Origin of the sequence: Plantactinospora sp. KLBMP9567 (genome assembly GCF_033446045.1) — a bacterium.
Lineage (GTDB): Bacteria > Actinomycetota > Actinomycetes > Mycobacteriales > Micromonosporaceae > Plantactinospora.
Genome location: NZ_JAWQRR010000050.1, coordinates 1 through 115,343, shown reverse-complemented (window position 1 = coordinate 115,343; position 115,343 = coordinate 1). Strand labels below are relative to the sequence as shown.

At 71.9% G+C, this 115,343-nt stretch carries 95 protein-coding genes, 1 pseudogene and 2 riboswitches (1 of these 98 running past the window's edge); of the genes and pseudogenes, 58 read left to right on the top strand and 38 right to left on the bottom strand.

The genetic code is table 11. The features are described from left to right. The 4 genes in view from R6Y94_RS37240 to R6Y94_RS37225 are tightly spaced (at most 58 nt apart) and all read right to left on the bottom strand, a layout consistent with a single transcriptional unit that may run on beyond the window. On the bottom strand, positions 1-543 hold the 5' portion of the coding sequence (locus R6Y94_RS37240) for a beta-ketoacyl synthase N-terminal-like domain-containing protein (RefSeq protein WP_318401199.1). Its footprint begins 426 nt before the window's first position; 543 of the gene's 969 nt are visible here — the first part of the coding sequence; it begins with the start codon at positions 541-543; the stop codon falls past the left edge of the window. After that, a complete protein-coding gene (locus R6Y94_RS37235; RefSeq protein ID WP_318401197.1) occupies positions 543-1,685 on the bottom strand; it encodes a beta-ketoacyl-[acyl-carrier-protein] synthase family protein in 1,143 nt (380 codons plus the stop codon). The genes R6Y94_RS37240 and R6Y94_RS37235 overlap by 1 nt, the downstream gene beginning before the upstream one ends. Then, positions 1,682-2,929, bottom strand: a complete 1,248-nt coding sequence (locus R6Y94_RS37230) for a beta-ketoacyl-[acyl-carrier-protein] synthase family protein (RefSeq protein ID WP_318401196.1) — start codon at positions 2,927-2,929, stop codon at positions 1,682-1,684. Before R6Y94_RS37230 ends, R6Y94_RS37235 begins: the two co-directional genes overlap by 4 nt. Before the next feature lie 58 nt (positions 2,930-2,987). Continuing rightward, positions 2,988-3,254, bottom strand: coding sequence for an acyl carrier protein (locus tag R6Y94_RS37225; protein ID WP_203870081.1), 267 nt, complete (start codon positions 3,252-3,254; stop codon positions 2,988-2,990). 256 nt (positions 3,255-3,510) lie between these two features. Here R6Y94_RS37225 and R6Y94_RS37220 point away from each other — a divergent pair, with 256 nt between their 5' ends. The 7 genes from R6Y94_RS37220 to R6Y94_RS37190 all read left to right on the top strand — a co-directional run bounded on the left by R6Y94_RS37220 (position 3,511) and on the right by R6Y94_RS37190 (position 14,956). Then, positions 3,511-4,116 carry a histidine phosphatase family protein gene (locus tag R6Y94_RS37220; protein WP_318401194.1) on the top strand — a complete coding sequence of 202 codons (606 nt, stop codon included), beginning with the start codon at positions 3,511-3,513 and terminating at the stop codon, positions 4,114-4,116. A 45-nt stretch (positions 4,117-4,161) separates the two neighbouring features. Beyond that, positions 4,162-8,277 (top strand): ATP-dependent RNA helicase HrpA, encoded by a 4,116-nt coding sequence (gene hrpA / locus R6Y94_RS37215; protein ID WP_318401193.1) that lies wholly within the window; start codon positions 4,162-4,164, stop codon positions 8,275-8,277. A 108-nt stretch (positions 8,278-8,385) separates the two neighbouring features. Continuing rightward, positions 8,386-11,832, top strand: coding sequence for a ThuA domain-containing protein (locus R6Y94_RS37210; RefSeq protein WP_318401191.1), 3,447 nt, complete (start codon positions 8,386-8,388; stop codon positions 11,830-11,832). 139 nt (positions 11,833-11,971) lie between these two features. Next, a riboswitch (SAM riboswitch) is annotated at positions 11,972-12,062 on the top strand. Between the two features lie 7 nt (positions 12,063-12,069). Continuing rightward, positions 12,070-12,201, top strand: coding sequence for a hypothetical protein (locus R6Y94_RS37205; protein WP_318401189.1), 132 nt, complete (start codon positions 12,070-12,072; stop codon positions 12,199-12,201). Between the two features lie 158 nt (positions 12,202-12,359). Next, positions 12,360-13,241 carry an ABC transporter substrate-binding protein gene (locus R6Y94_RS37200; RefSeq protein ID WP_318401188.1) on the top strand — a complete coding sequence of 294 codons (882 nt, stop codon included), beginning with the start codon at positions 12,360-12,362 and terminating at the stop codon, positions 13,239-13,241. A gap of 82 nt (positions 13,242-13,323) precedes the next feature. Next, positions 13,324-14,118 (top strand): amino acid ABC transporter permease, encoded by a 795-nt coding sequence (locus tag R6Y94_RS37195; protein WP_318401186.1) that lies wholly within the window; start codon positions 13,324-13,326, stop codon positions 14,116-14,118. Continuing rightward, positions 14,111-14,956: an amino acid ABC transporter ATP-binding protein gene (locus R6Y94_RS37190; protein WP_318401184.1), complete on the top strand. Its 846-nt coding sequence runs from the start codon at positions 14,111-14,113 to the stop codon at positions 14,954-14,956. The genes R6Y94_RS37195 and R6Y94_RS37190 overlap by 8 nt, the downstream gene beginning before the upstream one ends. A gap of 71 nt (positions 14,957-15,027) precedes the next feature. Here the strand turns inward: R6Y94_RS37190 and R6Y94_RS37185 are convergent, their stop codons facing one another. Further along, positions 15,028-16,221: a cytochrome P450 gene (locus tag R6Y94_RS37185; RefSeq protein ID WP_318401182.1), complete on the bottom strand. Its 1,194-nt coding sequence runs from the start codon at positions 16,219-16,221 to the stop codon at positions 15,028-15,030. Positions 16,222-16,356: 135 nt separating this feature from the next. Here R6Y94_RS37185 and R6Y94_RS37180 point away from each other — a divergent pair, with 135 nt between their 5' ends. Continuing rightward, positions 16,357-16,995, top strand: coding sequence for a CG0192-related protein (locus R6Y94_RS37180; protein WP_318401180.1), 639 nt, complete (start codon positions 16,357-16,359; stop codon positions 16,993-16,995). Between the two features lie 242 nt (positions 16,996-17,237). Here R6Y94_RS37180 and R6Y94_RS37175 read toward each other — a convergent pair whose 3' ends face one another. Next, positions 17,238-17,642, bottom strand: a complete 405-nt coding sequence (locus R6Y94_RS37175; RefSeq protein WP_318401178.1) for a nuclear transport factor 2 family protein — start codon at positions 17,640-17,642, stop codon at positions 17,238-17,240. 448 nt (positions 17,643-18,090) lie between these two features. On the opposite strand from R6Y94_RS37175, the gene R6Y94_RS37170 reads away from it, so the two are divergent. Both R6Y94_RS37170 and R6Y94_RS37165 read left to right on the top strand, forming a co-directional pair. Further along, positions 18,091-18,618, top strand: coding sequence for a MarR family winged helix-turn-helix transcriptional regulator (locus R6Y94_RS37170; RefSeq protein ID WP_318401177.1), 528 nt, complete (start codon positions 18,091-18,093; stop codon positions 18,616-18,618). A 64-nt stretch (positions 18,619-18,682) separates the two neighbouring features. After that, entirely contained in the window at positions 18,683-19,261 is a 579-nt protein-coding gene (locus R6Y94_RS37165) for an SgcJ/EcaC family oxidoreductase (RefSeq protein ID WP_318401175.1), read from the top strand. A 186-nt stretch (positions 19,262-19,447) separates the two neighbouring features. On the opposite strand, the gene R6Y94_RS37160 is transcribed toward R6Y94_RS37165, so the two are convergent. After that, entirely contained in the window at positions 19,448-20,335 is an 888-nt protein-coding gene (locus R6Y94_RS37160; protein WP_318401173.1) for an NAD(P)-dependent oxidoreductase, read from the bottom strand. Positions 20,336-20,378: 43 nt separating this feature from the next. Here R6Y94_RS37160 and R6Y94_RS37155 point away from each other — a divergent pair, with 43 nt between their 5' ends. Then, positions 20,379-20,720: a helix-turn-helix domain-containing protein gene (locus tag R6Y94_RS37155; RefSeq protein WP_318401171.1), complete on the top strand. Its 342-nt coding sequence runs from the start codon at positions 20,379-20,381 to the stop codon at positions 20,718-20,720. A 281-nt stretch (positions 20,721-21,001) separates the two neighbouring features. Here the strand turns inward: R6Y94_RS37155 and R6Y94_RS37150 are convergent, their stop codons facing one another. The 3 genes from R6Y94_RS37150 to R6Y94_RS37140 form a co-directional block, all read right to left on the bottom strand. Next, positions 21,002-21,211, bottom strand: a complete 210-nt coding sequence (locus R6Y94_RS37150; RefSeq protein WP_318401169.1) for a DUF397 domain-containing protein — start codon at positions 21,209-21,211, stop codon at positions 21,002-21,004. A 95-nt stretch (positions 21,212-21,306) separates the two neighbouring features. Continuing rightward, positions 21,307-21,513: a DUF397 domain-containing protein gene (locus tag R6Y94_RS37145; protein ID WP_318401262.1), complete on the bottom strand. Its 207-nt coding sequence runs from the start codon at positions 21,511-21,513 to the stop codon at positions 21,307-21,309. A 19-nt stretch (positions 21,514-21,532) separates the two neighbouring features. Then, a complete protein-coding gene (locus R6Y94_RS37140; RefSeq protein ID WP_318401168.1) occupies positions 21,533-22,399 on the bottom strand; it encodes a helix-turn-helix transcriptional regulator in 867 nt (288 codons plus the stop codon). A gap of 307 nt (positions 22,400-22,706) precedes the next feature. On the opposite strand from R6Y94_RS37140, the gene R6Y94_RS37135 reads away from it, so the two are divergent. The 4 genes from R6Y94_RS37135 to R6Y94_RS37120 all read left to right on the top strand — a co-directional run bounded on the left by R6Y94_RS37135 (position 22,707) and on the right by R6Y94_RS37120 (position 24,380). Continuing rightward, positions 22,707-22,856, top strand: coding sequence for a hypothetical protein (locus tag R6Y94_RS37135; protein ID WP_318401166.1), 150 nt, complete (start codon positions 22,707-22,709; stop codon positions 22,854-22,856). Between the two features lie 34 nt (positions 22,857-22,890). Continuing rightward, positions 22,891-23,088 (top strand): hypothetical protein, encoded by a 198-nt coding sequence (locus tag R6Y94_RS37130; RefSeq protein WP_318401164.1) that lies wholly within the window; start codon positions 22,891-22,893, stop codon positions 23,086-23,088. Positions 23,089-23,135: 47 nt separating this feature from the next. Beyond that, positions 23,136-23,720 carry a DUF1707 domain-containing protein gene (locus tag R6Y94_RS37125; protein ID WP_318401163.1) on the top strand — a complete coding sequence of 195 codons (585 nt, stop codon included), beginning with the start codon at positions 23,136-23,138 and terminating at the stop codon, positions 23,718-23,720. Between the two features lie 135 nt (positions 23,721-23,855). Then, the gene (locus tag R6Y94_RS37120) at positions 23,856-24,380 is read left to right on the top strand and encodes a tetratricopeptide repeat protein (RefSeq protein ID WP_318401161.1); all 525 of its coding nucleotides are present in this window, start codon (positions 23,856-23,858) and stop codon (positions 24,378-24,380) included. Between the two features lie 6 nt (positions 24,381-24,386). On the opposite strand, the gene R6Y94_RS37115 is transcribed toward R6Y94_RS37120, so the two are convergent. Next, positions 24,387-25,322: a LysR family transcriptional regulator gene (locus R6Y94_RS37115; RefSeq protein WP_318401160.1), complete on the bottom strand. Its 936-nt coding sequence runs from the start codon at positions 25,320-25,322 to the stop codon at positions 24,387-24,389. A 29-nt stretch (positions 25,323-25,351) separates the two neighbouring features. Between R6Y94_RS37115 and R6Y94_RS37110 the strand changes: the two genes are divergently transcribed. From R6Y94_RS37110 to R6Y94_RS37090, 5 genes are all read left to right on the top strand, one after another. Next, positions 25,352-26,083: a succinate dehydrogenase cytochrome b subunit gene (locus tag R6Y94_RS37110; protein ID WP_412102967.1), complete on the top strand. Its 732-nt coding sequence runs from the start codon at positions 25,352-25,354 to the stop codon at positions 26,081-26,083. Positions 26,084-26,103: 20 nt separating this feature from the next. After that, positions 26,104-28,041, top strand: a complete 1,938-nt coding sequence (locus R6Y94_RS37105; protein ID WP_318401260.1) for a fumarate reductase/succinate dehydrogenase flavoprotein subunit — start codon at positions 26,104-26,106, stop codon at positions 28,039-28,041. Beyond that, a complete protein-coding gene (locus R6Y94_RS37100) occupies positions 28,038-28,799 on the top strand; it encodes a succinate dehydrogenase/fumarate reductase iron-sulfur subunit (RefSeq protein ID WP_318401156.1) in 762 nt (253 codons plus the stop codon). Before R6Y94_RS37105 ends, R6Y94_RS37100 begins: the two co-directional genes overlap by 4 nt. 217 nt (positions 28,800-29,016) lie before the next feature. Next, entirely contained in the window at positions 29,017-30,024 is a 1,008-nt protein-coding gene (locus tag R6Y94_RS37095; RefSeq protein WP_318401155.1) for a serine hydrolase, read from the top strand. 94 nt (positions 30,025-30,118) lie between these two features. After that, the gene (locus tag R6Y94_RS37090; RefSeq protein WP_412102966.1) at positions 30,119-31,267 is read left to right on the top strand and encodes an MBL fold metallo-hydrolase; all 1,149 of its coding nucleotides are present in this window, start codon (positions 30,119-30,121) and stop codon (positions 31,265-31,267) included. A gap of 40 nt (positions 31,268-31,307) precedes the next feature. Here R6Y94_RS37090 and R6Y94_RS37085 read toward each other — a convergent pair whose 3' ends face one another. Next, on the bottom strand, positions 31,308-32,792 hold the full coding sequence (locus R6Y94_RS37085) for an APC family permease (protein ID WP_318401153.1): 1,485 nt from the start codon (positions 32,790-32,792) through the stop codon (positions 31,308-31,310). 221 nt (positions 32,793-33,013) lie between these two features. On the opposite strand from R6Y94_RS37085, the gene R6Y94_RS37080 reads away from it, so the two are divergent. Then, positions 33,014-33,673, top strand: a complete 660-nt coding sequence (locus tag R6Y94_RS37080; protein ID WP_318401152.1) for a GOLPH3/VPS74 family protein — start codon at positions 33,014-33,016, stop codon at positions 33,671-33,673. Between the two features lie 13 nt (positions 33,674-33,686). Here R6Y94_RS37080 and R6Y94_RS37075 read toward each other — a convergent pair whose 3' ends face one another. Next, a complete protein-coding gene (locus R6Y94_RS37075) occupies positions 33,687-35,672 on the bottom strand; it encodes a primary-amine oxidase (RefSeq protein WP_318401150.1) in 1,986 nt (661 codons plus the stop codon). Between the two features lie 243 nt (positions 35,673-35,915). Between R6Y94_RS37075 and R6Y94_RS37070 the strand changes: the two genes are divergently transcribed. Further along, positions 35,916-38,327: a Tex family protein gene (locus tag R6Y94_RS37070; protein ID WP_318401149.1), complete on the top strand. Its 2,412-nt coding sequence runs from the start codon at positions 35,916-35,918 to the stop codon at positions 38,325-38,327. A 110-nt stretch (positions 38,328-38,437) separates the two neighbouring features. On the opposite strand, the gene R6Y94_RS37065 is transcribed toward R6Y94_RS37070, so the two are convergent. From R6Y94_RS37065 to R6Y94_RS37055, 3 genes are all read right to left on the bottom strand, one after another. Next, the gene (locus R6Y94_RS37065) at positions 38,438-39,178 is read right to left on the bottom strand and encodes a DUF389 domain-containing protein (RefSeq protein ID WP_318401148.1); all 741 of its coding nucleotides are present in this window, start codon (positions 39,176-39,178) and stop codon (positions 38,438-38,440) included. Beyond that, positions 39,124-39,396, bottom strand: a complete 273-nt coding sequence (locus R6Y94_RS37060) for a hypothetical protein (RefSeq protein ID WP_318401147.1) — start codon at positions 39,394-39,396, stop codon at positions 39,124-39,126. The genes R6Y94_RS37065 and R6Y94_RS37060 overlap by 55 nt, the downstream gene beginning before the upstream one ends. A gap of 270 nt (positions 39,397-39,666) precedes the next feature. After that, complete coding sequence (locus tag R6Y94_RS37055) at positions 39,667-39,867, bottom strand: hypothetical protein (protein ID WP_318401146.1); 201 nt, start codon at positions 39,865-39,867, stop codon at positions 39,667-39,669. A 159-nt stretch (positions 39,868-40,026) separates the two neighbouring features. On the opposite strand from R6Y94_RS37055, the gene R6Y94_RS37050 reads away from it, so the two are divergent. Together R6Y94_RS37050 and R6Y94_RS37045 are read left to right on the top strand one after the other, a co-directional pair. Then, positions 40,027-40,767, top strand: coding sequence for a response regulator transcription factor (locus R6Y94_RS37050; RefSeq protein ID WP_318401145.1), 741 nt, complete (start codon positions 40,027-40,029; stop codon positions 40,765-40,767). Next, on the top strand, positions 40,764-42,407 hold the full coding sequence (locus R6Y94_RS37045; protein WP_318401144.1) for a sensor histidine kinase: 1,644 nt from the start codon (positions 40,764-40,766) through the stop codon (positions 42,405-42,407). The genes R6Y94_RS37050 and R6Y94_RS37045 overlap by 4 nt, the downstream gene beginning before the upstream one ends. A gap of 61 nt (positions 42,408-42,468) precedes the next feature. Here the strand turns inward: R6Y94_RS37045 and wecB are convergent, their stop codons facing one another. Genes wecB through R6Y94_RS37025 form a run of 4 tightly spaced genes read right to left on the bottom strand, consistent with a single transcriptional unit; the run spans position 42,469 to position 47,115 of the window. Then, positions 42,469-43,593 carry a non-hydrolyzing UDP-N-acetylglucosamine 2-epimerase gene (wecB, locus tag R6Y94_RS37040; RefSeq protein ID WP_318401142.1) on the bottom strand — a complete coding sequence of 375 codons (1,125 nt, stop codon included), beginning with the start codon at positions 43,591-43,593 and terminating at the stop codon, positions 42,469-42,471. Next, on the bottom strand, positions 43,590-44,909 hold the full coding sequence (locus R6Y94_RS37035; RefSeq protein ID WP_318401141.1) for a glycosyltransferase family 4 protein: 1,320 nt from the start codon (positions 44,907-44,909) through the stop codon (positions 43,590-43,592). The genes wecB and R6Y94_RS37035 overlap by 4 nt, the downstream gene beginning before the upstream one ends. Then, entirely contained in the window at positions 44,906-46,078 is a 1,173-nt protein-coding gene (locus tag R6Y94_RS37030) for an NAD-dependent epimerase/dehydratase family protein (protein ID WP_318401139.1), read from the bottom strand. Before R6Y94_RS37030 ends, R6Y94_RS37035 begins: the two co-directional genes overlap by 4 nt. Next, positions 46,075-47,115, bottom strand: coding sequence for a polysaccharide biosynthesis protein (locus R6Y94_RS37025; protein ID WP_318401137.1), 1,041 nt, complete (start codon positions 47,113-47,115; stop codon positions 46,075-46,077). The genes R6Y94_RS37030 and R6Y94_RS37025 overlap by 4 nt, the downstream gene beginning before the upstream one ends. Positions 47,116-47,464: 349 nt before the next feature. Here R6Y94_RS37025 and R6Y94_RS37020 point away from each other — a divergent pair, with 349 nt between their 5' ends. The 8 genes from R6Y94_RS37020 (at position 47,465) to R6Y94_RS36985 (ending at position 55,149) form a co-directional block, all read left to right on the top strand. Further along, positions 47,465-48,586, top strand: a complete 1,122-nt coding sequence (locus R6Y94_RS37020) for a DegT/DnrJ/EryC1/StrS family aminotransferase (RefSeq protein WP_412102970.1) — start codon at positions 47,465-47,467, stop codon at positions 48,584-48,586. Next, a complete protein-coding gene (locus tag R6Y94_RS37015) occupies positions 48,583-49,236 on the top strand; it encodes a sugar transferase (RefSeq protein WP_318401134.1) in 654 nt (217 codons plus the stop codon). The genes R6Y94_RS37020 and R6Y94_RS37015 overlap by 4 nt, the downstream gene beginning before the upstream one ends. Beyond that, the gene (locus tag R6Y94_RS37010; RefSeq protein ID WP_318401132.1) at positions 49,233-49,877 is read left to right on the top strand and encodes an acetyltransferase; all 645 of its coding nucleotides are present in this window, start codon (positions 49,233-49,235) and stop codon (positions 49,875-49,877) included. Before R6Y94_RS37015 ends, R6Y94_RS37010 begins: the two co-directional genes overlap by 4 nt. Beyond that, positions 49,874-50,950, top strand: a complete 1,077-nt coding sequence (locus tag R6Y94_RS37005; RefSeq protein ID WP_318401130.1) for a glycosyltransferase — start codon at positions 49,874-49,876, stop codon at positions 50,948-50,950. Before R6Y94_RS37010 ends, R6Y94_RS37005 begins: the two co-directional genes overlap by 4 nt. Positions 50,951-51,063: 113 nt before the next feature. Beyond that, positions 51,064-51,681 carry a NeuD/PglB/VioB family sugar acetyltransferase gene (locus R6Y94_RS37000; RefSeq protein ID WP_318401128.1) on the top strand — a complete coding sequence of 206 codons (618 nt, stop codon included), beginning with the start codon at positions 51,064-51,066 and terminating at the stop codon, positions 51,679-51,681. 80 nt (positions 51,682-51,761) lie between these two features. Next, on the top strand, positions 51,762-52,775 hold the full coding sequence (gene gmd, locus R6Y94_RS36995; protein ID WP_318401126.1) for a GDP-mannose 4,6-dehydratase: 1,014 nt from the start codon (positions 51,762-51,764) through the stop codon (positions 52,773-52,775). A gap of 26 nt (positions 52,776-52,801) precedes the next feature. Then, on the top strand, positions 52,802-54,013 hold the full coding sequence (locus tag R6Y94_RS36990; protein ID WP_318401123.1) for a glycosyltransferase: 1,212 nt from the start codon (positions 52,802-52,804) through the stop codon (positions 54,011-54,013). After that, on the top strand, positions 54,010-55,149 hold the full coding sequence (locus tag R6Y94_RS36985) for a DegT/DnrJ/EryC1/StrS family aminotransferase (RefSeq protein WP_318401121.1): 1,140 nt from the start codon (positions 54,010-54,012) through the stop codon (positions 55,147-55,149). The genes R6Y94_RS36990 and R6Y94_RS36985 overlap by 4 nt, the downstream gene beginning before the upstream one ends. A gap of 387 nt (positions 55,150-55,536) precedes the next feature. On the opposite strand, the gene R6Y94_RS36980 is transcribed toward R6Y94_RS36985, so the two are convergent. Continuing rightward, complete coding sequence (locus tag R6Y94_RS36980) at positions 55,537-56,802, bottom strand: hypothetical protein (protein WP_318401119.1); 1,266 nt, start codon at positions 56,800-56,802, stop codon at positions 55,537-55,539. Continuing rightward, on the bottom strand, positions 56,799-58,187 hold the full coding sequence (locus tag R6Y94_RS36975; protein WP_318401118.1) for a hypothetical protein: 1,389 nt from the start codon (positions 58,185-58,187) through the stop codon (positions 56,799-56,801). Before R6Y94_RS36975 ends, R6Y94_RS36980 begins: the two co-directional genes overlap by 4 nt. Positions 58,188-58,512: 325 nt before the next feature. Between R6Y94_RS36975 and R6Y94_RS36970 the strand changes: the two genes are divergently transcribed. The 3 genes from R6Y94_RS36970 (at position 58,513) to R6Y94_RS36960 (ending at position 62,892) form a co-directional block, all read left to right on the top strand. Next, positions 58,513-60,411 carry a nucleoside-diphosphate sugar epimerase/dehydratase gene (locus tag R6Y94_RS36970; RefSeq protein WP_318401116.1) on the top strand — a complete coding sequence of 633 codons (1,899 nt, stop codon included), beginning with the start codon at positions 58,513-58,515 and terminating at the stop codon, positions 60,409-60,411. Positions 60,412-60,636: 225 nt separating this feature from the next. Further along, on the top strand, positions 60,637-61,752 hold the full coding sequence (locus R6Y94_RS36965) for a Gfo/Idh/MocA family oxidoreductase (RefSeq protein ID WP_318401114.1): 1,116 nt from the start codon (positions 60,637-60,639) through the stop codon (positions 61,750-61,752). A 15-nt stretch (positions 61,753-61,767) separates the two neighbouring features. After that, a complete protein-coding gene (locus R6Y94_RS36960) occupies positions 61,768-62,892 on the top strand; it encodes a DegT/DnrJ/EryC1/StrS family aminotransferase (RefSeq protein WP_318401112.1) in 1,125 nt (374 codons plus the stop codon). 64 nt (positions 62,893-62,956) lie between these two features. On the opposite strand, the gene R6Y94_RS36955 is transcribed toward R6Y94_RS36960, so the two are convergent. Next, positions 62,957-65,011, bottom strand: a complete 2,055-nt coding sequence (locus R6Y94_RS36955; protein WP_318401110.1) for a glycerophosphodiester phosphodiesterase family protein — start codon at positions 65,009-65,011, stop codon at positions 62,957-62,959. A gap of 359 nt (positions 65,012-65,370) precedes the next feature. On the opposite strand from R6Y94_RS36955, the gene R6Y94_RS36950 reads away from it, so the two are divergent. The 4 genes from R6Y94_RS36950 to R6Y94_RS36935 all read left to right on the top strand — a co-directional run bounded on the left by R6Y94_RS36950 (position 65,371) and on the right by R6Y94_RS36935 (position 69,132). Beyond that, positions 65,371-65,826 (top strand): hypothetical protein, encoded by a 456-nt coding sequence (locus R6Y94_RS36950; RefSeq protein ID WP_318401108.1) that lies wholly within the window; start codon positions 65,371-65,373, stop codon positions 65,824-65,826. Further along, a complete protein-coding gene (locus R6Y94_RS36945; RefSeq protein WP_318401106.1) occupies positions 65,819-67,252 on the top strand; it encodes a hypothetical protein in 1,434 nt (477 codons plus the stop codon). The genes R6Y94_RS36950 and R6Y94_RS36945 overlap by 8 nt, the downstream gene beginning before the upstream one ends. A 92-nt stretch (positions 67,253-67,344) precedes the next feature. Then, complete coding sequence (gene mycP, locus R6Y94_RS36940; protein ID WP_412102969.1) at positions 67,345-68,613, top strand: type VII secretion-associated serine protease mycosin; 1,269 nt, start codon at positions 67,345-67,347, stop codon at positions 68,611-68,613. A 75-nt stretch (positions 68,614-68,688) separates the two neighbouring features. After that, on the top strand, positions 68,689-69,132 hold the full coding sequence (locus R6Y94_RS36935) for a hypothetical protein (protein WP_318401102.1): 444 nt from the start codon (positions 68,689-68,691) through the stop codon (positions 69,130-69,132). Between the two features lie 39 nt (positions 69,133-69,171). Here the strand turns inward: R6Y94_RS36935 and pgm are convergent, their stop codons facing one another. The 3 genes and pseudogenes from pgm to R6Y94_RS36920 all read right to left on the bottom strand — a co-directional run bounded on the left by pgm (position 69,172) and on the right by R6Y94_RS36920 (position 73,168). Beyond that, positions 69,172-70,818, bottom strand: coding sequence for a phosphoglucomutase (alpha-D-glucose-1,6-bisphosphate-dependent) (gene pgm / locus R6Y94_RS36930; RefSeq protein WP_318401100.1), 1,647 nt, complete (start codon positions 70,816-70,818; stop codon positions 69,172-69,174). Positions 70,819-70,889: 71 nt separating this feature from the next. After that, a pseudogene (glgC, locus tag R6Y94_RS36925) lies at positions 70,890-72,125 on the bottom strand (glucose-1-phosphate adenylyltransferase); the annotation flags it as partial. Between the two features lie 152 nt (positions 72,126-72,277). Next, complete coding sequence (locus tag R6Y94_RS36920) at positions 72,278-73,168, bottom strand: LysR family transcriptional regulator ArgP (RefSeq protein WP_318401098.1); 891 nt, start codon at positions 73,166-73,168, stop codon at positions 72,278-72,280. 72 nt (positions 73,169-73,240) lie between these two features. On the opposite strand from R6Y94_RS36920, the gene R6Y94_RS36915 reads away from it, so the two are divergent. From R6Y94_RS36915 to glgB, 4 genes are all read left to right on the top strand, one after another. Continuing rightward, positions 73,241-73,882, top strand: a complete 642-nt coding sequence (locus R6Y94_RS36915) for a LysE/ArgO family amino acid transporter (RefSeq protein ID WP_412102965.1) — start codon at positions 73,241-73,243, stop codon at positions 73,880-73,882. 128 nt (positions 73,883-74,010) lie between these two features. After that, complete coding sequence (gene glgA / locus R6Y94_RS36910; RefSeq protein WP_318401096.1) at positions 74,011-75,237, top strand: glycogen synthase; 1,227 nt, start codon at positions 74,011-74,013, stop codon at positions 75,235-75,237. Between the two features lie 155 nt (positions 75,238-75,392). Next, the gene (locus R6Y94_RS36905; RefSeq protein WP_318401095.1) at positions 75,393-77,441 is read left to right on the top strand and encodes an alpha-1,4-glucan--maltose-1-phosphate maltosyltransferase; all 2,049 of its coding nucleotides are present in this window, start codon (positions 75,393-75,395) and stop codon (positions 77,439-77,441) included. Then, the gene (gene glgB / locus R6Y94_RS36900) at positions 77,429-79,534 is read left to right on the top strand and encodes a 1,4-alpha-glucan branching protein GlgB (protein ID WP_318401093.1); all 2,106 of its coding nucleotides are present in this window, start codon (positions 77,429-77,431) and stop codon (positions 79,532-79,534) included. Before R6Y94_RS36905 ends, glgB begins: the two co-directional genes overlap by 13 nt. 325 nt (positions 79,535-79,859) lie before the next feature. Here glgB and R6Y94_RS36895 read toward each other — a convergent pair whose 3' ends face one another. After that, positions 79,860-81,257: an MFS transporter gene (locus R6Y94_RS36895; RefSeq protein ID WP_318401091.1), complete on the bottom strand. Its 1,398-nt coding sequence runs from the start codon at positions 81,255-81,257 to the stop codon at positions 79,860-79,862. 96 nt (positions 81,258-81,353) lie between these two features. Here R6Y94_RS36895 and R6Y94_RS36890 point away from each other — a divergent pair, with 96 nt between their 5' ends. The 4 genes from R6Y94_RS36890 (at position 81,354) to R6Y94_RS36875 (ending at position 85,760) form a co-directional block, all read left to right on the top strand. Continuing rightward, positions 81,354-82,136, top strand: coding sequence for a class I SAM-dependent methyltransferase (locus tag R6Y94_RS36890; protein WP_318401089.1), 783 nt, complete (start codon positions 81,354-81,356; stop codon positions 82,134-82,136). A gap of 236 nt (positions 82,137-82,372) precedes the next feature. Continuing rightward, positions 82,373-82,894 carry a hypothetical protein gene (locus R6Y94_RS36885; protein ID WP_318401087.1) on the top strand — a complete coding sequence of 174 codons (522 nt, stop codon included), beginning with the start codon at positions 82,373-82,375 and terminating at the stop codon, positions 82,892-82,894. Positions 82,895-83,322: 428 nt separating this feature from the next. Further along, positions 83,323-84,084, top strand: a complete 762-nt coding sequence (locus R6Y94_RS36880; protein WP_318401086.1) for a cyclase family protein — start codon at positions 83,323-83,325, stop codon at positions 84,082-84,084. Positions 84,085-84,125: 41 nt separating this feature from the next. Continuing rightward, on the top strand, positions 84,126-85,760 hold the full coding sequence (locus R6Y94_RS36875; RefSeq protein ID WP_318401084.1) for a thiamine pyrophosphate-binding protein: 1,635 nt from the start codon (positions 84,126-84,128) through the stop codon (positions 85,758-85,760). Positions 85,761-85,792: 32 nt separating this feature from the next. Here the strand turns inward: R6Y94_RS36875 and R6Y94_RS36870 are convergent, their stop codons facing one another. Continuing rightward, complete coding sequence (locus R6Y94_RS36870; protein ID WP_318401082.1) at positions 85,793-86,644, bottom strand: PhzF family phenazine biosynthesis protein; 852 nt, start codon at positions 86,642-86,644, stop codon at positions 85,793-85,795. A gap of 139 nt (positions 86,645-86,783) precedes the next feature. Here R6Y94_RS36870 and R6Y94_RS36865 point away from each other — a divergent pair, with 139 nt between their 5' ends. Beyond that, positions 86,784-87,137, top strand: coding sequence for a metalloregulator ArsR/SmtB family transcription factor (locus R6Y94_RS36865; protein WP_318401080.1), 354 nt, complete (start codon positions 86,784-86,786; stop codon positions 87,135-87,137). A gap of 64 nt (positions 87,138-87,201) precedes the next feature. On the opposite strand, the gene R6Y94_RS36860 is transcribed toward R6Y94_RS36865, so the two are convergent. Next, entirely contained in the window at positions 87,202-88,257 is a 1,056-nt protein-coding gene (locus R6Y94_RS36860) for an App1 family protein (RefSeq protein WP_318401078.1), read from the bottom strand. Between the two features lie 139 nt (positions 88,258-88,396). Here R6Y94_RS36860 and R6Y94_RS36855 point away from each other — a divergent pair, with 139 nt between their 5' ends. Both R6Y94_RS36855 and R6Y94_RS36850 read left to right on the top strand, forming a co-directional pair. Then, positions 88,397-90,157: a hypothetical protein gene (locus R6Y94_RS36855; RefSeq protein WP_318401076.1), complete on the top strand. Its 1,761-nt coding sequence runs from the start codon at positions 88,397-88,399 to the stop codon at positions 90,155-90,157. Between the two features lie 44 nt (positions 90,158-90,201). Beyond that, complete coding sequence (locus R6Y94_RS36850; protein ID WP_318401254.1) at positions 90,202-90,744, top strand: acyltransferase; 543 nt, start codon at positions 90,202-90,204, stop codon at positions 90,742-90,744. A 102-nt stretch (positions 90,745-90,846) separates the two neighbouring features. Here R6Y94_RS36850 and R6Y94_RS36845 read toward each other — a convergent pair whose 3' ends face one another. From R6Y94_RS36845 to R6Y94_RS36830, 4 genes are all read right to left on the bottom strand, one after another. Next, complete coding sequence (locus R6Y94_RS36845; protein ID WP_318401074.1) at positions 90,847-92,130, bottom strand: nucleotide sugar dehydrogenase; 1,284 nt, start codon at positions 92,128-92,130, stop codon at positions 90,847-90,849. A gap of 5 nt (positions 92,131-92,135) precedes the next feature. Then, positions 92,136-93,707 carry a glycosyltransferase family 2 protein gene (locus R6Y94_RS36840; RefSeq protein WP_318401072.1) on the bottom strand — a complete coding sequence of 524 codons (1,572 nt, stop codon included), beginning with the start codon at positions 93,705-93,707 and terminating at the stop codon, positions 92,136-92,138. Further along, positions 93,704-95,371, bottom strand: coding sequence for a glycosyltransferase family 4 protein (locus R6Y94_RS36835; RefSeq protein ID WP_412102964.1), 1,668 nt, complete (start codon positions 95,369-95,371; stop codon positions 93,704-93,706). The genes R6Y94_RS36840 and R6Y94_RS36835 overlap by 4 nt, the downstream gene beginning before the upstream one ends. Positions 95,372-95,489: 118 nt before the next feature. After that, the gene (locus R6Y94_RS36830) at positions 95,490-96,989 is read right to left on the bottom strand and encodes a glycosyltransferase family 4 protein (RefSeq protein ID WP_318401250.1); all 1,500 of its coding nucleotides are present in this window, start codon (positions 96,987-96,989) and stop codon (positions 95,490-95,492) included. A gap of 322 nt (positions 96,990-97,311) precedes the next feature. Between R6Y94_RS36830 and R6Y94_RS36825 the strand changes: the two genes are divergently transcribed. After that, positions 97,312-98,412, top strand: coding sequence for an acyltransferase (locus R6Y94_RS36825; protein WP_318401070.1), 1,101 nt, complete (start codon positions 97,312-97,314; stop codon positions 98,410-98,412). Positions 98,413-98,539: 127 nt separating this feature from the next. On the opposite strand, the gene R6Y94_RS36820 is transcribed toward R6Y94_RS36825, so the two are convergent. The 4 genes from R6Y94_RS36820 to R6Y94_RS36805 all read right to left on the bottom strand — a co-directional run bounded on the left by R6Y94_RS36820 (position 98,540) and on the right by R6Y94_RS36805 (position 104,150). Beyond that, the gene (locus R6Y94_RS36820) at positions 98,540-101,050 is read right to left on the bottom strand and encodes a glycosyltransferase (protein WP_318401069.1); all 2,511 of its coding nucleotides are present in this window, start codon (positions 101,048-101,050) and stop codon (positions 98,540-98,542) included. A gap of 129 nt (positions 101,051-101,179) precedes the next feature. Further along, complete coding sequence (locus tag R6Y94_RS36815; RefSeq protein WP_318401067.1) at positions 101,180-102,220, bottom strand: Gfo/Idh/MocA family oxidoreductase; 1,041 nt, start codon at positions 102,218-102,220, stop codon at positions 101,180-101,182. Continuing rightward, positions 102,217-103,326: a DegT/DnrJ/EryC1/StrS family aminotransferase gene (locus R6Y94_RS36810; RefSeq protein ID WP_318401066.1), complete on the bottom strand. Its 1,110-nt coding sequence runs from the start codon at positions 103,324-103,326 to the stop codon at positions 102,217-102,219. The genes R6Y94_RS36815 and R6Y94_RS36810 overlap by 4 nt, the downstream gene beginning before the upstream one ends. Before the next feature lie 188 nt (positions 103,327-103,514). Next, positions 103,515-104,150: a TetR/AcrR family transcriptional regulator gene (locus R6Y94_RS36805; RefSeq protein WP_318401248.1), complete on the bottom strand. Its 636-nt coding sequence runs from the start codon at positions 104,148-104,150 to the stop codon at positions 103,515-103,517. 193 nt (positions 104,151-104,343) lie between these two features. Between R6Y94_RS36805 and R6Y94_RS36800 the strand changes: the two genes are divergently transcribed. From R6Y94_RS36800 to R6Y94_RS36775, 6 genes are all read left to right on the top strand, one after another. Next, a complete protein-coding gene (locus R6Y94_RS36800) occupies positions 104,344-105,240 on the top strand; it encodes an ABC transporter permease (RefSeq protein ID WP_318401065.1) in 897 nt (298 codons plus the stop codon). Continuing rightward, complete coding sequence (locus tag R6Y94_RS36795; protein ID WP_412102963.1) at positions 105,233-106,057, top strand: ABC transporter ATP-binding protein; 825 nt, start codon at positions 105,233-105,235, stop codon at positions 106,055-106,057. The genes R6Y94_RS36800 and R6Y94_RS36795 overlap by 8 nt, the downstream gene beginning before the upstream one ends. A 298-nt stretch (positions 106,058-106,355) precedes the next feature. Continuing rightward, the gene (locus R6Y94_RS36790) at positions 106,356-108,008 is read left to right on the top strand and encodes a bifunctional cytidylyltransferase/SDR family oxidoreductase (protein WP_318401064.1); all 1,653 of its coding nucleotides are present in this window, start codon (positions 106,356-106,358) and stop codon (positions 108,006-108,008) included. 56 nt (positions 108,009-108,064) lie between these two features. Next, the gene (locus tag R6Y94_RS36785; RefSeq protein WP_318401063.1) at positions 108,065-109,762 is read left to right on the top strand and encodes a CDP-glycerol glycerophosphotransferase family protein; all 1,698 of its coding nucleotides are present in this window, start codon (positions 108,065-108,067) and stop codon (positions 109,760-109,762) included. A 90-nt stretch (positions 109,763-109,852) separates the two neighbouring features. Further along, positions 109,853-110,647, top strand: coding sequence for a GNAT family N-acetyltransferase (locus tag R6Y94_RS36780; RefSeq protein ID WP_318401244.1), 795 nt, complete (start codon positions 109,853-109,855; stop codon positions 110,645-110,647). A 249-nt stretch (positions 110,648-110,896) separates the two neighbouring features. Beyond that, entirely contained in the window at positions 110,897-111,436 is a 540-nt protein-coding gene (locus R6Y94_RS36775) for a DUF2231 domain-containing protein (RefSeq protein ID WP_318401062.1), read from the top strand. Positions 111,437-111,503: 67 nt separating this feature from the next. Here R6Y94_RS36775 and R6Y94_RS36770 read toward each other — a convergent pair whose 3' ends face one another. Beyond that, positions 111,504-112,352: a C39 family peptidase gene (locus tag R6Y94_RS36770; RefSeq protein ID WP_318401060.1), complete on the bottom strand. Its 849-nt coding sequence runs from the start codon at positions 112,350-112,352 to the stop codon at positions 111,504-111,506. A gap of 479 nt (positions 112,353-112,831) precedes the next feature. Next, a riboswitch (cyclic di-AMP (ydaO/yuaA leader) is annotated at positions 112,832-112,973 on the bottom strand. A 256-nt stretch (positions 112,974-113,229) separates the two neighbouring features. Between R6Y94_RS36770 and mdlC the strand changes: the two genes are divergently transcribed. Then, the gene (mdlC, locus tag R6Y94_RS36765; RefSeq protein WP_318401059.1) at positions 113,230-114,831 is read left to right on the top strand and encodes a benzoylformate decarboxylase; all 1,602 of its coding nucleotides are present in this window, start codon (positions 113,230-113,232) and stop codon (positions 114,829-114,831) included. Positions 114,832-115,343 lie beyond the last annotated feature (512 nt).

The window sequence follows — 115,343 nt, the reverse complement described above, 5'->3', positions numbered from 1 at the left end:
GTGCCGTACCGGCGCGTTCGCCGGCTCGACCCCGACCACCAGCACCCGGTCCACCCGGCCGGCCAGCACCAGCAGCCGGCCCCAGTTGACCGCGTCCAGCCCGGAGGTGGGGCCGTTGCACATGGTCAGGTTGGCGCCGCGCAGCCGGAACCAGATCGCCAGCCAGGACGCGATCACGTTGCTGGCAGTGGCCGGCAGGGCCATCGGGCTCAGCCCGACGTACGTCTCCTCGGCGATGGTCGACACCGTGTCGCAGACCGTGTCGACGTTGCCGTAGTTGGAGCTGACCACCACGCCGACGGTCTCGCCGGGGACGGTCAGGCCCGGGTCGCCGAGCAGTCCGGCATCGGCCAGCGCGTCCCGGCCGGCACAGAGCGCGAGCCGGGTGGCCCGGTCCTTGTAGCGCAGCCCCTTGCCGGTGAGCCGGCGTGTCGGATCGTCGGAGTCGGCACCGGCCGGGGTACGCCGGAGCAGGTCGTCGGGGCCGGCGATCCCGGAGACCGCCACGCCCACCCCGCTGACCACCACGTCGACCGGAGCCATCAGGACACCTTCTCCACGATCGCGACGGCGTTCAGCCCGCCGAAGCCGAACGAGTCCACCTGGGCGACCCGCAGGGTGGCCAGCTCGGCGTGCTCGCGTACCAGTCGGAAGCCGTCGACCTCGTCGATCGGGTTGTCCAGGCCGAGGATCGGCGGTACCACCCCGGAGCGCAGCGCCTCGACCGCCACCACCAGGCTGTGCAGCCCGGAGGCGCCGGCGGTGTGCCCGGTCATCGACTTGATCGCGGTCATGTACGGCGAGGGCGCCACCCCGGAGAAGACCTCCCGGACGGCCTGCGCCTCGGCCTCGTCGTTCAGCGCCGTCCCGGTGCCGTGCAGCATCAGCAGGTCGACGTCGGCCGGCTCCACCCCGGCCCGGCGGTGCGCCTCCCGGGCGACCAGCGCGATGTTCTTGGCGTCCGGCGCGGACGGGTGGTAGGCGTCGCAGTTCATCGCCACGCCCCGGACCCGGGCGTGCCGGTGCCCGGCGCCGGGGCCGTCCGCCTCCCGGCGCAGCACCACGGCGACCGCGCCCTCGCCCTGGAGCATCCCCCGGCGGTCCCGGTCGAACGGCCGCACCTGCGCGGGCGCCTCCGGGTAGCAGCGGTCCAGCAGCCCGTAGGTGCTCTCGGTGATGGTGTCGACCCCGGCCACCACCACGGTGTCGGCGGCGCCGAGCGTCAGCAGGTCCATGCCGAGGCCGAGGGCGTAGAGCGAGGCCGAGCAGGCGTTCGCCACCGTGTGCGTGTTGGTGGCGCCGAACCGCTTCCGCAGCGCGCTGCCGAAGTGCAGGTCGCGCACGTCGAACGGGACGCCGTCCCGCCAGCTCAGCTCGACCGACCGCAGTTCCCGCAGGGTGGTGCCGATCAGCACCGGCGTGTCGCCGAGGTCGTCGTCGAGGCCGGCGTCGGCCAGCGCCGCGGCGACCGCCTGCTCCAGCCACCGGCTGGCCCGCAGGGTCTCGTCGCAGCCCGGCCCCGGCCGGTCGTCGATCTCGTACGCGTGCTGCGCCCGGTACCGGCTGCGGTCGAAGCCGCGCAGTTCGGCCAGCCCGCTGTAGCCGGCGCAGAGCGAGTCGAAGAACTCCACGGTGTTGCCGCCGATGCTGGCCACCGCACCCATCCCCACCACCAGCGCGGTCATGGCGTCACCTCGTCGTACCTGCCGAGGATCAGCACCGCGTTGTTGCCGCCGAAGGCGAGCGCGTTGTTCTGCACCACCCGCAGGTCGGCGTCCTGGGCCACGTTCGGTACACAGTCGAGCCCGCACTCGGGGTCGGTCTCGACGTGGTTGATGGTCGGCGGGATGAACCGGTGGGTGATGGCCAGGGCGCAGGCCGCCGAGGCGAGGGCGCTCGCCGCCCCCATGGTGTGCCCGATCATCCCCTTGATCGAGACGGTACGCGGCGCGCGCTGCCCGAAGACCTGCCGGATGGCGCCGGCCTCGGTCACGTCGTTCGCCTTGGTCCCGGTGCCGTGCGCAGAGATGAAGTCGATGTCGCCCGGCTTCACCCCGGCGTTGCGGTGGGCCAGCTCGATGCAGCGGGCGATGCTGTTCCGGTCCGGCGCGACCGGGTGGTACGCGTCGCAGTTGAGCCCGTAGCCGAGCACCTCCGCGTAGATCCGGGCGCCCCGGGCCCGCGCCGAGTCGAGGCTCTCCATCAGCAGGATGCCGGCGCCCTCACCGGTGAGGATGCCCTTGCGGTTGCGGTCGAACGGCTGGCACGCCTCCGGGGCGATGGTGCCGAGCCGGTAGAAGCCGGTGAAGGTCTTCCGGCACAGCGCGTCGGCGCCGCCGCAGAGGGCCACCTCCACGTCGCCGCTGCGGATCGCGTCGAAGCCGTACCCGACCGCGTAGTTGCCGGCCGCGCAGGCGGTCGGGATCGTCACCGCCTCGACGTCGGTCAGCCCGAGTTCGGCGACGATGCTCGACGAGAGGCGGCCGGCGGGGACCCGACGCGCCACGACCGGGTCGAAGTGCTCGGCACCCCGGTCGACCTGCACCCCGACCAGTTGGTCGAGGTCGTGGGATTCACCGTCCGTGGTCCCCACCGACACCAGCGCGCGGCGGGACCGCAGCGCCTCGACGGACATGCCCGCGTCCGCGACCGCCATGCCGGCGGCGGCGGCCGAGAGCTGGCTCGCCCGGCCGAGCTGCGCCGGGTCGACGTGGTGCAGCCAGCGGGCCGGGTCGAAGTCGGTGATCTCGCACCCGTTGGCGTGTGCGAACCCGGTCGTGTCGAACGCGGTGATCGGCTTGACCCCGCTCCGACCGGCCCGCAGCCCGGCGAGAAACTCCTCGACCCCGATTCCGATGCTGGTCACCACGCCGAGCCCGGTGACGACCACCCGGCGGGGCGATCGAGCATCGCCTGGCAGAACGCTCATCATCGCGCCTCACTCACCTGTAGTCTTCCGACCCGACTCCGCCGTCCGCGCGACGCGCTCAGGCGTTCGACGCCTCGCCGACGACGGCGTAAACGCCCTGGAGATTCACCATTCGGCTCAGTTCCGCCTGGTCGATGGTGACGTGCAGATTCCGCTCCAGCGCCGCGAGAATTTCGATCGCCAGCAGCGAGTCCGCACCGTGGTCCTCTTTGAAGAGACTGGTCTCGGTGACCTCGTCGGCGTCGATTTCCAGAATCTCGCAGACGATCTCCTTGACCTGCTCGCGGTCGATGTCGGTGCTGGTGGTCGGGGTCGTGCTGGTCATGTCGCCTCCAGAAACGGATCGGTTGAGTGAATATCTCGATGGCTACCTCTGGCTGGCGGCGCCGTGCGCCTCATAGCCCGATACCGTTTGCCGCCTCCGCCGTCTGGCGGCACCATCGGATCGCGGTACAGTCCCGAGTCTGTGAGCCGCGACTATATTTCTCCTATATGGCAACGGGCGGTCCGCCATATCCGGTCCGACCGCCGGATTTCCGACTAGCGCGGTCACCTGCCCACGCGGATGGCAGGGTGGGGGCATGGCGGTCGACATCGTCTACGAGACGCACGCGATGACCACCGACAACGAGGCCGGGCTGGCCACCGGCTGGCAGCCCGGCCAACTTTCCGAGTACGGCCGGCGGGAAGCCCACGAGCTGGGTGCGCGGCGCCGGGACGACGGGCTGCGCGTCGTCTTCTGCTCCGACCTGGCCCGGGCGGTGGAGACCGTCGAGATCGCGTTCCCGTTCCGGAAGCTGCCGGTACACCAGGACACCCGGCTCCGCGAGTGCGACTACGGCGACCTGACCGGCCGTCCGGTGGCCGAGCTTGCCCCGCTGCGCCTCCGGCACCTGGACGAGCCGTTTCCGGGCGGGCAGAGCTACCGGCAGGTGGTGGAGCAGACCCGGAACTTCCTCCGGGACCTGGCCGCCGCCTGGGACGGGTCCCGGGTGTTGATCGTGGCGCACTCGGCGAACCGGTGGGCCCTCGACCACCTGCTGCACGGGGCTGCCCTCGCCGACCTGGTCGCCGCGCCGTTCGAGTGGCGCCCGGGCTGGACGTACCGGCTGCCGTCGCGCTGGGGCACCGACCGCCCCCCGCCGGCCCGGCTGCAGCCGGGCCGGCCCGCGCCGGAAGGTCGGTAACTCACGGGCGGTCGCCGCCCGGGCCTGCCTATTCTTGGCGACGACATGCAGACGCCACCGCCCGCCACCGCCGTACCGCCCGCCGACCTTCCCGCGCTCCGGGCCCGGCTGCCGGAGTTGATGTTCCGCGACCAGCGCCGTATCCAGCGCCGGATGGAGGGGCTGGCCAAGATCCGTGATCTCGGGCGGCGGCAGGCGGCCACCGCCGAGATCGCTGCCGAGATCGGTACCGCGGAGCAGCGGCTCGCCCGCCGCCTGGCCGCCGTACCGGTGATCACCTATCCGGCCGGGCTGCCGGTCAGCGACCGCAAGGACGACCTGCTCGCCGCGATCCGGGACCACCAGGTGGTGATCGTGGCCGGCGAGACCGGCTCCGGCAAGACCACCCAGCTACCCAAGATCTGCCTGGAACTCGGCCGGGGCGTCCGGGGGCTGATCGGGCACACCCAGCCCCGCCGGCTGGCCGCCCGTACCGTGGCGGACCGGATCGCCGACGAGCTCGGCACCGAGCTGGGTGGGGTGGTCGGCTACAAGGTCCGCTTCACCGACCAGGTCGGCGACGGCACCCTGGTCAAGCTGATGACCGACGGCATCCTGCTCGCCGAGCTCCAGCAGGACCGGATGCTCCGGCAGTACGACACGCTGATCATCGACGAGGCGCACGAGCGCAGCCTCAACATCGACTTCATCCTCGGCTACCTCCGGCAACTCCTGCCGCGCCGGCCCGACCTGAAGGTGATCATCACCTCGGCGACCATCGACCCGGAGCGGTTCGCCCGGCACTTCGCCGCAGGCGGCGAGCCGGCGCCGGTGCTGGAGGTCTCCGGCCGGACCTATCCGGTCGAGACCCGCTACCGGCCGCTGGTCGAGCTGGGCGAAAGCGAGGACCCGGACGACGACGGGGACACCGTACGGGACCAGATCCAGGCGATCGGCGACGCGGTGCAGGAGTTGGTCGCCGAGGGGCCCGGGGACGTCCTGGTCTTCCTCAGCGGCGAACGGGAGATCCGGGACACCGCCGACGCGCTGGGCAAACTGGTGCAGAATCGCCCCGCCCTGCGGGACACCGAGATCCTGCCGCTCTTCGCCCGACTCTCCACCGCCGAGCAGCACCGGGTCTTCCAGCCGCACCGGGGCCGCCGGGTCGTACTGGCCACCAACGTCGCCGAGACCTCGCTCACGGTCCCCGGCATCAAGTACGTGGTGGATCCGGGCACCGCCAGAATCTCCCGGTACAGCCACCGGCTCAAGGTGCAGCGGTTGCCGATCGAGCCGGTCTCCCAGGCGTCGGCCAACCAGCGCAAGGGGCGCTGCGGGCGTACCTCGGACGGGATCTGCATCCGGCTCTACGACGAGCCGGACTTCCTGTCCCGGCCCGAGTTCACCGACCCGGAGATCCTGCGTACCAACCTCGCCTCGGTCATCCTCCAGATGACCGCGATCGGGCTGGGCGACATCGCCGCGTTCCCGTTCATCGACCCGCCGGACAAGCGCAACATCGCCGACGGGGTCAACCTGCTGCGCGAGCTGGGCGCGCTGGAGGAGACCGGCGAGGAGACCGGGCACCGGCTCACCCCGCTGGGCCGCCGGCTGGCGCAGCTCCCGGTCGACCCCCGGCTGGCCCGGATGGTGCTGGAGGGCGAGCGCAACAGCTGCGCCACCGAGGTGTCGGTGATCGCGGCCGCGCTCTCCATCCAGGATCCCCGGGAGCGGCCGGCCGACAAGCAGGCCCAGGCCGACCAGGCGCACGCGCGGTTCACCGACAAGGAGTCGGACTTCGCCGCCCTGCTCAACCTCTGGCGATATCTGCAGGATCAGCAGCGGGCCCTGTCCTCCAGCGGGTTCCGCCGGATGTGCAAGGCCGAGTACCTCAACTACCTGCGGGTCCGGGAGTGGCAGGACATCCACTCCCAGCTCCGCCAGGTGTTGCGGGCCACCGGCGGCGGGCCGCCCGACGGGCGCCCGGGGCGGGGCGGACGCGGTACCGGCGCGGGCGCGACCACGGACGGTGCCGCGACCGGCGGCCGCGCCGGCACCGACAGCGCCGGGACCGGACCGGGTACGCCGACCGCGACCGGCAGCGCCGGTGACCCCACGCCGGACGGGTTCGACAGCGACCGGATCCACCAGTCGCTGCTCGCCGGGCTGCTCTCGCACGTCGGGCTGAAGGAGGCGCAGAAGAACGAGTACCTGGGCGCCCGCGGGGCCAAGTTCGGCCTCTTCCCCGGCTCGGCGCTGTTCCGCAAGCCGCCGCGCTGGGTGATGGCCGCCGAGCTGGTCGAGACGTCCCGGCTCTGGGGCCGGGTCGCCGCCCGGATCGAGCCGGAGTGGGTCGAGGCGCTCGCCCAACACCTGGTGAAACGCAGCTACAGCGAGCCGCACTGGGAGAAGAAGCAGGCCGCGGTGATGGCCTTCGAGAAGGTCACCCTCTACGGCATCCCGCTGGTCAGCGGCCGGAGAGTCAACTTCGGCCGGATCGACCCTGCGTTGAGCCGGGAACTGTTCATCCGGCACGCGCTGGTGGAGGGGGACTGGCAGACCCACCACCGGTTCTTCCACGACAACCGGGCCCTGCTCGACGAGGTCGAGGAGTTGGAGCACCGGGCCCGACGCCGGGACATCCTGGTCGACGACGAGACGCTCTACGCCTTCTACGACCAGCGCATCCCCGCCGAGGTGGTCTCCGGCCGGCACTTCGACGCCTGGTGGAAGAAGACCCGCCGGGACCGGCCCGACCTGCTCACCTTCGACCGGCAGATGCTGGTCAACGAGGGCCGGGGCGGGGTCGACGCGGCCGACTACCCGGACGAGTGGCACTCGGACGGGGTGGCGCTGCCGTTGACGTACCGGTTCGAGCCGGGGACGGCGACCGACGGGGTGACGGTGGACATCCCGCTGCCGATGCTCAACCAGGTCGACGCGGACGGCTTCGACTGGCAGGTTCCAGGGCTGCGCGAGGAGCTGGTGGTGGCGCTGATCCGGTCGCTGCCGAAGGCCGTACGCCGCAACTTCGTCCCGGTGCCGGACTACGCGCGGGCGGTGCTGGCCACCATCACACCCGGCCGGGAGCCGCTGCTCGACGCGCTGACCCGGGAGCTGCGCCGGATGACCGGAGTGACCGTGCCGCGCGACGCCTGGGACACCGACCGGCTGCCGGCACACCTGCGCCCCACCTTCCGGGTGGTCGGCGAGGAGCGGCAGACCGTGGCCGAGGGCAAGGACCTGCCGGCGCTGCAACGACAGCTCACCACCCAGGTACGCCGGATGGTGGCCGCCGCCGCGCCGGACGTGGAGCGGTCCGGCCTGCGGGAGTGGAGCATCGGCACGCTGCCGCGCTCGATCGAGCAGGACCGGGCCGGCTACCTGGTGACCGCCTATCCGGCGCTGACCGACGAGGGGGACAGTGTCGGCGTACGGGTCTTCGAGATCGAGGCCGAGCAGCGCCGGCAGATGTGGGCCGGTACCCGACGGCTGCTCCGGCTGACCCTCGGCTCGCCGCAGAAGTTCGTCTCCGGGCGGCTCTCCAACGAGGCGAAGCTGGCGCTGAGCCGCAACCCGCACCGCAACGTGCAGGACCTGCTCGACGACGCCGCCGACGCGGCGGTGGACAAGCTGATCGCCGATGCCGGCGGACCGGCCTGGGACGCCGAGGGTTTCGCCGCGCTGCGCGACCGGGTCCGCGCGGAGCTGGTCGACACCACCGTCGAGGTCGTCGACCGGGTACGCCGGGTGCTGGCCACCGCCTACGCGGTGGAGCAGCGGCTGGCCCGGACCAACAACCTGACGATGGTGGCGGCGCTGGCCGACATCCGCGCCCAGCTCTCCGGGCTGGTGCACCGGGGCTTCGTCACCGAGACCGGCTACGCCCGGCTCGCCGACCTGCCGCGCTATCTGACCGCGATCGAGCGCCGCCTCGACCGGCTGCCGCAGAACCCGCAGCGGGACCGCGACCAGCAGGCCCGGATCGCCCAGGTGCAGCAGGAATACCGCGAGATGGTCGACGCGCTGCCACCGGCCCGCCGGGGCGACGACGCGGTACGGCAGATCCGCTGGATGATCGAGGAACTCCGGGTGAACGTCTTCGCCCAGGCGCTCGGTACGCCGTACCCGATCTCGGAACAGCGGATCTACCGGGCGATGGACGTGGCCGAGGCGGGCTGAGGGCAAACAGTAAGGAACATGTCAAGATTGACGGGCCCGAATCGACTCACGTAGGCTGACCAGGTCGGCGGCGGCATTTTCCCGTTTTCTGAGTCCGGGAGCGCCCCTGTGAGACGCCACCGCACGACCGTCCTCGCCCTGCTCGCGATCGTGACCCTGCTGCTGGGCATGGCGCCCGTCCCCGCATCGGCCGCGGCCCGGTTCCGGGTCCTGGTCTTCTCCAAGACCACGAACTACTACCACGACTCGATCCCGGCCGGCATCGCCGCGATCCAACGACTCGGCGCCGAGCACAACTTCGAGGTCGAGGCGACCACCGACGCCGCGGCGTTCACCGACGCCAACCTCGGCCGGTTCGACGTACTGGTCTTCAACAACACCAACTCCACCCCGGAGTCCGGCGACCTGCTCGACGCGGCACAGCGGAGCGCGTTGCAGAACTTCGTCCGCAGCGGCGGCGGCTGGGTCGGCCTGCACGCCGCCTCGGCCAGTGAACGCGACTGGGCCTGGTACGAGGGCCTGGTCGGCACCATCTTCGACTTCCATCCCGACTTCTCCTCGACCGGCGGCACGTATCCGGGCCGGATCAAGGTGCTGGACGGGGCGCACCCGTCCACGAAGGACCTGCCGGAGCTGTGGGAGCGCGGCGAGGAGTGGTACAACTGGCGCACCAACCCGACCGGCAAGGTGCACACGCTCGCCCAGATCAAGGTCCGGGACGGCATCCCCGGAATGGACGAGGGGCACGACCACGCGTACTCGTGGTGCCAGAACTACGACGGCGGCCGCTCCTGGTTCACCGCCGGCGGGCACGCCAGCTCCGCCTTTGCCGAGCCGGCCTTCCTGGCCCACCTGCGCGGCGGCGTCGAGTGGGCGGCCGGGGCGGTCCCCGGCGACTGCGGGGCCACCCGGACCGGCAACTTCCAGCGGGTACCGCTGGTCAGCGCGGACCTGGCCGACCCGTTCGAGCTGGCCGTGGCGCCGGACCGACGGGTCTTCTACATCCAGCGGACCGGCGCGGTGAAGGTGATCGACCAGGAGACGCTGGCCGTCCGCACGCTGATCGACTTCGCCTACACCCCGACCCAGACCAGCCAGTCCGACGGGCTGCTCGGGATGACCCTGGACAACAACTTCGCGACCAACAACTGGATCTATCTGCTCTGGTCGGACAAGACCGCCAACCAGCTCAACCTGTCCCGGTTCACCGTCGCGGACGACGCGATCGCGATGAGCAGCGAGAAGCGGTTGCTGACCATCCCCACCTACCGGGGCGAGGGGCGGGCCAACTCGCACATGGGCGGCTCGCTGACCATGGACCGGCACGGCAACCTCTACGCCGGGATCGGCGACAACACCGACCCCTTCGAGTCCAGCGGCTACACCCCGATCGACGAGCGGGCCGGCCGGCGGGCCTGGGACGCGCAGGCGACCGCCGGGAACACCAACGACCTGCGGGGCAAGATCCTGCGGATCACCCCCCGCCCCGACGGCACGTACGCGGTGCCGAGCGGGAACCTCTTCGCCCCGGGTACCGCCCGGACCCGCGCCGAGATCTACGCGATGGGGATGCGCAACCCGTTCCGGATCACCGTCGACCCGCTGACCGACGCGCTGCTGGTCGCCGACTACGGGCCGGACGCCCGGGCCGCCGACCCGAACCGGGGTCCGGAGGGGACGGTCGAGTTCAACCGGATCACCAGCGCCGGCAACTACGGCTGGCCGTACTGCACCGGCGACAACGTGCCGTTCAACGACTACGACTTCGCCACCTCGACCCCGGGGCCCAAGTTCGACTGCGGTGCCCTGGTCAACAACTCCCCCAACAACACCGGGCTGACCAACCTGCCGACGGCCCGCTCGGCCCTGGTCTGGTACGCCTACTCCGCCTCGGCCCGCTTCCCCGAGCTGGGCACCGGCGGCGGTGGCCCGATGAGCGGCCCGGTCTACGACTTCGACCCGGCCAACCCCAGGCCGACGAAGTTCCCGGAGTACTACGAGGGCAAGTGGATCGTCTACGAACTGACCCGGCAGTGGTGGAAGACCCTGTCGACGCACGACACCGCGCAGACCTTCACCGACCCGAGGTTCGGGCCGACCCGGGTCGGCGACCTCCAGTCGATCAACGGGATCTTCGGCGACATGAGCTGGATCCAGCCCTTCGAGGCGGAGTTCGGCCCGGACGGCTCGCTCTACGTCATCGACTTCGGCGTGGGCAGCGGCAGTGGCCGGGGCGGCAGCAACGAGGGGGCCGGGATCTACCGGATCGACTACGTGGCGAACGGCCGCCCGCCGGTGGCGAAGGTGACCGTGGACCGGGACAACGGCCCGGGGCCGCTGACGGTCCGGTTCTCCAGCGCCGGCTCGGCCTCCGGTGACGGCTCGCCGATCGCGTACGCCTGGGATCTGGACGGCGACGGTGACACCGACTCGACGGCGGCGAACCCGACGCACACGTACGCCGACCGGGGCCGGTTCACCGCCCGGCTGACGGTGAGCAGCACGGGCGGGCTCAGTTCGGTGGCGACCGTGCAGATCACGGTCGGCAACACCCGGCCGACGGTCGGGCTGAACGTGCCGAACGGCGGCTTCTTCGACTTCGGCGACCAGATCCCGTACGCGGTCACGGTCACCGACCCCGAGGAGAGCACCGTCGACTGTGCCCGGGTGGTCACCCAGACCCAGCTCGGGCACGACAGCCACAGCCACCCGATGGACAACTACCTCGGCTGCTCCGGCACGCTCGGCACCGAGCCGGCCGGCGGGGACGGGCACGGCCCGGGCCAGAACCTCTACACGGTGCTGACCGCCCAGTACACCGACGGCGGCGGCCCCGGCGAGGTGCCGGCGCTGGTCGGCTCGGTCCGGCACGAGTTGCAGACCAAGAGCAAGGAGGCGGAGCACTTCGACGCCTCGAACGGGATCCAGGTGCTGGACCGGGCGACGGCCCGGGCCGGGCGGCGGGTCGGCGACGTCGACCACGGCGAGTGGCTCAGCTTCGGTCCGGTGAACCTGACCGGGATCGGCTCGGTCACCGCCGGGGTCAGCTCGGGCAGCAGCGGCGGCACCATCGAGTTCCGGGCCGGTTCGCCGACCGGGCAGTTGCTCGGCACGATGCCGGTCGGCGACACCGGCGGCTGGGACAACCTGGTCTCCCCGACGGTGAACCTGGTCGACCCGGGCGGGACCTTCGCCCTCTATCTGGTCTTCGTCAACCCGGCGCAGACCGGTGGCACCCCCGACCTGCTCTCGCTGGACTGGCTGCGCTTCAACGGGGCGGGCGTGAAGCGGGAGACCGGCGGCAGCGTCTCGGTCACCGCCACCCCACGGACCGGGACGGCACCGCTGTCGGTGGGGTTCACCGGTACGGCCACCGCGGCGGCCGGGCGGACGATCACCGACCGCGCCTGGGACTTCGGCGACAACACTCCGGTCGTGCACGGCGCGTCGGCGAGCCACGCGTACGCCCGGCCGGGCACCTACACCGCCCGGCTGACCGTCACCGACAGCGCCGGAGCGACCATGTCGAGTCAGCTGACGATCACGGTACGTTAACAAGCGCCGGGTGGGCCGTGCGGCGGCGGCCCACCCGGACCGGGAACTCCTTCCCCGGCGGCGGCAGGTGGTGAGCACCACAGCCATCCCGGCCCTGACCAGTTGGAACGTCGGGGCCCCGGCTGGGTAGGCTGATCACCGGCCATCCAGAGCGACCGAGAGACCTGGCTCGTCGACGTCGCAGCAACCCCCCACGCGGGTGCGGGTGCTACCGCCAGGACCGATGGAGGTTTCGTAGTGCGCAGCATCCGAGCCGGGCGGGCGAGCCGGCTGCATGTCACCTGGCACCGGTGGCGTCGACACGTCGACCTCTGCCGGACCAGCACCATGCTCTGTCGGGCCCCGGCGCTCTGTCGGGCCTCGGCCTGACCTGTCGGGCCCCGGCCTGACCGCGACCGCCGGTCGGCGGATCTCCGACCATCTCGTCAGCATCCCCTGAGCGACGCCGTCCCGTACTGCCCGTGACCTGACCGGTCGGGGCAGTCGTCGGCCCGTCGTCGCCGGATATTTCATGGAGTTTCAGCACAATGCGCATCAACACTCTCGCCACCCGCCTCCTCTCCGGAGTCGCCGCCGTCACGCTGTTCGGCGCGGTCGCCGCGTGCGGCGGCTCCTCCTCCGGCGACGCCGCCGACAACCCGTACGACCTGCTGCAACCCGGCACCCTGCGGGTCGGCACCCTGACCGACGCCCCGCCGAACGTCTATCTGAAGGACGGGAAGTTCACCGGCTTCGACAACGACCTGATGACCGCCGTCGCCGACAGGCTCGGGCTCAAGGTGGAGTTCGTCGGCACCGAGTTCTCCGCGCTGCTCGCCCAGGTCAACAACCACAAGTTCGACGCCGGCTCGTCGTCGATCACCATCACCGAGGCGCGGAACAAGACCGTCGACTTCACCAACGGGTACGACTTCGGCTACTTCGGACTCGACGTACCGGCCGGCTCGCCGATCAGGAGCTTCGGCGAGTTGAAGGGCAAGCGGGTGGTCGTGGTGCAGGGCACCGTGCAGGACGACTACGCCACCAAGGAGGGCCTGGACCCGGTCCGGGTACCCGACTACAACGGCGCGATCAACCAGCTCAAGGCGAAGACCGCCGACGCCTGGATCGCGCCCGCCGAGATCGGCGAGAAGTCCGCCCAGGAGAGTGGCGGCAAGATCGTACTGGCCGAGAAGCAGCTCAGCTCGGCGCCGACCGCGTTCGCGGTGGCCAAGGGCGCCGACCCGCTGCGCGAGGCGCTGGACAAAGCCCTCGACCAGGTGATCGAGGACGGCACCTGGACCCGCCTCCAGGAGCAGTACTACCCGGGGCGGCCGGTGCCGGAAAGCTTCGAGCCGGGCAGCGGCACGGTGACGTACCCGCCGGTCAAGGCCGGTCCGACGAGCCCGGCCGCCACCCCGGCGAGCTGACCCGGCCCGCACCGCAGACGGCCGTCGGCCGACCGCACCGCGCGGCCGGCCGGCGGCTCCGGACCCCGAGACAGGTGAGGCCATGGAGACCCTGGCGACGTTGTGGGAGACCTTCTTCGACCTGGAGTCGATGCGCGAGGCGCTGCCCGAGATGCTCACGGTCGGGCTGCCCAACACGCTGCTGCTGGCGCTGCTCTCCGCCATCCTGGGGACGCTGCTCGGCATGCTGCTGGCGATGGCCGGGCTGGCCCGGACCCGCTGGCTGCGCTGGCCGGCCCGGATCTACACCGACGTGTTCCGGGGGCTGCCGGCCGCCGTCACCATCCTGCTGATCGGGGTCGGGCTGGCGCCGCTCGGACTCGCCTGGTGGGGCCCAAACCCGTATCCGCTCGGCATCCTGGCGCTGTCCCTGATCGCGGCCGCGTACATCGGGGAGATCTTCCGGTCCGGCATCCAGAGCGTGGAGGCCAGCCAACTGGAGGCGACCCGGGCCCTGGGCCTGTCGCACGGCGCCGCCATGCGTCTGGTGATCATCCCGCAGGGCGTACGCCGGGTCCTGCCGGCCTGGGTCAACCAGCTCATCGCACTGATCAAGGACTCCAGCCTGGTCTACTTCCTCGGTCTGGTGGCCAGCCAGCGGGAACTGTTCAGGATCGGCCAGGACTACGCGGCGAACACCGGCAACGAGTCCGCGTTGCTGCTCGCCGGGCTGTTCTACCTGGTCATCACCGTGCCGCTCACCCACCTGGTGAACTGGGTCGACCGGCGGCTGCGCGACGGCCGGGCCGGTGGCCCGGAATCCGACTCCGACGATCCGGGGGCGCTGGCCGGCGAGACCGCGCTACCGACCGGTGGAAGGGAAACCCGGCATGCCTGAGTCTGTCCGTCCGACCGCGTCCGTCCGGTCGGCGTCGGCCGTCGAGGCCACGCCGTCCGTCGACTCGCCGGCTCCGGCCGGCTCGACCGGGGCCGGCGGCGGTCCCGGGTACGAGTCGGTGAGCGTCGCGACCCGGGACGTACACCTCTCGTTCGGCCGTAACCAGGTGCTGCGCGGCATCGACCTGGAGGTCGGCCGGGGCGAGACCGCCTGCGTCATCGGCCCGTCCGGGTCCGGGAAGTCCACCCTGCTGCGGGTCGTCAACCGGCTGCTGGAGCCGGACCGGGGCGACGTACTGCTGGACGGCGTGAGCGTGCTCGACCAGGACCCGGACGCGCTGCGCCAGCGGATCGGCATGGTCTTCCAGCAGTTCAACCTCTTCCCGCACATGACGGTGCTCCGCAACGTGACGCTCGCACTCCGGCAGCTCAAGAAGCTCTCCCGGGACGAGGCCACCGAGCTGGCGCTGCGCCAGCTCGACCTGGTGGGCCTGCGACACAAGGCCGACGTCCGACCGGGCCGGCTCTCCGGCGGCCAGCAGCAGCGGGTGGCGATCGCCCGGGCGCTGGCGATGTCCCCCCGGGTGATGCTCTTCGACGAGGCGACCTCGGCGCTCGACCCCGAACTCGTCAAGGGCGTGCTCTCGCTGATGGCGGAGCTGGCCGGTCAGGGCATGACGATGCTGGTCGTCACCCACGAGATGGGCTTCGCCCGGCAGGTCGCCGACCAGGTCGTCTTCCTCGACCGGGGCCGGGTCGTCGAGGCCGGACCGCCCGCGCAGCTCTTCGACGACCCGCGGAGCGCGCGGCTCGGGCAGTTCCTCTCCCAGGTTCTCTGAGCTGTCCCGTCCGGGTCCGGGCACCGGCCCGGACCCGGACGGCGCCCGCACTACCTCAGTGGACCGGCCGGTCAGCCGCGCGGCCTGACCGGCAGCGCGGAGAGACCACGGAGCAGCAGGCTGGACCGCCAGCCGATCTCCTCCGGCGGCACCGCCAGGCGCATGTCGGGAAACCGGCGGGCCAGCGCGCCGAAGGCGATCTGCCCCTCCAGCCGGGCCAGCGGTGCGCCGAGGCAGTAGTGGATCCCGTGCCCGAAGGCGAGATTGGGGGTCGGCGGCCGGTCCAGGTCCCACCGGTCCGGCTCGGGGAAGCGGTCCGGATCCCGGTTCGCCGACAGCAGGGCCACCAGCACCGACGCGCCCTCGGGGATGGTCCTGCCGCCCAGCTCGACCGGTTCCGTCGCGGTCCGGAACGAGGCGTTCTGCACCGGGCCCTCGTAGCGCAGTACCTCCTCGATCGTCCCGGGCAGCAGCGCCGGCTCGGCCACCACCCGGGCCCACCGCTGCGGCTCGGCCAACAGCAGCAGCATGCCGTTGCCGATCAGGTTGACCGTGGTCTCGTGCCCGGCGATCAGGAACAGGTAGACCATCGAGACGAGTTCGTCGTCGGTGAGCCGGTCACCCTGCTCGTGTACCGCGATCAGCGCGGAGAGCAGGTCGTCGGCCGGCCGTTGGCGCTTGGCCGCCAGCAGCGTACGGATGTAGCCGACGATCGCGATCAGCGCCGGTGGCAGCCCGGCCGGATTCATCGGGCCGGTGACGATCGCGTCCGTCCAGCTCCGGAAGTCGGCCTGGTCCTCGGCCGGTACCCCGAGCAGCTCGCAGATCACCTGGATCGGCAGCGGAAAGGCGAACCGGTCGATCAGGTCCACCTGCTCGGCGTCGGCGATGCCGTCGAGCAACTGCTCGGCCAGTTCCTCGATGCGGGGGCGCAGCGCGGCCACCCGACGTGCGGTGAACGCCCCGGAGACCAGCCGACGCAGCCGGGTGTGGTCGGGCGGGTTCTGCGCCAGCATGTGCCGGCCCACCGCCCGGGCCACGTCGTCCGGAATCATTCCCCGATAGCTGAACCCGCCCGCCGAGGTGGTCTTGGCCAGCCTCGGGTCGCTCAGGGCCCGCTGGGCGTCCTCGTAGCGGGTGACGACCCACGCGGTGGCGCCGGTCGGCAGCGCGACCTCCACGACCGGGCTGTCCCGACGCAGCTCGGCGAGCACCCGGTGCAGGTCGGCGGTGGACCCGAAGGGATTGGCAACGGCGGTCGACATCGGCTCCCCATCCGACGAGTGGACGCCCGGCAGCCGGAGCGGATCCGGGCTGGCTCCTATGCTGCCACCGTCGGCGCCGTGCAGAGATCCCCGCCGCCGGCCAATCTCCGGCCCGAGCGGGCTACGATCTTGGGCATGGCGCTGCTGCACCGGGCCCAACTGCATCCCGGCAAACTCGAACTCCTGGCGGACTGGCTGCCCGGCCGGCGCTGGTACCAGGGGTCGGCCCCCGCCCACGTCGTCCGCGTCGCGAGCTTCCGGTTCGACGACCCGGACGGAGCGGTCGGGATCGAGACCATGCTCGTCAGGTCCGGTGACGGGCCGGTACACCAGGTTCCGCTCAGCTACCGGGCCGGTCCCCTGCCCGGCGGCGACGACTGGCTGATCGGCACCACCGCGCACTCGGTGCTCGGCCGCCGCTGGGTGTACGACGCCTGCGGCGACCCGGTCTATGCCGGCGTCCTGGCCGGCGCGATCGTCACCGGCGGCGGTCAGGCGGAGGAGTTCTTCGAGGTCGACGGGGTACGCGAACTCCGCGAGCCGAGCATGACCGTGACCGGCAGCGGCACCCCTGGCAGCATCGTGCCGTCGGTACACGTCATCCGTCGGGTGGTCGAGGACGACGGGCGCACGACCATCGTCACGGACGCCGTGGAACTCGCCGTCGCCCGCCGCCCCGGAGCCGGGGACGACGGGCTGACCGGCGCCACGCTGACCGCCACCTGGCCCGGCCAGCCGACCCCACTGCCACTGGCCTACGCCGTCCCGCGCTGAGCCCGGGCCGCCGAGCCGGCCGTGGCGGGACCTTCCGTGGCCCAGTCCGGCCCTGCCCTCCGGGCTGCGCGACTCTGCACGGCCGGCGAAGCCGACCGCCGACGTCGACCGTTCGGCTGCGGGCCGAGCGTCGACACGCGTCCCCGCACGACTGAACCTTTTACACCCGCCCCGTGCGGTCCGGTGGACCGCGAGGTCGAACCGCGGGGCGCGAGCGCCCCGCGGTTCAGGTTGAAAAAGGTTCACTGTGGTGGGAGCGGGAAGTAGTCGCGGAGCTTCGCGATCCGGCCGTCGCGGACCCGGAAGATCTGCACCAGGGACATGGTCGTACGCTGCCCGGTCGGCCCGACAAGGGCGGTGTCGATCTCGACGACGAAGACGTCGGGATCGGCGGTGTCGTGCAGTACGTACCCGGACTCCGCCACGTCGACCGTACCCTGGTGGGCCGGCTCCCGGTGGTACGCGCCCATGCCGGCCCGGATCGCCTCCCGGCCGACCATCCGGCGCGGCAGCGGATGACCCTCCGGCACCAGCGGTGCCTCGTATTCACCGTCGTCGGTGAAGAGGGCGGCGATCGCCTCGGGGTCCCGGCTGATCGCACCGGCGTAGACGTACCGTTCGAAGAGTTCCCGGTGGGCGGGGGTCACTCTCCCCAGCCTACGGACGGTCGTCCGGCCCGGCCGCCCACGACCGTCTCCCCGCACTGCCCCGTCAGGAGGAGAGTGGGCTGTGCGGGCCGCGCGACGTCGAGCGGCCCGACCGGTCCGGGTCGGACAGGCGCGCTGGCCGTCCTCCTTCGGTTCGGGCCAGCCACTCGCTTCCAGCGCGGACGACCTCTGTACGTCCGCGCAAGCTGCCCAGCTATTTATACGCATCCCTGCCTTTCGCCGACCTTTCAGCGCTCTTACACCACGATCGCCGGAAACACCCTTGCCGAGACGTCCTCTCCGCGATCGGCGCGGTCGACTGTCGGCCACGTCGTGTCACCGGCGTGCGCGACACTTCCGCTGGTACGCCGGACTGCGCTGGTTGTCGGTCCTTTGATCGTTACGGTCGAGGCGATGGCCATGGGGCCGGAGTCGGAAGGGGTGGACGGTGGAGGGCCGGGATGAGCTGATCGGTGGGTTGGTGGAGGAGATGCCGCGCTACATCTCCACCGCGGTGCGATTTCAGGTTGCGGTCGCTCATCAGCTCGACATGTCGGTTTCCGATGTGCACGGGCTGGCCGCACTGTTGGAGACCGGACCGGCCGGGGTCAGGCGGCTGGCCGATCTGATGGGAATGACCACGAGTGCGGTGACCCGGCTCGTGGACCGGCTCGAACGTGGCGGATACGTGCGGCGGGAGCCGGATCCGGCGGACCGTCGGCGGGTCGTGATCCATGTGGTCCCGGAACAGGTCGCACGGGTCGCCGGCTACTACGAGCGGCTGAACGTTCGCTGGCAGCGGCAGATCAGCCAGTACTCCGACGCCGAGTTGCAGTTCCTGCTCGAGTTCCTGCGGCAGGGCCGCCGGGATGCCGGTGCCGAGACCGTCAACCTGCGGGCCGGGGGGCGGCAGCACGCCACCCGGGGGCGCCGGGCCCTGCGACCGCCCTCTGACGAGTCTCCCGGAGGGCGCTAGGGGAGCACCCTGATCTACCCCGGATAGCTGCTGTAAGAACTTGCTGCTTGCAGCAGCGAATCGCTTGACTGAGCGGCAGACGGCAGAAGCCGTCGCTACTTGTCAATGGAGGTGGACAGTCATGCACGTACGACGCTTCCGGTTCGGTCAGTTCGTCGTCGCGTCGGTCATCGCCGTGGCCGCGTTGGCCGCCTGTGGCTCGGACAACAACGGAGACCGGGACAGGTCTGCGCCACCGTCTGCGAGTGTCGGCGCGGGAGCGGCGTCCGGAGCCGACGAGACCGAGGTTCGGGGACTGCTCGACAAGATCAACGAAGCGTGGGCGCGGGGTGACGCCGCAGCGTACGCCTCGTACCACACCGCCGACGCCGATCTGATCGACTTTCGCGGCATCCATGCTGCCGGCCGGCCGGCGATCGTCGACCTGCTGCAGCCCGCGTTCGACGGTGTGTTGAAGAACAGCAAGGTCGAAGCGCGGATCGTCGACCTGCGCTTCCTCTCCGCCGATGTCGCGATCTTCCACACCAGGGGCAAGATCGTTCCAATGGGCGAAGATTCCATCCAGACCTTCGTGGCCACCAAAGGCCCCGACGGCTGGCTGATCGCGGCCTTCCAGAACACCCGTGTCCAGGCCGGCGAGTAAGGGTGTGCCGTGAATCGAAGCTGGTCTGCCAGGTCGAACGGCGCCGTCGCCGTCAGGTGTCCACGAGATCTCCGGTTTCGGTTCTGCTCGCCGAACCTCTACCGGAGACCTCGCCACACCCCGGCCTCCCACGCCCGAAAGATCCTCGCGCCAGTTCAGGCGCCGGCACCGACTTCGGCACCCGCCTCAGCGGCGACCGAGGAGTTCGGCGACCCGGAGAAAGCCGTCCGTGCCGTGGCCCAGCCCGATCACCCGGCGGGCCAGGCCCTCGACCGCCCGCATCACGCTGGCGTCGATCCCGTGCGCCTCGGAGGTGTGCACGACGTGCGCCATGGTCGAGGCCGCCGACGTGATCGGGTTGTCCTCGCCGGAGTAGCTGCCGTCCGCCACCTGCGCCGCCGTACCCTCGAAGATCGCCGGCAGGATCGCGCCGATGCCCACGGCGAAGGGCGCCAGTTCCCGGGCGTTGATCCCCTCCGCCCGGGCCACCGCCACCGCGTGGGCCCAACCCGCCATCGAGGTCCAGAAGATGTCCAGCAGGGCGATGTCGTACGCCGCCGCCCGGCCGATCTCGTCGCCGACGTGGGTGTGGTTGCCGCCCAGCCGCTCCAGTGCCGGCCGGTGCCGCCGGTAGAGATCGCTCGGACCACTGTGGATGAAGACCCCGTGCGGAGTGCCGATGGTGGTGGTCGGCGTCATGATCGCACCGTCCAGGTAGCCGATGCCGTGCTCGGCGGCCCAGGCCGCGACGTCCCGGGCCCGGCCGGGAGTGTCCGCGCTGAGGTTCGCCACCGTACGACCCTTGAGCGCGTCGGCGACGGCGTCGGTCCGGAGGATGGCGTCCACCGCGTCGTTGTTCACCACGCAGACCACCGTCAGCTCGCTCGCGGCGACCGCCTCCGCCGCCGAGCCGGCGCCGACCGCGCCCCGCTCGACCAGCGCGGTTCCCCGGCCGAGAGTCCGGTTCCAGACCGTGGTCGGCAGGCCGGCGTCCAGGAACGCGCCGGCCAGGGCCCGGCCCATCGGTCCGAGACCGAGTACCGTGACAGCGGACTGTTCGAGGTGTGAGGACATACCTGTACTCCTGAATAGTGTGAACTGGGGTAAGAGGACGCAGATGACACGCAGTCGTGCCCGGGACCTGAACGTCTGCGGAGTGACCGCCGCGATCGCCGTGATCGACGGCAAGTGGAAGACTTCGCTGCTCTGGCTGCTGGAATCCGGCCCGCACCGCCCCGCCGAACTGCGCCGGCGGCTGCCGGGCCTCACCGAGAAGGTGCTGACCCAGGCGCTACGCGAGATGGAGAGCGACGGGCTGGTGCACCGCGAGGTGCACGACGTACTGCCGCTGAAGACCGTCTATTCGCTGACCCCGTTCGGCCGCGACCTCGCCGAGGCGTTGGCGCCGCTCTCCGACTGGGGGCACCGCCGTTTGGACGGGCTGCACGCCGCCCAGTGAACCTTTTTCAACCTCGCCTTGCGGTGCGGTGGACCGCAAAGGTCGGACGCGGTGCGCGAGCGCCGCGCGGTTCAGGTTGAAAAAGGTTCAGTCGTCGGCCTCCTGACACACCGCCGACCTCCCGTCGATCCGGATCCCGGCGGCCGTCCGACCGCCCACGACCAGAATCGTCCGGCAGTGCCGGACCGACAAGTACGCACAAAAAAGTGGCTACTCGCAGTGGCGCCGGCGGCGGCCCCTCCCGGGATTTCGGAGGAGCCACCGACCTGCGTTCCGGACGGTCAGATCGAAGACGCCCCGTTCCTCAGTGACGCCGTGAAGGCCGTCCAGGCGGCCGGGCGGAACGTCAGCACCGGACCGGACCGGTCCTTGCTGTCCCGAACCGCGACGACGGCCCCGAGGTTGTCGGCAACCTCGACACAGTTGCCATTGGCTCCCGAATAGCTGCTCGTACGCCAGTCGGCGATGGTAGCGATGCTGGAGCGGTACATGCTCCCCCCTCCTACAGGCAGTGGATGTGGTGCTGTTTCTGCCATCAGCAGCCCTCCGCTCGGCGCCCGAAGCGGTCGTGACGGCCGACGGATCGCTACGACGGCATCCGTCCGGTCCTCATCAATGCCGTGAAGGCCGTCCAGGCGGCCGGGCGGAACGTCAGCACCGGACCGGACCGGTCCTTGCTGTCCCGAACCGCGACGACGGCCCCGAGGTTGTCGGCAACCTCGACGCAGTTGCCGTTGCCACCCGAGCGGCTGCTCGTACGCCACCTGGCACCGGCCATGTTGACGTCGTACATCTTCTTCACCTCCCTCCCGTCAGTGCTGATCCGCGATGCGGCTAACCATGCGGACGGAGGCCGCCGGATTGAGCGCCGCCGCGCGTAGGTGCTCGAAGAGATCGGTGTAACTGGCAATGTCGGTATCGCGCTCCAGGAAGAGGCCGTTGACGCGGTTTTCGAGGTACACCAGTTCTGGATCAGCCGAATCCGGAAAGCCCATGATGGCGAACGCGCCGTGCATTCCGGGGTGCGCGCCCACGTCGTAGGGCAGCACCTGCACCGTGATGTTGGGCACCCTGGTCAGCTTGGCGAGGTGTTGCAACTGGTCGCGGATCACCTCGGCCGAGCCGACCCGTCGGTGCAGCACGCTCTCGTCGATGATCGCCCACACCCTGAGCGGCTCAGCCCGGGCGAGTACTTCCTGACGCTTGAGTCGTGCCTCGACTCGGCGTTCCACCTCGTCCTCGGTGATCTCCGGCAAGACACCGGCGATCAAGGCCCGGGCGTACGCCTCGGTCTGGAGCAGGCCGGGGACGAACAGCGACTCGTAGTTGCGGACCGACTGGGCCTCGGACTCGAACGAGATGTAGGTGCTGTATTCGTCGGGCAACTGGTCCTCGTACGCCTGCAACCAGCCCAACTGTCCGGCATCCTTGGCAAGATCGACCAGCTCGGCCCGGCGCTCCGGATCGGTGACGCCGTAAACGTCGAGCAACCCGAGCAGGGTTCGGCGCTGGGGGCGGGCCCGCGCCGTTTCGAGGCGCCAGAGGGTGGCCGGGTTCATGTGGGTCCGCTCGGCGACATCCTCCCGGGTGAGACCGGCGCCGTGTCGCAGTGCGCGGATTTCCGCCGCCAGTCGGCGCAGTCTGACGGTCGGCGGTTGCTTTCGTGCCGCCACGTTCATGCTCCTTCGCTCCTCTCCAGTCTCAGGTGGCTTGCGTTTGCAAGGCAATGGAAAAGCCGCGCGATGTGAACAGTGCGGGGGCTTCGCAAGCCTTGCGTTCGTGCATGACGCTCCAGCAACATGACCCACAGTACGGCCCCGGTCACACCGTGATTGGCCCGTACCGGCCACGGCGCGCCGCGCACCATCCCCCGCTGGGGCGCGCCGTGGCCACCCCGCCCTCGGGCGGATGTCCCGTTCCCGGGATGCCGGGTAGACCCTCTGGCGGCAACCAGCCGCCCGGCATCCCTCCATCCAGGAGGCCGCCATGCTGCTGCGCCTGTTCTGCGCGGTCGTCGGCTGCACACTGCTCGGCTTCGGCGCCGGGCTCTTCGCCTTCAGGGTCAAGTCCCGGTGGTGTCCACGCTGCGGTACCACCACCTCCGAACTGGCCGGCCAGCACCGCGCCCGGCCCTGATCGCGGTAACCCGCTCGCCAGAAAGGAACGGCTGATGAGCCTGGAGGAACTGACCCACAAGGAACCCTTCTACGCGGCTATGCGGCTGCTGACCGAGACGGCGTGGCGGCGGAACATGACGGTCGAGGCCCTACTGACCCTGACCGAGCTGCTCGACCCGGCCGACGACGCGAACACCGCACAACCGATGCGAGAGACGCGGACGCGGGGAACGCGGGAAACGCCCGACTGAGCCGGCCGGGCTTCTGTACCTGCCGACCGGACCGTAGTGTTGGTGAGGTGAGTGGCGATGTGGTCCCGCCGAGGCGGGAGGTGCGGTTGTCCGACGCCGAGCGGGAGAGCGTCGTCGCCCGGTTGAGCGCCGCGGTCGCGGAGGGCCGGCTGACCCTGCCCGAGTTCGAGGAGCGCGTCGACGGGGTGCTACGCGCCCGGACCGACGGCGACGTGCAGCCCTACGTCGCCGACCTGCCGGCCGTGGCCCCAACCGTCGCTCCCGACGAGGTCGTCGAGCTGACCAGCTTCGCCGGGGAGATCAAGCGCTCCGGCCGCTGGGCCGTACCCCGGCGGCTGGTGGTGCGCAGCAAGGCCGGCATGGTCAAGCTCGACCTGCGGCACGCCGTGATCAGGCACCGGGTGGTCGACGTCAACCTCGCCACCCAGGCCGGCTCGACGGTCATCGTGTTGCCGGCCGGCGCGACCGCCAACATCGACGGGGTCAACACGAGCGCCGGCACGGCGACGGCCAAGGTGCCGTCCACGCCCGAACCCGGCTCGACCGCCCCGCACATCGTCGTCACCGGCAGCACCGCCGCCGGCACTCTGGTCGTCCGCTACGAGCGCCGCTTCTGGCGCTGGAGCTGGTAGCGCAACCCACGACGGCCCTCGGCGCGGCAACGGCAACGGCAACGGCAACGGCAACCAACCCCGCAGATGTGGCCCAGGTAACGCGGAGACAGCGTCGACAGCGGCTCAACCGGGCGGCTCTGCGAGTCTGTGTCGATGCAGGACTGGGAGCGGCGGGTCGCCGAGGCGTGGGCGTCGATCGACGACTACGAGCACCGGGAAGACGACTTCCGTGCTCTGATCGACAGCCTGGCGGCGGAACTGCCCGCCGACGACCCGGTCGGCGCGTTCGAGCGGGCCTGCGCGTGGGATTCGACCGGGCACTCCGACCGGGCCGTGCCGCTCTACCGCTGGGCGCTCGACCACGGACTCATCGGTTACCGGCGGCGCCGGGCCGTGATCCAGATGTCCAGCTCGTTGCGGAACATCGGGCAGGCCGAACTCGCGGTCACCTTGCTGAAGGCCGAGCGCAACCTCGACCCGGCCACGCTGGACGAGCTGACCCGGGGTCTCGGCGACGCGATCAGTGCGGTGCTGGCGCTCTGCCTGGTCGACACCGGTCGCGAGCGGGAAGCGGTGTCGGTCGCGGTCGGCGCGCTCGCCCCGCACCTGCCCCGCTACCAGCGCTCGATGGGCAACTACGCAAGGCTGTTGCTCGCCCCGGACGACAAACCGGAATAGCCGGCGTCAGTACGGCGTGACGCCCGCCGGCAGCGTCGAGTTCGCGGCGGCCGTACCGATGTGTTCCAGCAGGATCCGCCGGAACGCCCGGGCCGCGTGGGTCGGCTCCGGCTCCCGACGCCGGGCCAGCGCGATGGTCCGGTGCACGCCCGGCGGGGCCAGCGGGGTGACCCAGAGCCTCGGCCGCCGCGCCACCACGATGCCCGGCACCAGGGCCACGCCGAGTCCCGCCTCCACGAAGCTGAGCACCGCGTCCATCTCGCCGCCGTCCACCGCGAGCGACGGCTCGAAGCCCGCCTCCCGGCAGGCCCGCAGGGTGGCGTCGCGCAGGTCGTAGCCCTGCCGGAACATCACCAGCGGCTGGTGCCGCAGGTCGGTGAGGTGCATGGTGCCGGCCGAGTCGGTCATCGGCAGTGGGTTGAGCGAGGCGACCACCAGGTTGTCCCGCAGGATCGGCTCGGCGGTCAGGGCCGGGTCGGCACCGGTCGCCGGCAGGATGATCAGCGCCAGGTCCAGCTCGCCCCGGAGCAGGTCGCGGACGAGGTCCTGCGAGCCGCTCTCCTCCACCCGCAGATCTACGCCGGGGTGGGCGTCCCGGAACCGTCGCAGCACGGCCGGGGCGAGCGAGGTGGCCAGGCTGGGGGTGGCACCGAGGCGTACCCGGCCGCGCCGGACCCCGACGAGTTCCTGTACCTCGCGGCGGGCGGTGTCGACGTCGGCCAGGATGCGTTCGGCGAGCGGCAGCAGCACCTCGCCGGCCGCCGTCAGCCCGATGTTGCCGCGTACCCGTTCGAAGAGCGGGGCGCCGAGATCGGTCTCCAGGGCGTGAATCTGCTTACTCAACGACGGCTGGGTGATGCCGACATTGTCGGCGGCATGAGTGAAATGCCGGGTTTCCGCCACCGCCACGAAGTATCTCAACTGGTGGAGCTGCACATGCATAGCCTACAGCTATCATCTCTGAGGCTTCGATGCATTGGACGACTAATCGGAGGTCTCCTAGCGTTTGTGAGGTGACAGCTACTTCGACGCGGTCGCCGATCCGGTCCAGCATCGGCCTCAAGGCCGTGATGGCGGTGACGGGCATCCTGCTGGTGCTCTTCCTGATCGCGCACATGCTCGGCAACCTGAAGATCTTCTTCGGCCCCGAGTCGTTCGACCACTACGCGCACTGGCTGCGTACCATCGGTGCCCCCGTGCTGCCGGACACCTGGTACCTGTGGATCCAGCGCGCCGTGCTCGGCATCGCCCTGGTCGCGCACATCTGGTCGGCGACCGTGCTGGCCCGGCGGGCCCGGGCGGCCCGACCCGTCCGGTACGCGCACCGCCCCAAGGTGCACGGCAGCTACGCGGCCCGGACCATGCGCTGGGGCGGGGTGATCATCGCGCTCTTCGTCGTCTACCACCTGCTGGATCTGACCACCGGCGACCTGAACCCGGTCGGCGACCCGCGCCGGCCGTACGCGAACGTGGCCGCCGACTTCGCACCGGAACGCTGGTACGTCACCCTGCTCTACACCGTCGCGATCGTCACGCTCGGCTTCCACCTGCGGCACGGGATGTTCAGCGCGTTCCGCAGCCTCGGTCAGCAGACTCCCCGGGGCGAGGCCCGGGCCCGGGCGCTCTCGCTCGGCTTCGCCGTCGCGCTCTGCGCCGGATACCTGATCGTCCCCTTCGCGGTGATCGCGGGATTGGTGCGTTGACGATGAACCCCACTAACGGGCTGGACCTTTTCACCATCGGCGAGCCGATCGCCGACACCAAGGCCCCGGACGGGCCGATCGAGACCCGCTGGCAGCGCCGCCGGTTCGCCGCCAAGCTGGTCAACCCGGCCAACCGGCGCAAGCTCACGGTGATCGTGGTCGGCACCGGCCTGGCCGGCGGGTCGGCCGCCGCGACGCTGGGCGAGCAGGGCTACCGGGTCAAGTCATACTGCTACCAGGACAGCCCGCGCCGGGCGCACTCGATCGCCGCCCAGGGCGGCATCAACGCCGCCAAGAACTACCGCAACGACGGCGACTCGATCCAGCGGCTCTTCTACGACACCGTCAAGGGCGGCGACTTCCGCTCCCGGGAGTCGAACGTACGCCGGCTCGCCGAGGTCTCGGTGGAGATCATCGATCAGGCGGTGGCCCAGGGCGTACCGTTCGCCCGGGAGTACGGCGGCCTGCTCGACACCCGCTCGTTCGGCGGCGCCCAGGTGCAGCGCACCTTCTACGCCCGGGGCCAGACGGGCCAGCAGTTGCTGCTCGGGGCGTACCAGGCACTGGAGCGGCAGGTCGGGCAGGGCCGGGTCGAGATGCACAGCCGGCACGAGATGCTGGAACTGATCGTGGTCGACGGCCGGGCCCGGGGCATCGTGGTCCGGGACCTGGTCACCGGCGAGATAACAACCGACTTCGCCGACGCCGTGGTGCTCGCCTCCGGCGGCTACGGCAACGTCTTCTACCTCTCCACCAACGCCAAGGGCTGCAACGTCACCGCCACCTGGCGGGCGCATCGCAAGGGCGCGCTCTTCGCCAACCCCTGCTACACGCAGATCCACCCGACCTGCATCCCGGTCTCCGGCGACCACCAGTCGAAGTTGACCCTGATGAGCGAGTCGCTGCGCAACGACGGCCGGGTCTGGGTGCCGAAGGCGGCCGGCGACGACCGCCCACCCCGGCAGATCCCGGAGGAGGAGCGGGACTACTTCCTGGAGCGGATGTACCCGGCCTTCGGCAACCTGGTCCCCCGGGACATCGCCTCGCGGGCCGCCAAGAACGTCTGCGACTCCGGCCGGGGCGTCGGGCAGACCGGGCTCGGCGTCTATCTCGACTTCGCCGACGCGATCGACCGGCTCGGCCGGTCCACCATCGCCGACCGGTACGGCAACCTCTTCGAGATGTACCAGCGGATCACCGGCGAGGACCCGTACGAGGTGCCGATGCGGATCTATCCGGCGGTGCACTACACGATGGGCGGGCTCTGGGTCGACTACGACCTCCAGGCGACCATCCCCGGCCTGTTCGTGATCGGCGAGGCGAACTTCTCCGACCACGGCGCCAACCGGCTCGGCGCCTCCGCGCTGATGCAGGGCCTGGCCGACGGCTACTTCGTGCTGCCCAGCACCATCGCCGACTACCTCGCCGCCGGACCCTTCGAGGCGCTGACCGACGAGCACCCCGAGGTGGTGTCGGCCCGGGACGATGTCACCGACCGGCTGGGCCGGCTGCTCGCCTGCCAGGGCGACCGCACCGTCGACTCGTTCCACCGCGAGCTGGGCCAGATCATGTGGGACCACTGCGGAATGGAACGGACCGACGCCGGGCTGCGCAAGGCACTCGCCGAGATCCGCAGCCTGCGCGAGCAGTTCTGGCAGCGGGTGAAGGTGCCCGGCGACGGTGAGGGGCTCAACCAGGCGCTGGAGAAGGCCGGCCGGGTCGCCGACTTCTTCGAGCTGGCCGAGCTGATGTGCGTCGACGCGCTGCACCGCACCGAGTCGGCCGGCGGGCACTTCCGGGCCGAGAGCCAGACCCCGGAGGGCGAGGCGCAGCGCGACGACGAGCGCTTCAGCTATGTGGCGGCCTGGGAGTTCACCGGCGCCGACCGCCCGCCGGTGCTGCACAAGGAAGACCTGCACTTCGAGTACGTCCACCCCACCCAGCGGAGTTACAAGTGAACCTGACCCTGCGGATCTGGCGCCAGAGCGGACCGGACGATCCCGGCCGGATGGTGAGTTACCAGGTCCCGGACGTCTCCCCCGACATGTCGTTCCTGGAGATGCTGGACGTACTCAACGAACGGCTGACCCTCGACGGCGAGGAACCGGTCGCCTTCGACCACGACTGCCGGGAGGGCATCTGCGGCGCCTGCGGCATGGTGATCAACGGCGTGGCGCACGGCCCGGAGCGGGCGACCACCGCCTGCCAGCTCCACATGCGACACTTCACCGACGGCCAGACCATCGACATCGAGCCGTGGCGGGCCAAGGCGTTCCCGGTGGTCAAGGACCTGGTGGTGGACCGGAGCGCGTTCGACCGGATCATCGCGGCCGGCGGATACATCACCGCGCCGACCGGCGCCGCCCCGGAGGCACACGCCCAACTGGTCCGCAAGTCCGACGCGGACGCCGCCTTCGAGTCGGCCGCCTGTATCGGCTGTGGCGCCTGCGTCGCGGCCTGCCCGAACGGCTCGGCAATGCTCTTCACCGCCGCCAAGGTGAGCCACCTGAGCCTGCTGCCGCAGGGCCAGCCGGAGCGCACCACCCGGGTGGTCGGGATGGTCGACGCGCACGACGAGGCCGGCTTCGGCGGCTGCACCAACATCGGCGAGTGCACGGCCGTCTGTCCGAAGGGGATTCCGCTGACCAGCATCGGCCGACTCAACCGGGACTATCTGAAGGCGACCCGGGAACGGGACGGCGCACCCGGCACCTGACGCGCCGGCACCCCTGGCCGCCACCCCCACCCACCTACACCGCCGATACATCGCGTCGTGCGGGAGCAGTAGGGCACAGCGGTGCGGGCCGCGGTCGCCTATTGTTACCGGTCGGCAAGCCGCAAATCCGGCAGCCGCTCTCGCGGACCCGTCCGCACCGGGCAGCCGTCGGTCGGCGACATCGACCCCCCCGATGGGAGACCACGTGGTGAGCAGGGTGAATCGCAGGACCGCACTGGGCATCGGCACCGCCGCCACCGCCGGCGTCGTGCTCGGGACGGCCACTCCGGCGATGGCCGCTCCGAACAGCGGACAGGCACCCGAGAGCCCCGCCCGGGCCCGGGCCGACCAGGTCGCCGCGATCTACCGGCGGGAGAAGACCAGGGCCGGCGGCAACTGGTACGCGTACCTGAGCGTGGCCAGCGGGACCGGGCCGGCGCCGCTGCCGGCGGTACGGGAGAACCAGGACACGGTCGTCGAGGCGTACAGCGTCAACAAGATCGCGGTGGCCACGGCGGTGCTGGACAAGGTCGACCGGGGGCTGCTCACCCTGGACCAGCGGGTCGACGTCACCTCGGCGATCGTGGTGCCCGGCGGCGACGGCATCTTCAGCCTGGACGGCGCCTACCCCAGCTCGGTGACCCTGGGACACGTGCTCGCCGCGCTGCTGACCGTCTCCGACGACACCGCCGTCCGGCTCTGCGGCCTGGTCTGCCCGGCCGCCGAACTCAACCAGATCCTGGTCGCCAAGGGCTTCCCGAAGACCCAGGTCGAACCGGTCGCCAACCCGAACCGGTTCTTCCTCGGCACCAGCACCGCCCGGGAAACCCACGACCTGCTCCAGGCGCTGGTCCGGGGCACGCTGCTCTCGGCCACGTCGACCACCTTCCTGCTCAACCAGCTCCGCGCGCCGATCGCGTTCACCGACGGCATCCGCCGGAACATGTCGTCGACCGACCGGGCCCGGATCGCCACCAAGGCGGGCTGGTTCGGCAACGCCCGGCACGAGGCCGGACTGATCTTCGACCCGGCCGGCACGCCGGTACTGACGTACGTGCTCTTCGCCGACGGCCAGGCCGACCCGGACAACTTCGGCTCGACCCACCCGGCGGTGCAGGCCCGGGCGGCGATGGGCCCGGCCTTCCTCGCCGCGGTCGACGGTCTGCGGAACCTGTCCGTGCCGGCCCGCCGGCCGAGGATGTACCAGCCGACCAACGGCGGCTGACCTCCCCGCACGCCGGGCGGCGGCGCCGCGCTGCCGTCCGGAACGGGTGCCGGTCGGCGTACCCTCGCTCGTGAGGACGAGGGGGCGTCGGCACATGCGGGGAAGAGCAGGACGGGGCGACGTCGCGACCCGGCGCCGGCGGCGCCTCCGGTGGTCGCTCGCGGTGGCTGCGCTCGGCGCGGTCGCCTGGGCGGTCCGGGACGTGCCGGCCGCGCTCGGCCGCCTCCCGGACGGCGCCCGGGCCGAGCGGGTACGCCGCTCCCCGCAGTACCGGTCCGGCGCGTTCCGCAACCCGGTCAGTACCCGGATCGCGCTGCCCGGCACCGGAAAGGGCATCCTCCGGGAGTTGATCTTCGGAGACCAGCCCCGGCGCCCGGCCGGCAGCGTGCCGGTGCTGCTGCCGGAGACCGTCGCGCCGGCCACGGCCCCACCCGGCGAACTCGGTGTGCTGTGGTACGGCCACGCGTCGGCCCTGATCGAGATCGAGGGACGGCGGATACTGCTCGACCCGGTCTGGAGCGACCGCTGTTCGCCGTCGGCCCGGATCGGCCCGCGCCGGCTGCACCCGGTGCCGGTGCCGCTGGACCGGCTTCCCCGGCTCGACGCCGTGCTCATCTCGCACGACCACTACGACCACCTGGACATGCCGACCGTACGCGCCCTGCGCGACGTCCAGTCCGCACCGTTCCTGGTGCCGCTCGGGGTCGGCGCCCACCTGGAGCGCTGGGGCGTACCGCCGGAGCGGATCGTGGAGCTGGACTGGGGCGAGCACGCCTCGGTCGCCGGGCTCGACGTGACCGCCACCCCGGCGCGGCACTTCTCCGGTCGCGCGCTCGCCCGGGACCGTACCCTCTGGGGCTCCTGGGTGGTCGCCGGCCCGACCCGCCGGGTCTTCTGCTCCGGCGACTCCGGCTACTTCGACGGCTATGCCGAGATCGGCGCCGAGTACGGCCCGTTCGACGTCACGCTCATCCAGATCGGCGCGTACGCCACCGCCTGGCCGAACATCCACATGTTCCCGGAGGAGGCGGTCGCCGCCCACCTGGACCTGCGCGGCGGGCTCCTCGTGCCGGTGCACTGGGGCACCTTCAACCTCGCCCCGCACGGCTGGGCCGAACCGGTGGACCGGCTGTGGCGCGAGGCCGAGGCCCGGGGCGTACGCCTGGCGGTGCCGCGCCCCGGTGAGCGGGTGGTCGTCGACCACCCGCCCCCGGTGGACGGTTGGTGGCGGCCGCTCGGCTGATCCAGCCACGGATCCGAGCCGCCGCCGGTGGAGGCGGCGGTCAGCGGGTCAGCGTGAGTTCCGGGTCCTCGGCGGGCGGCGCATCGGCCACGCCCCGGCCGACGGCCTCGTAGACGGCCGGACGCCTGGCCCGGAGCAGGAGCCCCCAGCCGAGCCCGACCAGCGCCGCTGCCAGGGTGACCCCGGGCAGCAGCCAGGCCAGGTAGCTCGGGTTGCCCGGGGCGAGCAGGGCGTCGAAGTTCACCAGCAGCACCAGCAGGACGGCAAGGAGCAGCCCGGTGGCCGACGCCGGGGCGACCAGCCGCTGCCAGGCACTCACCCCGACCTCCGGGCGGCGGCGGAAGAAGCCCACCACCGAGGCGGAGGTGAGGGTCATCAGCAGCACCACCCCGACCGCCGAGACACCGCTGAGCCAGGTGAACAGGTCGACCACCGGATCCCGGTCGGCCAGCACGAAGGCCAGCACCACGCCGAGGGCCAGTACGGTCTGGGCCACCGAGCCGGCCACCGGCGCCCCGGTGCGGACCCCGGTCTGGCTGAGGAAGGCCGGAAGGACCCGCTCCCGGCCCAGCGCGAAGAGGTAGCGGGCGACTCCATTGTGGAAGGAGAGCAGGGCGGCCAGCACCGAGGTGATGAAGAGCAGGTTCGCCACGTCCGCCACCGTGCTGCCGGCATGGTCGGCCAGAGTGCCGAAGACCACCCCCGGGCCGGCCTCGACCGAGGCGGCCTGCGCGTTCTCCGGGCCGGTGACCACGGTCAGCGCCCAGGCGGAGAGCGCGTAGAAAGCACCGGTGAAGGCCACTGCGACGTAGGTGGCCCGGGCCACGGTGCGGCGCGGATCCCGGACCTCCTCGCTGTAGATCGCCCCGGACTCGAACCCGGTGAAGCTCGCGATCCCCAGCGCGAGCACCGCACCGAGCCCCGCCCCGAAGAGGTTGCCGGGGTCCAGCCCGGCCAGGCTGATGCTGCCGCCGGCCGGGTTGCCGAGCGAGACCACGTCGAAGACGACGACCGCGAGGCATTCGAGCAGCAGCAGCACCGCCAGGACCGTCGCGTTCAGGTCGACCTGGAGTACCCCGAGCACCCCGACCAGCGCCAGCCCGACCAGTGCCCAGACCCACCACTGCTGCTCGACGCCGAACTTCGTCGCCATGAAGTCGCCGAGGATCGCGCCGAAGAGCCCGTACAGTCCGATCTGGATGGCGTTGTAGGAGGCCAGTGCGACGAACGAGCCGGAAACGCCGCCCGCCCGGCCCAGGCCGTTCGCGATGTAGGAGTAGAACGCGCCGGCGTTGCTGACGAATCGGCTCATCGCGGCGTAGCCGACCGCGAAGACGCCCAGGATGGCGGCGAGCAGCACATAGGACAGCGCCGCACCGACGTTGCCGCTGACGGCGTACATCGTCGTGATGCCACCGCCGAGCACGGTCAGCGGCGCCGACGCCGCGACGGTGAAGAAGACGAGATGCACGGTGCCCAGGCGTCCCCGGCGCAGGCCGGACTCCAGGGCGGGACTGGATGACATATGTCGGTCTCTCTCGGTGTGGGGGGACGAGAAAGGGACTCTCGAACGACACCGGAGAGGGTATGGGCGATCACGCCCCGCGACAAGAGATCGACGGACCACAGTGTTCAGACACGCAGGGCCAGGGCGGGTTGAGCGGACAGTGCGCATGCCGTACCGTCCTGCATCGACATTGAGGAGTGACCGATCCGGCATGTCGGCCGGCCGGCCAAGGATGACGGATGACGAATTACCCCGGCCCACCCACCGAGCGGCTGGCCGACGATCTGTTCCTCATCGCACACGATGACTACAGCGGCAAGCCCCTCGCCGCGGCGAATCTGGTGGATGCCGCCCTCTCCGGCGCGCTCATCGCCGAACTGCTCTTCGACGGGCGGATCACCCTGGTCCGGTCCGCCGTCTACGTCACCGACGACCGGGTTTGGCAGGAGCCGGTGACCGACCGGGTGCTGGCCGAGATGGTACGCCGGGGCGACGGCCATCCGGCGCGTTCCTGGCTGGAGTTCCTCGCTCCCCGGGTCCGGGACCACGTCGGCGACCGGTTGGTCAGCGCGGGAGCGGTCCGCCGGATGACCGCCCGTGGGCTGAACCTCCGCACGACGGTCCGGTTTCCCGGGCTCGACCCGAACCGGGTCGCCCGGCCCCGGGTCCGGCTCAACGCCACCCTGGAGCGCTCCGACCAGCCGTTGGACCCCCGGACCGCGACGCTGGCCGGGCTGGTCCGGGCCGGCGGGCTGGTCCGGGCGTTGATCCCGAGCAACCGGTCGATGGTGGCCGAGCGGATCGCCGCCGGGCGACGACTGCTCCCGACGGAACTGGGCGACCTGCTCAACGCGGTCGATGCGGCCGTCGCCGCCACGGCGCTCACCGTACGCCGCTGAACCGCTCCGGTGCTCAGCCGCCGTGACAGGTGGCGGATTCGCCGTCGCCGGGTGCGCCGCAGTGTGTCGCCGTGCTCGCCGGCACGTCCAGGGTGGGGTTGCGGTCGAAGAATCCGTCCGGCCGCAGCGTGAAGCCGCACCGGTCCACCGGCATCACCGGCCACTCCTCGGGGCGGGGGAAGTGGGTGGTGCCGAAGGTGTGCCACAGCACGATGTCCTCGCCGTCGATCGGCCGGTCGGCCGCGACGTACTCCGGCAGCCCGCCGTGGCCCGGGTGCTGGTTGACCAGGTCACCGGCGGGGTAGCGCTGCGCCGGGTCGTACCGGGTGACCCAGAGCGAGCGGGTGGCGAAGGCGGCCCGGCGGGCCACCGAGGAGTCGGGGGCGGCCAGCAGCACCGTCTGGCCCTCAGGGCGGAGTTGGTAGCCGACCGGCCGGCCGAGCCGACCCAACCGCTCCGGGTTGGAGATCCGCCAGGTCCGGCCGACCGAGGCGTCCGCGTCCCGGGCGCCGTCCGACTCCGACGACAGCCGGGTCGCCACCCGGGTGAAGGCGTTGCCGTACGGGTTCTCCGGGCCGACCGGCAGTGCCCGGACGTCCACCTCGTCGACGGCGTTGCGGGTCCCGTCGACCGTGACGTCGAGCCGGGCGCTGAACAGGTGCTGGTGGTACGGCGCACCGAGCCCCGGCGCCACCTCGGTCGCGTACCCGCTGCCCTCCTGGTACGCCGAGGTGAACAGCACCCCGGTCGCCTTCACCTCCAGTTGGATGGTGCCGTCGAGGTAGAGGTACCAGTAGAAGCCGTAGTCGTAGTTGCCGACGGTGACGAAGGACGAGATGACCAGCCGGCGCTGCCGGCGGGTCTCCGCCGACTCCGTGAACAGGTCGGTGTGCTTCCACAGCACCCCGTGGTCCTCCTCGTGCAGGCAGATCGCGTTGCGCACCTCGCGCGGCTCCCCCGCCCCGTCGGCGAGGACCGCGTCGAAGTAGTAGATCTCGCCGAGGCAATCGCAGCCCAGCACCAGCGAGTTCACCTGCTGGCCGAGCAGGTATTCCCCGGCGTCGAAGTAGTTCTGCCAGAACCGCACCGGGCTCGGGTCGGCGTACGGGACCACCATCTCGGCGACCGAGGCGCGGTAGAGCACCGGGCGTTCCCGGTCGCCGTCGGTGAAGCTCAACTGGTGCAGTACCAGGCCCTCCCGGGGATCGAAGCCGACCCGGAAACCCCAGTTCTCCCAGCGCACCACGTCACCGTCGACCGAGAAGCTCGGCCCCTCCGGCTGGCTGATCTCGATCGGCTTCAGGCTGGTCCGGGGCGGGCCGGTGTAGCCGGGGTCGTCGAAGTTGCCTTCCTCGGCCGGTACCGGCAGCAGCTCGTGGTCGATCAGCTCGGTGACCCGGCGCTCGATCAGGTCGACGTACGCCACCACGCCGTCGATCGGGTGCGCCCAGCAGTGGTCCTCGGGCCGGTGGGCCAGGAAGGAGAGCACCCGCAGCAGCCGCCGGCCCCGCTCCCCCGGCAGGTCGAAGTCGCCGGCCGAGAGCGGGCAGGGCCGGACCAGGTCGAGTTCGGTGATGCCCCGGCGTTCCATCGCCGCCCGCCAGCCCGGGTCGGCCTTGACGATCTCGTCGACCGCGACGAACTCCTCCAGCATGATCGGCGGCTGTCCGTCCCGGACGGCGTCGTGCTCGCGTACCGAATCGACGGTGCCGGTGGTCACCGACGCCAGCACGGTCCGGGCGACGCCGGTGGCCATGTCGAGCAGTACCGCGCGGACCTGCCGGTCCACCGGGTCGCCGGGCCGGTACGCCAGCACCACGTCCTTGGTTGGCTCCGCCAGGGCCAGCAGGGCGAACCGGGTTGTCGGGCCGAGCAGCCCGTGCCGGTCGAGCAGGGCCCGGGCCGCCCGGATCTCGTCGGCGGTCAACCGGGCGAGTGGATGTCCGTCGGTATCGCCCGCACCGGAGCCGGCGGGCCGGTCGTCGGCCAGAAGAGTCATGACGTCCTCGTCGCTTCGCGGATCATTCCGAGCCGACCTAACCCGAATCACTCTCGGTTGTCCATAGCCGACGGCGCGTAGATGCTCCGGCCGTCGGATCACCGGTTCCGGTCGTCAGGTCACCGGCGCCGCCCGGATGAGGGTCGCCGCCGGGTGCGGCACAATGCTTCCGGCACCCTGTGCCCGTCGCCGAGCCCGGCGGCGGTGCACCGGTGGAACCGAGTGGAGAAGGCGGAACAGGACGTGACAACCTCTGCGCAGCCGCGCTCAGTGCACCAGCGGATCGCCGAGGAGCTCGGCGTACACGAGCGGCAGGTACGGGCCGCGGTGGACCTGCTCGACGGCGGGTCGACCGTGCCGTTCATCGCCCGCTACCGCAAGGAGGCCACCGAGTCGCTCGACGACACCCAGCTACGCACCCTGGAGGAGCGGCTGCGCTACCTGCGGGAGCTGGAGGAGCGCCGGGCGGCGGTGCTGGAGTCGATCAAGAGTCAGGGCAAGCTGGACGACGCGCTGGAAGCGCAGATCATGGCCGCCGATTCGAAGGCCCGGCTGGAGGACATCTACCTGCCCTACAAGCCGAAGCGGCGGACGAAGGCGCAGATCGCCCGGGAGGCCGGGCTGGAGCCGCTGGCCGACACGCTGCTGGCCGATCCGTCGCAGGACCCGCGCACGGTGGCGACCGGCTTCGTCAACCCGGACGCCGGGGTGGCCGACCCGACCGGCGCGCTGGACGGTGCCCGGGCCATCCTGGTGGAGCGGTTCGCCGAGGACGCCGACCTGATCGGGTCGCTGCGCGAGAAGATGTGGTCGCGGGGCCGGCTGGTCTCCCGGGTACGCGACGGCCAGCAGGAGGCCGGCGCCAAGTTCGCCGACTACTTCGACTTCGCCGAGCCGTACACCAAGCTGCCCTCGCACCGGATCCTGGCGATGTTCCGGGGCGAGAAGGAGGGCATGCTCGACCTGACCATGGACCCGGAGGAGGCGCCCGCGCCGGACGACGCCCCGGTCGGGCCGACCCGTTACGAGCAGGAGATCGCCGCCCGGTTCAGCGTCGCCGACCGGGGACGGCCGGCGGACCGCTGGCTGGTCGACACGGTGCGCTGGGCGTGGCGTACCCGGATCCTGATCCACCTCGGCGCCGACCTGCGGATGCGGCTCTGGCAGGCGGCCGAGGACGAGGCGGTCCGGGTCTTCGCCACCAACCTGCGCGACCTGCTGCTCGCCGCGCCGGCCGGTACCCGCCCGACGATGGGGCTGGACCCGGGGCTGCGTACCGGGGTGAAGGTGGCGGTGGTCGACGCGACCGGCAAGGTGGTGGCGACCGACACGATCTATCCGCACGAGCCGCGCCGGCAGTGGGACGCCTCGATCGAGACGCTCGCCAGGCTGGCCCGGGCGCACAAGGTCGAGCTGGTCGCGATCGGCAACGGCACCGCCTCCCGGGAGACCGACAAGCTGGCCGGCGACCTGATCAAGCGGTACGCCGACCTGAACCTGACCAAGATCGTGGTCTCCGAGGCCGGCGCCTCGGTCTACTCCGCCTCCGAGTACGCCTCCCAGGAGCTGCCCGGCCTCGACGTCTCGCTGCGCGGCGCGGTCTCGATCGCCCGCCGCCTCCAGGACCCGCTGGCCGAGCTGGTGAAGATCGACCCACGCTCGATCGGCGTCGGGCAGTACCAGCACGACCTCTCCGAGGTGAAGCTCTCCCGCTCGCTGGACGCGGTGGTGGAGGACTGCGTGAACGGCGTCGGCGTCGACGTCAACACCGCCTCCGCGCCGCTGCTGACCCGGGTCTCCGGGATCGGCGCCGGGCTGGCCGAGAACATCGTGCTGCACCGGGACGCCAACGGCCCGTTCCGGACCCGGCAGGCACTCAAGCAGGTACCCCGGCTCGGCCCGAAGGCGTTCGAGCAGTGCGCCGGCTTCCTACGCATCCCCGGTGGGGACGACCCGTTGGACGCCTCCAGCGTGCACCCGGAGGCGTACCCGGTGGTCCGGCGGATCCTGGCCAGCACCGGCGGCGACCTCTCCGCGCTGATCGGCAAGACCGCCGTGCTGCACAAGCTCAGGCCCGCCGAGTACGTGGACGACACCTTCGGGCTGCCGACCGTGACCGACATCCTGAAGGAGTTGGAGAAGCCGGGCCGGGACCCCCGGCCGGCGTTCCGGACCGCGACCTTCGCCGACGGGGTGGAGAAGATCGGCGACCTGTTGCCGGGGATGCTGCTGGAGGGCGTGGTCACCAACGTGGCCGCGTTCGGCGCGTTCGTGGACGTCGGGGTGCACCAGGACGGCCTGGTGCACGTCTCGGCGATGTCCCGAACCTTCGTCAAGGACCCGCGGGACGTGGTCAAGTCCGGTGACGTGGTCCGGGTGAAGGTGCTGGACGTGGACGTACCCCGGAAGCGGATCTCGCTCACCCTGCGGCTGGAGGACGAGGCCGAGCCCCGTCCCGCGCGGGACCGAGGCGGCGACCGCACCGGCCAGCCGCGCCAGGGGCGCGGTGGCGGCCAGGGCGGCGGGAACCGGTCCGGCGGTGGGAACCGGTCGGGCGGCGGCCAGGGCGGCGGGTTCGGCGGCGGTGCGCTGGCCGACGCGCTGCGCCGGGCCGGGCTGGACAAGGGACTGGACGGCAACCGCCCCGGGCGGTAGTTCCGAGGCACGCCGCGACCGGCCGGGGCCGGTCGCGGCGGACGGCCACCGTGACGACGACCGTCACCGTCACGGCGGACCGGCACCGCCGCCTGGGACCCGGACGGCGGTCAGCTATCGCCAGTACGGTGACGATCCGGAACGGAACTGGGTGCGCTGGTCGTGTCGGGGTCGCTCCGGGGGGCCGGGGTGGGTCGGCCCCAGCGGGGCCAGGCCGGCCGGGCGGCGGCGACCCGTTCCCACCACAGCCGCTGCACCAGCAGTGTCAGCACGCCGGCCACGACGATCGCGCAGAGGTTGATCAGCAACTGGACGAGCGATCCGAGCGCCTCGTCGAAGACGCCGTAGCCGAGCGCCACCGCGACGTTCGCCGCGGCCGGGACCGTGGTGACCGAGATCAGCACCCCGACCAACGAGCCGGACCGGTTCGGGGTGACCGAGAGCATCCCGGCCACCCCGGCCAGGAAGCCGACCACCCAGGAGAGCGCGTCGGGCCGCCAGATGAAGTCGGTCATGGGTCGGTCGGCGAGCAGCATCGACCGGTCGATCAGGCCGGCGGCGGTCAGCGTCCAGGTGCTGAGCACGGTCGCCGCCATCGCGGTGAGGAAGCCGACGCCGAGCGCCAGCAGGGAGCGCCGGATGACCGACCCGCGCCAGCGCAGCAGCGCGACGCAGAGCGCTGCCAGCGGCCCGAACTCCGGGCCGACCACCATCGCACCGACGATCAGGATCGGCTGGTCGAGCAACACCCCGATGCCGGCGATGACGGTGGCCAGGGTGATCAGCAGCAGGTACGTCACCGAGAGCCGGGTCTCCTCACCGGTCTTCTGGACGATCTCGTCCCAGACCACCGCGTCGGTACCCAGGCCCGGTCCACGCCGAGGGTCCGCAACGTCTCCAGCACCTCGTCGGCACCCTCCCGGACCACGTCGCAGAGCACCACGTCCCCGGGCGGGGTGCGGGCGGCGCCGGGCAGCACGATGACGTGCGCCACGGCGGGGTCGGCGGAGAGCATCTCCTGCACGACCGCGGACCGGTCGGTCGGCACGATGATCCTCAGGTGCAGCACGCCAGTCACCCTCCACTCCGGCCACGGGCCCCTCGTGGGCCGGTCGGCGACGACTCCAGTGCGCCGTGCCGGTCGATCCGGACGCTCGAACGTATATACCCGGCGGCCGTGATACCACAGAGTCATCACGATGCCCGTGTGGTATCACGACGAAATTGGCAGTGCCGATCGGAAAGCGCGGAAGGGCCGGCACAGAAGCGCCTCCCACCCACCAGCGGCGACCACACGACCGCAGCCCGTCACCGTGCTGCCGGCAGCCGCCACTGCCGGTCAGGTCACCGCGCTCTGTCCGGCACCGCCGGCCGGCCCGAGGTGCGCCTCGCCGGGATCGGCACGCAGCCCGGCCGCCGCATCGGCACGGCGCAGGGCCAGGGTCTCCCGGATCCGGCGCCGGACGGCCGACCGCCGGGCCTGGTCAGCCGTCCCGGACCGGCCGGCCGCGCCGGGTACGACTGAGCTCTCTTTCGACATGCCGGCACGGTAGGAGCCCGGATATGCGGAAGCTGTCAAGAACGTGTGCGCACCGGGTGCGGGTCGCCGTCTGACCGTTTCCGGATCGCGACTTCATCACATCTTCACCGCTGCGGCGCTCTAATCGATGCCGCCCACGAGCAGGCAGAATGGGGAGCGATGAGCGCGAGGATACTGGTCGCCGAGGACGACCCGAAGCAGGCCAACCTGGTCCGGGTCTATCTCGAACGGGAGGGCCACAGCGTGCTGGTCGTCGGCGACGGCCGGGCCGCCCTGGAGCAGGTCCGGTCCCGTCGCCCCGACCTCGTGGTGCTGGACGTGATGATGCCGGTGGTGGACGGGCTCGACGTGTGCCGGATCCTGCGGGCCGAGTCCAACCTGCCGATCCTGCTGCTGACCGCCCGGACCACCGAGGACGACGTACTGCTCGGGCTGGACATCGGCGCCGACGACTACCTGACCAAGCCGTACAGCCCACGGGAACTGGCCGCCCGGGTCCGCGCCCTGCTGCGCCGCTCCGGGGTGCTCAGCGCGGGCAACCAGGCGGTGCTCCGGGTCGGTGACCTGGAGGTCGACCCCGGCCGGTTCGAGGTGCGGATCGGCGGGCGGCTGGTCACGCTCACCGCCAAGGAGTTCGGCATCCTCGAGGTGCTGGCCGGCGAACCGGGCCGGGCGTTCACCCGGGCCCAGATCATCGACCGGGCCTTCGGTTTCGACCACTATGTGCTGGAGCGGACCGTCGACGCGCACGTGATGAACCTGCGCCGCAAGATCGAGCTCGACCCGGCCGAGCCGCGCTACGTGCAGACCGTCTTCGGCCGGGGCTACCGGCTGGCGGAGCAGCCCGGCGGGGAGCGGAGCCCGGAGGAGGCCGCCGTCGGGACGGACCCGTCGGCGTGAGCTTCCGGTTGCGGGTACTCGGCCTGGTGATGCTCGTCGCGGTCAGCGCGACCGCCGCGACCCTCTGGCTGGTACTCCGGCAGGCGTCCCGGCAGATCGACGAGTCCGGCGCCGCCGCCGCCTCGCTGGACCGGGTCACCGCCGCGCTCACCGACTACGGCCGCCGGCACGGCACCTGGGAGGGCGTCCGGGACCTGGTCGTACGCCTCGGCGCGCAGACCGGCCAGCGCATCCACCTGGTCGCCGAGTCCGGTTGGGTACTCGTGGACACCGACCGCGAGAACAATCCGGGCCGGGCGGTACGCGCACTCGGCACCGTGGTCGGATATGTCAACCCCCGTCCCACGCTCAACCTCTCCGGCGCGATCGCCGATCCACCGGAGGTCGCCGCCAAGGAGCTGTACCGGTATCGCACCGGTGTCCGGTTCGCCGCCTGCCTGACCCGCAACGGGGTCGAACCGATCCAGACGCCGGGCCAGTTCGGGGTGCCCGAATACGACGTGAGCGCGTCCGTCTCGACCAACCCGAGACTGAGCCGGAGCTGCCTCGACCAGGCGACCCAGTCCGAGGAGGCGAGCAGGGCCGACCTGGCGGACCTCTCGGCGGCGTGCAGTACGACCGATCCCAGCGAGCCGACGGACTACTGCCTGGCCGAGGCGTTCAACGCCCGGATCGCGGAGGTGGCGCCCGAGCCGGCCCGGGTCATCCTCGGCGTCGGCGACGAGGGCAATCCCGCCCTGGTGGTCGGCCCGTTGCTGGCCGCCGCCGCCGGGGTGGCAGCGGTGGCGATCGTCGCGACCGCCCTGCTCAGCCACCGGGTGCTGCGCCCGATCGGGATCCTGACCGCGGCCTCCCAGCGACTCGGCCGGGGCGACCTGACCAGCCGGGTACCGGTGAAGGGAAACGACGAGATCGCCGTACTGGCCCGGTCGTTCAACCGGATGGCGGACTCGTTGCAGCGCGGCGAGGAGCGCCAGCGCCGGCTGGTGGCCGACGTGGCGCACGAGTTGCGTACCCCGCTGGCCAACCTGCGCGGCTATCTGGAGGCACTCTCCGACGGGGTGATCGACCCCGATCCGGAGCTGTTCGCCTCGCTGCACGAGGAGGCGGTGCTACAGCAGCGGATCGTCGACGACCTCCAGGATCTCGCCCTGGCCGAGGCCGGCAGCCTGGCGTACCACCGGACAACTGTCGACCTGGCCGAACTGCTGGAGACGTGCCGTACCGCGCACCGGGCCGGTGCCGACGCGACCGGGGTGACCCTGGAGGTCAGCGCCGAGCCGGTCGCCGTGCACGCCGATCCGGACCGGCTGCGCCAGGTGGTCGGCAACCTGATCACCAACGCGCTGCGGGCCACCGCCCAGGGTGGTCGAGTGACGCTCACGCTGCGCCGGGAGGGCGACTCCGCGGTGGTCCAGGTCGCCGACACCGGTTCGGGGATCGCCCCGGACGCGCTGCCGTACGTCTTCGACCGGTTCTGGCGGGCCGACTCGGCGCGCGGCCGGCAGACCGGCGGCAGCGGGCTGGGGCTCTCCATCGTCCGGCAGATCGTCACCGACCACGGCGGCGTCATCCGGGTCGCCAGCAAGTTGCGGGTCGGCACCACCTTCACCATCACCCTGCCGGTCCGGCCGGCCTGACGCCCTGCCGGTCCGGCCGGCCTGACGGCGTGCCCTCGGCCCGGGCGACGGGCAGCCGCCGCTACCGCCGGATGCCCGCCCAGCCGTGGTGCCGGCGGACAGTGGAGAGGATGAAGTCGACGACCCGGCGCGAGGTGTCGGTGACCTGGTAGTCCGCCGGGCAGGGCACCCCGGCCGCCGCGACCTGGTCGACGGTGACCTCGACCGCCTCCAGCACGCCGGCCGGGTCCAGGCCGGTCATCACGATGCCGCCCGCGTCCAGCGCCTCCGGCCGTTCGATCGACTCCCGCAGGGTCACCGCCGGGAAGCCGAGGATCGCCGCCTCCTCGCTGATCGTCCCGCTGTCCGAGAGCGTGCAGCGGGCCTGCGACTGGAGGCGTACGTAGTCGAAGAGCCCGAACGGCTCATGGAACGCGATACCGTCCAGGGTGGATGCGTCGGCGGCCAGCGCCTCCAGCCGTTTGCGGGTACGCGGGTGCGTGGAGACCAGCACCGGCAGCCGCCAGGTGTCCCGGACCGCCCGCAGGCAGTCGAGCAGCCGACCCAGCCGCGCCGGGTCGTCGACGTTCTCCTCGCGGTGCGCGCTGACCACGAAATAGCCGCCCGGCTCCAGTTCGAGCTGGCGCAGGATCGTCGAGGCGGCCACGTCCAGCCGGTAGTGCTCCAGCACCTCGCGCATCGGCGAGCCTGTGTGCAGGATGCGGCGCGGGTGCAGCCCCTCGGCCAGCAGGTTGCGCCGGGCGTGTTCGGTGTAGACCAGGTTGAAGTCGGCGACGTGGTCGACCAGCCGCCGGTTGGTCTCCTCCGGCACGTTCAGGTCGAAGCACCGGTTGCCGGCCTCCATGTGGTAGACCGGCACCCGCATCCGCCGGGCCATCAGCGCGGCGATGCAACTGTTGGTGTCCCCGAGCACCAGCAGCGCGTCCGGGCGCAGCTCGGTGATGGCCTGCTCGATGCCGGTCAGCACCCCACCGAGCACCCGGCCCAGCGAGGTGGTGTCGACCCGGAGGAAGCGGTCCGGCTCGCGCAACCGCAGCTCGGTGAAGAAGACCTCGGAGAGATTCCGGTCCCAGTTCTGCCCGGTGTGCACCAGCAGGTGCTCGACCGTACGGTCCAGCCGGTCCAGCACCCGGGAGAGCCGGATGATCTCCGGTCGGGTGCCCACCACCGTCATCACCCGGGTCATCGCGGCGTCGCCCCTGTCTCCCGATCGGGCCGCCACCGCCGGAGGAACCGGCGGGCGGTCGCCCGCCCGAGGGCACCCGCCGGCGGCACGGCGCTCTTGGTCAGCAGGTCCTCCACCTGGTCGGCGCCGACCCGCAACGACATCCGCTCCCGGTAGACCTCGCGGGCCCGCCGGCCGAGCGCGGTACGGACCGCCGCCGGCAGCGCCGCCGCCTCGGCGAACCGGACGGCCAGCGCAGTCGGGTCCTCGGGCGGGCAGACCAGGCCCACCCCGGTCGACTCCACCAGTCGGGCCGCGTCACCGGCCGCCGAGACGACCACCGGAGCGCCGCAGGCGAGTGCCGCCTGGAGCTTGGAGGGCACGGTGCCGCGCAGCCCGGGCAGGTCCCGCAGGCAGACGAGCTGGTAGTCGGCCGCCGCGTAGAGGTCGGCCATCTCCGCCGGCCGGCGCCGGCCGAGGAAGCGTACGTTGTCGGCGCCCAGCTCGGTGCCGAGCCGGCGGGCGCGCTCCTCCTCGGTACCCGAGCCGACCAGGACCAGGTCGACCCGGTCCCGGGCCGCGTACGCCGCCCGGATCGCGGTCTCCACCCGCTGGAACGGCCCCATGTTGCCGGCGAACATGACGGTGCAGCGGCCCCGGTGTCCGAGCGCGGCCCGCGCCGACGCGGTCGCCGGTACCGGGCGGAACAGCCGCTCGTCGGTCCAGTTCAGCACCACCCGGACCTTGCCCGGGTCGGCGCCCCGCGCCACGACCAGTTCGGCCATGGACGGCGAGATGACCGCGATCGCGGTGGCGGACCGGTAGAGCCGGCGCATCGTCGCCGACAGGAGGCCCTCGATCATCCGGCCGGCGCCGCCACCGGGACTCATCGCCGACGCGGTGACCGACTCCGGCCACATGTCCTGGACGTGCAGCACGATCGGAATCCGCCGGGCCAGCCGGACCAGCGCCGCCGCGGTGAACGCGGTCGCGGGCGGATGGTAGACGTACAGCGCGTCGGCGCCGGTCAGATAGCCCGGGGCGGCCAGCGCGCTGGTCGCGGCGAAGCTGACGAAGTTGGCGGTCCGGCCGAGCATGGACGAGTCATGGCTCGGATAGACCGGCACCCGGCGTACGGTGACGCTGTCGCTGCCCTCGTCGCTGCCGCCGCCGGGCCATCGCTGCCGGTAGCCGGGATGGATCCGCCCCTCCGGATAGTTCGGATAGCCGGTGAGCACCCGCACCCGGTGCCCACGGGCGCCGAGTTCCCGGGCCAGTTCGCCGGGGACGAAGACCGGCTCGGGCGGATACCACTGGGTGACGAAGCCGATCCTCACCCGACCACCACCGGCGCCACCACGGCAGGTTCCGCCACCGGCTCCGGATAGGTGTCGGGGCGGGCGGGGTCGAAGAGTTCGTTCGCCCAGAAGAGGGTGAGCAGTTCGCCGTCGCCGGTGTTGGTGATGTTGTGCGCCCACATCGTCGGCATGTCGACCACCACCGGCTCGGCACCGCCGACCCGGAACCGCAGCACCTCGCGGTACCCGACCCGGCGCAGCGCAATCTCGGCGGTGCCGCGCAGCACCGCGAACCGCTCCACCTTGGCCAGGTGGAAGTGTTCGCCCCGGGTGACCCCCGGCCCGCTGGTCGAGGCGAACGTCTGCCCGGCCCCGCCGTGCGCCTTGACCACCTCGACCAGGGCGCCGCGCCGGTCGGTGTGCCGGACCAGCGGCCGGGGATGGTCGGCCGGAAAGCGGTGCGAGCGGTAGGTGTTGAACAGGCGTACGTCGTGCCGGTCGGCCAGTGGCGGGATCTCCCCGGTGCGGTAGGTCCGGGCGAGCCCGGCCAGCCGGTCGGCCAGGGCACGCACCCCGATCCGCAACGCCGGCATGCCCGCGTCCCAGGGCACGGTCGGGGCGGCGGTCCCGGCCAACAGCGCGGCCGGGTCGGTGGGCGGCAGGCCGAGCAACCGGGCAGCGGCGTCCAGCGCGTGCACCAGGGTCAGTTCGCGGTCGTCGCGTACCTCGGGCGGGTTGCCGTCGGCCAACTGGCGGCAAAAGGTGGCGACCACCGAGTTGTAGTGCGGGCGGCCGTGCTCGCCGTACAGGTTCGGCAGCGGGACGTCGTCGAAGGTGCACCGGCCGTGCACCGCGCCGGCCAGGGTGGCGGCGGCAGCCCGCTTGGAGTCGCCGTACGGGGTGCCGTTGCCGGCCTGCACGGAGTTGGCGAAGACCACCGTCTCCGGCGGGATCGGGCACTGCCGGAGTCCCCGGGCCAGCGCGGCGGCGAGTTCGACGTTGCCGGCCGCCACGTCGGCCGGGTCACCGCGGTTGACGCCGGCCAGGTGCAGCACCCGGTCGGCCCCGCCGGCCGCGGCCGCGACGCTGACCGGGTCGGCCAGGTCGGCCCGGGTCAGCACGACCGGGTCGGGCCAGCCGAGGGCGCGGACCAGCACCCGTACGTGCCAGCCGAGGAATCCGCCGGCACCGGTCAGCACCAGCCTCACGGCGCCATCGCCAGGTCTCGGGCGGCCAGCTCGGCCCGGATCTCCGGCAGGCTCCGCAGCAGTTCCACGATCTCGGGTACGCCGAGCCGGGGCGCGTTGGCCGAGTTGAAGTCCTCGCCGCCGTGGCAGGTCGGGTCGCCCTCGGAGACGTAGAGCGCGTAGTTGAGGTCGCGGGCGTCGAGTGGTACCCGGAAGAATTCGCCGAAGTCCTCGGCCTGGGCGATCTCCTCCCGGCTGGCCAGTGTCTCGTGCAGCTTCTCGCCGTGCCGGACCCCGATCAGGTCGAGTTTGGCCGGTACGTCGAAGAGCTGGCAGAGCGCGGTGGCCAGGTCGCCGATGGTGCAGGCACTGGCCCTGCGGACGAAGATGTCCCCGGTCCGGGCGTGCATGAAGGCGTGCTCGACGAGCTGCACCGACTCGGCCAGCGACATCAGGAACCGGGTCATCGCCGGGTTGGTCACCGTCGGCGCCCGGCCGGCCTTGATCTGCTCGACGAAGAGCGGGATGACCGAGCCCCGGGAGTACATCACGTTGCCGTACCGCACGCAGGAGACGGTGGTCCGGCCGCCCGGGTTGTGCCGGGCGTGCGACTGGACGACCTTCTCCATCAGCGCCTTGCTCATCCCCATCGCGTTGACCGGACAGACCGCCTTGTCGGTGCTGAGCACCACCACCGAGGACACGCCGTTGCGCTCGGCCGCCTCGACGACGTTGGCGCTGCCCAGCACGTTGGTGCGGACCGCCTCCAGTGGGAAGAACTCGCAGGACGGCACTTGTTTGAGGGCGGCGGCGTGGAAGACGAAGTCGACGCCCCGGCTCGCCCGCAGCATGCTGTCGTAGTCCCGGACGTCCCCGACGTGGTAGCGGACCCGGTCGTCGCCCAGCCGGTGCCGCATCAGGTCCTGTTTGGCCTCGTCCCGGCCGAGTACCCGTACCTCGCCGACTTCCTGGTCGAGCAGCCGGCGCACCATCGTCTGGCCGAAGGAACCGGTGCCGCCGGTGATCAGGACCCGGCGGCCAGCAGGCAGAGATGTCACTGGTGCTCCGTTCGCGCATGCGGGTCGGCCGGTCCGGCGTCTCGTCGAGGTCTGCGGCTCGACCGTGCCCTTCCCCCGGTCCGGACCGTTGGTGTCTGGTGTGCCACCTCCGTCAACGACGGGAGGGCCGGCAAGTCACGCGTACCGAACAATGCTTATCTGATGTGGTTATTACTGAATTTTTATTCATATATCTCTTGATACTTACTTCTGTCCTATCAGTCTGATAGAACACTTGCGGTCAGCTTGCTGTTCCGGCTCTGGAGGGCCCCCACCTGTGGATCTTTCTGAACGCGCGCCGTCGCCGGAGCCGGGCAGCCCGCCGGACACGTCCCGCTCACCCGACCCGGTGCTGCTCTCCCCGCCGGACGTCGGGCCGCTGGAGGAGTCGTACCTGATCCGGGCGCTCCGGTCCGGCTGGGTCGCGCCGCTCGGGCCCGAGGTCGACGCCTTCGAGCGCGAGGTCGCCGCCCGGGCCGGCACCGCGCACGCGGTGGCGCTCAGTTCGGGTACGGCCGCACTGCACCTCGGCCTGCTCGGCCTGGGTGCCGGGCCCGGCCGGACAGTGGTGGTGCCCACCCTGACCTTCGTGGCCACGACGAACGCGGTCGTCTACACCGGCGCGGAGCCGGTTTTCGTCGACTGCGACCCGGCGACCGGAAACGTCGACGTGCCGCTGCTGGCAGCGCTCCTCGACGAGCTGCGCACCGCCGGACGCGACGTCGCGGCGGTGATTCCGGTGGACATGTTCGGCGCCTGCGTCGACTACACCCGGCTGACCCCGGTCTGCGCGGCCGCCGGGGTGCCGGTGCTGGAGGACGCGGCCGAGGCGCTCGGCGCCAGCCATGCCGGACGGCCGGCCGGTGCCTTCGGCCAGGCCGGCGTCTTCTCGTTCAACGGCAACAAGATCATTACCACCTCCGGCGGCGGCATGCTGGTCACCGACGACGGCACCCTCGCCGACCGGTGCCGCTACCTGGCCACCCAGGCCCGGCAACCGGTGCCGCACTACGAACACACCGAGATCGGCTACAACTACCGGCTCAGCAACCTGCTGGCCGCCGTCGGCCGGGCCCAGCTACGCCGGCTGGACCGGATGCTTGCCCGCCGCCGCGAGCTGCGGGAACGCTACGCCAAACTCTTCGCCGCCGCGCCCGGGGTACGACTGCTCGCCGAGGGCGACACCGGCATCAACTGCTGGCTGACCACCGTCGTCGTCGACCCGGCCACCGCCGGCTGGCGGGCCGGCGAACTGGCCGCACACCTGCACGCGGCGCGGATCGAGACCCGTCCGGTGTGGAAGCCGATGCACCTGCAACCGGCATTCGCCGGGACGGTGGGGGCGATCACCGGCGCCGCGGAGCGGCTCTTCACCGACGGCCTGACCCTGCCCAGCGGCTCCGGCCTGACCGAAGCGCAGGCCAACCGGGTGCTGGACGCCATCGCGAGCTTCCTGGAGGCCCGAGCGTGACTACCCGCCACCGGCGGTACGACCGACGCAAGCGCGTCCTCGACATGCTGGTCGCGGCCGTGCTGCTCGTGTTGCTCTCCCCCGCCCTGCTCGGCTGCGCCGCCGCGGTGGCGCTGGCACTGGGCCGCCCGGTGCTGTTCCGGCAGAACCGGCCCGGCCGGGACGGCCGGCTCTTCGAGCTGCGCAAGTTCCGCACCATGCGACCGGTCTCCCCCGGCCGGACCAGCGACGCGGACCGGCTGACCCGGCTCGGTCGCTGGCTTCGGGCGACCAGCCTGGACGAGCTGCCGACGCTGTGGAACGTGCTGCGCGGCGACATGAGCCTGGTCGGGCCGCGCCCGCTGCTGGTCGGCTACCTCGACCTGTACACCCCGGAACAGGCCCGCCGGCACGAGGTGCGGCCCGGCATCACCGGCCTGGCCCAGGTACGCGGCCGCAACGCGCTGAGCTGGGAGGAGAAGTTCCGCTACGACGTCGAGTACGTCGACGGCCGCTGCCTCGCGCTCGACCTGCGGATCCTGCTGGAGACCGTGCGCCAGGTGCTGCGCCGGCAGGGGATCAGCGCGCCGGGCAGCCCGACCATGCCGGAGTTCACCGGCAGCCGACGCGTCGGCGCCGAGCCGGGTCCGGGCCGGGGCGCGGACTCGTGAGCACCGATCTGGTGGTCGTCGGCATCGGCGGCCACGGCCGGGAGGTGTTCGGCATCGTCCGGGCGATCATCGCCACCGGCCGGGCCCCCGGCTGGCGGGTGGTCGGCTTCGTGGACGACCACCCCGCCGAGCCGAGTCTCAAGCTGGTCCACCGGCTCGACGTGCCGTACCTCGGCCCGGTCGAGGAGCTGCGGCAGGCGTCACCGGGCACCGCCGTGGTGCTCGGCATCGGCGACCCCCGGATCCGGCGCACCGTCGCGGACCGGATCGACGGATACGGCCTGCCGGCCCCCGCACTGGTGCACCCGGACGCGACCGTCGGCCCGGACACCGTGGCCGGGGACGGGCTGGTGGTCTTCGCCGGCGCCCGGGTCACCACCAACGTACGGCTCGGCCGGCACGTGCACCTCAACCAGAACTGCACCGTCGGCCACGACAGCGTGCTGGCCGACCACGTGTCGGTGAACCCGCTGGCCGCGATCTCCGGCAACTGCGTACTCGAGACCGGAGTGCTGGTCGGGACGACCGCGGCCGTACTCCAGGGATTGCGGGTGGGTCGGAATGCCACCGTGGGCGCGGGCGCCTGCGTGGTCCGGGACGTGCCGGCCGGCACGGTGGTCAAGGGGGTACCGGCGCGATGACCGCGACGACGGGCAGCGGTATCCCGAACCAACGGAGCGGCGCCGACGGACCGGCCCGACCGGCCGACCTCGACGACGTCGTGCTGGACGCGGCCGGCGGGGACCGGGGCGGAGCCGCCCGGTGGCGGGGCGAGCTGGACGCGTACCTCTCCGGGGTGCCAGGGCGGCCCCGGGTGATCGGCCGGGGGCAGCGGATCAGCCCCGGCTGGCTGCTGAGCCGGGAGCGGCTGGTCCGGCGCGCCCGGCTGGTGGTCGCGCCGAACAACGTCTCGTTCGGGTACGCCGGCGACGAGCGCCGGGTGCTGCTGCGCAACGCCCTGCACTTCCTCTACCCCGACGAGGAGCACCTGCTCGGCCGGCTGCCCCGCTCCTTCCGGGCCCAGATCCCGGTCATCCGCCTCCTGCTGCACCGGGCCGACCTCGTCGTCGTGCCGTGCGGCGCGATGGCCGAACGGGTCGTCCGGCACATCCCGGCGGTACGCGACCGGATCGTGGTACGACCGCATCCGGTGACCCCGGTCGACGCGTGGGCCCCGGACGACCGGACCTTCCTGCTCGTCCCGGTGGTCGCCGCCGGCTACAAGAACCTGGTCCCGCAACTGCGGATGCTGCTCGACACGTTGGGTCGCAGCGGGCCCGGCCCGGCCGGGCGGGGTGGCGGTCCGGAGGCCGGCGGCATCGAGATCCGGGTCACCGCCCGCCCCGATGACCTGCCGCCGGACGTGACGGCCCATCCGGCGCTCCGGGCGATCGGGGTGGTCCCGCACGACCAGCTCCTCGGGTACTGGCGCCGGGCCACCGCCGTCTTCTATCCGTCCTCGCTGGAGTCGTTCGGCTATCCCCTGGCCGAGGCCCGGGCCAGCGGAATCCCGATCATCGCACCGGACACCGCGCAGGCCCGGGAGGTCGCGGGCCGGGCGCTGCTGCCGTACCAGCCGGACGATCCGGAGAGCCTGGCGGCGGCGCTGAGCCGGATCCGGGAGCCGGTGTCCGCCGACCCCGCTCCGTTCGACCGGGCCGGCTACTTCGGCTGGCTGCTCGGTTCCGACGTCCGTGCCGGGAGCGGCCGATGAGGGACGGCGCCGGACTGGACCTTTCGCAACCCGGACAGCGCCGCGCGTCCACCCCGGCTTCCGCCCGCGGCCACGACGGACCGCGACGGGAGGTCCGGACAGGTGCACTGGTCGTGCTGGGCACCTCCGGACATGCCCGCGAGATACTCGCCATCGCCGAGGCGGCCGGCGGCTACGAGCTGCTGGGCTGTCTCGGCCCGCGCCGCGCGGCGGACCTGGCCCGGCTGCCGGTCGACTGGCTCGGCCCGGACGACTGGCTGCGGGACGCCGACGACAGCGTCCGGTACGTGCTCGGCGTCGGCTCGGGCGCGGTGCGGACCCGGCTCGACGGGCAGCTCGGCCCGTACCGGCGGACCCCGGCCCGACTGGTGCACCCGGCGGCGGTGGTCGGCCCGGCCGTGGAACTCGGCCCGGGCACCGTGCTCTGGCCCGGGGCCGTGCTCACCGCCGACATCGTGACCGGCCGGCACGTGCACGTCAGCACGAACGTCAGCGTCGGGCACGACGCCGTCCTCGCCGACTTCACCACGCTGCTGCCCGGCTGCACCGTCGCCGGCTCCGCCCGGATCGGGGCGGGGGCGACGGTCGGCGCCGGCGCGACGGTGATCGACGGGATCTCGGTGGGCGCCGGGGCGATGGTCGGAGCCGGTGCGGCGGTGGTCCGGGACGTGCCGGCCGGCGCCGTGGTGGTCGGGGTGCCGGCCCGGCCGATGGAGCGGCGAGACCACTGAGTTTCCACAGATCACCGAGGAATCCGCAGGCCGGTCGCGCTCCGGGCCGGTCGCGGACCGCAACTCCGAGAGGGCAGACGATGCCGAAAGTCGCGCTGATCACCGGGATCACCGGGCAGGACGGGAGCTACCTCGCGGAACTCCTGCTCGGCAAGGGCTACGTCGTACACGGGCTGAAACGCCGGTCGTCGAGCTTCAACACCGAGCGGATCGAACGGATCGACCTGCACCCCCGGGATCCGGACGCGCACCTGTTCCTGCACTACGGCGACCTGTCCGACGCGGCGGCGCTGACCGGACTGCTCCGGGACATCCGCCCCGACGAGGTCTACAACCTCGGCGCGCAGAGCCACGTCCGGGTCTCCTTCGAGATTCCCAACTACACCGCCGACATCACCGGGCTGGGCGCGATCCGGATGCTCGACGCGATCCGGACCGCCAGGCTGGACTGCCGGTACTACCAGGCGTCCTCGTCGGAGATGTTCGGTGCCACCCCGCCGCCGCAGCGGGAGAGCACCCCGTTCCACCCGCGCAGCCCGTACGCCTGCGCCAAGGTCTTCGGCTACTGGGCGGCGGTGAACTACCGGGAGGCGTGGGGCATGTACGCCGCCAACGGCATCCTGTTCAACCACGAGAGTCCCCGGCGGGGCGAGAACTTCGTGACCCGCAAGATCACTCGGGCGATCGCCCGGATCGAGGCGGGCATGCAGGACAAGCTCTACCTCGGCAACCTCGACGCGGTACGGGACTGGGGCTACGCCCCCGAGTACGTCGAGGCGATGTGGCTCGCGCTCCAGCAGGACCAACCCGACGACTACGTGGTGGCCACCGGCACCGGGCACACCGTACGGGAGTTCGTGACCGCCGCCTTCTCCCACGCCGGCCTCGACTGGGAGAAGTACGTGGCGATCGACCCGGCGTACTACCGGCCGTCCGAGGTGGACGCGCTGATCGGCGATGCCACGAAGGCCCGCCGGAAGCTGGGCTGGGCGCCGAAGACGCTCTTCGCCGACCTGGTCCGGATCATGGTCGACGCCGACCGGCAACTGCTGGAGGACGAGCGCACGGGCCGGCTGGTCCGGGTGGACCGGTAACCGGGCCCGCCGGAAGGGACGACCAGATGGACATCAGGATCGACGGCAGCGCCATCCTGCCCGGACACTCGGCCGGAGTGGAGGCCTTCACCTACGGCCTGCTCCGCGGACTCGCCGCAGACGAGGCGCACCGGATCGAGGTGACCATCGTCCAGGGCACCCGGCAGAGCTGGCGACGCGAGGTGCCCGACGACGCGCGGGTGCGCTGGACCGAGGTCCGGCAGCCGCTCCGGGCCGACGCCCGGCTCGGCGGCGGGCTGCGCCGGGTGCTGCCCCGGCAACTCCGGTCCGCGCCGCTGGCCCACCGCCTGCTCACCGGGCTGCGCAGCCGGGCCAACCCGGTGGCGGCGGACGACGACCGGGTCACGCTCTATCCGTTCGGTGGCGTGCCGGCCCGGGCCCGCCGCTCGGTGGTGGTGATGCACGACATGCGACGGTTCCACCTGGACTGCGACTCCGCGCCGATCACCGACATCTTCGCCCGGAACATCGTCGAGGCGGACGCCCTGGTCGCCTCCTGGCCACACCCGTACCAGCAGCTCCTGCGGATCTTCCCGGAGGTCGCGGCGAAGACGGCGCTGATCCCGCTGCCGGTCTTCCACGCCCGCCCGGCCGGGGCGGCGGCGGAGCCCGATCCCGGGCTGCTGCTCTATCCCTCCTCGACCGCGGCGCACAAGAACCACCTGAACCTGCTGGAGGCGCTCGCCCGGCTGCCGGAACTCCGGCTCGTCTGCCCCGGGCCGCTGGTGGAGCCGCAGGCCGGGCAGCTCGCCGCCCGCGCCGCAGCAGCCGAGCTGCGTACCCGGGTCGCCTTCCCCGGCTTCGTGCCGGTGCCGGCGCTGGAGCAGCTCTACGTCCGGGCCACCGCCGTGGTCGTCCCGTCGCTGTGGGAGGCGGCCAGCGGCGCCATCTTCGAGGCGTTCAGCTGGGGCCTGCCGGTGGCCTGTGCCGACGTGGAGCCGCTGCGCGCCCAGGTCGAGTTCGCCGGGGCCGAGGTCTGCTACTTCGATCCGCACGACCCGGACTCCATCGCCGCAGCCGTCCGCCGGCTGCTCGCCGACCGCCCCCGGTACGCGGCGGCCTCCCGGCGCGCGGCCGACCGGCTGGCGACGCGTACCTGGGTGCAGACCGCCCGGGACTACGCCGCGGTACTCGACTGGGTGGCCGGCGGCCGCTCCGGCCCGGTCCCCCAGTCGTCGTTCCTGAACGCAGACGCCGTCGGAGGCAGCCCGTCATGAACCCCGCACTGCGCTATCCGGTCGCCCGGCCGTCCCTGACCGAACTGGAGGAGGCGTACGTCCTGGACGCCCTGCGCAGCGGTTGGGTCTCCTCGCAGGGGCCGTACCTGCGCCGCTTCGAGGCGGAGTTCGCGGCCCGCTGCGGCACCCCGACCGCGGTGGCGACCGGCAACGGCACGGTCGCCCTGCACCTGGTGCTCGCCGCCGCCGGGATCGGCCCGGGTGACGAGGTGATCGTCCCGGCCCTGACCTACGTGGCCACCGCCAACGCGGTCACCTACTGCGGCGCCCGGCCGGTCTTCGTGGACGTCGACCCGGCGACCTGGTGCCTCGACGTCGACCGGGTCGACGCCGCGATCACCGCACGGACCAAGGCGGTACTCGCGGTCGACCTGTACGGGCATCCGGCCGACTACCCCCGGCTCCGGGAGGTCTGCGCCGCGCACGGCATTCTGCTGGTCGGCGACGCGGCCGAGTCCTTCGGAGCCCGGCTCGGCGGTACCGGCGCCGGCGCGCTGGCCGACGTCACCACCTTCTCGTTCTTCGGCAACAAGATCCTGACCAGTGGCGAGGGCGGCTGCGTCACCACCTTCGACCCGGCACTGGCCGAGCGGATGCGGCTGCTGTGCAACCAGGGGATGGATCCGCGGCGGCGCTACTACTTCCCGGTCGTCGGCTTCAACTACCGGCTCACCAACCTGGCCGCCGCCCTGCTCTGCGCCCAACTGGAGCGCGGTACGGCGATGGTGCAGCGCCGGCAGCAGATCGTGGCGACGTACGAGAAGGCGTTCGCGGATCTCGACGCGCTGACGCCGCAGCCGGTCGCGGTCGGCGTCGAGCGTGCCCCGTGGATGGCGTCCTTCCTGGTCGGCCCGGCCGGTGACGGTCAACTCCGGGACCGCCTGGCGGCGGAACTGGACCGGCTCGGCGTCGAGACCCGACCGTTCTTCGTGCCGATCCCGGACCTGCCGCCGTACCGGTCGGACCGGGACGGTGGCTTTCCGGTCACCGCCGACCTGAGCCGGCGCGGCATCAACCTGCCGACCTATGCCGACCTCACCGACCCCGAGGTGCTGGACATCGCCGACCGGGTGCGCACCGCGCTGGCCCGGCTGTCGACCGCCGGACCTGCCTGACCACCTCCGAACCTGCCTGACCACCTCCGGACCGCCGCCGGGTCGCCGCTGGTCGCGCAGCGGAAGCCCGGCACGGGCCGCAGCGGAGGCTGGACGCGGAGCGTGTGCCGGCGACCACGTCCTCGCCCTGCCGAGGCCGGACACCTGAGGTGCTCGGTTGGCCGCCTGTCGAGCTGGGTGCGCAGACGGGGCACCACCACCCGGAACGAGCGGGCGCACAGGCGAGGCAGCTCGACAGTCTCCGTCGACATGTAGTCCGGGCCGGCACCGGGTAGCACGGAGTCCGGGCCGGCACCAGGTAGCACGAAGTCCGGGCCGGCACCAGGTAGCACGAAGTCCGGGCCGGCACCAGGTAGCACCGAGTCCGGGCCGGCGCGCGGGTTCGGCTCAGGCCGGTTCCAGTACCGGTTCGGCCCGGTCCCGGGCTCGCAGCAGCGAGTGGTAGCTCCACCACCAGCCGGCTGCGGCGCAGCACGCGACCCCGACCATCGCCCAGGCCGCTCCCGGCGCACCGAAGAGGTGCCCGGCCCCGACGATCGCGCCGACCCGGATCGGCGCGAGGGCCGCCCCGAGGAGCAGCGTACGGGCGCCGGCCCGCTCGATCCGGTGTCCGGCGGAGGCGACCATGGTGGCCACCATGAAGACGCTCTCGACGGCGAGCGCGGGCAGCAACGGACGGGCGAACTCCCAGTTCGCGCCGAGCAGCGCCCGGCCGACGAGATCCGGCAGGGCGGGCAGGACCAGCGCGAGCGGCCCGACCAGCACGATGATGGCGGCGGCGACCCGGGCCGCCGAGCGGAGCCGGATCCGTGGCTCGGCCTCACTGGCCCGGGCGAGGTACGGAATCAGCAGTGCGGAGCTGGCGCCGATCAGCAGGGTGATCGGGCCGAGCGCGGTCTTCGCCCCGCCCAGCGCGCCGACCACTGCCGTGCCGGCCACTGCCGCGAGGGTGGCGGTGGCGAGCTGCGCGGTCCCGGAGCCAACCAGGAAGTGCAGGCCGAAGGCGAGCGCGTTCCGGGTCTCGGCGCGCCCGACCGGCCAGCCGGGTAGCAGCGCGCAGCGCCGCCGGGCCGCCCCGAGGTAGCCGACCAACGCCCCCGAGCCGGCCCACACCACGAAGGCGGTCGAGGCGCCGATCCGGCCGGTCAGGGCCAGCCCGGCGCCGACCCCACTGGCCAACGTCCAGAGCAGTTCGTAGCGGAGGATCCGACGGGGGTCGGCCACGCCGAGGCCGTACGCCTTGACGTAGTCGTAGAGCACCAGGCCGGGCAGCGCCAGGCCGACGACGACCAGGTAGCGGTTCCCGGCCAGTGCTCCGGCTGTGCCGGCCAGCACCCCGGCCGCGCCGCCGAGCAGGCAGATCCGCCGGGTGGACCGGCGGAACGGATCCGGGTCCCGCCGGTCCGGATCGGCCAGCACCGACTCGGTGACCATGGCCCGGGCCAGGCCGGAGACCAGGACGTACAGCGAGAATGCCAACGAGTACCGGCCCAGTTCGCTCAGGGATCCGCCGCGGGCCACGGTGACGGAGAGCAGCAGGTTACCGAGGCTGGACGTGGCGGTGACGACCACGGCGGTCGGGGCCCGCCCACCGGAGAGGATCCGGCAGCGCGTCACCCGCGGCGTCGCCCGCCAGCCGGACCGGACGCTCACCTGTGCGCTCGACCGGCCCGGGACACCGGCAGCCGGCCGGCCGGATGTGGCGGCACCGGTCGGTCCGGCGGACTACGCCGGGTCAGCAGCAGCACCAGGAAGACCGGCGCGGCCGCCACCGTGTTCTGGGTCGCCGCGATCGTCGACTCCGGGTGGCCGTTCAACCAGACCAGCGGTCCGGCCACCACAAAACAGAACAGGCTCAACCGCAGCGGTCCGGGCGCCCCGCGCACCCGGAGCAGCAGCCCGGCGACCAGCGCCCAGCCGCCGTAGAAGACGACCACTCCGGCCCGGCCATCGACGAAGTAGACGGTCCCCAGGGTGAGAAAGTTGAACGAGGACTTGTCACTACCGCCGAGGAACCGGTTGATCGCCGCCCCGGTGGCCAGCGGTGCCCGGCCCGGGTCGAGAATCCGGGGCACGAAGCCGTACCGGAGATAGGCGATAGGGCCGGGTTGCCCGAGGTCCACCGGTGCGTCGTACGCGCTGGCCCGGCCGATCTGCTGGTCGAACCGGAGCCGTTCCGCGGCGCTCACGTCGCTGGCGACCTTGACGCCGTTCTCCTGCCGGATCGCGTTACGTACCGCGAACAACGTCGGCCAGGCCAGGAAGAGCAGCACGGCGACCACCAGCACGTATCGGACCCGGATCACTCCGCAGATCGCACCGGCCGCCATCACGAAGGTGAGGTATCCGACGAGCGGAGCGGAGATGGCGGTCAGGAACACCAGCAGAACCTGCGCCCCGAGCAGCGCGGCGATCCACCGGTAGAGGCTGCCCAGCCGGGCCTGGCCACCGTGGAAGCTGGCGATCAGGAGCGCGACGGCGAGGTACTTCCAGCCGGAGACCAGGGCCACCACGTTCACCAGTGGCGACGCCACCTGGGCACCGGCGACCTGGGCGAAGATGCTTCCCCGGCCGGCGTACCCGCCGACGAGGTCCGCGACGATGCTGACCACGGCCACCGCACGGGCGACGAGGAAGAGCTTCGGGTACCCGGAGTTGGCCTCGGCGAAGGTCTGCCGGCCCGGGATGTCGGCGGTCCGACCCCGCCCCGGCCTGCCCTGCGGCACCAGCACCGTCTCGACCAGCAGCGAGGCGGCCAGGGCCAGGGCCAGCAGCCTGAGCACGAACCCGAGGTCGGGGTTGCGGTGCAGGACGGCCATCGGCAGGACCAGGACCAGGTACGGCGCCAGCAGCAGCGTACTGACCGGATAGCGCTGGAGCAGCCGGACCAGCCGGGTACGGGCCTGCGGCGGCCGGGCCGGCCCGGTGCGGACCCCCTCGGGGCGCGCAGGTGCCGAGGACCCGGATCGGCGCTGCCGGCCGGGCCGGCCGAGCGGGGCGTACCGGTCACCCCTTCGTGGAGAGGTGACGAGCTCCATCTGTCCCCTCCCGGTCCCGGCATGACCACCGGGGTCGACGCCCCCGTGGCCACCAGGGTCAACGAGGCCGTCGCACAACCGTCACGCGCCCTCCCGCCTCCAGTACGTCTCCGACGCGGTACTCGGCTCGTCGCCCTGGTGAAGGCTCGGTGCCGGCGGGCTCGGCGCTCGACCTCGCCGGGGGGTCGCCGCAAAAGCCGTCAGAGGCACGAAAAACGTGAAAGTGGCCCCTTAGGCCCCAACAAGGGACTAAGTCTGGTTTACCTGCCGGGAGTTCCCGCTGAGCTGCCCGAATACCGCTCGCATCAGTACACCAGGAGGCTCCATGCCGCCCAGCGCCGCCGCCACGACCGAGAGCCCGTCGCCCCTCCGCCGCAGGCAGCCCGCTCTGGGCAGGGCCGCACTCCTGGTCACCGACACCGCGGCCTGGACGATCGGCTTCGGCTCGGGCGCCTGGACCAGATACGAGTTCGCCCTGACCACGAGCCAGCTCGTCCGGGCGCTCGCCGTCGGCGTCCTCGCCGCCGCATTGCACGCCACCATCGCCTCCGTCGGCCGCCGCTATCTGGGCCGGCATCCGCTGGGCAGCCTGCCGGACCTGCGCGCCCTCTCGGTCACGGTGGCCTGCACCGCGATCCTGGTGTTCCTGGCCGACATCGCGCAGCCGGACCGGCCGGTCCCGGCGAGTACCCCGCTGGTCGGCTCGGCGGTGGCCCTGCTGCTGATGGTCTGCGTCCGGGTCGCGTACCGGCACCGCCAGAACCGCTGGCTGCGCCCGGACACCCGGTCGGCGACCCCGGTGCTGCTGTTCGGCCTCGGCTCGGCCGGTCAGGGCCTGCTGCACGCCCTGGTCACCGACCCACAGGGCAGTTATCTGCCGGTCGGACTGCTCGACGACGACCCCGACAAGCGGAACCTGCGAATCGACGGCGTCCGGATGCTGGGCGGCCGCCGGGAGATCCGGGAGGCGGTCGCGCAGACCGGTGCCACCACGGTGATCTTCTCGGTGGCGAACGCGGACGCCGAGCTGATCCGCGAGATCCGGGCCGCGACCCTGCAGGCCGGCGCCGACTTCAAGGTGCTGCCGCCGGTCTCCGAGCTGGTCGACCACCGGATCAGCGTCGCCGACGTACGTGACGTGGAGATCGACGACCTGCTGGGGCGCCGCCAGGTGGCCGCCGCCCTGGTCACCGCCGACTCGGCGCTGACCGGGCAGCGGGTACTGGTCACCGGCGCCGGCGGCTCGATCGGTGCCGAACTGTGCCGGCAGATCCTCCGGGCCGACCCGGCCGAGCTGATGATGCTCGACCGGGACGAGTCGGCGCTGCACAGCCTCCAACTGTCGGTCACCGGCCGGGCCCTGCTGGACGGGCCGGAGCTGATCCTGGCCGATCTGCGGGACAGCGAGGGAATCTCGCGGATTATTCGCGAGCGGCGTCCGGACATCATTTTCCACGCCGCCGCACTCAAACACCTCACGCTGTTGCAGCGGCATCCCGGTGAGGCGATCAAGACGAATATCTGGGGTACGCTGTCGGTCCTGAATGCCGCCCGGGACGTGGCCAGGTTCGTGAACATTTCGACCGACAAGGCGGCGAACCCGATCAGCGTACTCGGCTATTCCAAGCGGATCACCGAACGGCTGACCGCGTACGCCGCCGCGAACAGCCCCGGCACATTCCTCAGCGTACGGTTCGGCAATGTGCTGAGCAGCCGGGGATCCGTGGTGACCGCGTTCCGGGCACAGATCGACGCCGGACTGCCGGTCACCGTCACGCACCCCGACGTCACCCGCTACCTGATGAGCGTGCACGAGGCGGTGCAACTGGTCCTGCAGGCGGCGGCGATCGGGCGGGACGGCGAGGCGCTGGTGCTCGACATGGGCGCCCCGGTACGCATCGACGACCTGGCCAGGCAACTCGCCGCGCAGGTACCGGGTCAGCCCCGGATCGTCTACACCGGTCTGCGGCCCGGCGAGAAGCTGCACGAGGAACTGCTCGGTGACGGCGAACTCGATGTACGGCCGCTGCACCCGCTGGTCTCGCACGTGTCGGTTCCGCCGCTGAACCCGACCGAGGTGACCGGTCTGGACCCGTTCGACGAACCGGAGAAGGTGATCGAACGCCTTGCCTGGCTCTGCGGCCAGCCGGACCAGCCCAACCCGCCCGTGGCGCTGGTGCCGAATACCCGAAACGCTCGCCCCTCCTCGTCCCGTTCGACGTGACGCCGGTCGGGAATTGGACACGCCGCTGGCGGGTCGCCGCCGGGCCGTAGCAGGATTTCGGGGAATTGCCGCCGGGCTTCCGGTGGCCAGCGTCACCCGCCTGTCGACACTTTTCCAAACCGCCGGCAGCGAGTGATCCTCGCCGAACGGAATTCGCGTCGCAGAAATACCCGTGCGATGTTCGGCGACGGTTTCCACAGTCACCGATCTCCTGGAGACACCACCGTGACCGAGAAATTCGGCCTGATCGGCTTCGGCTACTGGGGCGCCAACCTCGCCCGGAACCTCGACAAGCTGGCCGGAGACCGGTGGCGCTACCTGGTGGACGCCAGCCCCGAACGGCGGCAGGCGGCCACCGAGCGCTACCCGCGGGTGCGCGCCACCGGCGACCTGGACGCGGTGCTCGGCGACGACGAGGTCCGGGCGGTCCTGATCGCCACTCCGGCGCCGAGCCACGCGCCGCTGGCCCGCCGGGCGCTGGCCGCCGGCAAGCACGTCTTCGTCGAGAAGCCGCTGGCGACGTCGGTCGCCGACGCGGTCGCGCTGGCCGAGACGGCCGACCGGTACGGCCTGGTGCTGATGGTCGGGCACACCTTCGAGTACGTCCCGGCGGTCGAGCGGATGCGCGACTACATCCGGTCCGGCGAGATCGGCGATGTCCTCTACCTGCACTCCCAGCGGCTCAACCTGGGCCGGATCCAGAACGACCTGCACACCTTCTGGTCGATCGGGCCGCACGACGTCTCGATCGCCAACTACCTGCTCGGCGCGGAGCCGTGCTGGGTCGCCGCGCAGGGCGGTCGCTACCTGCACGACGGCGTCGAGGACGTCACGTTCGTCACCGTCGGCTATCCGAGGGACGTGGTGGCGCACATGCACGTGAGCTGGCTGGACCCGGCCAAGACCCGGCGCACCACCGTGGTCGGCACCCGGCGGATGCTGGTCTACGACGACCTGAACACCGACGCCCGGCTCACCGTGCACGACAAGGGAGCGGAACCGCTGGAGCCGGCCGGGGACGGCGTGCGGCGCTACCGGCTGCGCGACGACGCGGTGCACGTACCCGTGCTCTCCCCGGCGGAACCGCTCAGCCTGGAGTTGCGGCACTTCCTCGACTGCGTCCGCACCGGGGCACGCCCCCGGACGGACGGTTGGAACGGCGCCCGGGTGGTGGCGGTGCTGGAGGCCGCCGACGCCTCGCTGCGGGCCGGCGGCGCGACGGTGCCGGTGCCGCCCGTCGCCGGCCCGGTGGACGCCGCCGGGACGCCCGGCCGACGCCCGCAGCCCGACGGCCTGCACCCCGACGGCCCGCACCCCGACCTGACCACCGCCGCGCACTGACCACAGGAGGCTGAGATGCCCCGAATTCCCCTGGTCGACCTGGCCGCCGCCCACCACCGGCACCGGGACGCGATCGACGCGGCGATCCGCGCGGTCGTCGAGGACACCCGGTTCATCCTCGGCCGCGAGGTCGGCGAGTTCGAGTCGGAGTTCGCCGCCTTCTGCGGCACCACCCATGCGGTCGGGGTCGCCTCCGGCACCGCCGCGATCCACCTGAGCCTGGCCGCGCTCGGGATCGGGCCCGGCGACGAGGTGGCGGTGCCGGCGCACACCTTCGTCGCCACCGCCGAGCCGGTGAGTTGGCTGGGTGCCCGGCCGCGCTTCGTCGAGGTGGACGCCGAGACCGGCGGGATGGACCCGGACGCGCTGAAGTCGGTCGTCGACCGGGTCCGGGCGGTGCTCCCGGTGCACCTCTACGGCCTGCCGGTCGACCTGACCGCGATCGGCGCGCTCGCCTCGGCCGCCGGGGTGCCGCTGATCGAGGACGCCGCGCAGGCGCACGGCGCCGAGTACGTCCGGGACGACGGATCGGTGGTCCGGGCCGGGGCGTACGGCCGGATCGGCTGCTTCTCGTTCTATCCGGGCAAGAACCTCGGCGCGTTCGGCGACGCGGGCGCGGTCACCACCTCCGACCCGGCCCTCGCCGGGCGCGTCCGGAGGCTCTCCGACCACGGCCGCACCAGCAAGTACGAGCACCTCACCGTCGGCTACGCGGCCCGGCTGGACACCGTGCAGGCGGCCGTACTCTCGGTCAAGCTGGGCACGCTGGCCAGTGGCAACCAGCGGCGGCGGGAACTGGCGGCGGCGTACCGGTCCCGGCTGGACGGGGTCGGCGACCTGATGCTGCCGGCCGAGCTGCCGAACCGGCGCGGCGTCTACCACCTCTTCGTGCTCCGGACCCGGCACCGGGACGGGTTGCTGGCCCAGTTGCGCGACGCCGGCATCGGCGCCGGGGTGCACTATCCGATCCCGCTGCACCTGCAACCGGCGTACGCCTCGCTCGGGTACAAGCCCGGCGACCTGCCGGTCACCGAGGCGTGGGCGCGGGAGTGCCTCTCCCTGCCGATCTATCCGGAGCTCACCGAGGAGCAACTGGAGACGGTCGTCGCCGAGGTGCGCGGCTACTTCGATCGGGTCTGAGGACGGTCGAGCGGGCGTGCGGACGGGCCCTCCGTCGTCCGGAGGGCCCGTCCCCGTCGTCAGCTCAGCGCAGGCCGTTGCGGATCGCCACCGTCACCAACCGCTCGGGGTAGTCGGTGATGATGCCGTCCACCCCGAGGTCGATCACCCGCTGCATCGTCGCCGGATCGTCCACGGTGTACGGCACCACCTTCAGGCCGTACCGGCGTTGCAGGTCGGCGACCGTCGGGCCGTGGAAGTACGCCGGGTCCTGCCGCAGGTACCAGTCGGCCGACGGCACGGTGTCCTGGGCCGGGTCGTGCACCTGCCAGTTGGCCGAGACGGTGCCGGCGCCGGAGGCTCGAACCAGCTTGCCGAGGTCCCGGTACCGCCACCAGTCCAGCCCGGCCGTCCACGGGCTGCGTACCGACGGGTCGCCGTAGACCGCCTGGAGCGAGCACTCGTCGGCGAGGCTGGCGCACTCGGCCGGGCCGTACTGCCAGACCAGCGCGACGGTCTCGATCCGCCGGTTCAGGTCCCGGGCGTGGGTGATGGTCCGCCAGTCGAACGACTGGATCGTCACCCGGTCGGTGAAGCCGGCCCGCTCGACCGCCCGGACCAGCTTCGCGGTGAAGCTGCGGTACGGCTCGGTGTCCGCCACCAGCGGGCTGAGCTTGGTCTCGACGTTCAGCCGTACGTCCCGGCGGCCGCTGCGCCGCACCAGCTCGAAGACCTCGTCCAGGGTGGGGATCCGGGCACCCGGCACGGCAACCTGCTCCGGCAGCTCCGGCAGCGTCTTCGAGCCGCAGTCGATGGTCCGGAGCTGCTTCAGCGTCAGGTCGTGCACCCGCTTGCCGACGTAGGGGAACGCCCGGTCACCCGGCCAGGCCGGCGCGGTGTCCTCGCAGTGGCTGCCGTTGACGGTCCGGTCGTGCAGCACCACCAGGTGACCGTCCCGGGTCACCCCGGTGTCCAGCTCCAGTGTGGAGATCGCCGGGTTGCCGAGCGCGTTGGCGAAGGCCGGCAGGGTGTTCTCCGGCCTCGTCGCCCGGCCGCCCCGGTGCGCCTGGATGTCGAACGGCGCGGCGTACCCCTTCGGTAGCGCGATCCGGCGCTGCGCCAGCAGCGCACGCAGCCGGTCGGGGTAGTCGGTGATGATGCCGTCCACCCCGTCGTCGAGCAGCTTCGCCATCGTCGGCACGTCGTCGATCGTCCACGGCACCACCTTGATGCCGTTGCGGTGCGCGTGCGCGACCATCTCCCTGGTCACGTACGGCCGGTAGCCCGGGTCGGTGACCGTGCCGTTCTGCGGGAAGCCGTGCACCGGCGAGAACGCGGTGGCACCGAAGCTCCTGATCGCGCTGATCGGGTCGCCGCCGAAGTCGTCGATGTCGAGGCCGCCGAGCCACGGCGAGGCACCCGGCTGCCCGGTCTGCAGGAAGTCGTAGTTGGTCAGCGCGACCAGCGGCAGCCGGGGCTCGACCTGACGCATCCGCATCAGCGCGCCCCAGTCGAAGCTCTGGACGGTCACCTGTTTCACCAGCCCGGCGGCCCGGATCTCGGCCACGGTGAGCTGCACGAACTGCTCCCGGGGCGCGGTCTCGGTCGGCGCGCCGGCCTCCACCTTGGTCTCCACGTTGAGCGTGACGTCGTCCGCCCGGTAGCGCTTCACCAGCGCGAAGACCTCGCGCAGCAACGGCATCCGGGCCCCGGGTACGGCGAGCTGCCCCGGCTTGTCGGCCAGCGTCTTCGTACCGCAGTCGAGGGTACGCACCTGGGCCAGGGTCAGCGTGTTGACGTACTTGCCGACGTACGGGAACTCGGGGTCGTTCGGGGTGGCCGGGGCGGTGTCGACGCACTTCGTACCGCTGACCCGACGGTCGTGGGTGACCACGACCTGCCGGTCCTCGGTCACCTGCACGTCCAGTTCGAGGGTGCGGACCCCGAGCTGGAGCGCGTTGCCGAACGAGGCGAGGGTGTTCTCCACCCGCAGGCCGAGCCCGCCCCGGTGTGCCTGTAGGTCGAAACTCCGCCGGGACTCCGGTCGGTGGCGCTCGCCCGCCTGGACGCCGCTGGGCATCCCGGCCAGTACGGCCGCCGTCACCAGCAGCGCGCCGATCAGTTGGCGCCGTCGGGACATCGGTATCACCTGTTCCAATGTGGTGCGTCGGAGCCCGGTCGACCGGGCCTCCGGTGCGCTGTCGAGGTCGAGCCGGTCTGACCCGGCGATCGGGGCCAGCATCACGACAGTCGGCGGCCGGAAGGCGTGCAGCGGGCGACATCGGCGTGAACCGGGGTCGACGGCCGGCGGCGGATCGGGCGAACCGGTGGGGATGTCCGACCGGTCGGCCAGCGCACCGGAGGGCACACCGTCCACTTCGCGATCGACGCTGTCCGATTTGACAACAACAGCCCGTTGTGCTTCAGCTACAATGAGCCGCGACCACGTCACCCAACCATTCACGGGGAGGGGTTGCGATGAGCCCGGTTGGTCCATCGGTGGGCGCGGCAGCCGGCGCGATCGGCGCGGCAGCCGCTGCGGTCATCGGCCAGATCAATGTCGAGATCGACGGTCTGGCGAGCGCGGCGGCGGCGATGCGTGAGGAACTCAAGGAGGGCTACCGCACCCAGGTGCCCCCGGTGCACGACGCCATGCAGCAGGGCGCGACAATCGGCGACCGGCTCGAAGGCGACGACTGGCTGCACCTCCAGGAGCGCTACGACGAGTGCATCAGGGACAGCCTCAAGGCGCTGTCCAACCTCGACCAGGGAACCCAGGCGGTAGCGCAGGCCGCCGAGCGGATCGCCGCCAACTACCGCGGCTCCGACGCGTTCGCACACGCCACGGTGAGCGACGTGCACGAGGTCCTGCCGCCGACCGAGCAGACGAGACCGGAATCCGCCGCGCAGCCGACCGGATCCGCTACCGGGACGGGAGGTACCGGCAATGGCTGAGGAGTACATCCCGCACCTGTGGCGGCTGGTCGACGCGGCGCAGCAGAAGCTCCAGCCCAGCCGGGACCAGGTGGCGGCCTGGGAGCGGGCGTCCAGCATGCTGAGCGGGCACGCCGCCAGATTGCAGAACTGCCGCAACCAGCTCGCCGCGCTGTGGCCGCCGGAGCAGAACGCGGCCTCGGCGGCGTACATGGTCGAGCTGGACCGGTTGATCGAGGCGAGCCGCCAGACCTCGACCGCGGCCCAGAACAACGCTACGCACATCGGGCACGTGGCGGACGCCATCGAGCAGGCGCGGACCAAGCTGGAGCCGATCCACAAGGAGTACCTGGAAAACCAGCGGAAGCTGGCCGACTACCAGCGGCAGGTGGAACTGGCCGGCGATGTCGGCGGAACGGTAGGCGGAGCCGCCGCATCGCGCTTCGGCCTGACCAGCCTGGGCCAGAAGGCCGGGGACTTCCTCGGCGAGGGCGCGATGACGCTCCTCACGGATCCGCCGGTGAGCGACGCCCAGCAGGCGGCGCTGGTCGCCCGGGCCCGCGCCGTACAGACGGAGGTGGACGGCGCGGCTCGGGACGGTGGCGGCCGGATCCAGCCACCGCCGGAGTACATCCCCCCGCCGGTCATCAAGGACGACAACGCACGGGAGTTCGACGACGACTCGGACGGGACGGTCCGGCCACCCGTGGTCAACCCGCCGCCGCGCCGCCGGGGCGAGGAGGAGGATTCCCGCCCCGGCTACATCGACGGGACGCCGCCGCCGGACATCCACACCGAACTGACCCCGGAACAGCTCACTCCGCCCACCTACCCGGTGCAGGACGGTCCGAGCCTGACCGCTGTCGTCCCGCCGACCACCGGGCCACCCCCGCCCGTCACACCGGTGCCGCCCGGTCCGCCGGTCGGGCCGCCGGCTCCGGTACCACCGGTCCCGCCCACCATCGGCGTACCACCCGGTCCCAGCGGCCCACCGGGCACCGGTCCGGGACTCGGCAGCGGGCCACGCGGCCCCGGCGTGCCGGGCAAGGTCGGCCCGCTCGGTACGGTGCCGACCGGCGTGCCGCCGGGCGGTGTGATCGGTGCCCGGCCCAGCGGAAACGTCGGCGTGCCACCGGGCGGCGTCGGCGCCCCCCGCTCGGGCGGCGTACCCAAGGGGATCAATCCGGTCGGTGGCGTCATCGGGCCACAGGGTGGCCGCCCCGGCGCAGCTGGTGGGGCCGGCCCGGCTGGCGCCAGGTCGAGTACCCGTCGTCCCGGCACGGGCGGCGGCACCCGGGCCCGCCGCGATCAGGAGGAGTCCGAGCAGAAGCACTGGGACCCCGACAATCCGTGGGAGGTCGAGCAGGGCGTCGCCCCCGAGATCGAGCCCAACCGGGACGTCAGCCGGCACGAGTCCGGTCGCGGAATTCTCGGGAAGGACCGGTGAGCAGAGCCACCCGGTTCCACACAGGGCTGCCGCGCTGGTGCGCGGCAGCCCTGTGCGGTCTGCTCGTGGCTCTGGTCGGCGCGCCGCCGGCGATGGCGGATGCGGCCCGGGACCGGCAGTGGCACCTGCGGGCGCTCGACATCGCGCAGGCGCACCGGGTCACCGAGGGCGCCGGCGTCGTGGTGGCGGTGCTCGACACCGGGGTACGGGCGGACCACAAGGACCTGACCGGCAACGTCCTGCCCGGGGTCGACGTGACCGGCGCGGACACCGACGGCCGGCAGGACACCGACGGACACGGCACCGCGATGGCGGGACTGATCGCGGGGCACGGGCACGGTCCGGGCAATGCCGACGGCGTACTGGGGATCGCCCCCGAGGCCAAGATCCTGCCGGTCCGCGCGATGCGCACCGAGTACGGTGCCGGCGCCGACCTGCCACGGGCGATCCGGGAGGCGGTTCGCCGCAAGGCGGGCGTGCTGTCGCTGTCGCTCTCCGCAGGTGCCGGCGACGACCTGGAGCAGGCGGTCGAGGAGGCACTGGCCGCCGACGTCGTGCTGGTGGCCGCGGCCGGGAACCGACCGGACGACGGGTTCGTCGGCTATCCCGCCGCGTTTCCCGGAGTGCTCGCCGTCGGCGCTACCGGACGGGACGGAAAGCTCGCCCCGGTCAGCGTCACCGGAAACGCGGTCGGGCTTGTCGCGCCCGGAGTGGACATCGCCTCCACCAGCCGGACCGGGGGGTACCGCGCGGCCACCGGGACGAGCGACTCCACGGCGATCGTGGCCGGGGCCGCCGCGCTGGTCCGGGCGAAATATCCGGATCTCTCCGCCGCCGAGGTGGTGCACCGGCTCACCGCGACCGCCACCGACCGGGGCGTCCGCGGCCGGGATCCCGAGTACGGCCACGGCGTGCTGAACCTCGTCGAGGCGCTGACCGCTGACGTCGAGCCGGCCGGGGCGCAGCCCAGCCCCGGTACCCGACCGACTCCCACGACGGACGCGACGTCACCGGCCGTGGCCGCACCGCCGCCCGGCGACGAGTCGGCCGAACTCCGGCTCAGTCCCGCCGCGTACGTGGTCGGCGGGCTCTGTCTGCTGGTGGTGTTGGCCGGTGCCGGCGTACTCGGCGGGTTGCTGGTGCGTGGCCGACGCCGGAGACAGGGCCGTGCGGTGCCACCCGTTCCTGGGCACCCGGTGCCGCCCCATCCCGCCGCGACGTCGGGATATCCGGGATCACCGGGCGCACAGCAGTATCCGTCCGGATATCCGGCGCCGTCGAGCGGCCATCCGCCCGGTTACGGCCCAGCCGGACCGCCGTACCCGCCGAGACCCCCTGGCACACCGCCGCCGGGCAGATAGCCCAGCCGGTTTCCGCGACGAGGAGCGAAGGGCTCGGTCGTGGTCGGGACGCGGGGTGGGCGTACCGTCCCACAGATGCGGCAGGACGGGTCCGGCGACTGGGCAGAGCAACGACGGCAGGCGGTCGCCGCCCGGGCACTGGCCGACCAGCATCGCCGGGACGCGGAGCACGAGCAGGCCCGGCAGCTCGTCGCGGCGTTCGTCGCGCAGGCCCGGGAGCGGGGGCTGCGGCAGACCAGACTGACCGCACTCGCCTACAACGGCCGTACCCGTTACCGCACCAAGCTCACCGGCTGGTACCTGGACCTCGCCCGGATCCACGCGGTGGACGACGCCGGAAACTTCTACCTGCTGACCGTGCCGACCAGCCTGCGTGCCCGGTTCACCGGTGCGACTGTCCGCCCGCAATCCGCGAAGCTGGTCGTCGGTGAGGGCGGGCCGGACGGCCAGTCGATGCCGCTGGCCGCGCTGTTGCGCAAGCGGCTCGACGCCGGTGACCGGTGGCCCGAGACCGCCTGACGCGACGTCCGGGTTGCCACCGCGAGGCTCCCGGCCCGGTCAGGCGCCCTTGAGTACCTCGGTGATCAGCGCCTGGGCCTCCTCCTGGAGCCGGCCGAGGTGCTCCGGTCCCCGGAAGGACTCCGCGTAGATCTTGTAGACGTCCTCCGTACCGGACGGGCGGGCGGCGAACCAGCCGGACTCGGTGCTGACCTTCAGCCCGCCGATCGCCGCACCGTTGCCCGGCGCCTCGGTCAGGATGGCGGTGATCGGCTCCCCGGCCAGTTCGGTGGCGGTGACCTGGTCCGGGGAGAGCCGCCCGAGCACCGCCTTCTGGGCCCGGTCGGCCGGCGCGTCGATCCGGGCGTACGCCGGTTCGCCGAACCGGGACACCAGGTCGGCGTAGTGTTCGCTCGGCGTCCGGCCGGTCACCGCGATGATCTCGGCGGCGAGCAGGCAGAGCAGGATACCGTCCTTGTCGGTGGTCCAGGTCCGGCCGTCGCGGGCCAGGAACGAGGCCCCGGCGCTCTCCTCGCCGCCGAACCCGACCGAGCCGTCCAGCAGCCCCGGGACGAACCACTTGAAGCCGACCGGGACCTCCAGCAGCTTCCGGCCCAGGTCGGCGGCGACCCGGTCGATCATGGAGGAGGAGACCAGGGTCTTGCCGACCGCAGCCCCCGCCGACCAGTCGGGCCGGTTGCCGAACAGGTAGGAGATCGCCACCGCCAGGTAGTGGTTCGGGTTCATCAGCCCGCCGTCCGGGGTGACGATGCCGTGCCGGTCCGCGTCGGCGTCGTTGCCGGTGGCGACCTGGTAGTCGGCGCGCCGGGCGATCAGCGAGGCCATCGCGTACGGGGACGAGCAGTCCATCCGGATCTTGCCGTCCCAGTCCAGGGTCATGAAGCGCCAGGCCGGGTCGACCAGCGGGTTCACCACGGTCAGGTCCAGGCCGTGCCGGTCGGCGATCTCGCCCCAGTACGCCACGCTCGCCCCGCCCAGCGGGTCCGCGCCGATCCGCACCCCGGCGGCCCGTACCGCCGGGAGGTCGAGTGCCGTGGGCAGGTCGTCGACATACTCGGCGAGGAAGTCGTACCGGCCGGTGGTGTCGGCGGCGCGCGCCCGGGCGTACGGGACGCGCCTGACCTCGCGGAGTCCGTCGGCCAGCAGCGCGTTCGCGCGGTCCTGGATCCACCTCGTCGCGTCGGTGTCGGCCGGGCCGCCGTGCGTCGGGTTGTACTTGAACCCGCCGTCCGAAGGCGGGTTGTGCGACGGGGTGATCACGATCCCGTCGGCGAGCCCGTGGCCACGCCCGGCGTTGTGCCGGAGCACCGCGTGCGACAGTGCCGGAGTCGGGGTGTAGCCGTCCCGGCTGTCGACCAGCACCGTCACCTCGTTGGCGGCCAGCACCTCCAGCGCGCTCACCATGGCCGGCTCGGAGAGCGCGTGCGTGTCCCGGGCCAGGTACAGCGGCCCGTCGACGCCCTGGTCCCGCCGGTATTCGCAGGTCGCCTGCGTGATCGCCAGGATGTGCTGCTCGTTGAACGCCGCCCGCAGGCTCGACCCACGGTGCCCGGAGGTGCCGAACGAGACCTGCTGCGCCGGGTCGGCCGGGTCCGGCCGCTCGGCGTAGTACGCGGTGACGAGCCGGGGCACGTCCACCAGGTCGTCGGGCTCGGCGGGCTGGCCGGCGCGGGCGTGTACCGACATGTGACCTCCTTCGAACACGGGTGTGGCACGCGGAACCGGCGCTGCCGGCTCCGCCGGTGGTGGCCGGCGGGTCAGGGCTCGACGCGCTGTCCCTTGCCGATGACCACGATCCCACGGTCGGAGACCGTGTACCGCTCACGATCGCGGTCCAGGTCGACGCCGATCTCCGCGCCCTCCGGCACCACCACGTTCTTGTCGAGGATGGCGTTGCGGACCACGGCGTGGCGGCCGATCTCCACCCCTTCCATCACCACCGAGCCTTCCACGTGGGCCCAGGAGTGCACCCGGACATTCGGCGAGACGACCGAGTTCTCCACCAGCGCACCGGAGATCACCACTCCCGGGGAGATCATCGACTCCACCGCCCGGCCGATCCGCTCCTCCAGCCCGTGCACGAACTTGGCCGGCGGCCACGGCGGGTGGTCGGTGTAGATCGGCCACTCGTAGTTGTAGAGGTTGAAGACCGGGTGTACGGCGATCAGGTCCATGTGCGCCTCGTAGAACGAGTCCAGCGTCCCCACGTCCCGCCAGTACGCCCGGTCCCGGTCGGTGCTGCCCGGCACCTCGTTGTCGCGGAAGTCGTAGACGTTGGCCTCGCCCCGCTCGACCAGCATCGGGATGATGCTGCCGCCCATGTCGTGCTTGCTGGCCCGGTCGGCCGCGTCGGTCTCCACCGCCTCGCAGAGCACCTTGGTGGTGAAGACGTAGTTGCCCATCGACGCGTAGATCTCGTCGGGCGCGTCCGGCAGGCCCTTCGCGTCGGTCGGCTTCTCGCGGAACGCCTGGATCCGCCGGCCGTCCGACCCCACCTCGATCACCCCGAACTGGTCCGCGGTGCCGAGCGGCTGCCGGATGCCGGCGACCGTCACCCCGGCACCGGAGTCGATGTGCTGCTCCAGCATCTGCCGGGGGTCCATCCGGTAGATGTGGTCGGCGCCGAACACGATGACGTAGTCCGGCTGCTCGTCGTTGATCAGGTTGAAGCTCTGGTAGATCGCGTCGGCGGAGCCGGCGAACCACCACGGTCCGCGGCGCTGCTGCGCCGGTACCGGCGTCACGTAGTTGCCGAGCAGGTTCGACATCCGCCAGGTCTTGGTGACGTGCCGGTCCAGCGAGTGCGACTTGTACTGGGTCAGCACCACTATCTTCAGGAACCCGCCATTGGCCAGGTTGGACAGCACAAAATCGATCATGCGGTACATGCCGCCGAACGGAACGGCCGGCTTGGCACGGTCGGCGGTCAGGGGCATCAGTCGCTTGCCCTCTCCCCCGGCCAGGACGATCGCGAGGACCTTGGCTGACATGTCCCGACGGTAACGGAGCCGGCAGCCCGCCGCACGGGGCTCGTCGGCTTCGTTCCAGCAAGATCTTCAACGGCCCGATCCGCCCGGATCCACGGCACCGATCCGGGTCGGCCGAGGACGCGCGCGACGGGGGTCAGCGAGCTGCCCCGGCTCGGCTACCCGTCGAGGGCTTCGGCGGCCGCGACGGCGACGCTGTCGGCCAGTACGCCGAGGAGCCGGGAGTCGAGCCGCCACTGCTGCCAGTAGAGCGGAACCTCGACCACCGCCGCCGGGTCGACCGGCACCAGGCTGCCGGCCGGATAGCGGTCGCTCTGCTGGGGCGGCACCATCCCCCAGCCGAGTCCGAGCCGGATCGCCTCCGGAAAGTCCCCGGAGGACGGGATGTAGCTGCGCGGCGGGTTCCAGGCCCGGCGGGACCGCTGCCGCAGGTAGCGCTCCTGGAGGTCGTCCCGGCGGTCGAAGACCACCATCGGGGCGCGGGCCAGGGCATCGACGGTCGGGCCGTCCGGCAACCAGGTCCGGAGGTACTCGGGACTGGCCATCGGGCGGTAGCGCATCCGGCCGAGCGGGCGTACCGCGCAGCCCTGCACGGGCCGGGACTCCGACGTGATCGCCGCCATCGCCGTACCCTGGCGGAGCAGCTCGACCGAGTGGTCCTGGTCCTCCCGGTAGACGTCGACACAGATCCGTTCGCGGGCGGCCGTGGCCAGCGCCGGGAGTACCCAGGTGTTCAACGAGTCGCCGTTGACCACGATCGGGATCCGGCTGAACTCCGCCGGCTCGGCCGAGTCCTGCCCCAGTTCCTGCAGCGCGTCGGTGGCGAGCAGCGCGACCTGGCGGGCCAGCCGGAGCACGACCTGTCCCGAGGGGGTCGGGCGGGCCGGCTTGCCGCGCTCGACCAGCACCCGGCCGACGGTGCTCTCCAGCGCCTTCATCCGCTGGCTGACCGCCGAGGGGGTGACGTGCAGCCGCCGGGCCGCCGCCTCGAACGAGCCGTCGTCGACGACGGAGACGAAGGTGCGGAGCTGCTCGAACTGGAGGTCCATGTTAAGCAAGCCTAATGAATCGTAAGAATGATTAGCTGGAGTGGTCCGGCCGGGTTACCTAGGGTCGAGCCCGTGATCCTCTCCTCTGCCGCCGCCACGGCCGGTGTGCTGCCCGTGCTCATCACCGGGTTCGGCGTCGGCCTCTCCCTGATCGTGGCGATCGGGGCCCAGAACGCGTACGTGCTCCGGCAGGGCGTACGTGCCGAACACGTCCTGCCGATCGTGGCGATCTGCGCCGCCTCGGACGCGGTACTGATCCTGGCCGGCGTCAGCGGTATCGGGGCGGTGGTCGAACGCGCCCCGGTCGCGCTCACCGTGGTCCGCTGGGCCGGCGCCGCCTTCCTGGTCGGCTACGGCCTGCTCGCCGCCCGCCGGGTCTTCGCCACCCAGAGCCTCCGGGCCGGCACCGGCGGCGGCAGTTCGACGCTGCGCACGGCGGTACTCACCGTGCTGGCGATGACCTGGCTCAATCCGCACGTCTACCTGGACACCGTCCTGCTGGTCGGCTCGATCGCCAACACGCACGGCCAGGCCGGCCGGTGGTCGTTCGGGGCCGGGGCCGCGCTCGCCAGCTTCGTCTGGTTCGCCGCGCTCGGCTACGGGGCCCGGCTGCTCGGCCGGGTCTTCGCCCGCCCGGCCGCCTGGCGTGTCCTGGACGCCCTGATCGCGATCACCATGATCACCATCGGCGTGACCCTGGTGCTGAACCGCTGACCTGCCGAGGATCGTGCTACTCGTCGGAAAGAGTGCCCCTCGGCCCGCGGTCGAAGCCAGCACCGCACCGAAGTAGTGCGTCGTCGAGGAGCGGGCGGATCGGGGCGGGCTGCACTAGGGTGCCGGCTGTGACCGAATCCGTGTCCGACGACCGGCGGCTCCGGGTCGACCTGCTGACCCGGGAGTACCCCCCGGAGGTGTACGGCGGGGCCGGGGTGCACGTCGAATACCTCGCCCGTGAACTGCGTACCCGCGCCGACACCCGGGTGCACTGCTTCGGGGCACCCCGCCAGCCCCCGTACGCCGGGCCGGGCGTCACCGCGTACCCGGAGCCGGCGGAACTGGCGCACGCCAACGCCGCGCTGCGCACCATGGGGGTGGATCTGGCGATGGCGGCCGGTACCGCCGGCGCCGACGTGCTGCACAGCCACACCTGGTACGCCAATCTCGCCGGCCACGTCGGCAAGCTGCTGCACGGCGTGCCGCACGTGGTGACCGTGCACAGTCTGGAACCGCTGCGACCGTGGAAGGCGGAGCAGCTCGGCGGCGGCTACGCGCTCTCCTCGTGGTGCGAGCGGACCGCCCTGGAGGCCGCCGACGCGGTGATCGCGGTCTCCGCCGCGATGATGCGTGACCTGTTGGCCGCCTATCCGGCGGTCGCACCGGAGCGGGTCCGGGTGGTGCACAACGGCATCGACACCCACCAGTACGCCCCCGACTCCGGCACCGACGTGCTGGACCGGCTCGGCGTCGACCCCAACCGGCCCAGCGTGACGTACGTCGGCCGGATCACCCGGCAGAAGGGCCTGCCGTACCTGCTCCGGGCGGCCCACCGGCTGCCGCCGACCGCCCAGCTCGTGCTGCTGGCCGGTGCCCCGGACACGGCGGAGATCGCCTCCGAGGTGGAGGATCTGGTCGCCGAGCTGCGGGCCAGCCGGGAAGGTGTGGTCTGGGTGGCCGAGATGCTGCCCAAGCCCGAGGTGATCCAGATCCTCAGCCACAGCACCGTCTTCGTCTGCCCCTCCGTCTACGAGCCGATGGGCATCGTCAACCTGGAGGCGATGGCCTGCGAGACCGCCGTGGTGGCGACCGCCACCGGCGGCATCCCCGAGGTGGTCGCCGACGGCTCGACCGGACTGCTGGTGCCGATCGCCCAGGCCAGCGACGGCACCGGCACCCCGCTCGACCCGGAGCGCTTCGTCGCCGACCTGGCCGCCGCGATCACCGAACTGCTCGACGACCCGAGACGCGCCGTCGAGCTGGGCCGGGCCGGCCGGCGCCGGGCGGTCGAACACTTCTCCTGGGACGCCATCGCCGACCGCACCATGGCGGTCTACCGGGAAGCCCTCGGCTGACGCGGGGACGTTCTGCTCGCCCTGCCTGGCACGCCGGACGCTCCTGGCACGCCGGACGCTCCCGGATCATGACGCCTGGCTGTCGGCGCGCCGGGGCGTCCCGCCGGGATGCGTCCGACGCGCGGCCGTCGATCAATCACAGTAAGTTGGGCAGGGTGAGTGGACGGATTCCGATCGAGGACGTGACGCCGTCCGTGGCGGGTGGTCGGTACCCGGCCAAGGCGGTGGTCGGTGAACTGGTCCCGGTGACCGCGCGGTCGTACCGGGAGGGGCACGCGGCGATGGGCTGCCAGGTCGCCTGGCGCGGCCCGGACGGTGCGCAGCGGCCGGTGGTCCGGATGCGCCCCGGCCCGCACTTCGACGACAGGTGGCACGCCACCATCCGGCCGGACGCGGTGGGCGAGTGGAGCTTCACCGTGCAGGCGTTCGACGATCCCTATCTGACCTGGCGGGACGCCGTACTCAAGAAGATCGACGCCGGGCAGGGACCGGCCGAGCTGGCCAACGACCTGGCCGAGGGCGCCGACCTGCTGGACCGGGCCGCCGACGGCGTACCGGTGCAGGAGCGGGACCGGGTCCGGGCCGCCGCCATCGCGCTGCGGGACGGCGAGCGGCCGCTGCCCGAGCGGGTCTCCCCCGCGCTGGACCTGGCCGACCTGCTCTGGGCGTACCCGGTCCGGGCACTGCTGACCAGTGCGCCGGCCCAGCCGATCTGGGTGGACCGGCAGCGGGCGCTCTTCTCCGCCTGGTACGAGTTCTTTCCGCGCTCCGAGGGGGCGGTGCTGGCCACCGACGGGCAGCCGGCCCGGTCCGGGACCTTCCGCACCGCCGCCGAGCGGCTGCCCGGGGTCGCCGCGATGGGCTTCGACGTGCTCTACGTGCCGCCGATCCACCCGATCGGCCGGATCAACCGGAAGGGCCGCAACGCCGCCCTGGTCGCCGGGCCGGACGACATCGGCTCGCCGTGGGCGATCGGCGCGGCCGAGGGCGGGCACGACGCGATCCACCCCGACCTGGGCACGCTCGACGACTTCCGGTCCTTCGTCGCCGCCGCCGGAAAGGTCGGCCTGGAGGTGGCGATGGACCTGGCGCTCCAGGCCGCGCCGGACCACCCGTGGGTCACCGCGCACCCGGAGTGGTTCACCACCCGGGCGGACGGGTCGATCGCGTACGCCGAGAATCCGCCGAAGAAATACCAGGACATCTACCCGGTCAACTTCGACAACGACCCGGAGGGGATCCGGGCCGAGGTACTGCGGTTGGTGCGGCACTGGGTGGACCAGGGCATCCGGATCTTCCGGGTGGACAACCCGCACACCAAGCCGTTCGACTTCTGGCACTGGCTGATCTGGGAGGTCAAGCGGCACGACCCGGACGTGCTCTTCCTGGCCGAGTCGTTCACCCGACCGGCGGTGATGCACGGGCTCGGCAAGGTCGGCTTCACCCAGTCGTACACCTACTTCACCTGGCGGACCAGCACCGCCGAGCTGCGCGAGTACTGCCAGGAGCTGGTGGCGGCGGCGGACTACATGCGGCCGAACTTCTGGCCGAACACCCCGGACATCCTGCCCGAGCACCTCCAGCACTGCGGGCCGCCGATGTTCAAGATCCGCGCGGTGCTGGCCAGCCTGCTCTCGCCCTCCTGGGGGATCTACGCCGGCTACGAACTCTTCGAGCACGTGGCCCGGCCCGGCGCCGAGGAATACCTCGACAACGAGAAGTTCGAGCTGCGCCCCCGGGACTGGGCGGCGGCCGAGGCCGAAGGCCGGTCGCTGGCCCCGTTCCTGGCCCGGCTCAACGCGATCCGGCGGGACAACCGCGCGCTGCACTGGCTGCGCAACCTGGTCTTCCACGAGATCGACAACCCGGCGCTGCTCTGCTGGTCGAAACGGGACGAGCCGACCGGCAACACGGTGCTGGTGGTCTGCTCGGTCGACCCCGGGCAGGTGCAGTGGGGCAACACCGTGCTGGACATGCCGGCGCTCGGCTTCGACTGGCACGAGCGGTTCACCGTGCACGACGAGCTGACCGGCGCCCGGTACGACTGGGGACAGCACAACGCCGTCCGGCTCGACCCGTTCCTCTCCCCCGCGCACGTCTGCACCGTGCACCCGCACGACGGCCGGCGCGGTGCGGAGAGCGCGGCCGGGGCCGATCGCACCGACACACCCGCCGGACCGGAAGGCCAGGGATGGACGAGCTGATCGCCGGTACGGCACACGACCCGTACGCCCTGCTCGGCGCCCATCCGGACGGCGACCGAACGGTGATCCGTACCCTGCGCCGGGGTGCCGGCACGGTGGAGTTGCTGATCGGCGGGGAACGCCGGCCGATGCACCGGGTGCACGACGAGGGGATCTTCGAGGCGACGGTCCCCGGTACGGTGCTCGACTACCGGGTGGCGGTGGACGGCGAGCCGCACGACGACCCGTACCGCTATCCGCCGACCGTCGGGGACCTCGACCTGCACCTGATCGCCGAGGGCCGGCACGAGCGGCTCTGGACGGCGCTCGGCGCCCGGCCGGCGGACGGCGGCGGGGTGTCGTTCGCGGTCTGGGCGCCGAACGCCGTGGGTGTGCGGGTGGTCGGCGACTTCACCGGCTGGGGCACGCACCAGGGCTGGCCGATGCGGTCGCTGGGCAGCAGCGGGGTCTGGGAGATCTTCGTCCCGGAGGCGGCGGCCGGGCACCGGTACAAGTACCGGATCCTGTCCCGGGACGGGCAGTGGCGGGACAAGGCGGATCCGCTGGCCCGGCGTACCGAGGTGCCGCCCGCCACCGCCTCGGTGGTGGACGGGTCCGGCTACCAGTGGTCCGACGCCGACTGGCTGGACCGGCGGGCCCGGCGGCAGCCGCACCAGGAGCCGATCAGCGTCTACGAGGTGCACCTCGGCTCGTGGCGGCCGGGGCTCTCCTACCGGGAGCTGGCCGACCAGCTCACCGGGTACGTACTCGACCTGGGCTTCACGCACGTGGAGTTCCTGCCGGTGATGGAGCACCCGTTCGGCGGCTCCTGGGGTTACCAGGTGACCGGCTACTACGCCCCGACCGCGCGCTTCGGCGACCCGGACGACTTCCGCTACCTGGTGGACCGGCTGCACGCCGCCGGCATCGGGGTGCTGCTGGACTGGGTGCCGGCGCACTTCCCCCGGGACGACTGGGCGCTGGCCCGGTTCGACGGCACCCCGCTCTACGAGCACCCCGACCCGCGCCGCGGCGAGCACCCGGACTGGGGCACGTACGTCTTCGACTACGGCCGCCCCGAGGTCCGCAACTTCCTCGTCGCGAACGCGCTCTACTGGTGTGAAGAGTTTCATGTGGACGGTCTGCGGGTGGACGCGGTCGCCTCGATGCTCTATCTGGACTACTCCCGCGGCGACGGCGAGTGGCTGCCGAACGAGCACGGCGGCCGGGAGAACCTGGAGGCGATCGCCCTGCTCCAGGAGGTCAACGCGACCGTCTACCGGAAGCATCCGGGTGTGCTGATGGTGGCCGAGGAGTCGACGGCCTGGCCGGGGGTGACCCGATCGACCGACGCCGGCGGGCTGGGCTTCGGTTTCAAGTGGAACATGGGCTGGATGCACGACACCCTGACCTATCTCGGCAAGGACCCGATCTACCGGCAGCACCACCACAACGAGCTGACCTTCTCCCTGGTGTACGCCTGGAGCGAGAACTACGTGCTGCCGATCAGCCACGACGAGGTGGTGCACGGCAAGGGGTCGCTGCTCGGCAAGATGCCCGGCGACCAGTGGCGCAAGCTGGCCGGGGTACGCGCACTGCTGGCGTACATGTGGGCGCACCCGGGCAAGCAACTGCTCTTCATGGGCTGCGAACTCGGCGACGACCGGGAGTGGAGCGAGACCCGGGGGCTGGACTGGCACCTGGTCGACGATCCGGGCCGGGCCGGCGTGCAGCGGCTGCTCCGGGATCTGAACCGCGGCTACCGGGACAATCCCGCGCTCTGGTCCCAGGACACCGTACCGGCCGGCTTCCGGTGGATCGTCTCGGACGACTCGGCCAACAACACCCTGGCCTTCATCCGGATCGCCACCGACGGCTCGCCGCTGGTCTGCGTGGCGAACTTCGCCGCGCTGCCGCACGAGGACTACCGGATCGGGCTGCCGCTGGCCGGGCGCTGGTCCGAGATCCTGAACACCGACGCGGACTGCTACGGCGGATCCGGGGTGGGCAATCTCGGCGCGGTCACCGCCGACGACCAGCCGTGGCACGGCCTGCCCGCCTCGGCGTCGGTGCGGGTACCGCCGCTCGGCGTCCTCTGGCTCCGCCCGGACTGAGACCGATCTCCGCGCCGACGATGCCCTGCCGGGAACGTCGGCGCGGCCGTCCGGTCGCGCCGAGGCACCGGGCTCAGTCGGGCAGTGCGAACCGGCTCCAGGAGAGTCCGTCCCCGGTGACCAGGACGTGGTCCGGGCCGGTCGCCGACATGTCGTCCCGGCCGTAGAGCCAGGCGCGGCCGGGAGCGACTCCGGCCGATCCCTCCTGTCCGCCGGGCCCGTGCTCGTTGGTGAAGTGCCGTCCCCCGTCCCGGCCCGGAGTCCGGCCCGGTCGTGAACAGCTGGGTGGCGCGGTCCCGGGCCTGGGGCGGCGGGGTGGGGTCCATTACTTCCACCGACGAGTGGAGGGAAAGGTTCCACGAGAGCGACCAGAGTTTGCGAGGCGGCGGCCGGTGGCGAGCACCGCCAGCAGGGTCAGCGCGGCGAGCGCGGCGGCGGCCAGGAAGACTCCGCTCGGTGAGGTGGCGGCCTCGACCGGCCCGAAGAGCAGCGGCGAGCCGAACTGGCTGGCGAAGGTGGCCGTACCGAGCAGTGCGGTCGCCTGCCCGCGCCGGTCGGCCGGCGCGTGTTCGGCGGCCAGTACCGTCAGGGCCGGCACGGCCAGTCCCATGCCGAAGCCGAAGACGGCCGGTGCGATCAGCAGCGGGACCGGCGACGTGCCGAGCGCGAGGACCAGCAGCGCCACCGTCCAGGCACCGAAGGCGAGGAGCAGCAGGCCGGACCAGCCGAGTCGGGCCCGCACCCGGGCGAACCGGAGCCCGGTCAGGCTCATCACCAGGGAAAGCAGCGCGCCGAAGAGCGCGACCCGGAAGCTGTCCCGGACACCGACCTCGGCGAGGCGCGGCGGCAGGAACACCAGTACGCCGTAGAGCAGTGCGGTGGCGACCGCCTGGAGCGCGTAGATCCCGAGCAGTCCCGGGCGGCCGCGTAGCAGCGAACCGGGCCGAACCGACACGCGATCGCCGACCGCCGCTGACGCCGTCGTCTCCTCCGCACCACCCGTCGGCCGTGGCCGGGCCGCATCGGCGCTGCACACGGGTGGGGCCGGAGCGGCCCTCGGCACCGGCCGGGAGGCGTCCGTAGTAGACAGCAGCCGGAGGGCGGCCAGACCGAGCGGGACGCCGACCAGGTAGACCGCGAACGGCGCGTGCCAGGAGATCGTGCCCAGGGCGCCACCGAGCAGTGGCCAGAGCACCCCGCCGAGGCTGATCGCCGTGGTGCGCCAGCCCATCATCCGGTCCCGGGCCGCCCCCTCGGCGAGATCGAGCAGGCCGAGGGTGGTACCGGTGAAGACGGCGGCGGCGCCGATCCCGAACACCAGGCGGCTGGCGACCAGCCACACGTAGTCGTCCAGCAGCAGACCGGCGCCACCGGCCAGACCGTAGACGACGAGGCCGGCGGCGAGCGGTCCGGGCACGCCCCACCGGTCGACGGCCCGGCCGACCAGGGGACCGACGAGGGCCAGCGACAGCCCGTGCGCGGTCAACACCAGTCCGGCGGCACCGGCGCTGACCCCGAGGTCGGAGCGGAGGAGTTCGACCACCGGCGCCAGCACCGCCCCGGCCAGCACGGTGAGGGTGGAGCCGAGCAGGAGTACCCAGAGCGGACCCCTGGGCGGGGTCGGCGGCGTACCGTCGACGGGCGGCCGACCGGCGCGGCCCGGTCGGGTGCCGTGACCACGCCTGGGGTGGGGGTTCGCGGCGTGTCCCGGGGTGGCGGTCATGTGCACAGGATCGGAGCTCGACTTTGGTTGAGGTCAACCCCGGTCGGTGCGGTAACCGGATTGCCTGGCGGCGCCGACTCTGCTGCATTGTCCGGTATGGACTGGGTACGCGACTTCTACTCGACGACCGGCCGCTGGTGGGGCCCGGCCGAGGCCCGGATCACCGACCAGGACCGGCGGCGGGTGGCGCTGCTGCACGGGTATGCCGGTGACCGGCCGCAGCGGGTCCTCGAACTCGGCGCGGGCTACGGCGCGACCGCCGCCGCCACCGCCCAGGCCGGGCACGACGTCACCGCCGTCGAGGTCAGCGACCGGGTGGACCTGGCCGGCCGGTTCGCCGGGGAGACCGCGCCCGGGTCGCTGACCGTCCACAAGGAGGACTTCTACGCGGTACGCCCGCCCGGGCGTTTCGACGTCGTCTGCTACTGGAACGGCTTCGGGGTCGGCACGGACGCCGACCAGCGCCGGCTGCTGACCCGGATCGGCACCGAGTGGCTCCGTCCGGGCGGCGTGGCCCTGGTCGACGTCTTCAACCCGTTCGTCTGGGCGCGGTGGGACGGCGAGGAGGAGCACCTGACGCCCGACCCGGACCGTGGCTACGAATACGACCTACGCCAGCGGATCAGCTTCGACCCGGTCACCTGCACCGCCGTGGACACCTGGTGGCAGGTCTCCGAACCGGACCGCCGGATCAGCCAGACGTTGCGCTGCTACTCGCCGGCCGACCTCTCGCTGCTGCTCGCCGGGACCGGCCTGATCCTGGCCGAACTGAGGGTCGGGGACCGGACGTTCGCCCCGACGGCGCTGCCGGGGCTGCCGGAACTGCTGCAGCAGCACCACGAATACCTGGCGGTGCTCCGCCCCGAGCCGATCCGCTGACCGCCGGCCGCTCGGCCCGCACTGCCGGATCCAGCAACCTCCGGCACGGTTCCTGGAAATGTCAGATAGACGTGTGACAATGTCCTTCGGCAGCCGGCCAGGCGGAGTCCCGCCCCGACCGGCGGCCGGCACGTCCCGCCCGGCCGCGGGACTCCGGCCGCCACGCACCCGCGCCCGACCGCCCGCCGAGGTACGCACCGCCACCCGCACCGTCCGTCCAGCCAGGAGGTAACGCCATGCCGCGACCGATCCACCGGTCGGCGGTCTTACTCGCCGCCGCCCTGCTCACCCTCACCGCACTGGCCGGCCCCGCCCGGGCCGGCACCGACACCGCTCTCGCACCGCAGGCGTTCGCCGCCGACAGCGGCGACAGCTGCCGGTACGGCCTCGCCGAAGGAACCCTGGAGTTCCTTCCGATCTCCGCACCTCCCGGGCTCGGCTCGGTGACCGTCACCGGCACCATCGCCGATCGCCCCTACGATCGCGATCCCGGCCCGCTCTGCCCGGACGATGGGCTCTTCAGCTTCGTCAGCTTCTACGCCTACGGCAACGGCCGCCCCATCGCCCAGGGCACGTCGAGGGTGGACAACGACATCACCAAGTACAGTTTCCGGCTCGCCCCACAGGAGCCGTCCGGCGGTGTCGACACCCTCGTCGTCCAGGTCTGCCGGGCCGCGACGGCGAACGGCCCGACACCGCTGCCGACGCCGGCCGGCTACTGCGGAACGCCCCAGGTCTACTCGTTGCACTGGGGCTGACGGCCGGTCGAACGCCCTGGGAGGAGCACAATGCCGCGTTCCATCCACCCGGTCGCCGTCGCCGCAGTCTCGGCTGCCGGCATCGGTACCGCCGGTCCCGCGTCGGCCGGCACCGGCGCCGAACCACGTGCCCGGGCTGAGTCGGCCCCGCCCCGAACGCCTCGCCGGTCGTCGGCTCGGTCGTCGTCCGGGTCTGTCGCGTCCCGGCGGATCCCCGGCTCCGTCCGATGTACTGCGGCGCGCCGCAGGTCCACCGCCCCGACACGGCGGTGACCACCGGCCGGTGACAGCCCGCCCCGGAGGCTCGCCCGTCCAGTGGGTCGACGCCCCCGGGGCGGCCGTTCCACAGGTCGGGCCGGCCGCCGGGCGGGGCAACTCCTGACCGATCGCGCGAGTCGGTTTCCCGGAAACTCCGGTAGGTTCCCGCCATGACCGTGCTGCAAGATCTTGTTGCCGCGCTCGCCACCGGCCGGGTCGAGGTCGTGGACCTCACCGCCCCGCTCTCGGCGCAGACGCCGATCCTCGCCCTCCCCGAGCCGTTCGGCCAGACCGTCCCGTTCGCGCTGAGCGAGATCAGTCGCTACGACGAGCGCGGCCCGGCCTGGTACTGGAACAACTTCACCACCGGCGAGCACACCGGCACGCACTTCGACGCGCCGGTGCACTGGGTCAGCGGCCGGCACGGCGACGACGTCTCCCAGGTGCCGCCGAGCCGGCTGATCGCCCCGGCGGTGGTGCTCGACCACACCGCCGAAGCCGCCACCGACCCCGACTTCCTGCTGGAGGTCGAACACGTCCGGGCCTGGGAGGCGGAGCACGGTCCGCTGCCGGCCGGCGGCTGGCTGCTCTACCGGACCGGCTGGGACGCGTACGGCGACGACGCACAGCGGTACGCCAACGCGGGCCGTACCCCCGGGATCTCCCCGGCCTGCGCCAGGTGGCTCGCCGAGGAGGCCCCGGTGCAGGGCGTCGGGGTCGAGACGGTCGGCACCGACGCCGGCGCGGCGCACTCCTTCGACCCGCCGTTCCCCTGCCACTCCTTCCTGCTCGGCGCCGACAAGTACGGCCTCACCCAGCTCCGCAACCTGGCACAGCTTCCGCCGACCGGCGCGGTGGTGGTCGCCGGACCGTTGCCGATCGTGCAGGGGTCCGGCAGCCCGTGCCGGGTACTCGCCCTGGTCGAGCGGTAGCGGGCGGCGCGGATGCGGGCGACGGGACAGGTGTGACGGGCATGCGGGTCGCCGAGGTGGTCGGTCGGGTGCTCGCCGCGCACGGGGTACGGCACGTCTTCGGGGTGGTTGGCAGCGGCAACTTCCACGTCACCAACGCGCTGGTCGCCGGCGGGGCCCGGTTCGTGGCCGCCGCGCACGAGGGCGGCGCGGTGAGCATGGCGGACGGCTACGCGCGTACCTCGGGCGGGGTCGGGGTGCTCTCGGTGCACCAGGGGCCGGGGGTAACCAACGCGCTGACCGGGATCGTCGAGGCGGCCAAGAGCCGGACCCCGATGCTCGTGCTGGCGCCGGAGGCGACCGAGCCACGGTCGAACTTCTTCATCGACCTGCCGCACACCGCCACCGCGCTCGGCATCCACTACCAGCGGATACGCCCCGAGCACGTGGTGGTGGACGTCGACGCCGCCTACCGGCGGGCAACCCAGGGCGAAACCGTGCTGCTGGGGCTGCCGCTGGATGTGCAGGCCCGGGAGATCGCACCCTGGACCGGCCCTCTCGATCCCTGGCCCGCCCACACCGACTGGGTTCCCGACGTCGAGCCGCTGGTCAGCGCGTTGACCGCCGCCCGGCGCCCGGTATTCCTCGCCGGCCGCGGCGCCCGGGGTGCCCGGGAGCCGCTGATCCGGCTGGCCGACGAGTGCGCCGCGCTGCTGGCGGTCTCCGCCGCCGCCAAGGGTCTCTTCGTCGGCGACCCGTGGTATCTCGACGTCTCGGGCGGCTTCGCCACCCCGCTCGCCGCCGAGCTGATCGCCGAGGCCGACCTGGTGGTCGCCTGGGGCAGCACGCTGAACATGTGGACCACCCGGCACGGTCGGCTGATCTCCCCGTCGGCCGTGGTGGTCCAGGTCGACGAACTGCCGATCGGCGCCGCCCTGCATTCCCGGATCGACCGGTACGTCAGTGGCGACGTGGCCCGGGTCGCCCGGTACGCACTGCGCTGGCTGGACCGGGAACCCGGCGTCGGCCGGCCGCCCGGCACGCAGCGCACACCCGAGCTGCGCCAGCGGATCGCGACCGAGGGGCGCTGGCGCGACGTGCCCTATCTGGACGGTAGCGGCGAGGGACGGATCGACCCGCGTACCCTGACCGTCGCCCTGGACGACATGCTGCCGGCCGAGCGGACCGTGGTGGTCGACTCCGGCAACTTCATGGGCTATCCGTCGATGTTCCTCTCCGTACCGGACGTCGCCGGGTTCTGCTTCACCCAGGCGTTCCAGTCTGTCGGGCTGGGGCTGGCCAGTGCGCTCGGCGCCGCCGTGGCCCGGCCGGACCGGCTCACCGTGGCGGCGCTCGGCGACGGCGGGTTCCTGATGTCGGCGGCCGAGCTGGTCACCGCCAGCCGGCTCGGCCCGCCCCTGCTGGTGGTGGTCTACGACGACGCGGCGTACGGCGCCGAGGTGCACCACTTCGGCCCGGACGGCCATCCGCTGGACCTGGTCCAGTTTCCCGACACCGACCTCGCCTCGATCGCCCGGGGCTACGGCTGCGCCGCGCTGACCGTACGCGAGATCGACGACCTCGCCCCGGTGCGGGACTGGCTGGCCGGCCCTCGCGACCGGCCGCTGGTGGTCGACGCCAAGATCACCAGCGAGCGCGGCGCATGGTGGCTGGAGGAGGCTTTCCGCGGGCACTGACCCGGACGAAATCGCCCGACCGGCCCGGGTCGCTACTCGGCCGACTCCGGGACCGTGACGGCGCCGTCGAGGTAGCGGCGGTAACTGCCGCGCAGGCGTACCCGGTCGCCGTCGACCACGCAGTGCACCGTGCCGCCCCGGGCGGAGAGCTGTCGGGCGGTCAGCGCCGTCCGGCCGAGACGCTCCGCCCAGTAGGGCGCGATCTGGCTGTGCGCGGAGCCGGTCACCGGGTCCTCGAAAGCGCCCGCCCCGGCCCCGAACCACCGGCTGACGAAGTCGACGCCGCCGCTGTCGGCGGGGGCGGTGACGATCGCGCCGCGTACCGGCAGCCGGGCCAGGGTGCTGAAGTCCGCCTCGACGGCCCGAACCTCGGCGGCGCCGCGTACCACGTAGACCAGGTCGCTGTCCTGGAACCGGTGCTCCGGCTCGATGCCGAGCGCTGCCACGGCGGCGGCGGAGACCTCGTCGCCGTCCGCCACCGCCCGGAGCCGTCCGGCCGGGAAGTCCAGTTCCAGCTCGCCGTCCCGGTCGGCCCGGCTCACCGGGAGCCAGCCGCTGCGGGTCCAGAACAGCAGTCGCCGCGCGTCCGGGTGCACGTCGTCGAAGAGTTGCCCGGCGGTGGCCAGGGTCGCATGCCCACAGAGGTCCACCTCGACCGTCGGGGTGAACCAGCGCAGGTGGTAGACGGGGTCGTCACCGGGCGGCGGGGTGGCGTCGGCCGGCAGTTCCGCCGTGTAGAAGGCGGTCTCGGAGAGGTTGTTCTCCTCGGCGAGGGCCTGTAGGACGGCGTCGGGCAGCCAGCCGGGCAGGGGCATCACGGCCGCCGGGTTGCCCTGGAACACCCGGTCGGCGAAGGCGTCGATCTGGATCAGACGGAGCCGCATCGCCCCTGTCTACCAGTACCGGGCCACCTCGTCGGGACCGGTGCCGGCTCGGGCCGGTCCGGGCCGGTAGGGTCGTCCGGACCGATCCCCGGATTGGGTAGACTTCGGTTATATAAGTGAGCGCTGAAAGGATGGCGGCGTGCACGCGTTCGACGTTCTCGGCGATCCCGTCCGGCGGCGGATCCTGGAGCTGCTCGCCGACGGCGAGCGGTCGGCGGGCGAGGTCAGCGCGGTGGTGCAGGAGGAGTTCGGGATCTCCCAGCCGGGCGTCTCACAACACCTGCGGGTGCTCCGGGAGAACGGGTTCACCACCGTACGTGCCGCCGGCACCCGGCGGCTCTATGCGGTGGACCCCGCCCCGCTCCAGGAGATCGACCGGTGGCTGGAGCGTTATCGAGGGTTCTGGACCCAACGGCTGGACGCCCTCGGCACCGAGATCGCCCGGGGCAGACGCGAACGCCGCCGGGCGGCGGAACCGAACCGGGAGAGCTGAGAACCGATCCGGCTCCGCCCTGCGCTCGGACGAGATTCGCGCCAGGACCAGGTCGCCGCTCGTCTCAGACCAGGTTCGCCTCGCGGAGCAGGCGCCACAGACCGGCGCCGTCGGGCGCGCAGAACCAGCGCTCGCCCAGCAGGCCGGCCGCCGGGGTGCTGCCGTCGGTGCTGTCCGTCGGCGCCGGGAAACCACCGGCCAGCACCGCCTGGGTCGGGGATAGCCGGCGGATCAGCACCCCGGCCACGTTGTCCGGGTGCTCGGCGGCGAACTCGGCGTAGATCTCCTGGTCGTGCTGGCCGTCGTCGCCGATCAGCAACCACCGGATCTCCGGAAACTCGCGGACCAGCCGGGCCAGGGTGGCCCGCTTGTGCTCCCGCCCGCTCCGGAACCAGCGGTCCGCCGTCGGGCCCCAGTTCGTCAGCAGCAGCGGGCCGGCGGGATAGAGGTGTCGGGACAGAAACCGGGTCAGCGTCGGCGCGACGTTCCAGGCACCGGTGGAGAGGTAGAGCACCGGGGCGCCGGGATGCGCGTTCACCAGGCGCTCGTAGAGCACCGCCATCCCGGGTACCGCCATCCGGGCGTGCTCGTCCAGCACGAAGGTGTTCCACGCGGCCAGCAGCGGCCGGGGCAGCGCCGTCACCATGACCGTGTCGTCGATGTCGGAGAGGACCCCGATCCGCAGCGCCGGGTCGACGATCCGGACCGGCGCGTCGACCGGCTCGGCGCCGGGACTGGCCAGGCGTACGCTCTGCCAGCCGGGCGCCAGGTCGGCCTCGACGACGAGGTCGATGAAGCCGCTCCGGTCGGCCCGGGCCTCGTGCCGGCGACCACCCGCCTCGATCACCACCGGTGCGTGCTGCACCGGCAGGGTGGCGAAGCTACGCCAGCCGCGTACCTTCTCCGGCCGGCGGCGGGGGCGGCGGCGCAGCCGGGTCAGCAGGACCCGACCCAGCACCCGGATCCACCCGGGCGCGCCATAGCCGGCGTACGGGATGATCGTGACATCCCACCCGCCCTGCCCCAGGCGACGCTCGATGAACTGGTGCACCGCGTCCTCGATCCGGGCCGCTCGGTGCAGCCGGGGCGCGGGCGCCGGACCGGCGGGTATCAGCGACACCTAGCCACCCTGCCACAGAGCACCCGGTCCGGCTACGAGACAGATCAACTAACCCGTCGGCACGCTCCCCGCGCCGGGCACCCGGACCGGGCGGAACCGGTGCGACCTGCGCCGATCCGGACCTCCGGTGCCGGGCGCCGTGCGAGACTTCGAGGCGGGACGGCGACGGGGGCGCGGGGTGTCGGTGGCGGTGCCGCGCGGGGGGCGGCGGTGGCGAACCCTCGACCGGCCGGGCGCGGTGGCGCTCGGCCTCGGCCTGCTCGCCCTGGCCTACCGGCTGGCGCTGGTCCTGCTGACCGTACCCGGCTCAAACAGCGACGAGGCGACGTTCGGGCTCGCCGCACTGCACATCGCGGACGGCCGTGAACTGCCGGTCTTCCTCTACGGCCAGCACTACATGGGCACCGTGCAGAGCTATCTCGCCGCGCCGCTCTTCCTGCTCTTCGGCGCCGGCTGGATCCCGCTGCGGATACCCCTGCTGTTCCTGTACGCCGCCTTCCTCTACCTGGCGTATCGGCTCACCCGGCGGCTCTACTCCCCCTGGCTGGCCACCTTCACCGTGGGGGTACTCGCGCTCGGCGGCGAACGGGTGATCCGGGACCAGATCACCACCGTCGGCGGCCGGCCCGAGGTCAAGCCCGCCGTGCTGGGCCTGCTGCTGATCGCGCTCGCTCTCGGCCAGCGGCGGACCCGGCACCGGTTCTGGGCCTTCGGCCTCTTCGGCCTGGTAACCGGGCTCTGCGTCTGGGACGACTGGCTGGTCCTGCCCTACCTGGTGGTCGCCTTCGCCGTGCTGCTGGTCGGCTGCTGGCGGGACCTGCTCGGTCCGGCCGGCGCCGTGCTGGTCGCCGGGTTCCTGCTCGGGGTCGCACCGCTGGTCGTGGACAACCTGACCGCGCCGGCCGGGCAGGACTCGATCTCCGTGCTGCGGCAGGTCAGCGAGGGCGAGGCGGAGTCGACGCCGGGTACCGCCCGACTGCACGGCGCGCTGCTGGTCGGCATCCCGCTCGCCACCGGGCTCTGCCGGCCGGAGCGCTGCGATCCGGTGGAAATGTCCTGGGGCGGGCTCTACCTGGCGCTGCTGCTCGCCGCCGGGGTGCTGGCGGTGGTCGGACTCGTCAGGACCGGCCGACCGACTCCGGGCAGCGGTGCCGGGACCCGCGGAACGCCCGGCAGCGCCACGGCCGTCGGCACGCCGGGGCACGCCCAGGCCGGCGACGCGATCCAAACCGGCGACGCGGTCCGGGTCGCCCGGGTCGGGTACGCCACCCAACTCGCCCTGCTGCTCGGCGCCGCGCTCACCGTGGCGGCGTACGCCCGCAGTTCGCTCGCCGGCAGCGCGCCGCTGGCCAGCGCCCGGTACCTGTCGATCCTGCAGATCTCGCTGCCCGCCGTACTCTGGCCGCTCTGGCTGGTCGCCCGCTGGTCGGGGCGGCTCGCCACCGGACCGGTGACCCGGCTCGCCGGGGTGCTCGCCACCGCCGTACTCGCCCTGCTGATGGTGCCGCTGCTCGGCACCACCGGACACCTGGTCGGCGAGATCGGCACGATCCGGACCGAGGAGCGGCAGCAGCGGCAGCTCGCCCGCGCCCTGGAGCGGGCCGGGGTCAGCGCAGTGTACGCCGAGTACTGGACCTGCAACCGGCTGGTGTTCGTCACCCGGGAGCGGATCGCCTGCGCGGTGCTCGGTCCGAACCTGCGGCCGGGGCAGGACCGCTATCCGGCGTACCCGAGGCGGGTCGGCGCCGCCGACCGGCCGGCCTTCGTCTTCGAGGCCGGCGCGCCCGCGGACGCCGCGTTCCAGGCCCACCTGCGCCGCTCGGGGGTGCCTGCCCAGGTGACCCGGGTCGGGCGGCACACGATCTACCTGCCGGAGTCGACGCTCCGTCCCCCGGGCTGACCGGCCGGGCCACTCCCGTATCCTGCGAAGCCGTGACTCAAGCGATGAACGAGCCTCCCGCCCTCCCCGACACGGTCTTCGTGCACCCCTCGGCCGAGGTCGACGAGGGCGCGCGGATCGGCGACGGCACCAAGGTCTGGCACCTCGCCCACGTCCGCTCCACCGCCCAGGTGGGCGCGAACTGCGTGATCGGCCGGAACGTCTACGTGGACGCGAACGTCGTGGTCGGCGACCTGGTGAAGATCCAGAACAACGTCTCCGTCTACCAGGGCGTGACCATCGAGGACGAGGTCTTCGTCGGCCCCTGTGCGGTCTTCACCAACGACCTCCGGCCGCGGGCCCAGAACCCGGAATGGCAGATCACCCCGACCATGGTCCGCAAGGGCGCCTCGATCGGCGCGAACGCCACCATCGTCTGCGGCGTCGAGATCGGCGAGTACGCGATGATCGCGGCCGGCTCGGTAGTGACCAAGGACGTCAGGCCGCACCAGTTGGTGGCCGGCAACCCGGCCCGCCCGCTCGGCTGGGTCGACGCCTCGGGTCAGGTGGTCTCCCGGGACAAGGAGAACCCGCCGCAGGAGCTGTGAACAGCGGTGGCGGCTCGGCCTGTCCGGTCGAGCCGCCACCGTCGCTGTCTGGTTGTCTCGTTGCCGGTCGCGAGGTGCTGACCGGCAACCCGGCACGGCCGGTCAGCCGCCGATGACGATCCGGCGTACGTTCGGCCACCGGGCCGGGTCGGTCACCCGGCGGCCGTCGACGACCACCCGGACACCGGGGAGGTCGGTTTCGGCCAGCGTGCGGTATTCGGCATGGTCGGCCTGCACCACCACGGCCTCGACCCGCTCGCCCTGGTAGGCCGGCAGGCCGAGCGCGGTCAGCTCCTCGGCGGTGTACATCGGGTCGGAGACGTACGGCCGGGCACCCCGGGCGCGCAGCGCCTCGACGGTCGGGAAGACCCCGGAGAACGCCGTCTCCTTGACCCCGCCCCGGTATGCCGCACCGAGCACCAGTACCTCGACGTCGGTCAGGTCGCCCCAGGCGGCGGCGAGCAGCTCGACGGCGTAGTCCGGCATCGCGGCGTTGGCCTCGCGGGCCGCCCGCACCACGGTGGCGGACGGGTCGTTCCAGAGGTACATCCGGGGGTAGACCGGGATGCAGTGCCCGCCGACCGCGATGCCCGGCGAGTGGATGTGGCTGTACGGCTGGGTGTTGCAGGCCTCGATGACCTTGATCACGTCGACGCCGACGCTGTCGGCGAACCGGGCGAACTGGTTGGCCAGCCCGATGTTGACGTCCCGGTAGGTCGTCTCGGCGAGCTTGGCCAACTCGGACGCCTCGGCCGAGCCGAGGTCCCAGACCCCGTTCGGCCGGGACAGGTCGGGGCGCTCGTCGAAGTCGAGCACCGCCTCGTAGAACTCGACGCCGCGCCGGGCCGACGCCTCGTCCACCCCGCCGACCAGCTTCGGGTAGCGGCGCAGGTCGGCGAAGACCCGGCCGGTCAGTACCCGCTCGGGGCTGAACACCAGGGTGAAGTCGGTGCCGACCTTGAGCCCGGAACCCTGCTCCAGCATCGGCGCCCAGCGGTTGCGGGTGGTGCCCACCGGCAGGGTGGTCTCGTAGCTGACCAGCGTGCCCGGCTTGAGCCCGGCCGCGATCGCCCGGGTGGCGTCGTCCATCCAGCCGAAGTCCGGCGTCCCCTCCGCGTCGACGAAGAGCGGCACCACCACGACCACGGCCTCGGACTCGGCCACCGCCGACGCCGTGTCGGTGGTGGCGGAGAGCCGGCCGGCCGCCACCGCCTCCTTGAGCTTGACGTCCAGGTCGGCCTCGCCGGGGAACGGCACCGCACCGTCGTTGACGAGCTTCACGACCCGCTCGGACACGTCGGCGCCGATCACCGTGTGCCCCTTGTCGGCGAACTGCACGGCGAGCGGCAGCCCGATCTTTCCGAGAGCGACGACGCAGATTTTCATGCCTTCTACTTTCCTCCCTGGGGCAACCTGCGCCGCAGTCGGGCCAGGACCCGACGGGGGGTGACAGGTGCGATGGCGATCACGAGTTGGCCTCGGTGACTCGTTGTCGGGGTGATCATGAAGAACCGCATCCCCCGGCGGAACATCAAGCGTGACACGGTGGGCCGGGTCGGCGCGCGTACCGCCGCCGAGCCGACCCCGCCGAAGGCGGTCAGGTGGGACCGGACACCGAGCAGCGAACCGCCGGCTCCCGAGCCGGCGAGCAGCAGACTCACCCGGAACTGGGCCCGCACCGTGCTGCCGGTACCGTCCCGGCTGGTCTCCAGCGTGGTGCCGGTGACGTCGCCGGCGGTCAGCCCGATCGGCCCGGAGGTCAGTGACGCCAGGTCCCGACGCGGGGTGCGGGCGGTCACGGTCAGTACCCGCTCGCCGTCGTCGCAGGTTTCCCAGGTGACCGCGACCACCTCCAGCCGGGCGAGCCAGTCGGCGGCGGTGTCGGAGACGTCGAACCAGGCGTCCGGCAGGTCAAGGCGGGGGTCCCGGAAGCCGGGGTAGCCCGCGTACCAACGGTCGCCGTCGACGATCGTCGGCGGTACGCCCTGCTCGGCGTCCTGCCGGATGACCGCGACAAGATCGTCGACGGTGCCCCGCTGGGCGGTGCCGATCCGCAGCCGGGGCTCGATCTCCAGCCTGGCCCGGATCCGGTCGGTGAGGTAGCGGTCGGCGAGGTCCCGGATGCCCGCCAGCACCTGCTCCTGCACCGCCCGCTCCAGCAGCAGAAAGTCGTCCTCGACCAGCCGGGCGACCTCCCAGGCGAAGTGCCGGACCAGCACCGCGTCCCGCCGCTCGCCCGGCTCGATCAGCCCGGCCACGAACTCCATGATCGACTCGACGCAGCGGAGCCGCTCGACGTGCCGGGACCGGTAGGTGATGTTGTGCGCGTTGAGCCGGCGCACCGCGTGGTAGAAGTCGTAGTCCGCCAGCACCGAGATCCGCTTCGCCCGGAAGCACGCCTCCAGGGTGAACGGCTGGTCGCTGCCGACCGGCATGTCCTCCGGGTAGCGCAGGTGGTGGCGCTCGATCAGCTCGCGGCGGAACAGCTTGGTGTTCGCCAGCGACCAGGGCAGGGCGGAGTCGAAGAGGTCGATCTCCACCTCGTTGCGGGCGAAGACCGCCTGGTGGATGTTCCGGCTGTTCACTCCGACGGCCTTGCCGAGGACGACATCGGCGCCGTACTCGTCGGCCGCCCGTACCAGCCGCTCCAGCGCCTCCGGGCCCAGGTAGTCGTCGGCGCCGATGAAGAAGACGTACCGGCCGGTGGCCTGCTCCAGGGCCCGGTTGCTCGGCGCGGCCGGGCCACCGGAGTTGGCCTGGTGGATCACCTTGACGGTCTCCGGGTAGAGCCGGGCGAACCGGTCCAGCTCCCGGCCGCTGCCGTCGGTGGAACCGTCGTCGACCGCGACGACCTCGATCCGGTCCCGGCCGATGCTCTGCCGCACCAGGGAGTTCAGGCACTTCGTGAGGTACGGCATGGTGTTGTAGACCGCCACCACCACGCTGACGTCGGGTTCCGTCATCGCGCGGCGGCGCCCGCAGCTGGCCGGCCGGCCGGATCGACTGACGCCGAGCCGGGCACGACCGGCCCGACGGCTCCCCGGGGCGGGCCGGTGTCGGCTGCCGGTCCGTCGGGATCTGCCAGCAGCCGTCGGTACACCCCGGTCAGAATCTCCGCCTGGGCCCGCCAGGTCCAACCGGCCAGCAGCCCCGGCCGGTCGTACGCAGCCCGGTACCGCTCGCGATCCGCCAGTACCGCCCGGACTGCCCGGATGTAGTCGTCGACGTCCTCGGCCCGGAACACCTCACCCTGCCCGGTCGACCGGACCGTCTCCGCCATCGTCCGCACGTCACTGACCACCAGTGGCAACCGGGCATGCGCGTACTCGAAGAACTTGGTGATCAGCGCGATCTCATGGTTGGGCCAGTGGTGGATCGGGATCACCCCGACATCCGCACCGGCCAGGAACGGCACCACCTGCCAGTGCTCGACGTACGACAGAACGTGCACCCGGGACGTCAGGCCCAGCGTCGCGGCCCGGGACAGCAACTCCCGGACGTACGGGCCGTCGGGCTTGTTGACCACCAGGGCGACGTGCACCCCAGGCAACTGCGGCAACGCCTCGATCATCGTGCCGAGGCCACGCCTGGCGGCGGCCGCGCCGCTGTACACCAACAGCGGCACCTCCGGACCGATGCCGCACCGGGCACGCAGCTCCGGAGCCGGTTCCGCGTCCGCGTCCGACCCACCCGTCACATCCGGCGCGTTGAGCACGACCGCCGGCAACTCGACCAGCCCGTGCTCCCGGCGGAGCAGCTCAGCGAGGCTCGCCGAGACGGTGATGGCGGCGTCGGCGTACGGCACGTACTCCCGCTCGTGTGCCCGGTGCGCGGGAAGCCACCGGGCGTTGTCCTGCCACGGCTGCACCCCGGGCAGGAACTCGTGCGCGTCCCAGACCAGCTTGACCTCCCGGCCGGCCACGGCGGCGCGCACCTTGGCCCGGGCGCCGACCCCGATCATGCGGAAGTCGTGCGCGTGGATCAGATCCGGCGCCAGCGCGTCGACCACCGGGCCGAAGGCCAGCTCGTAGTCCCACAGTCCCGGCTCCAGCCGGCGCCACGCCCGACCACCCTGCACCGTGGACCAGAACCAGGTGTAGAGCCGGTCCCACGGGCTGGTCAACTTGCGGCCCTTCCGGGCCCGGGTCAGCATCCAGTACCGCAACGACACCCACCGGCGGAGCAGGTGCGCGGCCTTCCGTTCGATCCGCAGCCGTCGACGCCGCTGCTCCAGGCGGCGGCCGACCAGCCCGGCCCCGGCCGCCAGGGTCAGCTCCGCCTCGCGCTGCCGGATGTCGGTCTGCCAGGCCTTCACCCACTGGGCCCGATGCGCGGCGATGCCGCTCGGCGGGTACGCCAGCGGCCAGCGCAACCAGGCCCGCCGGAACTCGTGTCGGCGGCGGGCCAGCGGATCGGGCATGGGCAGCAACCGCACCTCGGCGGGACCGAGCCGCCAGGTCTGCGCGCCACCATGCGGCGACCTGCCGAGCAGCGTCACCTCCCAGCCGGCTTCGGCCGCCGAGCGGGCGACTTTCTGCACCCGGGAGTCACCGTTGACGCCATTGTCCACGAGCATGACGATCCGGCCCCGACTGCGCTGACGCCCGGCAGCCGCGTTCAAATCCATGACTTTTCCTCTGCCTCTCCCGCAGGGTCTCCCAGAGGACCCCGGCGAGTGTACGGCACCTCAGCGGCGGCCTACCGCCTCGCTGAAGTGTCCACCTCCCAGCTCACGCCCCGTAAGGTCAGTCCGACAGTAGCCGCTGGTAAAGCCGGTCGAGGATGACCGCCTGCGCCTCCCAGGTCCAGTCGGTCAGCAGGCCGGGCTTGTCATAGGCGGCGCGGTACCCTTCCGGGTCGTCGAGTACGGCTTTGACCGCCCGGACGAAGTCCGGCAGGTCCTCCGCGCGGAAAACTTCGCCCTGACCGGTCGCGCGGACCGTCTCCGCCATCATCCGGACATCGCTGACCACCAGTGGCAACCGCGCGTGCGAGTACTCGAAGAACTTGGTGATCAGGGCGATCTCGTGATTCGGCCAGTGGTGGATCGGAATCAGTCCGACCTGCGCGCCCGACAAAAAGGGCACCACCTGCCAGTGCGGCACGTACGGCACCGCGTGGACCCGCCCGGACACCCCGAGTTCGGCGGCCCGCTTGAGCAGACCCTGGATGTACGGCGCCTCGGGGCGGGGAACCACCAACGCCACGTGGACGCCCGGCAACTGGGGCAGCGCCTCGACGGCGATCCCCAGGCCACGCTGCTCCGCCGCCGCGCCGCTGTAGACCAGCAGCGGCACGTCCGGCGCGATGCCACACAACTCGCGCAGCTCCGGTACCGGGTCGTCGCCCGCTTCCGGCCCGTGATCGGCGTTCGGCGCGTTGAGCACCACGGTGGGCGACTCCCGGAGCCGGTGCCGCTCCCGCAGCAGGTCCGCGAGCCCCTCGGAGACGGTCACCACGGCGTCGGCATGGGGAGAGTACTCCCGCTCGTGCCCGATATTCGCGGGTAGCCACCGTGCGTTGTCGGTCCACCGCTTGATCCCGGGCAGGTATTCGTGGGCGTCCCAGACGAGACGTACCCGCCGACCCTTGCCGTGCGCCCGGATCTTGGCGCGCGCCCCCACTCCGAGCATCCGGAAGTCGTGGGCGTGCACCAGATCGGGGGCCAGCTTGTCGATTTCCGGGCCGTAGGCGAGTTCGTAGTCCCAGAGAGTTGGATCCAACCGCCGCCAGGCGCGGTCGCCGTGCAGCTTCTGCCAGAAGAACGTGTAGAAGCGGTCCGAGGGCGTATCCAGCTTGGTGCGGGCCTGGCGCGCCCGGTTCAACTGACGGTGGCGGAACGACACCCACAACCGCGCCACCCTGGCGGCCAGCAGTTGGCTGCGGAGCACCGGCCCGGCAAGGACCCGCCGCGCCCCGCCGGATCGGCCGGACAGCCCGAGCGCGGCGCGCCGGACCTCCAGATCCGCCCGCCAGGCTTTCACCCACTGCGCGCGCCGGGCCGCCACCCCGGTGGGCGGGTAGCCGAACGGTCCCCGAACCCAATGCCGGCGGTACTCGTGCGCCGGCTTCGCCAGCGGGGTGGGTACCGGCAGCAGTCGCACCTGCGCCTGCCCGAGCTGCCAGCTCTGCGGCTTCAGGTTCGGGGAGCGGCCGAGCAGGACGACGTCCCAGCCGGCGCTCGCGGCGGAGGCCGCCGTCTTCTGGACCCGCGAGTCGCCATGTACCCCGTTGTCGACGAGCATCACGATCCGACCCCGACGCGGCACCGTCCCGGGAGTGTCGTGAACCGTCATGCCGCACCCTTTCATCCGCCTGGAGAGCATGGATCGTGGCGAGTGTACGGCACTGCCGTCGGGCTCTCCCCGGGCAACCGGAACCGGGCATAAGCCGGCAACCGGAACCCGGCGTAAGCCGCCGGACGTAAGGCGTCGGGCGGTTCTGGAGCTGCCCTAACATGTACCGGTGAACTCCCCGATACCCCTTGATGCCGAGGCATCCGTCACGCAGCGGTCGTGGCCGGGCGGATCCCCGTCGGCCGGGCAACCGATCGGACAGTCGCCAGCGGTGCCCCAGCACCAGGACGGCCAGCCGGCGCCCCCACCGACCGGCCAACGACCGGCCCGCGAGTACGGGCTGGACCTGCTACGCGTGATCGCCATCTGCGGTGTCGTCGCGATCCACGTCTTCGGCATCATCGTCGGAAAGGACGACCTGCGCGGCAGCACGCAATGGTGGATCGCCACGGCGATCGACATCGGCGCGATCTGGGCCGTCCCGGTCTTCGTCATGATCAGCGGAGCCTTCGTCCTGGATCCGCGGGCACACCGGGCCGGACCGGCCGCCTTCTACCGCAAGCGATTCGCCCGGATCCTGCCCGCGATGATCGTCTGGCACCTGGTGTACCTGCTGCTCGTCCGGCTCATCATGCGCGGCGAGGACCTCCGGCCACTGCTGCTCGGCCGGATGCTGCTCGACTCGACGGTCTTCACCGCCCTGTACTTCCTCTGGCTGATCGCCGGTCTCTACGTCATCGCCCCCGTCCTGGCCGCCTTTCTCGCCGACGGCGGCGTGCTGCGGGCCCGGGTCACCGCCGCGGTCGCGCTGGGCTGGACGACGGTCGCGTACATGCTTCCCGGCCTCGCCCTGCTCGGCGGGCTCTCCAGACCGAACATCCTGACCAGCTGGAACCGCTGGTGGCCGTTTGTCGGGTTCTTCCTGGCCGGTTGGGCGCTGCGCAAGGTGGTGCTGAGCCGGCGCGGCACGATACTCGCGCTGCTCGCCGCCGCTGTGTTGTTGCTCGAGTCGGTGTGGCAGTACGGCGTCGCGCCCTCGCACCGACTCCTGCAGATGACCTTCCCGGTCATGGCCAACGGCGCCCTGGTGATGATCGCGGCGTTGCTGATCTTCGTCGCCGCGACCAGCATCAACGCCCGGATGCGGATCGGTCCACGCAGCGCCGGGCTTCTGGTCCGGCTCTCCGACGCGTCGTTCGGGGTCTTCCTGGTTCACCTGCTGGTCTTCGAGGTTCTCCGGCTGCTCATCCCGGCCGTCGCCGAGGGCCGGTCGCTGGCGGTCATCTCCGGCACCTACCTGGTGGTCCTGCTCACCTCCTTCGCCATTTCGACCGGCGCCGCCCGAATCCCCTACCTGCGGACCGTCTTCTGATCCGCACGGTGCCACGGTCCTGCACGCAAGGGCGTCGGGGCCCCCCCCCCCCCCCCCCCCCCCCCCCCCCCCCCCCCCTCCGGTCGCTGCGAACCAGCAGTCGGCTCAGACCACCCGATTCGACCCGTCAGACCAGGAACGTCGACAGCGCGTGCGCAGTCCAGCTTCCATCGTGGTAAATGCGGGCGTACTCGGCGGAGGCGAGCCCGGTCTTCGCGGTGCCGTCCCGATCGTCGAGCAGTGCCTCGATCGTCTCCCTGAGAGAGCTCGGGGAGGCGTTGATGATCGGCAGGTCGCTGCCGACCGTCTTGCTCACACTCTCGCTGAGGTACGCCACCACCGGCTTGCCGGCCGCCATCGCCTCGACCGCGAAGGCGCCGAAGCTACCCGTGGTGAACTGGTCCAGCACGATGTCGCAGTCCTGCACCAGGGCCCGCATCTTCTGCACGGGAATCCCCTCGGCCAGCACCAGCTCGATCACTCCGCGCTCGTGCAGTTCCTGGACCACCGGCAGGATACGGTCGGTTCCCTTGGTCCAGCGCTTCGACGGGGCATGCAGCACGATGGGCCGAGCCCGCTCCATGACCGGCCGGTCGCAGGCCCAGGACTCGACGTCGACCACCAGCGGTGCCCAGGTGGCCTGCGGTAGGTCGTCGAGCAGGTCGGGGGTGGTGACGAAGATCGGAAGTCCGGATTCCTCGGCGACCCGCCGGTTCCGCTCCGCCTTCTTCTGGAGTTTGGCTGCCACGCCCGCCGGGGCGTCCCGGAACAACGAGAACTCGTGCCGTTCCATGTGGTGGCCGGGATGGCGAATCTCGCTGCCGTGCCCGAGCAGCGCGACCTTGATGCCGGCCTGCCTGAGCGCCGGCAGGTCGCCCTCGATGTTGTCACCGTTGAGGTGGCCGAAGACCGGCATGAAGGCGTCGGCCAGCACGTGGGTGTACCGGCCAAGTACCGCCTGCACCCTGGCCATCTGCAGGTCCAGGTCCTTGAGCTTGGACGCGTCGAGGTAGACGTCCGCCGGATAGTCGAACGAGGCGGGCAGCTTCGACATCACGACCTCGGCCGAGACGTCCGCGCGGTCCCGGCAGATCGCCTGGGCGAACGCCGCCGCCTGACCGGCGTAGTTCGCCGGCCCGAGGCCGAGCCGGATCGCCGTCTCCCCCAGTGGCCGCCAGCGGTCCAACGGCCTGCGTTCGGCAGAACGCCCCGGCAGCAGGGCGACAGGCCGCTCCGTGACGGTCCACGGGACATCGACGCGCGGCGCCGCGGGAGCGAGCCCGGAGATCTCCCGATAGAGCCGGAGCAGTTTGCGGCTCTGCTCCTCCCACGAGTGTTCGTTGAGGATCTGCTCGGTGATCCCGGCAGCGAGTTCCGCCCGGTTCTCCATCGCCCGCCGCGCGGCCGCGGCGAAACTCGCCGGATCCTCGGAGACGAAGACCTCACCGATGCGCTGCTCCTCGACGAAGCCCTTCACCACCTTCACGTCGCTGGTAACGAGCGGCAGCCCGGCCTGGAGGTACTCAGAGACCTTGGTCGGCAGGGAAAGCTCGCAGTTCGGGGTACGCCGGAACGGGATCAGGCCCAGGTCGGCGGTGGAGAGATAGTCCGCGACCTCGTACGGAGGCACGTAGGGCAGGACATGCACCCGGTCGCGCACCCCGAGCGCCACCGCCTGGGCGAGCAGCGCCTCGAGCAGGGGAGTCAATCGTCCGGCCACCAGCGCGAGGTGGAACTCGGGCAGGTTCGGCAGGGCGGCGACCACGGTGTCGATCCCGCGCTCCTTGCCGATCCAGCCCGAATACACCATCAGCGGTACGTCTTCGGCAAGCCCGGCGAGCGCGCGTACCGAGGTCTTCGTATCTCCGCTCCGGATCCCCTCGCGGACCGGGGCGTTGCCCACCACCAGGGGAAGCTTCGGAAGCCGGTGCTCCTGCCGCAGCAGCTCGGCAATCTGCGGTGAAACGGTAACCACCGCGTCCGCCTGTCCGATGAACTCCCGCTCCGCGGCCCGACACCCGCTGGCCTGCTGGGGCTTCGGCCACTCCACGCCGTTGACGTACTCGTGGGCGTCGTAGAGCCATCCGCACCGCTTTCCCCGGGCTCGCAGCCGGGCCGCGCTCATCGCCGCGGTCGGGATGGTGTTGATGTCGTTCGCGTGGATCAGGTCTGGCTCGAGCTCCTCCAGCACCGGACCGAACGCGAGGTCGATGTCCATCAGGGTCGGCCAGTCCACCCGCCAGTTGCCGGTCGGCGGGCCCGGCCGGAACTGGCGGTACTGCTCCCAGCCCCAGGCTCGTACCCGCAGTTCGTGGAACGCCTCGCGGGTACGGATCCAGGTCCGCACAGGTACCGGGTTGCGCTTGGCGGTCTGCTTACGCAGCCACGCCTGGTGCGAGGCCTTGTAGCGAGCCAGTGCCGCCTTGTCCGAGATGCCAAACTGCGTGAACGTCCGACGTATGCGCATGGTCGTGCGTTGGGAACCGAGCCGGTCCATCTGCGACACGACCGGAACCCGGATGACCTCGATAGGCCCCATCGAGGACCGGTCGAGCAGTTTACCGCTCTTACGCGGGCTACGCCCGACCAGGATTACCTCCCAGCCGTCCCTGGCAGCCGCGATGGCGGTCTTCTGCACCCGTGAATCCCCGGTGATTGCGTTGGCGACAAGTACCACGAGTCGTGGTGGGCGGGGCATCGATGCCATCCCGCAGTCCTCCATAAGAGATAGCTGAGTGGTACGGCGCATGGTGATTCCGCCGGAAGGCTAGCCGATGGTGTTGAACGCCGCCTTGTCCACCGGCTCCGCGAGATCGACCCGGACGGTGCTGCCGTCGGAGGCGGACTGCAGGACCGCTGCGGCGACCCGAACGGTACGCAGACCCTGCCGGAGGGTGACGATGTCGCTCTCCTTGCCCTCGACCGCGTCGCGGAACCGCTCGTGCTCGACCAGCAGCGGCTCCCGCTTCGGGATGGCGTACCGGACCATGTCCCCCTCGGCGACACCGCGGAACGCGCGCAGCGCCTCCCACTCGGTGTCGATGGCTCCGTTGGCGTAGAAGGTCAGGTCGGCGGTGAGGGTGTCAGCGACGAAGCAGCCCCGGTCACCGGTGATCACCGTCGACCGTTCCTTGAGCGGACTGAGCCAGTTCACCAGATGGTTCACCATGGTTCCGTTGGCGAGCTGACCCACCGCGGCCACCATGTCCTCGTGCAGCCTGCCGCTGCGGGAAACCGTACGGGCGGACACCGAGGTGTATTCCTGCCCGGTGACCCAGCTCGTCAGGTCGATGTCGTGGGTGGCCAGGTCCATCACCACGCCCACGTCGGCGATCCGGTGCGGGAACGGTCCCTGCCGGCGGGTGACCACCTGGAAGACCTCGCCCAGTTCCCCGTTCTCCAGCCGGGTACGCAGATTCTGCAGCGCGGGGTTGTAGCGCTCGATGTGTCCGACGCCGGCTACCAGGCCACGCGACTCGAACGCCTCGACCAGTCGAGTGGCCGTCTCGACGGACTGGGCCAGCGGCTTCTCGATCAGCGCGCAGACGCCGTTCTCGGCCAGTTCCAAGCCGACGTGCTCGTGCAGCGCGGTGGGGCAGGCCACCACCGCATAGTCGACGCCCATGGCGAGCAGATCCGCCACGCTGGGCACCACCGGCACCGACAACGTCCCGGTGGTGTCACCGGCCGGATCCACCACCCCGACCAGTTCCACGCCATCCAGGTTGGACAGTACGCGGGCGTGGTTGCGGCCCATGGCGCCGAGCCCGATCAGTCCCGCGCGCAGCGGGCGTGCCTGGCCGCTCACCGGGCACCCGCCAGGCTGTTCGCGGCGTCGGCGATCCGCTCCAGGTCGGCCTGGCTCAACGACGGGTGGATCGGCAACGACACCACCTCGCGAGCGGCCCTCTCCGTCTCCGGCAACTCCCACGCTCCTGGCTTGCCATCCGAGTTCAGGTACGGCTTCAGCCGGTGAATCGGGGTCGGGTAGTAGACCGCGTTACCCACCCCCTGATCCAGCAGCTTCTGCTGGGCGGCGTCCCGGTCCCCGCGTACCCGAACGGTGTACTGGTGGTAGACGTGCCGGGCCGAGTCGGCCACCGGTGGGGTGACCACGCCGGTGATCCGGGCGTCGAGGAACTTCGCGTTCGACCGGCGCTGCTCGGTCCACTCCGGCAACTGCTGGAGCTGTACCCGCCCGATCGCCGCCGCCACGTCGGTGAGCCGCATGTTCGCGCCGACGATCTCGTTCGCGTACCGCTGCTCCATGCCCTGGTTGCGCAGCAGCCGCAGGGTCCGGGCGAACTCCGGGTCAGGAGTGCTGATCATGCCGCCCTCCAGGGCGTGCATGTTCTTGGTCGGGTAGAAGCTGAAGCAACCCGCGATGCCGAAGGAGCCGACCGGCCGCCCGGCCAGCGCCGCGCCGTGCGCCTGGGCCGCGTCCTCCACGACGGCCAGGCCGTGCCGCTCGGCGATCGGCATGAGCCGGTCCATAGCGGCGGGGTGACCGTAGAGGTGCACGGGCATGATCGCCGCGGTACGCGGGGTCACGGCCGCCTCGACCGCCGCCGGATCAAGGCAGAAGCTGCCGGCCTCGATGTCCACGAAGACCGGCTCGGCGCCGACCAGGCGGACCGCGTTCGCGCTCGCCGCGAAGGAGAAGGACGGCACGATGACTTCGTCGCCCGGGCCAAGGCCCAGCGCCAGCAGGGCCAGTTGCAGAGCCGAGGTGCCCGAGTTGACCGCGACACAGTGCCGGCCGGCCACCAGCTCGGAGAACTCCTCCTCGAACGCCGCCACCTCCGGCCCCTGCACCACCCGGCCGCTGCGGAGCACCCGGACGGCGGCTTCGATCTCGGCGTCTCCGATGACTGGTTTTGCGGGCGGGATCATGTCTGCGTTCTGCCCGGGCATGGGCATCCTCCTGTCGATGGGGGGATCGCAATTGGCATGCGATGCTAGCTCGTTACGGGATGGCTGGATGAAGTGGTGCAGGGTGGGTCATGACCGGGGAACAGTGTCGGACTCGACGGAGTCACGGCCGCTGGAAGCCGGCGGTCGGTCGGGAACGGTGCGGGGGGATCGAGGCGGCGCCAGGACGATCAGGTTGGCAGGGGAATATCGGCACTCCCTCCGGCCGGTACCGGCCCGTCCGCTTCGAACCTGGCCGAGACGTGGTTGTCCGCACCGAGTCCGGCCGCGATCGCGGCGGCCATTCGTGGCAGGTAGTCCTCCGGAAGGGTGGTACGGGCAACGGCGAGCCGCCAGTAGAGGGGACCGACGATCAGGTCGACCGCGACGTCAGGGTCTATCCCGGCAGGCAACTCGCCCCGGCCCACCGCACGGTCGATCAACAGTATGCCGACATCCCGTTGGTTGGCGCGCAGGGCCTGCTGGAGGGTCTGTGCGATCTGCGGGTTACGGGCCGCCTCGGCAAGCAGATCCGGGATGATCTGCGAGGCCAACCGGTGTCGCAGCGCCCGAGCCACGATCCGCAGCAGCACTTCGAGATCTCCCATTAGGCTACCGGTGTCCGGTAACGGTAGGCTCTGCCCCGCAACCCGGGTGACGATCTCGAGCACCAGCTCCAGCTTCGAGTTCCACCGCCGGTAGACCGCCGTCTTGCCGACCCCGGCACGGCGCGCGACCGCCTCGATCGAGAGACGGCCATAGCCGACCGCCGCGAGTTCCTGCATCACGGCTGCGCGGATCGCGGCGGTGATCCCGTCTCGGAGCACCGCCGCTCCCGCTGGAGCACGCCGGTTGTCGGTCGCCACGCGGGCCAATATAGCGCGACGACGCTACGGTTGCGTCCCGACGTACGATGGACTACCTTGCCACGAAGCGACGACCACCGGCGTTCCAGCGCTCTGGCCACGGTCACCACGTCGCGCGACTCCCGCAGCCCGAACAGATCGGAGCGCCCACGCTATGGCCATCACGGCGGTAGCCAACCCCGATTCAGAGCTCACCCAGGCAGAGCTGGCCGCCCGGTACGGTCTCACCGTCGCAGGTGACCGCCCCTCCCTCACCAGCTACACCCGGCAACTCTGGTCCTACCGGCACTTCATCTCCGCGTACGCCAACGCCAAGCTGGTGGCTTCGTTCAGCACCGCACGACTCGGCCGACTCTGGCAGGTGCTGACCCCGCTCACCAACGCGGCGGTCTACTACCTGATCTTCGGCGTGGTCCTGGGCACAAGCCGGAACATCGAGAACTTCATCGCCTATCTGTGCACCGGTCTCTTCGTCTTCACCTTCACCCAGACCGTGGTCAGTGGTGGGGTCACGGCGATCACCGGCAACCTGGGACTGATCCGGGCACTGCACTTTCCCCGCGCCAGCCTGCCGATCGCGATCACGCTGACACAGTTCCAGCACCTGCTCGCCTCGATCGTCGTACTGGCCGGGATCGTGCTGATCGACGGCGAGCCGCTGACCTTCGAATGGCTGCTACTGATACCGGCGATCCTGTTGCAGTCGATCTTCAACGCCGGGCTGGCGATGGCGATGGCTCGGATCGGCTCGAAGATCACCGACCTGAAGCAGGTCGTCCCGTTCGTGATGCGGACCTGGATGTACGCCTCCGGCGTGCTCTACAGCGTGGACAACTTCGAGAAGCACCTGCCCGAGGCGGCCGCCTGGCTGGTGCAGCTGAACCCGTTGCTGGTCTACATCGAGCTGATGCGGCACGCCCTGATGGAGACGGCGCCGGTGACGGCTTCGGCGATGCAGTCCTGGCTGCTCGGCGTCGGTTGGGCGGCGGCGGCCGGCGTCCTCGGGTTCGTCTACTTCTGGCGCGGTGAAAAGGAGTACGGCCGTGGCTGAACCGATCAACCCCGAGCCACAGGCACCGGCGGGCGAAACCGCGGTGGCCAGTCCCCGGATCCCCACCGTCGTGGTCGACGAGGTGCACGTGGTCTACCGGGTGCACGGCGCCGGATCGGGCGGCAACGGCAGCCCGGTGGCCGCACTGAAGCGGATGGTGACCGGCGCCAAGAGCGGCGCGATCCGTGAGGTGCACGCGGTCAAGGGCGTCAGCTTCACCGCGTACCGGGGGGAGGCGATCGGCCTGCTCGGCAGCAACGGCTCCGGCAAGTCGACCCTGCTCCGGGCCATCGCCGGACTGCTGCCGGCCAGCCAGGGCGCGGTCTATACCCTGGGCCAGCCGTCGCTGCTCGGGGTGAACGCGGCCCTGCTCAACGACCTGTCCGGGGAACGCAACGTCGCGCTCGGCTGCCTGGCGATGGGGATGACCCCGGCCCAGGTACGCCAGCTCACACCGGAGATCCTGGAGTTCTCCGGAATCAACGAGCGCGGTGACTTCGGCTCACTGCCGATGCGGACGTACTCGTCGGGTATGGCCGCCCGGCTCCGGTTCTCCATCGCCGCTGCGAAGAAGCACGACGTGCTGCTGATCGACGAGGCGCTGGCCACCGGTGACGCGCGGTTCCGGCGACGCAGCGAGCAGCGGGTCCGGGAACTCCGGTCCGGCGCGGGCACAGTCTTCCTGGTCAGCCACGCCATTGGCACGATTCGTTCGACCTGTGAGCGGTCGATCTGGCTGGAATCAGGAGTGATCCGAGCGGACGGCCCGACCGACGAGGTGGTCGCCGAGTACGAGAAGTTCATGAACCGGAAGTAACGCCGCCGACCGGAGCGGCGGCCCGGCGTGGGGGGGGGGCCGGGGGGCGGGGGGCCCCCGGGGGGGCCGGGGCGCCGCGCGCCGGGCGGGGGGCCGGGGGGGGGCCAGACGGGGTGCACCCCGCCCGGGGCGGGCCCACGCTTCCGAGCTAGGGTCCTAGAGGTCACAACGCCCGGCCGACGTGCCAACAGGTCCGGACGGGCGGTCGATCCCCGTTTCCAGACCGAGCGGGAACCCGTCCGGACGCTACGACATACGACATACGACACCGACAGCGTGTAGTCAGTGAGGATCGGCAATGGCGCAGAACCCGGCTACGCGGCCGGACAGCCGCTCGGCCCCGGGGGACCGGACCGGCGTGGCGGCGCCGTGGCGGCCCGACCGGACCGTGGCGGTGGTGTTGGCCGGGGGCACCGGGACCCGGGTCGGACTCGGCATTCCCAAGCAGCTCCTCAAGATCGCTGGCAAGCCGATCCTCGAACACACCATCACGGTCTTCGAGTCCGCGCCCGAGATCGACGAGATCATCGTGCTGATGGCGCCCGGCTTCCTTGACGAGGCGCGGCAGATCGTCGACAAGGCCGGCTTCCGCAAGGTCAGTCAGGTGATCGAGGGCGGTGACACCCGCAACGCCACCACCCGGCTGGCGCTGACCGCGATCGGGCCGGACGACTGCAACGTCCTCTTCCACGACGCGGTCCGACCGCTGCTGAGCCCCCGGATCGTCCGGGAGTGCGTCAACGCGCTCTGGACGTACTCCGCCGTCGACGTGGCGATCCCGTCCGCCGACACGATCATCCAGGTGGACGACGACTGCATCACCGACATCCCGGTACGGTCCCGGCTGCGCCGGGGGCAGACGCCACAGGCGTTCCGGTCCGGCACCATCCGGGCCGCGTACGCGCTGGCCGCGCAGGACCCGGCGTTCAGCGCCACCGACGACTGCGGGGTGGTGCTGCGTTACCTGCCCGAGGTGCCGATCAAGGTCATCGAGGGCTCGGACGAGAACATCAAGGTGACACACCCGGTCGACGTACACCTGGCGGACAAGCTGTTCCAGCTCGCCGCCGCCCAGGCGCCCCGGCTGCGCGACGAGCGGGCGTACGTCGAGGAGTTGAGCGGCCGCACGGTGGTGGTCTTCGGCGGCAGCGAGGGGATCGGCGCGCGGCTGGCCGAGGTCGCCCGGGGCTACGGCGCAGAGGTTTTCCCGGTCAGCCGGTCGAGCACCGGCACCCACGTGGAGCGGGGCGAGGACGTCGCCGCCGCGTTGCGCGGCGCGTTCGAGGCGACCGGTCGGATCGACCACGTGGTGGTGACCGCCGGGGTGCTCCGGATGGGCGCGCTCGCCGAGATGGACGAGGCGACCATCTCGCACATGCTCCAGGTCAACCTGGTCGCCCCGGTGGACATCGCCCGGCAGGCGCTGCCCTACCTGCGGCAGACCCGGGGCCAACTGCTGCTCTACACCTCCAGCTCCTACACCCGGGGCCGGGCCCGGTACGCCCTCTACTCCGCCACCAAGGCCGCCGTGGTCAACCTCACCCAGGCGCTCGCGGACGAGTGGTCCGAGTTCGGCGTACGGGTGAACTGCGTCAACCCGGAGCGGACCGCGACCCCGATGCGGACCCGGGCGTTCGGGGAGGAGCCGGAGCACACCCTGCTGGCGGCCGACACGGTGGCCCGGGTCTCGCTGGACGTGCTGCTCTCCGGGCTGACCGGCCAGGTGGTCGACGTCCGCCGCTCCACCGGCGACCCGGCCGCCGAGCGCACCGGCCAACCCACCGAGCCGAACGGGCAGCCGGGCGAGCCGAGCGGCACCGCTTCGAACGGCCAGCCTGCCGAGCCGAACGGCGCCGACCCGAACGGTTCGGGCCAGGAGCCCGGGCTCGGCCGGATCGGCCGGCAACGCTCCACCGAACTGGTGCCGCCGCCCCGGGTCGGCACCGCCTAGCCAGGCCCCGCACGTCGAGGGCACCATCCGGCGATCCGCCTCACGGAAGGAAGCACATGCGTGGCGATCTGGTCAGGAAACTGACCGTCCGGTGTCTGAGCGCCGGCCTGGCCGTGCTGTCCTTCCTGGTCCTCGCCCTCACCTCGGCCGAGCTTGCGGGCCTGGCCCTGGCGGTGGCCGGTGCGGTCGCGGTCTGGCTGGAGCGCCGGATCAACCCGCGCGCCGACCTGGTCGCCGAGCCGGTCCTGCTGATCGCCGGGGTCCTGGTCGGGTACACCCAGCAGGTGCCGCAGGGCCGGCTGAACTGGGTGGCGCTGGCGCTCACCGGGGCGGCTCTGCTCGGGCTGACCCTGGCCGAGCGGCCACTGCGGGACGCCGCCGAGCTGGAGGTCCGCTCGGCCAACCTCGGCGTGCGGTCGTCGCCACTACTGGTCGCCGACCGACTCGGTCCGGCGGTGCTGGTCCTGCTGGTCGTACTCGCCGGCAGCGCTGCGCTGACCCTGCCGGTCTGGCCCGTCCTGCTGCTCAGCGTGCTGGTCGGCGGGGCCGCCGCGGTGGGTGCGGTCGGGCCGATCGCGCTGCGCCGGCTGCGCCCCTCCGGCGGGCAGAGCGCGGTCGCCCAGGCGCTCCGCCGGCACCGGCCGGAGTTCCTGCTCTACTTCTCCGCGCCGCCCGGCTCGGAATACCAGGTCATGATGTGGCTGCCGTACCTGGAACGGATCGGCCGGCCGTTCATGGTGCTGCTGCGGGAGCCGAACTTCCTGCCGACGATCTCGGCCGCCACCAGCGCGCCGGTGGTGGTCTGCCCGACGCCGCGCTCGATCGACGAGGCGATCGTGCCGAGCCTGCGGGTGGCGTTCTACGTCAACCACGGCGCCAAGAACAGCCACTGCATCCGGTTCGCGCACCTCACGCACATCCAGCTGCACCACGGCGACAGCGACAAGGCGCCGAGCGCCAACCCGGTCTCCGCGATCTTCGACCGGATCTTCGTGGCCGGGCAGGCGGCGATCGACCGGTACGCCCGCAACGGCGTGACGATCCCCCGGGAGAAGTTCGCCATCGTGGGCCGGCCGCAGGTGGAGTCGATCGCGGTCAGTCGGGAGCCGATCCGGGACCGGGCCGACAAGGTGGTGCTCTACACGCCAACCTGGACCGGGCACAACGCCGACGTCGACCACTGCTCGCTGCCGGTCGGCGAGACCCTGGTCCGCCGGCTGCTGGACCGGGGCGTGACGGTGATCCTGCGGGCCCACCCCTACACCTCGCAGAATCCGGCGTCGGCCCGGCAGCTCGCCCGGATCGAGCAGCTCCTCACCGAGCACCGGGCCGGCACGGGACGGCGGCACGTCTTCGGCGCCGAGGCGGCGAAGAAGATGAGCCTGGTCGACTGCGTCAACGCCTCCGACGCGCTGGTCTCGGACGTCTCCGCAGTGATCTCCGACTACCTCTACTCCGGCAAGCCGTACGCGGTCACGGACCGGGTCGGCGAGGGTGACCGGTTCGTCGAGGGGTTCCCGCTGGCCGGCTCGGGCTACGTGCTGGACTCGCAGATGTCCAATCTGGACGACGTACTGGACCGGCTGCTGGACAGCGATCCGCTGGCCGAGACCCGGTGGCGGACCCGTACCCGCTATCTCGGCGACTTCCCGGAGCAGCGGTACGCCGACGGGTTCCTCGACGAGGCCCGCCGGCAGTTGGACGGCGCCGCCGCGCAGTCCGTGCCTTCGCCGCGCCCCGCGCCGGTCTCCTGAAGCACACCGACGGCGCCCGGGTCCGCCGGACACGGCCGGCGCCGGTCTCCTGAGCACGGCCGGCGGCTGTGCCATGATGCGTCGGTGACGATGATCAGGACCAGCCACGACCGGAACGAGCTGGCCGGCCTGCTGCGCCGCGACCCCCACCTGCACGCGTACGAACTCGGCGACCTCGACGACTTCTACTGGCCGTACACCACCTGGTACCGGCTGGACGACGCCGTGGCGCTGCTCTACCAGGGTGGGCCCACTCCGGTGCTGCTGGCGCTGCACCGCTCACCGGCGGTGCTCACCGAACTGCTCACCGGTCTGCTCCCGCTGCTGCCCCGGCACTTCGAGGCGCACCTCTCCCCCGGTGGCGAGGCGGTGCTGGCCCGGGAGTACCCGGTCAGGTCGCGCGGGGCGCACCTGAAGATGGCGCTCACCGACCCGGACCGGCTGGCCCGGGTGGCGCCCGGCGGCGAGGTGCTCAGCGAGGCCGACGTGCCGGAACTGACCGCGTTCTACCGGGCGGCCTATCCCGGCAACTGGTTCGATCCCCGGATGGTCGGGACCGGCCACTACGTGGGGATGCGCCGGTACGGCGAGCTGGTCGCCGTTGCCGGGGTGCACGTCTGGTCGCCGCGATACCGGGTGGGCGCGCTGGGCAACGTGACGACGGCTGCGGCGTACCGGGGGCAGGGGCTGGCCAGCACGGTGGTGGCGACACTCTGCCGGCGGCTGCTGGAGACCGTCGACACGGTGGCGCTGAACGTCGTCGCGGAGAACACCGCCGCGTACAAGCTGTACGACCGGCTCGGCTTCACCCCGGTCGCCGAGTACACCGAGTACGTCGTCGGCGAGCCGTCACCCGCAACCGGCGCGGACGACCGTCCTCTTTGAACCCGGCCACCACCACGTCCTCCGGGGCAACACGATCGCCGAGGCGTTCGTCGGCTCGGTCACCCTCGGGGAGGCGCCGCACCGGTCCGAACCGGCCGACCCTTGTCAACGGTCGGCACCCCGGGCACCATGTCAACGTTCTCGAAAGCCGCCAGTCCGCCGGGCGTGGCGGACCTGCGTCCGCCCGGTCCGTACGCCTGTCGTCCACCCCTTGCTTTCGCCAGCCGATCTGTCGCCGAGGAGGCGCCGGTGCTTGAGGAGTTCATGGGCATTCCCGCCCACCCCTTCCTGGTCCATGCCGCGGTGGTGTTCGTGCCACTGCTCGCGTTGACCGCGGTCGGGTACGCGTTCGTTCCGTTCGTCCGACCGCACCTGCGTTGGGTGCTGGGACTGCTCGCGGTCGCCACCCCGCTGGCCGCACTGATGGCCAAGCTCTCCGGTGACCGGTTCCTCGCCCGGCTGGAGTCCCGTAACCGGGTCAGTCCGGAGTACGTGCCGCGACTGGCGGAGCACCAGGATCTCGGCACCAACACCCTGTACGCGACGATCGCGCTCGGGGTGCTGACCCTGGCGCTGGTCTTCCTGGTCAAGCCCCGGGCCACCGCCGCACCGGTGACCGCCGGGACCGAGGGGAGCGCCGAGGGCGGCGCGGCCGCTGCCGCCGCCAAGGGGTCGCCGGTGCTGACCCTGGTGCTCGGGGTGCTGTCCCTGGCGGCGGCCGGGATCACCCTGTACTACGTGTTCCGCACCGGCGACACGGGCGCCCAGGCGGTGTGGCAGGGCCAGTGATTCCCGCCTGAGCACGGGCACGCACGGCCGGCGTCTGGTCGGTACTACTACCGGCGGGCGGGGCGGGTCAGGACGAGTAGCCCCGGGTGGCCGCCCAGTTCGCCAGGTCGATGGTGGTCATCCAGTAGTTGCTGTCCTCGCCCGGGATGGCCGGGTCGGCGATCTTCACCGTACGGCCGTCGTCGCGGTAGCCGACCACGGTCAGGTAGTGCCCGCCGGGGTAGCTGTGCCAGCCGCCGTCGAGGTCGGTCGCCGAGCCGGCGATGTTGACCACCACGGCGTACCCGCTGGTGACGGCGTGCACGACGTCGGCCTGGAGCCGGTCCATCTGGGCCGGGGTGGCCGCGCCGCCGGGGATGGCGGTGGTACGGTAGAAGTCGGTTCCGGTGATCTTGTTGAGCACCCGGGTGGTGTCCTCGGCCGAGTTGGTGCCGCTCATCGTGGTGCCGAGGTCGGCGGCGACGGCGTCCTGGCTCGGCTGCTTGTCCCGGACGGTCAGCGCGATCCGGGTGGCGGCCGGGCCGCAGTACCAGCCGTTGATCTGGGCCTGGAACTCGTAGTCCAGCAGCTTCGACTCCGGCGGCGCCGGGGGCTTACTCGGGGTGCTGGCGGGGGCCGCCTTCGCCGCCTTGGTGGTCGGCGCGGTGGTCGTCGACTGCGACGGGGTCGCCGGGGCGGTCGTTTCCGGCGCGGTGGTCTCCGGTGCGGTGACGATGGCCGCTCCGGCCTGTCCCGCCGGGGCGCCGAGTTCGGCGACGGCGACGGTCGAGGTCTCCGGGGCCTCCGCCGAGCCGGTCGAGGCCAGGACGACCCCGCTGGACGCGGCAGCGGCGAGCACCGCGGCCGAGGCGAGCGCGAGCCGGTTACGCCGGCCCGACATGGCGGTCCGGAACCGCCCGTTAATTGCGTGCTTCAACGTTATCCTCCACGGGAAATGCGCGTCACCGCCACCGGGGGGCAAGGAATGACGCGGCGTTTCGGTCGCTGCCGGAATGTGACGTGAAATCGCACGGAATCGCACGGACGAAATCGCCCGGGAGAGGCCCGCCGACGCATTCGGCGGAACGGGCCGACGGTACGGACGGACCGACGGTGCGCCAGCCGGTGGGAGCGCCGCTATCGGCGTACCGGCGGAATCAGCGCTACCACGATCCGTCGCGACCGGCCGGCGGCCTCACCGGGACCGCGACCAGTTGGCCGGCGGACCCGGCAGTGCCCGCGCGTCGACGACTTCCGCGTCACAGACCGCTATCGGGCCAGGTTCAGGTGCCGGCCTGGGGTCGGCCGGTCCGGTCAGGGCGGTCCGGGACGGTCGCGGCGACCGGGAGTGGAGCCGCAACGCAGCGAGGGAACTGGGGGGACGGGCCAGGGCCCGGGTGGTGCGGCACGAACAGCTACTCCTTCCGACACCGCCTACCGGGTTAGCTGACGGATTCGGGCGGGAAGGCCGCCCTACCACGGGCCAGCGGCTCGCGGATTCACCCCAGATAACTGTGGGTCCCCGGCTCGTTACAGAACGACTCGGCGGGTCTGCTCCGGTGTCACCCAGATGGCGACCAAGGGGCCGGACCAGACCCGCCGACATTACTGGCCGCCTTCCGCCGTTGCCAACCCCACTGAACAGCGAAAACAGGGCTTGACAGCGCGATCGGGACGACCGGCGACCGGGCTTGGGGCGGCGGGCGGCCGCGCAGATAAACCGGCATGATCATGTACGCGTACGGTATGACGGAAATGACCGGCTTGGCGCGGTGGTCCGAGCATGGGACGAGGACTCCAGGAGGCTCCTTCCGATGACAACCGTGCACGAAGCGACCTACGACCTGCTCCGCTCCCTCGGCCTCACCACCCTGTTCGGCAACCCGGGCTCCACCGAGGAGCCATTCCTGAAGAACTTTCCGGCCGACTTCGCCTACGTTCTGGCTCTCCAGGAGGCCTCCGCGGTCGCGATGGCGGACGGCTACGCGCAGGCAACCGGCCGGCCGGTGCACGTCAACCTGCACACCGCACCCGGCACCGGAAACGGAATGGGCAGCCTCGTCACCGCCTGGCACAACAAGACACCCATGATCGTTACCGCCGGCCAGCAGACCCGGACGATGAATTTGTCCGAGCCGATGCTGACGAACGTGCGCCCGACCCAACTGCCCGAGCCGTACGTCAAATGGAGCCACGAACCACTGCGCGCGCAGGACATTCCCGAGGCATTCATGCGGGCGCTCGCCACCGCCGTACAGCCGCCGGCCGGGCCGGTGTACCTCTCCCTGCCGCTGGACGACTGGGACGAGCCGGCCAGCGGCACCGCGCAGGTACGCCGGATCAGCACCCGGGTCGCACCCGATCCGACGGAACTGGACCGGTTCGCCGAGATCCTGGCGGCGAGCCGGAACCCCGTGCTGGTGATCGGATCCGCGGTCGACCGCAGCGGCGGCTGGGCCGAGGCGGTCGCCCTGGCCGAGCGGAGCCGGGCACCGGTCTGGCAGCCGCCGTTCGCGGACCGGGTCGGCTTCCCCCAGGACCATCCCCAGTTCCAGGGACTGCTGCCACCGGCGATCGGGCCGCTGGCCGAGAAACTGGTCGGACACGACACCGTACTGGTGGTCGGTGCCCCGGTGTTCCGTTACTACCCGTACGTCCCCGGCCGGCGGGGCTATCTGCCGGACGGCACCCGGCTGCTGCACGTCACCGACGACCCGGCCGAGGCGGCCCGGGCACCGGTCGGCGACAGCCTGGTCGGCGACGTCAGGCTGGCCTGCGCCGGGCTGGCCGAGCGGCTGCCATCGACCGACCGGCCGATGCCACCGCCCCGGGCCGGCGCGCCGGACGGGGCCGCCGGCACCCCGCTGAGCCCGGAGGCGCTCTTCGGCGCGCTCGCCGCCGAGTGGCCAGCGGACGGGATCGTGGTCCCCGAATCCCCCTCCAACCTCAGCGTTCTGCACCGGCAACTCACCATCACCCGGCCGGGCTCCTACTTCAAGATGGCCAGCGGCGGGCTTGGCTTCGGGCTGCCGGCCGCGGTCGGCATCGCGCTCGCCCAGCGGGACACCCGGCAGCACCGGCCGGTGGTGGCGGTGATCGGGGACGGCTCGTTCCAGTACTCGCCGCAGGCGCTCTGGACCGCCGCGCAGCACCGGCTGCCGGTCGTCTTCGTGGTGCCGGTCAACCACGAGTACGGCGTGTTGAAGGCCTTCGCCGAACTGGAGGACGCGCCGGGGGTGCCCGGACTGGAACTTCCCGGCCTCGACATCCCCGGCATCGCCCGCGGCTACGGCTGCACCGCCCACCAGGTGGAGTCGGTGGACGAGTTCCGGGCGGCGTTCCGGTCCGCGCTCGGCACGGAGAGCCCCACCGTGCTCGCCGTACCCATCAGCCGGGACGTCACCCCGCTGCTCTGAATCCGCCGCCCGTCAGAGGGGCAACTGCCGAGGTGAGCCGGACGATCGCCGGGATCCGTGAGACGTCGAGGTGCGCCTGCTCGACCTGGGCGGGCAGATTCTGGACGGTATATTCCGGTCGAGCGTGATACCGGGGAGTCATCATGATGACTCCCCGGTATCACCCACGAAGAGCAGACGCCCATCCCCCCGGGCGACCACCCTCGCCCGACCGGTCATCGTCGGGGAGACGGCCCATCCCGTCGGAGACCTCCGCCGATTTCATGATCGACCTGGTGGGGATGGAATGCAGAGCGCCCGCCAGTCGTTACATTCCGCGTACGGCCGAGTAGCACCGCCTGTGACCTGGGCTGATGCCGGGCCCCCGGGGAATGATCCGGGGCCGCCGGTCGTTACATATGGTGTTCGCCCGAGTACCAGCCGCCCCCCGCGCAGGTATTCGGGTGCTCCTGTTGTCCCTGGAGGCCACGACGCCTCGGGACACATTTTCTCCAATGGCACCCCGCGTCCCC

What these genes read in the sequence shown, in the direction of transcription:
- R6Y94_RS37235 (WP_318401197.1), bottom strand. Translation starts at nt 1,685, where the DNA reads ATGACCGCGCTGGTGGTGGGGATGGGTGCGGTGGCCAGCATCGGCGGC.
- R6Y94_RS37230 (WP_318401196.1), bottom strand. Translation starts at nt 2,929, where the DNA reads ATGAGCGTTCTGCCAGGCGATGCTCGATCGCCCCGCCGGGTGGTCGTC.
- R6Y94_RS37225 (WP_203870081.1), bottom strand. Translation starts at nt 3,254, where the DNA reads ATGACCAGCACGACCCCGACCACCAGCACCGACATCGACCGCGAGCAG.
- R6Y94_RS37220 (WP_318401194.1), top strand. Translation starts at nt 3,511, where the DNA reads ATGGCGGTCGACATCGTCTACGAGACGCACGCGATGACCACCGACAAC.
- hrpA (WP_318401193.1), top strand. Translation starts at nt 4,162, where the DNA reads ATGCAGACGCCACCGCCCGCCACCGCCGTACCGCCCGCCGACCTTCCC.
- R6Y94_RS37200 (WP_318401188.1), top strand. Translation starts at nt 12,360, where the DNA reads ATGCGCATCAACACTCTCGCCACCCGCCTCCTCTCCGGAGTCGCCGCC.
- R6Y94_RS37195 (WP_318401186.1), top strand. Translation starts at nt 13,324, where the DNA reads ATGGAGACCCTGGCGACGTTGTGGGAGACCTTCTTCGACCTGGAGTCG.
- R6Y94_RS37190 (WP_318401184.1), top strand. Translation starts at nt 14,111, where the DNA reads ATGCCTGAGTCTGTCCGTCCGACCGCGTCCGTCCGGTCGGCGTCGGCC.
- R6Y94_RS37185 (WP_318401182.1), bottom strand. Translation starts at nt 16,221, where the DNA reads ATGTCGACCGCCGTTGCCAATCCCTTCGGGTCCACCGCCGACCTGCAC.
- R6Y94_RS37180 (WP_318401180.1), top strand. Translation starts at nt 16,357, where the DNA reads ATGGCGCTGCTGCACCGGGCCCAACTGCATCCCGGCAAACTCGAACTC.
- R6Y94_RS37160 (WP_318401173.1), bottom strand. Translation starts at nt 20,335, where the DNA reads ATGTCCTCACACCTCGAACAGTCCGCTGTCACGGTACTCGGTCTCGGA.
- R6Y94_RS37155 (WP_318401171.1), top strand. Translation starts at nt 20,379, where the DNA reads ATGACACGCAGTCGTGCCCGGGACCTGAACGTCTGCGGAGTGACCGCC.
- R6Y94_RS37150 (WP_318401169.1), bottom strand. Translation starts at nt 21,211, where the DNA reads ATGTACCGCTCCAGCATCGCTACCATCGCCGACTGGCGTACGAGCAGC.
- R6Y94_RS37145 (WP_318401262.1), bottom strand. Translation starts at nt 21,513, where the DNA reads ATGTACGACGTCAACATGGCCGGTGCCAGGTGGCGTACGAGCAGCCGC.
- R6Y94_RS37140 (WP_318401168.1), bottom strand. Translation starts at nt 22,399, where the DNA reads ATGAACGTGGCGGCACGAAAGCAACCGCCGACCGTCAGACTGCGCCGA.
- R6Y94_RS37135 (WP_318401166.1), top strand. Translation starts at nt 22,707, where the DNA reads ATGCTGCTGCGCCTGTTCTGCGCGGTCGTCGGCTGCACACTGCTCGGC.
- R6Y94_RS37130 (WP_318401164.1), top strand. Translation starts at nt 22,891, where the DNA reads ATGAGCCTGGAGGAACTGACCCACAAGGAACCCTTCTACGCGGCTATG.
- R6Y94_RS37120 (WP_318401161.1), top strand. Translation starts at nt 23,856, where the DNA reads ATGCAGGACTGGGAGCGGCGGGTCGCCGAGGCGTGGGCGTCGATCGAC.
- R6Y94_RS37115 (WP_318401160.1), bottom strand. Translation starts at nt 25,322, where the DNA reads ATGCATGTGCAGCTCCACCAGTTGAGATACTTCGTGGCGGTGGCGGAA.
- R6Y94_RS37110 (WP_412102967.1), top strand. Translation starts at nt 25,352, where the DNA reads ATGCATTGGACGACTAATCGGAGGTCTCCTAGCGTTTGTGAGGTGACA.
- R6Y94_RS37090 (WP_412102966.1), top strand. Translation starts at nt 30,119, where the DNA reads ATGCGGGGAAGAGCAGGACGGGGCGACGTCGCGACCCGGCGCCGGCGG.
- R6Y94_RS37085 (WP_318401153.1), bottom strand. Translation starts at nt 32,792, where the DNA reads ATGTCATCCAGTCCCGCCCTGGAGTCCGGCCTGCGCCGGGGACGCCTG.
- R6Y94_RS37080 (WP_318401152.1), top strand. Translation starts at nt 33,014, where the DNA reads ATGACGAATTACCCCGGCCCACCCACCGAGCGGCTGGCCGACGATCTG.
- R6Y94_RS37075 (WP_318401150.1), bottom strand. Translation starts at nt 35,672, where the DNA reads ATGACTCTTCTGGCCGACGACCGGCCCGCCGGCTCCGGTGCGGGCGAT.
- R6Y94_RS37055 (WP_318401146.1), bottom strand. Translation starts at nt 39,867, where the DNA reads ATGTCGAAAGAGAGCTCAGTCGTACCCGGCGCGGCCGGCCGGTCCGGG.
- R6Y94_RS37050 (WP_318401145.1), top strand. Translation starts at nt 40,027, where the DNA reads ATGAGCGCGAGGATACTGGTCGCCGAGGACGACCCGAAGCAGGCCAAC.
- wecB (WP_318401142.1), bottom strand. Translation starts at nt 43,593, where the DNA reads ATGACCCGGGTGATGACGGTGGTGGGCACCCGACCGGAGATCATCCGG.
- R6Y94_RS37005 (WP_318401130.1), top strand. Translation starts at nt 49,874, where the DNA reads ATGACCGCGACGACGGGCAGCGGTATCCCGAACCAACGGAGCGGCGCC.
- gmd (WP_318401126.1), top strand. Translation starts at nt 51,762, where the DNA reads ATGCCGAAAGTCGCGCTGATCACCGGGATCACCGGGCAGGACGGGAGC.
- R6Y94_RS36990 (WP_318401123.1), top strand. Translation starts at nt 52,802, where the DNA reads ATGGACATCAGGATCGACGGCAGCGCCATCCTGCCCGGACACTCGGCC.
- R6Y94_RS36985 (WP_318401121.1), top strand. Translation starts at nt 54,010, where the DNA reads ATGAACCCCGCACTGCGCTATCCGGTCGCCCGGCCGTCCCTGACCGAA.
- R6Y94_RS36975 (WP_318401118.1), bottom strand. Translation starts at nt 58,187, where the DNA reads ATGGAGCTCGTCACCTCTCCACGAAGGGGTGACCGGTACGCCCCGCTC.
- R6Y94_RS36970 (WP_318401116.1), top strand. Translation starts at nt 58,513, where the DNA reads ATGCCGCCCAGCGCCGCCGCCACGACCGAGAGCCCGTCGCCCCTCCGC.
- R6Y94_RS36960 (WP_318401112.1), top strand. Translation starts at nt 61,768, where the DNA reads ATGCCCCGAATTCCCCTGGTCGACCTGGCCGCCGCCCACCACCGGCAC.
- R6Y94_RS36955 (WP_318401110.1), bottom strand. Translation starts at nt 65,011, where the DNA reads ATGTCCCGACGGCGCCAACTGATCGGCGCGCTGCTGGTGACGGCGGCC.
- R6Y94_RS36945 (WP_318401106.1), top strand. Translation starts at nt 65,819, where the DNA reads ATGGCTGAGGAGTACATCCCGCACCTGTGGCGGCTGGTCGACGCGGCG.
- mycP (WP_412102969.1), top strand. Translation starts at nt 67,345, where the DNA reads ATGGCGGATGCGGCCCGGGACCGGCAGTGGCACCTGCGGGCGCTCGAC.
- R6Y94_RS36935 (WP_318401102.1), top strand. Translation starts at nt 68,689, where the DNA reads ATGCGGCAGGACGGGTCCGGCGACTGGGCAGAGCAACGACGGCAGGCG.
- pgm (WP_318401100.1), bottom strand. Translation starts at nt 70,818, where the DNA reads ATGTCGGTACACGCCCGCGCCGGCCAGCCCGCCGAGCCCGACGACCTG.
- R6Y94_RS36920 (WP_318401098.1), bottom strand. Translation starts at nt 73,168, where the DNA reads ATGGACCTCCAGTTCGAGCAGCTCCGCACCTTCGTCTCCGTCGTCGAC.
- glgB (WP_318401093.1), top strand. Translation starts at nt 77,429, where the DNA reads ATGGACGAGCTGATCGCCGGTACGGCACACGACCCGTACGCCCTGCTC.
- R6Y94_RS36895 (WP_318401091.1), bottom strand. Translation starts at nt 81,257, where the DNA reads ATGACCGCCACCCCGGGACACGCCGCGAACCCCCACCCCAGGCGTGGT.
- R6Y94_RS36890 (WP_318401089.1), top strand. Translation starts at nt 81,354, where the DNA reads ATGGACTGGGTACGCGACTTCTACTCGACGACCGGCCGCTGGTGGGGC.
- R6Y94_RS36885 (WP_318401087.1), top strand. Translation starts at nt 82,373, where the DNA reads ATGCCGCGACCGATCCACCGGTCGGCGGTCTTACTCGCCGCCGCCCTG.
- R6Y94_RS36880 (WP_318401086.1), top strand. Translation starts at nt 83,323, where the DNA reads ATGACCGTGCTGCAAGATCTTGTTGCCGCGCTCGCCACCGGCCGGGTC.
- R6Y94_RS36875 (WP_318401084.1), top strand. Translation starts at nt 84,126, where the DNA reads ATGCGGGTCGCCGAGGTGGTCGGTCGGGTGCTCGCCGCGCACGGGGTA.
- R6Y94_RS36870 (WP_318401082.1), bottom strand. Translation starts at nt 86,644, where the DNA reads ATGCGGCTCCGTCTGATCCAGATCGACGCCTTCGCCGACCGGGTGTTC.
- R6Y94_RS36850 (WP_318401254.1), top strand. Translation starts at nt 90,202, where the DNA reads ATGAACGAGCCTCCCGCCCTCCCCGACACGGTCTTCGTGCACCCCTCG.
- R6Y94_RS36845 (WP_318401074.1), bottom strand. Translation starts at nt 92,130, where the DNA reads ATGAAAATCTGCGTCGTCGCTCTCGGAAAGATCGGGCTGCCGCTCGCC.
- R6Y94_RS36840 (WP_318401072.1), bottom strand. Translation starts at nt 93,707, where the DNA reads ATGACGGAACCCGACGTCAGCGTGGTGGTGGCGGTCTACAACACCATG.
- R6Y94_RS36835 (WP_412102964.1), bottom strand. Translation starts at nt 95,371, where the DNA reads ATGGATTTGAACGCGGCTGCCGGGCGTCAGCGCAGTCGGGGCCGGATC.
- R6Y94_RS36830 (WP_318401250.1), bottom strand. Translation starts at nt 96,989, where the DNA reads ATGCTCGTCGACAACGGGGTACATGGCGACTCGCGGGTCCAGAAGACG.
- R6Y94_RS36810 (WP_318401066.1), bottom strand. Translation starts at nt 103,326, where the DNA reads ATGCCCGGGCAGAACGCAGACATGATCCCGCCCGCAAAACCAGTCATC.
- R6Y94_RS36800 (WP_318401065.1), top strand. Translation starts at nt 104,344, where the DNA reads ATGGCCATCACGGCGGTAGCCAACCCCGATTCAGAGCTCACCCAGGCA.
- R6Y94_RS36790 (WP_318401064.1), top strand. Translation starts at nt 106,356, where the DNA reads ATGGCGCAGAACCCGGCTACGCGGCCGGACAGCCGCTCGGCCCCGGGG.
- R6Y94_RS36785 (WP_318401063.1), top strand. Translation starts at nt 108,065, where the DNA reads ATGCGTGGCGATCTGGTCAGGAAACTGACCGTCCGGTGTCTGAGCGCC.
- R6Y94_RS36780 (WP_318401244.1), top strand. Translation starts at nt 109,853, where the DNA reads ATGATCAGGACCAGCCACGACCGGAACGAGCTGGCCGGCCTGCTGCGC.
- mdlC (WP_318401059.1), top strand. Translation starts at nt 113,230, where the DNA reads ATGACAACCGTGCACGAAGCGACCTACGACCTGCTCCGCTCCCTCGGC.